General features: G+C 50.1%; 99 protein-coding genes, 6 tRNA genes and 1 pseudogene (1 of these 106 running past the window's edge). 43 read left to right on the plus strand and 63 right to left on the minus strand.

What is annotated here, in order from left to right; genetic code table 11:
• Together B152_RS26335 and B152_RS0107480 are read right to left on the minus strand one after the other, a co-directional pair.
• Positions 1-170 (minus strand): annotated as a pseudogene (locus B152_RS26335) (ABC transporter permease); the annotation flags it as partial.
• A complete protein-coding gene (locus tag B152_RS0107480) occupies positions 163-1,743 on the minus strand; it encodes an ABC transporter substrate-binding protein (protein WP_020591788.1) in 1,581 nt (526 codons plus the stop codon). The pseudogene B152_RS26335 and the gene B152_RS0107480, both read right to left, overlap by 8 nt.
• 515 nt (positions 1,744-2,258) lie before the next feature.
• Here B152_RS0107480 and B152_RS0107485 point away from each other — a divergent pair.
• Positions 2,259-2,489, plus strand: a complete 231-nt coding sequence (locus B152_RS0107485; RefSeq protein ID WP_020591789.1) for a hypothetical protein — start codon at positions 2,259-2,261, stop codon at positions 2,487-2,489.
• A gap of 197 nt (positions 2,490-2,686) precedes the next feature.
• On the opposite strand, the gene B152_RS0107490 is transcribed toward B152_RS0107485, so the two are convergent.
• Positions 2,687-3,589 (minus strand): hypothetical protein, encoded by a 903-nt coding sequence (locus B152_RS0107490; protein WP_020591790.1) that lies wholly within the window; start codon positions 3,587-3,589, stop codon positions 2,687-2,689.
• 353 nt (positions 3,590-3,942) lie between these two features.
• On the opposite strand from B152_RS0107490, the gene B152_RS0107495 reads away from it, so the two are divergent.
• Positions 3,943-4,419 carry a helix-turn-helix domain-containing protein gene (locus B152_RS0107495; protein WP_026261367.1) on the plus strand — a complete coding sequence of 159 codons (477 nt, stop codon included), beginning with the start codon at positions 3,943-3,945 and terminating at the stop codon, positions 4,417-4,419.
• 172 nt (positions 4,420-4,591) lie between these two features.
• Here the strand turns inward: B152_RS0107495 and B152_RS26520 are convergent, their stop codons facing one another.
• A complete protein-coding gene (locus tag B152_RS26520) occupies positions 4,592-4,717 on the minus strand; it encodes a hypothetical protein (protein ID WP_020591792.1) in 126 nt (41 codons plus the stop codon).
• A gap of 160 nt (positions 4,718-4,877) precedes the next feature.
• Positions 4,878-6,374, minus strand: coding sequence for a phosphotransferase family protein (locus tag B152_RS22920; RefSeq protein WP_157230968.1), 1,497 nt, complete (start codon positions 6,372-6,374; stop codon positions 4,878-4,880).
• A gap of 125 nt (positions 6,375-6,499) precedes the next feature.
• On the opposite strand from B152_RS22920, the gene B152_RS0107510 reads away from it, so the two are divergent.
• A complete protein-coding gene (locus B152_RS0107510; protein WP_020591794.1) occupies positions 6,500-7,150 on the plus strand; it encodes a DsbA family oxidoreductase in 651 nt (216 codons plus the stop codon).
• Between the two features lie 23 nt (positions 7,151-7,173).
• Positions 7,174-7,893: a metallophosphoesterase family protein gene (locus B152_RS0107515; RefSeq protein ID WP_020591795.1), complete on the plus strand. Its 720-nt coding sequence runs from the start codon at positions 7,174-7,176 to the stop codon at positions 7,891-7,893.
• Positions 7,894-7,955: 62 nt separating this feature from the next.
• Here the strand turns inward: B152_RS0107515 and mfd are convergent, their stop codons facing one another.
• Both mfd and B152_RS0107525 read right to left on the minus strand, forming a co-directional pair.
• Positions 7,956-11,459 carry a transcription-repair coupling factor gene (mfd, locus tag B152_RS0107520; RefSeq protein ID WP_020591796.1) on the minus strand — a complete coding sequence of 1,168 codons (3,504 nt, stop codon included), beginning with the start codon at positions 11,457-11,459 and terminating at the stop codon, positions 7,956-7,958.
• 97 nt (positions 11,460-11,556) lie between these two features.
• Positions 11,557-11,829 carry an FAD assembly factor SdhE gene (locus B152_RS0107525; RefSeq protein ID WP_020591797.1) on the minus strand — a complete coding sequence of 91 codons (273 nt, stop codon included), beginning with the start codon at positions 11,827-11,829 and terminating at the stop codon, positions 11,557-11,559.
• A gap of 193 nt (positions 11,830-12,022) precedes the next feature.
• Between B152_RS0107525 and recG the strand changes: the two genes are divergently transcribed.
• Positions 12,023-14,104 (plus strand): ATP-dependent DNA helicase RecG, encoded by a 2,082-nt coding sequence (gene recG / locus B152_RS0107530; RefSeq protein WP_020591798.1) that lies wholly within the window; start codon positions 12,023-12,025, stop codon positions 14,102-14,104.
• A 122-nt stretch (positions 14,105-14,226) separates the two neighbouring features.
• Here recG and B152_RS0107535 read toward each other — a convergent pair whose 3' ends face one another.
• The 4 genes from B152_RS0107535 to B152_RS0107555 form a co-directional block, all read right to left on the minus strand.
• Positions 14,227-21,858 carry a DUF5801 repeats-in-toxin domain-containing protein gene (locus B152_RS0107535; protein WP_020591799.1) on the minus strand — a complete coding sequence of 2,544 codons (7,632 nt, stop codon included), beginning with the start codon at positions 21,856-21,858 and terminating at the stop codon, positions 14,227-14,229.
• Between the two features lie 789 nt (positions 21,859-22,647).
• Positions 22,648-24,069 (minus strand): DUF502 domain-containing protein, encoded by a 1,422-nt coding sequence (locus tag B152_RS26400; RefSeq protein WP_020591800.1) that lies wholly within the window; start codon positions 24,067-24,069, stop codon positions 22,648-22,650.
• A gap of 183 nt (positions 24,070-24,252) precedes the next feature.
• Positions 24,253-24,339: transfer RNA gene (locus B152_RS0107550), tRNA-Leu, on the minus strand.
• A gap of 82 nt (positions 24,340-24,421) precedes the next feature.
• A tRNA-Leu gene (locus B152_RS0107555) sits at positions 24,422-24,510 on the minus strand.
• A 482-nt stretch (positions 24,511-24,992) separates the two neighbouring features.
• On the opposite strand from B152_RS0107555, the gene B152_RS0107560 reads away from it, so the two are divergent.
• Both B152_RS0107560 and B152_RS0107565 read left to right on the plus strand, forming a co-directional pair.
• Positions 24,993-25,358: a TraR/DksA family transcriptional regulator gene (locus tag B152_RS0107560; RefSeq protein ID WP_020591801.1), complete on the plus strand. Its 366-nt coding sequence runs from the start codon at positions 24,993-24,995 to the stop codon at positions 25,356-25,358.
• A 299-nt stretch (positions 25,359-25,657) separates the two neighbouring features.
• Complete coding sequence (locus B152_RS0107565) at positions 25,658-26,599, plus strand: DUF4238 domain-containing protein (RefSeq protein ID WP_020591802.1); 942 nt, start codon at positions 25,658-25,660, stop codon at positions 26,597-26,599.
• A 222-nt stretch (positions 26,600-26,821) separates the two neighbouring features.
• On the opposite strand, the gene B152_RS0107570 is transcribed toward B152_RS0107565, so the two are convergent.
• Complete coding sequence (locus B152_RS0107570; RefSeq protein ID WP_020591803.1) at positions 26,822-27,034, minus strand: DUF3126 family protein; 213 nt, start codon at positions 27,032-27,034, stop codon at positions 26,822-26,824.
• 152 nt (positions 27,035-27,186) lie between these two features.
• On the opposite strand from B152_RS0107570, the gene B152_RS0107575 reads away from it, so the two are divergent.
• Complete coding sequence (locus B152_RS0107575) at positions 27,187-27,396, plus strand: hypothetical protein (RefSeq protein WP_020591804.1); 210 nt, start codon at positions 27,187-27,189, stop codon at positions 27,394-27,396.
• 56 nt (positions 27,397-27,452) lie between these two features.
• Here B152_RS0107575 and B152_RS25185 read toward each other — a convergent pair whose 3' ends face one another.
• The 8 genes from B152_RS25185 to ssb form a co-directional block, all read right to left on the minus strand.
• The gene (locus tag B152_RS25185) at positions 27,453-28,484 is read right to left on the minus strand and encodes a M23 family metallopeptidase (RefSeq protein ID WP_157230970.1); all 1,032 of its coding nucleotides are present in this window, start codon (positions 28,482-28,484) and stop codon (positions 27,453-27,455) included.
• 13 nt (positions 28,485-28,497) lie between these two features.
• Positions 28,498-29,262: a 5'-methylthioadenosine/adenosylhomocysteine nucleosidase gene (locus B152_RS0107585; protein ID WP_020591806.1), complete on the minus strand. Its 765-nt coding sequence runs from the start codon at positions 29,260-29,262 to the stop codon at positions 28,498-28,500.
• Positions 29,263-29,446: 184 nt separating this feature from the next.
• A tRNA-Lys gene (locus B152_RS0107590) sits at positions 29,447-29,522 on the minus strand.
• Between the two features lie 37 nt (positions 29,523-29,559).
• Positions 29,560-29,635, minus strand: a tRNA-Lys gene (locus tag B152_RS0107595).
• Positions 29,636-29,786: 151 nt separating this feature from the next.
• The gene (coaD, locus tag B152_RS0107600; protein WP_020591807.1) at positions 29,787-30,305 is read right to left on the minus strand and encodes a pantetheine-phosphate adenylyltransferase; all 519 of its coding nucleotides are present in this window, start codon (positions 30,303-30,305) and stop codon (positions 29,787-29,789) included.
• 59 nt (positions 30,306-30,364) lie between these two features.
• On the minus strand, positions 30,365-33,154 hold the full coding sequence (gene gyrA, locus B152_RS0107605; protein WP_020591808.1) for a DNA gyrase subunit A: 2,790 nt from the start codon (positions 33,152-33,154) through the stop codon (positions 30,365-30,367).
• A 312-nt stretch (positions 33,155-33,466) separates the two neighbouring features.
• On the minus strand, positions 33,467-33,919 hold the full coding sequence (locus B152_RS0107610; protein ID WP_020591809.1) for a GNAT family N-acetyltransferase: 453 nt from the start codon (positions 33,917-33,919) through the stop codon (positions 33,467-33,469).
• A 105-nt stretch (positions 33,920-34,024) separates the two neighbouring features.
• On the minus strand, positions 34,025-34,567 hold the full coding sequence (gene ssb / locus B152_RS0107615; protein WP_020591810.1) for a single-stranded DNA-binding protein: 543 nt from the start codon (positions 34,565-34,567) through the stop codon (positions 34,025-34,027).
• Positions 34,568-34,784: 217 nt separating this feature from the next.
• Between ssb and uvrA the strand changes: the two genes are divergently transcribed.
• On the plus strand, positions 34,785-37,625 hold the full coding sequence (uvrA, locus tag B152_RS0107620; RefSeq protein ID WP_020591811.1) for an excinuclease ABC subunit UvrA: 2,841 nt from the start codon (positions 34,785-34,787) through the stop codon (positions 37,623-37,625).
• 82 nt (positions 37,626-37,707) lie between these two features.
• On the opposite strand, the gene B152_RS22940 is transcribed toward uvrA, so the two are convergent.
• Complete coding sequence (locus B152_RS22940) at positions 37,708-38,940, minus strand: adenylate/guanylate cyclase domain-containing protein (RefSeq protein WP_020591812.1); 1,233 nt, start codon at positions 38,938-38,940, stop codon at positions 37,708-37,710.
• 133 nt (positions 38,941-39,073) lie between these two features.
• Between B152_RS22940 and trmFO the strand changes: the two genes are divergently transcribed.
• Positions 39,074-40,435: a methylenetetrahydrofolate--tRNA-(uracil(54)-C(5))-methyltransferase (FADH(2)-oxidizing) TrmFO gene (gene trmFO, locus B152_RS0107630; protein ID WP_020591813.1), complete on the plus strand. Its 1,362-nt coding sequence runs from the start codon at positions 39,074-39,076 to the stop codon at positions 40,433-40,435.
• A gap of 71 nt (positions 40,436-40,506) precedes the next feature.
• On the opposite strand, the gene B152_RS0107635 is transcribed toward trmFO, so the two are convergent.
• The 5 genes from B152_RS0107635 to yajC form a co-directional block, all read right to left on the minus strand.
• The gene (locus B152_RS0107635) at positions 40,507-41,367 is read right to left on the minus strand and encodes a phytoene/squalene synthase family protein (protein WP_020591814.1); all 861 of its coding nucleotides are present in this window, start codon (positions 41,365-41,367) and stop codon (positions 40,507-40,509) included.
• 17 nt (positions 41,368-41,384) lie between these two features.
• The gene (locus B152_RS0107640) at positions 41,385-41,762 is read right to left on the minus strand and encodes an Mth938-like domain-containing protein (protein ID WP_020591815.1); all 378 of its coding nucleotides are present in this window, start codon (positions 41,760-41,762) and stop codon (positions 41,385-41,387) included.
• Between the two features lie 2 nt (positions 41,763-41,764).
• Entirely contained in the window at positions 41,765-42,715 is a 951-nt protein-coding gene (gene secF, locus B152_RS0107645; RefSeq protein WP_020591816.1) for a protein translocase subunit SecF, read from the minus strand.
• A 15-nt stretch (positions 42,716-42,730) separates the two neighbouring features.
• Positions 42,731-44,299 (minus strand): protein translocase subunit SecD, encoded by a 1,569-nt coding sequence (gene secD / locus B152_RS0107650; RefSeq protein WP_020591817.1) that lies wholly within the window; start codon positions 44,297-44,299, stop codon positions 42,731-42,733.
• Positions 44,300-44,404: 105 nt separating this feature from the next.
• Positions 44,405-44,779: a preprotein translocase subunit YajC gene (gene yajC, locus B152_RS0107655; protein ID WP_026261369.1), complete on the minus strand. Its 375-nt coding sequence runs from the start codon at positions 44,777-44,779 to the stop codon at positions 44,405-44,407.
• Between the two features lie 222 nt (positions 44,780-45,001).
• Here yajC and B152_RS0107660 point away from each other — a divergent pair, with 222 nt between their 5' ends.
• Positions 45,002-45,874, plus strand: coding sequence for an ATP-binding protein (locus B152_RS0107660; RefSeq protein ID WP_020591819.1), 873 nt, complete (start codon positions 45,002-45,004; stop codon positions 45,872-45,874).
• A gap of 7 nt (positions 45,875-45,881) precedes the next feature.
• Here B152_RS0107660 and B152_RS25190 read toward each other — a convergent pair whose 3' ends face one another.
• The 15 genes from B152_RS25190 to B152_RS0107735 form a co-directional block, all read right to left on the minus strand.
• Positions 45,882-47,114, minus strand: coding sequence for a M23 family metallopeptidase (locus B152_RS25190; RefSeq protein ID WP_020591820.1), 1,233 nt, complete (start codon positions 47,112-47,114; stop codon positions 45,882-45,884).
• Positions 47,115-47,131: 17 nt separating this feature from the next.
• Positions 47,132-47,803 (minus strand): protein-L-isoaspartate(D-aspartate) O-methyltransferase, encoded by a 672-nt coding sequence (locus B152_RS0107670; RefSeq protein WP_020591821.1) that lies wholly within the window; start codon positions 47,801-47,803, stop codon positions 47,132-47,134.
• Entirely contained in the window at positions 47,800-48,579 is a 780-nt protein-coding gene (surE, locus tag B152_RS0107675; RefSeq protein WP_020591822.1) for a 5'/3'-nucleotidase SurE, read from the minus strand. Before surE ends, B152_RS0107670 begins: the two co-directional genes overlap by 4 nt.
• A 1-nt stretch (position 48,580) precedes the next feature.
• Entirely contained in the window at positions 48,581-49,858 is a 1,278-nt protein-coding gene (serS, locus tag B152_RS0107680; protein WP_020591823.1) for a serine--tRNA ligase, read from the minus strand.
• Between the two features lie 107 nt (positions 49,859-49,965).
• On the minus strand, positions 49,966-50,775 hold the full coding sequence (gene tatC, locus B152_RS0107685) for a twin-arginine translocase subunit TatC (RefSeq protein ID WP_020591824.1): 810 nt from the start codon (positions 50,773-50,775) through the stop codon (positions 49,966-49,968).
• A 5-nt stretch (positions 50,776-50,780) separates the two neighbouring features.
• Positions 50,781-51,323: a Sec-independent protein translocase protein TatB gene (gene tatB / locus B152_RS25195; protein WP_020591825.1), complete on the minus strand. Its 543-nt coding sequence runs from the start codon at positions 51,321-51,323 to the stop codon at positions 50,781-50,783.
• Between the two features lie 64 nt (positions 51,324-51,387).
• Positions 51,388-51,600 (minus strand): twin-arginine translocase TatA/TatE family subunit, encoded by a 213-nt coding sequence (locus tag B152_RS0107695; protein WP_020591826.1) that lies wholly within the window; start codon positions 51,598-51,600, stop codon positions 51,388-51,390.
• 114 nt (positions 51,601-51,714) lie between these two features.
• Positions 51,715-52,779, minus strand: a complete 1,065-nt coding sequence (locus B152_RS0107700; RefSeq protein ID WP_020591827.1) for an ABC transporter ATP-binding protein — start codon at positions 52,777-52,779, stop codon at positions 51,715-51,717.
• A 215-nt stretch (positions 52,780-52,994) separates the two neighbouring features.
• Positions 52,995-53,702 (minus strand): SMC-Scp complex subunit ScpB, encoded by a 708-nt coding sequence (scpB, locus tag B152_RS0107705; RefSeq protein WP_020591828.1) that lies wholly within the window; start codon positions 53,700-53,702, stop codon positions 52,995-52,997.
• Positions 53,703-53,816: 114 nt separating this feature from the next.
• The gene (locus B152_RS0107710) at positions 53,817-54,623 is read right to left on the minus strand and encodes a segregation and condensation protein A (protein ID WP_020591829.1); all 807 of its coding nucleotides are present in this window, start codon (positions 54,621-54,623) and stop codon (positions 53,817-53,819) included.
• Between the two features lie 15 nt (positions 54,624-54,638).
• A complete protein-coding gene (locus B152_RS0107715; protein WP_020591830.1) occupies positions 54,639-55,334 on the minus strand; it encodes a site-2 protease family protein in 696 nt (231 codons plus the stop codon).
• 35 nt (positions 55,335-55,369) lie between these two features.
• Positions 55,370-56,386, minus strand: coding sequence for a beta-N-acetylhexosaminidase (gene nagZ / locus B152_RS0107720; protein WP_020591831.1), 1,017 nt, complete (start codon positions 56,384-56,386; stop codon positions 55,370-55,372).
• Between the two features lie 23 nt (positions 56,387-56,409).
• Positions 56,410-57,402: an SPOR domain-containing protein gene (locus tag B152_RS0107725; protein WP_020591832.1), complete on the minus strand. Its 993-nt coding sequence runs from the start codon at positions 57,400-57,402 to the stop codon at positions 56,410-56,412.
• Positions 57,402-59,156, minus strand: coding sequence for an arginine--tRNA ligase (gene argS / locus B152_RS0107730; RefSeq protein WP_020591833.1), 1,755 nt, complete (start codon positions 59,154-59,156; stop codon positions 57,402-57,404). Before argS ends, B152_RS0107725 begins: the two co-directional genes overlap by 1 nt.
• Positions 59,153-60,340, minus strand: a complete 1,188-nt coding sequence (locus B152_RS0107735) for a deoxyguanosinetriphosphate triphosphohydrolase (RefSeq protein ID WP_020591834.1) — start codon at positions 60,338-60,340, stop codon at positions 59,153-59,155. The genes argS and B152_RS0107735 overlap by 4 nt, the downstream gene beginning before the upstream one ends.
• A 285-nt stretch (positions 60,341-60,625) precedes the next feature.
• Here B152_RS0107735 and erpA point away from each other — a divergent pair, with 285 nt between their 5' ends.
• From erpA to ilvD, 4 genes are all read left to right on the plus strand, one after another.
• Complete coding sequence (erpA, locus tag B152_RS0107740) at positions 60,626-60,973, plus strand: iron-sulfur cluster insertion protein ErpA (RefSeq protein ID WP_020591835.1); 348 nt, start codon at positions 60,626-60,628, stop codon at positions 60,971-60,973.
• A 56-nt stretch (positions 60,974-61,029) separates the two neighbouring features.
• The gene (xth, locus tag B152_RS0107745) at positions 61,030-61,833 is read left to right on the plus strand and encodes an exodeoxyribonuclease III (RefSeq protein WP_020591836.1); all 804 of its coding nucleotides are present in this window, start codon (positions 61,030-61,032) and stop codon (positions 61,831-61,833) included.
• Between the two features lie 8 nt (positions 61,834-61,841).
• Entirely contained in the window at positions 61,842-62,579 is a 738-nt protein-coding gene (locus B152_RS22955; protein WP_020591837.1) for a rhomboid family intramembrane serine protease, read from the plus strand.
• Between the two features lie 152 nt (positions 62,580-62,731).
• Positions 62,732-64,588, plus strand: a complete 1,857-nt coding sequence (gene ilvD / locus B152_RS0107755; protein WP_026261371.1) for a dihydroxy-acid dehydratase — start codon at positions 62,732-62,734, stop codon at positions 64,586-64,588.
• 90 nt (positions 64,589-64,678) lie between these two features.
• Here ilvD and B152_RS25200 read toward each other — a convergent pair whose 3' ends face one another.
• The 5 genes from B152_RS25200 to B152_RS0107780 form a co-directional block, all read right to left on the minus strand.
• A complete protein-coding gene (locus B152_RS25200) occupies positions 64,679-65,326 on the minus strand; it encodes a TetR/AcrR family transcriptional regulator (RefSeq protein ID WP_157230974.1) in 648 nt (215 codons plus the stop codon).
• Between the two features lie 188 nt (positions 65,327-65,514).
• Entirely contained in the window at positions 65,515-68,166 is a 2,652-nt protein-coding gene (locus B152_RS0107765) for a valine--tRNA ligase (protein ID WP_020591840.1), read from the minus strand.
• A gap of 86 nt (positions 68,167-68,252) precedes the next feature.
• Complete coding sequence (locus B152_RS25205; protein WP_020591841.1) at positions 68,253-68,996, minus strand: DUF2497 domain-containing protein; 744 nt, start codon at positions 68,994-68,996, stop codon at positions 68,253-68,255.
• 105 nt (positions 68,997-69,101) lie between these two features.
• A complete protein-coding gene (locus B152_RS0107775; protein ID WP_020591842.1) occupies positions 69,102-70,499 on the minus strand; it encodes a TolC family outer membrane protein in 1,398 nt (465 codons plus the stop codon).
• Between the two features lie 216 nt (positions 70,500-70,715).
• The gene (locus tag B152_RS0107780; protein ID WP_020591843.1) at positions 70,716-71,390 is read right to left on the minus strand and encodes a protein-L-isoaspartate O-methyltransferase family protein; all 675 of its coding nucleotides are present in this window, start codon (positions 71,388-71,390) and stop codon (positions 70,716-70,718) included.
• Positions 71,391-71,633: 243 nt separating this feature from the next.
• Between B152_RS0107780 and B152_RS0107785 the strand changes: the two genes are divergently transcribed.
• The 3 genes from B152_RS0107785 to B152_RS0107795 all read left to right on the plus strand — a co-directional run bounded on the left by B152_RS0107785 (position 71,634) and on the right by B152_RS0107795 (position 73,217).
• Positions 71,634-71,707: transfer RNA gene (locus B152_RS0107785), tRNA-Cys, on the plus strand.
• A 304-nt stretch (positions 71,708-72,011) separates the two neighbouring features.
• Positions 72,012-72,087: transfer RNA gene (locus B152_RS0107790), tRNA-Asn, on the plus strand.
• A 179-nt stretch (positions 72,088-72,266) separates the two neighbouring features.
• On the plus strand, positions 72,267-73,217 hold the full coding sequence (locus B152_RS0107795) for a tetratricopeptide repeat protein (RefSeq protein WP_020591844.1): 951 nt from the start codon (positions 72,267-72,269) through the stop codon (positions 73,215-73,217).
• 79 nt (positions 73,218-73,296) lie between these two features.
• On the opposite strand, the gene B152_RS0107800 is transcribed toward B152_RS0107795, so the two are convergent.
• Positions 73,297-73,914, minus strand: coding sequence for a hypothetical protein (locus tag B152_RS0107800; protein ID WP_157230976.1), 618 nt, complete (start codon positions 73,912-73,914; stop codon positions 73,297-73,299).
• 169 nt (positions 73,915-74,083) lie between these two features.
• Here B152_RS0107800 and B152_RS0107805 point away from each other — a divergent pair, with 169 nt between their 5' ends.
• The 7 genes from B152_RS0107805 to B152_RS0107835 all read left to right on the plus strand — a co-directional run bounded on the left by B152_RS0107805 (position 74,084) and on the right by B152_RS0107835 (position 81,239).
• Entirely contained in the window at positions 74,084-75,418 is a 1,335-nt protein-coding gene (locus B152_RS0107805; RefSeq protein WP_020591846.1) for a pentapeptide repeat-containing protein, read from the plus strand.
• 85 nt (positions 75,419-75,503) lie between these two features.
• Complete coding sequence (locus B152_RS0107810; RefSeq protein ID WP_051082977.1) at positions 75,504-76,136, plus strand: NUDIX domain-containing protein; 633 nt, start codon at positions 75,504-75,506, stop codon at positions 76,134-76,136.
• A gap of 108 nt (positions 76,137-76,244) precedes the next feature.
• Positions 76,245-77,246, plus strand: a complete 1,002-nt coding sequence (locus B152_RS0107815; RefSeq protein ID WP_020591848.1) for a cysteine synthase A — start codon at positions 76,245-76,247, stop codon at positions 77,244-77,246.
• Positions 77,247-77,471: 225 nt separating this feature from the next.
• Positions 77,472-78,182 (plus strand): alanyl-tRNA editing protein, encoded by a 711-nt coding sequence (locus tag B152_RS0107820; RefSeq protein ID WP_020591849.1) that lies wholly within the window; start codon positions 77,472-77,474, stop codon positions 78,180-78,182.
• Positions 78,183-78,230: 48 nt separating this feature from the next.
• Complete coding sequence (gene sseA / locus B152_RS0107825; protein WP_020591850.1) at positions 78,231-79,082, plus strand: 3-mercaptopyruvate sulfurtransferase; 852 nt, start codon at positions 78,231-78,233, stop codon at positions 79,080-79,082.
• Positions 79,083-79,125: 43 nt separating this feature from the next.
• Positions 79,126-80,589: an MATE family efflux transporter gene (locus B152_RS22975; RefSeq protein ID WP_083921837.1), complete on the plus strand. Its 1,464-nt coding sequence runs from the start codon at positions 79,126-79,128 to the stop codon at positions 80,587-80,589.
• Positions 80,590-80,648: 59 nt separating this feature from the next.
• The gene (locus B152_RS0107835) at positions 80,649-81,239 is read left to right on the plus strand and encodes a GNAT family N-acetyltransferase (RefSeq protein ID WP_020591852.1); all 591 of its coding nucleotides are present in this window, start codon (positions 80,649-80,651) and stop codon (positions 81,237-81,239) included.
• 11 nt (positions 81,240-81,250) lie between these two features.
• Here the strand turns inward: B152_RS0107835 and B152_RS0107840 are convergent, their stop codons facing one another.
• From B152_RS0107840 to B152_RS0107860, 5 genes are all read right to left on the minus strand, one after another.
• Complete coding sequence (locus B152_RS0107840) at positions 81,251-82,216, minus strand: type 2 periplasmic-binding domain-containing protein (protein ID WP_026261373.1); 966 nt, start codon at positions 82,214-82,216, stop codon at positions 81,251-81,253.
• Between the two features lie 188 nt (positions 82,217-82,404).
• Positions 82,405-83,178 carry an amino acid ABC transporter ATP-binding protein gene (locus tag B152_RS0107845; RefSeq protein WP_020591854.1) on the minus strand — a complete coding sequence of 258 codons (774 nt, stop codon included), beginning with the start codon at positions 83,176-83,178 and terminating at the stop codon, positions 82,405-82,407.
• A 15-nt stretch (positions 83,179-83,193) separates the two neighbouring features.
• The gene (locus tag B152_RS0107850; protein ID WP_051082979.1) at positions 83,194-84,306 is read right to left on the minus strand and encodes an amino acid ABC transporter permease; all 1,113 of its coding nucleotides are present in this window, start codon (positions 84,304-84,306) and stop codon (positions 83,194-83,196) included.
• A 9-nt stretch (positions 84,307-84,315) separates the two neighbouring features.
• Positions 84,316-85,509: an amino acid ABC transporter permease gene (locus B152_RS0107855; RefSeq protein WP_020591856.1), complete on the minus strand. Its 1,194-nt coding sequence runs from the start codon at positions 85,507-85,509 to the stop codon at positions 84,316-84,318.
• Between the two features lie 114 nt (positions 85,510-85,623).
• Positions 85,624-86,631, minus strand: a complete 1,008-nt coding sequence (locus tag B152_RS0107860; RefSeq protein WP_020591857.1) for an amino acid ABC transporter substrate-binding protein — start codon at positions 86,629-86,631, stop codon at positions 85,624-85,626.
• Positions 86,632-87,122: 491 nt separating this feature from the next.
• Between B152_RS0107860 and metC the strand changes: the two genes are divergently transcribed.
• The 5 genes from metC (at position 87,123) to B152_RS0107890 (ending at position 90,656) form a co-directional block, all read left to right on the plus strand.
• Positions 87,123-88,328, plus strand: a complete 1,206-nt coding sequence (gene metC / locus B152_RS0107865) for a cystathionine beta-lyase (protein ID WP_020591858.1) — start codon at positions 87,123-87,125, stop codon at positions 88,326-88,328.
• 71 nt (positions 88,329-88,399) lie between these two features.
• Complete coding sequence (gene hisI, locus B152_RS0107870; RefSeq protein WP_020591859.1) at positions 88,400-88,816, plus strand: phosphoribosyl-AMP cyclohydrolase; 417 nt, start codon at positions 88,400-88,402, stop codon at positions 88,814-88,816.
• Positions 88,817-89,065: 249 nt separating this feature from the next.
• Positions 89,066-89,851 carry a response regulator gene (locus tag B152_RS22980; protein ID WP_020591861.1) on the plus strand — a complete coding sequence of 262 codons (786 nt, stop codon included), beginning with the start codon at positions 89,066-89,068 and terminating at the stop codon, positions 89,849-89,851.
• Between the two features lie 76 nt (positions 89,852-89,927).
• Positions 89,928-90,263, plus strand: a complete 336-nt coding sequence (locus B152_RS0107885) for a peptidylprolyl isomerase (RefSeq protein ID WP_020591862.1) — start codon at positions 89,928-89,930, stop codon at positions 90,261-90,263.
• A gap of 87 nt (positions 90,264-90,350) precedes the next feature.
• A complete protein-coding gene (locus B152_RS0107890; RefSeq protein WP_020591863.1) occupies positions 90,351-90,656 on the plus strand; it encodes a PilZ domain-containing protein in 306 nt (101 codons plus the stop codon).
• 141 nt (positions 90,657-90,797) lie between these two features.
• Here the strand turns inward: B152_RS0107890 and B152_RS0107895 are convergent, their stop codons facing one another.
• Positions 90,798-91,526, minus strand: coding sequence for a protein phosphatase CheZ (locus B152_RS0107895; RefSeq protein ID WP_026261377.1), 729 nt, complete (start codon positions 91,524-91,526; stop codon positions 90,798-90,800).
• A 251-nt stretch (positions 91,527-91,777) separates the two neighbouring features.
• Here B152_RS0107895 and B152_RS0107900 point away from each other — a divergent pair, with 251 nt between their 5' ends.
• The 13 genes from B152_RS0107900 (at position 91,778) to B152_RS0107965 (ending at position 106,311) form a co-directional block, all read left to right on the plus strand.
• Positions 91,778-92,779: a BMP family lipoprotein gene (locus tag B152_RS0107900; RefSeq protein ID WP_020591865.1), complete on the plus strand. Its 1,002-nt coding sequence runs from the start codon at positions 91,778-91,780 to the stop codon at positions 92,777-92,779.
• A 37-nt stretch (positions 92,780-92,816) separates the two neighbouring features.
• Complete coding sequence (locus tag B152_RS0107905) at positions 92,817-94,460, plus strand: ABC transporter ATP-binding protein (protein WP_020591866.1); 1,644 nt, start codon at positions 92,817-92,819, stop codon at positions 94,458-94,460.
• The gene (locus B152_RS0107910; RefSeq protein ID WP_020591867.1) at positions 94,457-95,581 is read left to right on the plus strand and encodes an ABC transporter permease; all 1,125 of its coding nucleotides are present in this window, start codon (positions 94,457-94,459) and stop codon (positions 95,579-95,581) included. Before B152_RS0107905 ends, B152_RS0107910 begins: the two co-directional genes overlap by 4 nt.
• A 4-nt stretch (positions 95,582-95,585) precedes the next feature.
• A complete protein-coding gene (locus B152_RS0107915; protein ID WP_020591868.1) occupies positions 95,586-96,560 on the plus strand; it encodes an ABC transporter permease in 975 nt (324 codons plus the stop codon).
• A gap of 1 nt (position 96,561) precedes the next feature.
• A complete protein-coding gene (gene cdd / locus B152_RS0107920; protein ID WP_020591869.1) occupies positions 96,562-96,963 on the plus strand; it encodes a cytidine deaminase in 402 nt (133 codons plus the stop codon).
• Positions 96,956-97,774: a purine-nucleoside phosphorylase gene (locus tag B152_RS0107925; protein ID WP_020591870.1), complete on the plus strand. Its 819-nt coding sequence runs from the start codon at positions 96,956-96,958 to the stop codon at positions 97,772-97,774. The genes cdd and B152_RS0107925 overlap by 8 nt, the downstream gene beginning before the upstream one ends.
• Positions 97,767-98,522: a deoxyribose-phosphate aldolase gene (gene deoC / locus B152_RS0107930; protein WP_020591871.1), complete on the plus strand. Its 756-nt coding sequence runs from the start codon at positions 97,767-97,769 to the stop codon at positions 98,520-98,522. The genes B152_RS0107925 and deoC overlap by 8 nt, the downstream gene beginning before the upstream one ends.
• Positions 98,522-99,844, plus strand: coding sequence for a thymidine phosphorylase (deoA, locus tag B152_RS0107935; protein WP_020591872.1), 1,323 nt, complete (start codon positions 98,522-98,524; stop codon positions 99,842-99,844). The genes deoC and deoA overlap by 1 nt, the downstream gene beginning before the upstream one ends.
• 3 nt (positions 99,845-99,847) lie before the next feature.
• Positions 99,848-101,071 carry a phosphopentomutase gene (locus B152_RS0107940; protein ID WP_020591873.1) on the plus strand — a complete coding sequence of 408 codons (1,224 nt, stop codon included), beginning with the start codon at positions 99,848-99,850 and terminating at the stop codon, positions 101,069-101,071.
• A 50-nt stretch (positions 101,072-101,121) separates the two neighbouring features.
• Entirely contained in the window at positions 101,122-102,096 is a 975-nt protein-coding gene (locus tag B152_RS0107945) for an adenosine deaminase (protein WP_020591874.1), read from the plus strand.
• A 27-nt stretch (positions 102,097-102,123) separates the two neighbouring features.
• Complete coding sequence (locus B152_RS0107950; RefSeq protein ID WP_020591875.1) at positions 102,124-102,744, plus strand: thymidine kinase; 621 nt, start codon at positions 102,124-102,126, stop codon at positions 102,742-102,744.
• 170 nt (positions 102,745-102,914) lie between these two features.
• A complete protein-coding gene (locus B152_RS25210; RefSeq protein ID WP_020591876.1) occupies positions 102,915-105,491 on the plus strand; it encodes an ATP-binding protein in 2,577 nt (858 codons plus the stop codon).
• A gap of 610 nt (positions 105,492-106,101) precedes the next feature.
• Positions 106,102-106,311, plus strand: a complete 210-nt coding sequence (locus tag B152_RS0107965) for a cold-shock protein (protein ID WP_020591878.1) — start codon at positions 106,102-106,104, stop codon at positions 106,309-106,311.
• A gap of 90 nt (positions 106,312-106,401) precedes the next feature.
• On the opposite strand, the gene B152_RS0107970 is transcribed toward B152_RS0107965, so the two are convergent.
• From B152_RS0107970 to B152_RS0108015, 10 genes are all read right to left on the minus strand, one after another.
• Positions 106,402-106,812, minus strand: coding sequence for a RidA family protein (locus B152_RS0107970; protein ID WP_020591879.1), 411 nt, complete (start codon positions 106,810-106,812; stop codon positions 106,402-106,404).
• Positions 106,809-107,225, minus strand: coding sequence for an acyl-CoA thioesterase (locus B152_RS0107975; protein WP_020591880.1), 417 nt, complete (start codon positions 107,223-107,225; stop codon positions 106,809-106,811). The genes B152_RS0107970 and B152_RS0107975 overlap by 4 nt, the downstream gene beginning before the upstream one ends.
• Positions 107,225-107,908 carry an ATP-binding cassette domain-containing protein gene (locus B152_RS0107980; protein WP_020591881.1) on the minus strand — a complete coding sequence of 228 codons (684 nt, stop codon included), beginning with the start codon at positions 107,906-107,908 and terminating at the stop codon, positions 107,225-107,227. Before B152_RS0107980 ends, B152_RS0107975 begins: the two co-directional genes overlap by 1 nt.
• Positions 107,905-108,654, minus strand: coding sequence for an ABC transporter ATP-binding protein (locus tag B152_RS0107985; RefSeq protein ID WP_020591882.1), 750 nt, complete (start codon positions 108,652-108,654; stop codon positions 107,905-107,907). The genes B152_RS0107980 and B152_RS0107985 overlap by 4 nt, the downstream gene beginning before the upstream one ends.
• On the minus strand, positions 108,647-109,627 hold the full coding sequence (locus tag B152_RS0107990; RefSeq protein ID WP_020591883.1) for a branched-chain amino acid ABC transporter permease: 981 nt from the start codon (positions 109,625-109,627) through the stop codon (positions 108,647-108,649). Before B152_RS0107990 ends, B152_RS0107985 begins: the two co-directional genes overlap by 8 nt.
• Positions 109,620-110,540, minus strand: coding sequence for a branched-chain amino acid ABC transporter permease (locus B152_RS0107995; RefSeq protein WP_020591884.1), 921 nt, complete (start codon positions 110,538-110,540; stop codon positions 109,620-109,622). Before B152_RS0107995 ends, B152_RS0107990 begins: the two co-directional genes overlap by 8 nt.
• Before the next feature lie 63 nt (positions 110,541-110,603).
• Positions 110,604-111,746 carry an ABC transporter substrate-binding protein gene (locus B152_RS0108000; RefSeq protein ID WP_020591885.1) on the minus strand — a complete coding sequence of 381 codons (1,143 nt, stop codon included), beginning with the start codon at positions 111,744-111,746 and terminating at the stop codon, positions 110,604-110,606.
• 71 nt (positions 111,747-111,817) lie between these two features.
• Positions 111,818-113,440 carry an AMP-binding protein gene (locus B152_RS0108005; RefSeq protein ID WP_020591886.1) on the minus strand — a complete coding sequence of 541 codons (1,623 nt, stop codon included), beginning with the start codon at positions 113,438-113,440 and terminating at the stop codon, positions 111,818-111,820.
• A complete protein-coding gene (locus B152_RS0108010; protein ID WP_020591887.1) occupies positions 113,437-114,594 on the minus strand; it encodes an acyl-CoA dehydrogenase family protein in 1,158 nt (385 codons plus the stop codon). Before B152_RS0108010 ends, B152_RS0108005 begins: the two co-directional genes overlap by 4 nt.
• Positions 114,594-115,343, minus strand: partial view of an enoyl-CoA hydratase family protein gene (locus B152_RS0108015; RefSeq protein WP_020591888.1) — the 3' portion only. 63 nt of this gene lie beyond the right edge of the window; the window shows 750 of its 813 coding nt (coding positions 64-813); its start codon lies beyond the right edge, outside the window; its stop codon occupies positions 114,594-114,596. The genes B152_RS0108010 and B152_RS0108015 overlap by 1 nt, the downstream gene beginning before the upstream one ends.

The following is a 115,343-nucleotide window of genomic DNA, read 5'->3' on the forward strand; positions in this document are numbered from 1 at the left end:
TTCTCGCGGATCGCTGCCAAAGCATCCGGCGTTGCTGACTGACCCAATATCGCCTCAGCCAAATCACCAGGAAGCGCCTCCGTGCCCATAAATATGAGCACGGAGATCACCAGCAACGTCAGAACACCAAACGATAACCGCTTGGTAATCAGACCTATCAAATCACCCATCAATCCAGACCTGCTCAGGAGCACGGAAACCACTCATGCCGTAAACAGAAACATACTCAAAGCCCTTGATGTTTTTGGTTGCAGCATCGAGGTAATCAGCAAACATTGGAATGATGACACTGCCTTCATTGCTGACCATGGTCTGCATTTCGGCATAAAGCGCTTTACGTTTGTCCTGATCCAGTTCAGCACGCGCCTCAAGCAAAATCTTGTCGAAATGCTCGTTTTTCCAGAAACCTTCGTTCCAAGCAGCATCAGAAGAGAAGGCTGTCGAGAACATGATATCCGGCGTAATCCGTCCGCCCCAGTAAGAGAAGCAGAAGTTTTTCTGCATCCAGACATTGGACCAGTAACCATCATTCGGCTCACGTACCAGATCAATCGTGATACCTGCTTTGGATGCACTTTCCTTGAAGAGAACAGCAGTATCAACCGCACCGGCAAAGGCAGCATCCGAGGTATGCAATGGAATGGTCTGCCCCTCAAACCCGGCCTTCTTGAAGTGGAAAGCAGCTTTATCAGGGTCATAGGTCCGCTGCTCAAGGCCAGTAGCAAAGTACTGGTCAGTTGCGGCAATCGGATGGTCGTTTCCAACCCGTCCATAACCACGCAATACCGTTTTCAACAGCTGTTCACGATCAATGGCATATTTCATGGCCAGACGAAGGTCATTGTTATCAAACGGCGCCCGATCGCCCATCATTGGCATGGTATAATGCTGTGCACCAGCTGTTGAGAGGATCTGAACGTTTTTCGCCCGCTTGAGCAGGGAAAGGGTTTTTGGATCAACCCTGTTAATCAAATGAACTTCACCTGTCTGCAAGGCTGAAGTTCTTGCAGCAACATCTTCGATCGCCAGAATTTCGACAGAATCAACATGAGCTCGATCAGATTTGAAATAATTCGGGTTTTTCTTGGCAAGAAAGCGAACTCCGGGCTCAAAGCTTTCGATCTGATAGCCGCCTGTCCCAATTCCACTGGCAGGATCTTCATCTTTGGGCATGATCTGAAGGTGATAATCTGACAGCAGGAACGGTAAGTCAGCGTTACCAGAAGTCAAGGTCACAAGGACTCTGTCTTTACCATCTGCCTTGATTTCGGAAATACCACCGAGAATACCCTTGGCCCCTGATTCGGACTTTTCACCCAGGTGATGCTGGATTGACCAGACCACATCATCGGCATCCATCGTCTTGCCGTTGTGAAACTCAACACCTTTGCGAAGATTGAAAACCCACTCCTGGGCACCAGGTTTCGCTTCCCAGCCTTCGGCAAGTTCCGGGGTCGCTTCACCTTTGGCATTCACCTCAACAAGGCAGTTGCGCGACGCAAAGGTCATAACCTGGGGCATGTACTGGGTAATGGTCGCCGGATCGAGACTGTCAGTCGTCTGTCCACCTGCCATCCCCACCTTGAGGTGACCACCTTTAATCGGTGTCGCGTTCGCACTACTGGAAAGAAGCGTCGTCGCAGCAGCCACACTCAGCCCCAGAGCCGAAGACTTGGCCATAAAATCACGACGGGTCATTTTCCCGGTCGCAACAAGAGTTTTGTAATACTCAATTTCAGACATGAAGTTCTCCCTACTTGCAAGCCAATATCAGATGAGCTTGGCGGTTAGTTTTTTTATTCACTGAAGCCCGCTGTATTTCGAGCCACCCTGTTTTTTTATTATGTGACAAGTTTCTCAAATATCGTACTGAAATTTCAAGATATTTTTTTACAAAATGTTATGACATAAAAATAATCGAGGCTATGGATAAATAATAACGGGGGGAATTAACCTATGAATTGAAGCAGGATCGTTGAAAAATAATAAAGATTCATTTTAACGGTGCAAAAGATTAATGAGCAACATTAGCGCCCTTGCCTCCCTATTCTTTTTCACAATAACAACACAAACAGAAGAATCGCCGGAGCCTTTTTATACCGATGATCTGCACCTCAGGATTCTTGGAATAGCCACTTTGAGGAAATAACGTCACCAAGAAACTTGAAATGTGAGGTTTCCCCCACTATTCACTAGGGTGACAAAGCACCCGGCACATTCAGAGTCCGCCATATAAAAATGAAAGAAGCAGGATAGAGATGCCCAAGCCCAGTAATATTCCTGAAATCCAGGCCCGGTTGGACCTAATCAGCCAGGAATTGATTGCCCTTATTCAAAAATACCAGCTTGATGCCCAAGACCCTTTAGAGGTCATCCCTGTCGCCAAGCAAAAAATAAACATTTCTGACGACTATATCCGGTTTCTCGAGCTATCGCTCGAAGGTCGCCTTCTTGGGGAAGCAGCCAGTTTTCTGGAAACAGACAAATAGCACGGCGGAACCCGGACCAACCTATTAAAGCTTAAAGGTTTTTTCCTTTTGATCGGAACTGGTCAAAAAAGAAGAAAACGCGACAAGCCCAATAGCTGAAGCGCTTTTTCCTTTCGGGTTAAACAAAAAGTGCTTTAGGACCGGACCAAAACACAATCGTCATGAATTGGAAAATAGCCCCCATCCGGCTCCCCAGATCAGATGCGAAAGCCTTCAGGGCAACTCAGGGCAATTTCCACATCCGGGGTCATAATTGACATTCCCGTGAGGAGTTTTTGTCCATCAGGAGTGCGCCAGGGCAAACGCAGACAGCGGTACCTGTTCCGGCATCGGGATCCATTATCAAGCGTCATACAGGCATCAACATGTTCGTACTGGGGCAGACCGGAATGGAGGATAACTTCATAAGCCTTACGTATCCACTCCCCATAATCAGGATCAGGTTGCTGGTGAATACGGTGCCCAACCGCTATATACGGCCAGTCAGGCCCATAGACACCGATATCCGAGCCAATATGAGTAAATTTGGGTTCTGTGTAGCCGACATCAGGTTCGATAAAGACAGCCCGGTCAAGCAATCCCTGATGCCGCATAACATTTGTTGCTGTCTCGGTAAAAACGCCTGAATTTTCACGCCAGCTTTCCAGGATTGGCAAAAACCTTGCAGAAGCATCTGATGCATCAAAAGAGAGAGAAAAAGGATCTTTCGCTACAGCAACATAACGATCCTTGCGTCCAGCCCCCTTTTCGAGTCCTGCAACAGACATCAAGCGCATACAGGCAAGCAAGGGCTCTTTATACTCTTCATAAAATTGCCCATTGGTCCCGTATCGAAGGCCCAGCTTTACATAGGGGGCCTCCAGCAACAACGAACCCGCCGTCGACAAGGCTTCATCTGAAACGAACCTCGGGTCAAAGGAGAGTGTTATCTGCATCAATTTTTGGTCTGAAATTGCCGAAACCCAGCCAAGTTCCTCCACATAGAGAAGATTATTGTCATCTCCATAACGGGACGAAAAGCTACCAAACCGATGAAATCTGACGATAGCATCGTCAAACACTTTACCGAACTCATTGATCAGGCGAGTCTGCTTACCCATATACCACCACGAAAGAAGATCTGTGATAATTTCCCGCCATTGTAACTTTAAACTAATATTCTTGGGAAGAGACTAATCACACTCAAAAGAATTTATTCCTCTAAAAGTATTCACACCCCCATAAAATCACAAACAAAAATCATAAAATCAAAACAAAATCATCGGATAATCATGACTTTCACCAAACAACTACATCATTCCAAAAGTAAAAGATTGATCACACCACTACTCAATAAAAAATAAGATAGAAAATAACTTACATTAACCCACGGTTGAATATTGAATACTATTTTTAACTTGAGAAAATTTGCGCGTCATGGTAGTTTTACCCAAGCAACCTAGCAAGGCAGATAATGAGAAACAAAAAACCACTACCAAAACGGATCACAGGTGTACCAAATGCCGTGGACGTCCACGTGGGACAACGGCTTCGGTTGCGCCGCACCTTACTGGGCCTTAGTCAGGAGAAACTTGGCGAAGCCCTGGGACTAACCTTCCAACAGGTCCAGAAATACGAACGGGGCACCAACCGTATTGGTGCCAGCAGACTCTACGATCTGGCCAGAGTACTGGATATTGAAATAGGGTATTTTTTCGACGACATGTCCGATGAAGTATCCCATCGTTCTCCAGGACAAATCCGTGGAATGGCGGAAGAAGGCGAAGAACTCCCATTTGAAAAAGATCCTATGGCCCGACGCGAGACACTTGAGCTTGTGCGCGCCTACTACAAAATCGGGGATCCTTCGGTTCGTCGGCGCCTGCTCGAGATGGCCAAAACTCTTGGCAAAGTCTCTATCGATCTGGCAGAAGTCGCTGAAGCGGAATAATTCTCGTTTAGAAAAAGGGAGCTTTTACAGGCGTGTGAAAGCTCCCTTTTTGTATCCAGTGTGGTACTAACATTCCAGGTCACCCATAATCAGTCGGACTGTTTTTCTGGATAATAACCGAAAGACATTGTGTATTGTCCCCAGCTTCAAAAAATTCACCCGACCAAGAAAATCACCCGGCCATGACCTGGAAGGCTGTAAACCAGCCATAAGACAGAACAAACAGAAAAAAACCAAAACTACCAAAAGCCACTAGACTGCTCAGAAAATAATCCAGCATCGTTGCATCTTCTCTCATCTCAATCTCCTGAAGTCGATCTTGCATAGGAACATTTCATGAACCTTATGCCAAAGATCACGCCTTCGAGTCAAGAACAAAAAGAGAACATTGTGATTTTAGATATGAGTTTTTTTAATTTTTTATTTTATTTCATGTAATTAACCAGGCTGAAGAAATTTCAGGGACAGCCATTCGAATCATTGCGCTCATCCCCCAACAACGCCACATAACCAGTCAGACTTGCCGGGCTGATAACCTGAAGCCTGCTCCGGCTCCCCCGCAGAAGAAACTGATACAGCTGCCCCTTTCTGTCGTAGTCGCTGCTGCGTATCTTATCCCGCAAAGTTATCAACTCTGAAGTTTCGTCGCTTCGCTCAAGCTTTTCCGGCACAGTATCCCCAAGGGCGGAATCCTTGAGAATCATATTGTTGAAGGCAGCAGAAATCCTGATCGTTTTATGCAATGCCCTTTTGTCCTGGCCTGCCATCTGGGTACCTTCTGCTCCCGGCCCAAAAGAGTAACAACCAGAAGAGTCGTAATCAGTCTGCTGCCCGAGTTGACGCAAGATAACCTGCTCCCTTGCCCAGAAGTTTAATGACCGTCCAGATAATAGTTCCGACAACAGTTCTGATGCTGTGGCTTCCTGATCCGGCGTGACGATTTTACCTTGAGTTTCCACCGTCCAGAAAGAAGGGGCCGTCATCTCCAGCAACATATGTTCGATTTCCAGAGGTCGGATCAACCCGGTCAATCCCAGTTCCAGATCCCTCTCGCCGCCACTGTAATTTCTCTCCCCCTGCTGAATAGCAATAACCAGCCAGCGCAACAGAGCCATCACTTCCCAGAACTTAACGCGTGCGGGATCAACCTCCTGCCCACTGACAGCCCCGTAGCCCTGATAAAAACTGGCCCTGCTCGCAATCCCCCCTGCCGGGGTGTCTTCATAACCATAGCGCCAGCAACGGGCACAGAACCAACCCAGATCACTATAGGGGTCCCCCCAACCAGAGAACTCCCAATCGAGGATTCCCGCCAACTCCCCCCCCTCAACCAGATAGTTCGCTGTACGGAAATCTCCATGAACCAACGTCTGAGCGGAGGAGCAACAGTATTCCGTCTGGATCAAACACCACCGCATGGCCCATTCAGCGACGGGACGGACCACACCCTCCTGATCGAAAAAATTGCGGTATTGCCGGATCAGAGAGTTTACAGGATCAGGCGTGTGAGGCTGCAAAAAAGATAGTTCTGTCGGCGACAAACGATGAATAGCAGCCAGTTCTCGACCGAGGTCAATCGCCAGTTCTTCCCGCTTTTCTCCTGCTCGTATCTGTGCGAAATCAGTCGTTCCCGGCAGGTATTCCATCAGGATAAAAGGTTTACCAATAATATTCACATCCAGACACAAGGCAATCGGCTTAGGTGTTTTGATCCCTGCAGAATGAACAAAAGCTAAAACAGAAAACTCATCGGCCTTTTCATGGCTGCCCGCAACGAGAGTAGCGGCATCAGTGCGCAGAACCAGACTTCCCCCCTCACCATCAGCGCAGGAATAGTCCAGACGCAGATTTTCCTGGATAGCCCCTCCGGACATTGTGATGATCCGATCAATCACCAGGCCTTGACGCGCCAGCACCTGACCAACAAAATCAGTCAGCGCCATTATCTTGTTCACATCATCCAGCAATTATCTGCCTCACAGCTGAGCATTATTTAAACGCAGACATAGCAAAGAGAAGCTCGACAACAAAGCCGGATAATGCACAGACGAGCACTTCATTTTGAAAGCAGCCATCTACAATGACCAAAGCGACCATTGAAATCGATATCTATTCCGACCCGATCTGTCCCTGGTGCTACATCGGACTGAAACGTTTCCGCAAGGCCCAGGCCATGCGACCTGATTTTGAGGTCAAAACCCGCTGGCTTACCTTTCAGCTCAACCCCGATATGCCGCTGGAGGGAATGGAGCGCCAGAGCTATCTGGACAGCAAATTTGGCGGACGCGACAACGCCACACAGTTTTACAATCAGATCGCCAGCACCGGGCGCGAGGAAGGCATAGACTTCAAATTTGACTTGATCAGGAAAACACCCAATACCGTAGATGCCCATCGCCTGTCGCTTTTAGCCCGCAGCCAGGACAAACAGGATGCCCTTATGGAGCGCCTGTTTGAATGTTATTTTCTCGAAGGACAAAATATTGGCGAACGAAGCGTCTTGCTGGAAATTGCCCAAACAACTGGATTAACGGGCGCTGCGGAATACCTCGATAGTGACCAGGGCCACGAAGAGGTCCTCTTTACCGATCAGAATGCCCGTTCTCTGGGCTTAAATGGTGTCCCCTGCTTTATCGTCAACCGCCAGCATATTCTTCCTGGTGCCCAAAACGCAGATACACTCGCCCAAATGCTCGATATCGGCTACCAGCAACAGCTAGAACAGCCCTAACCGCAAGCCGGAGCGAAAGAACCATGCAAGTCGCGATCATCTCCGATATACACGGCAATCTTCTTGCCCTTGAGACCGTGATGCGGGAAATCAACCGGCGCAAACCGGATCTGATACTCAACCTTGGAGACTGTGTTTCCGGCCCCTTCTGGCCCAGAGAAACCTTTGACTATCTCCATAAGTTGGAAATTCCAACTGTTCGTGGCAATCATGATCGCTGGCTGGCGGAACGAACCGCAGACGAGATAAAACCCGGTTATGACTTCGGTCACTTGTCACTAACGGACAAACAGCGTCAGGCCCTTGGTTCGCTACCCGCCCGCCTGTCCATCGAACAGGACATTCTGGCTTTTCACGGTACACCACTGGATGATACGCACTATCTGCTGGAAGATAACGTCGAGGGCCGCCTGGCCCTGGCCAGAGGTCGCGATGTTCACGCGCGCATCGGGGAGCAGTTCGGCGCCAGTCTCTATCTTTGTGGACACAGTCATCTGGCTCACATCGCCACAGGTCCCGGAGGAAGCACCATCATCAATCCCGGCAGTGTCGGTTGCCCGCGGTATGCCGACAGCAACAGCCCGATGATGGCCGAAAGCGGATCAGCCCATGCGCGCTTTGCCATAGCCACCAAAACCGCAAAGCGCTGGTCAGTAGAACTGATCGCCCTGGATTATGACTGGGACAAGGTAGCCGCCCGGGCCAGGGAAAACGGTTACCCCTCCTGGGCAGAAGTTTACTGATTTTCGCCCAGGATAACAATTAATTTAAACTGTTAATACACACAATCAACGTACTGTAATAATTATTTTTTTGCCAAAGACATCAGCTGTTCCATCATAGAGCGGACACCTTTAAGACGGGATGCAGGATCATCCCAGGCGCGGCGGTAAACCAGCTTGTGATCCGGGCGAATCTTGACCGTTCCGACCTGTTCCTGGATGAAAATAATCAGCGCTGACGGATTGGCAAAACTGTCATTGCGGAAAGAAATCACCGCCCCTTTCGGACCCGCATCCACCTTCTCAACACCGCACTCTTTACAAAGTCCTTTGATCATCATCACCTGAAGCAAGTTCTCCACCTCGACAGGAATGTCGCCAAAACGGTCGATCAGCTCTGCGGCAAAACCGTCGATTTCCGTGCGCTCGGTCAGGGAGGAAAGACGACGATAGAGCCCGAGCCTGACATTCAGGTCGGCGACATAATGATCAGGAATCAGCACCGAAGAACCGATATTAATCTGAGGCGACCAGACGTCTTCTGATACTTCGTTGACCTCATCGCTGCGCAGGGTCGCAATCGCCTCTTCCAGCATTTGCTGATACAGCTCAACCCCGACTTCCTTGATATGACCAGACTGCTCGTCTCCGACCAGGTTTCCAGCCCCGCGGATATCCATATCATGGCTGGCAAGGGTAAAGCCCGCGCCCAGACTGTCGAGGGTCTGCATAACCTCCAGACGGCGCTCTGCAGTCTTGCTCAGCAGCTTGCCGACAGGCAGTGTCAGATAACAATAGCCGCGGATCTTGGAACGCCCGATGCGCCCACGGATCTGATACAGCTGTGCCAGACCAAACATATCCGACCGGTGCACAATCATCGTATTGGCCGAAGGAATATCCAGTCCGGATTCAATGATATTGGTCGAAAGCAGCACATCATACTGATGATCACAAAAAGCGGTCATCACCTCTTCAAGCTCCGTCGGGGCCAACTGACCATGGGCAACGCAAAGTTTTACTTCCGGTACCAGCTTGCTCAGCTTTTCCTTCATATCCTTGATGTCGGACAGGCGCGGGCAAACATAAAAGGTCTGACCACCGCGATAATGTTCGCGCAAGATTGCCTCGCGCACAATGACCGGGTCAAAGGGCAGGATAAAGGTACGGGCTGCCAGACGGTCCACAGGTGGCGTCGCGATCAGGCTCATTTCCTTCACACCCGACATGGCCATCTGCAGTGTCCGGGGGATAGGTGTCGCCGTCAGGGTCAACACATGGACGTCGGTACGCAGTTCTTTCAGGCGCTCTTTCTGCTTTACCCCGAAGTGCTGTTCTTCATCCACAATCAGAAGACCAAGGTCTGAGAATTTGATATTCTTGGAGAAAACGGCGTGGGTACCTACAACAATTTCGACAGTACCAGCCGCCAGGCCCTTTTTGGTTTCTGTCTGCTGCTTGCTGTTTGCCAGACGTGACAACTGCCCGATCCGCACTGGCAACCCCTTGAATCGCTCGACAAAGGTCAGGTAGTGCTGGCGCGCCAGCAAGGTCGTTGGCACAACAATCGCCACCTGCTTGCCGCTCATGACAGCAACGAAGGCAGCACGCAGGGCAACTTCCGTTTTACCAAAACCAACATCACCACAGATCAATCGATCCATGGGACGACCGGATCTGAGATCAGTAAAGACATCCTCGATGGCATTCAGCTGGTCTTCGGTTTCCGGATAGGGGAAGCGGGCCGCAAACTCGTCGTAAAGTCCTTCCGGCACATCGATGGTCTCGGCCTTGCGCAACAGGCGGTTGGCTGCAATACCGATCAGCTGGTGAGCGATCTCGCGGATACGCTCCTTGACCCGCGCCTTACGCGCCTGCCAGCCCACCCCGCCGAGACGGTCCAGTTCAGCCCCGGAATCCTCGGAACCATAGCGCGAGAGCACCTCGATGTTCTCGACCGGAACAAAAAGCTTGTCGCCGCCATGATAAAGCACCTTGAGACAGTCGTGCGGAGCCCCGCCAACATCGACCGTTTCCAGACCGATGTACTGACCAATGCCGTGTTCCATATGCACTACAAAGTCATTGTCCTGCAGTGAAGAGGCCTCGCGCAGGAAATTATCCGACTTGCGACGTTTCTTCTGCGCCCGGGCAATCCTCTCTCCAAGGATATCCTGCTCGGTGATAAAAACCACCTCAGGGGTCACGACACCGCGTTCCAGCCCCATGGTCAGGAACTGCACCTGCTTCCGCATGGTCTTGCGCAGGATCTTCCAGTTTTTCAGAATGTCCGTGTTGGTGATCTCATGTTCATGAAACATCGAGATCAGACGATCACGCGATCCATCGGTATAGCCCGTAACAACAATCTTTTTCCCTGCATTTTGCTGCAGGCGAATATAGTCCCGCACCTCGTCAAAGACGTTTACGCCTTCGCGGTTGCGCGATTCAGAAAAATCCTTGCCAAGCTTGCCTTCAGCATCAACGACATTTTCCTGGTGATCCGGCAGTTCAAAAGGAGAGAACTGGGCAACACCCCGGATGTTTAATTGAGCATCCCAGTCGGCAACAGACAGAAACAACCGTTCCATGGCAACAGGCTTATAGGTCGTCCCACTGTCAGATGATTTTTCTGTGACTTTCCCCACCGACTGAACCATGGATTGGCGGGCCTGATAGAAATCAGTAATTGATTCAATCCGGGCATCCCGTGCCTCTTCTGCCTGGGCATCCAGTGTCACCCGGACTTCAGGAAGATAATCAAAAACAGTATCTAACTCACCATAAAATAACGGTAACCAGTGTTCCATTCCCGGATACTGCCGCCCTTCCGAGATTGCCTCGTAAAGCGGATCATCCTTACCAACGGTGCCAAAGCTTTCCCTGTAGCCCAACCTGAAAGCCTCGATAGTTTTCTCATCCAGAATAACCTCGCCAACTGGCCTTAACTCCAGGCTTTCAGCCTCCCCCGTGGTGAGCTGACTCATGGGATCAAAATGGCGCAGACTGTCCAGCTCATCCCCAAAGAAATCCAGCCTCAGCGGGTTTTCCTGCCCCGGAGGATAAACATCCAGAATCCCCCCGCGAATGGCGTATTCCCCTGGCTCGCTTACAGTCTCGGATCTGCTGTAGCCATTTGTGGCAAAAAAGCGGGTCAGACGATCAAGCGGCATGACCGCCCCTGCCTTGGCAACCAGCGTCCGGTCTTTGAAAACACCTCGTGGCGGCACCCGTTGCAGGGCGGCACTGATGGTTGTCAGGACCAGGCGGCCACCAGCGGGGCTCCCGGTTTCAAGCAAGCGGGCGAAAGCATCAATCCTGGCCGCCAAAATATCCCGGTGGGGGCTTACCCGGTCGTAAGGCAAACAATCCCAGGCCGGTATCTGGATTATTTCAAGATCTGGCGCAAAGAACTGTACCAGTTCCGCTAGGGCTGCCATCCTGTTGTCATCCAGAGCAATATGCAAAAGCGGCATCGGTGCCAGCTCCAGCGCAAGCTCGGCGAGGATCTGGGCATCATAGCCCTCAGGAGCTGCGGAAATTTGATAACGATCTGCGGCCTGAAGTCGGGTGGCGAGTGTCTTCACAATAGCAATCTTTTTTATCTGGCTTTTATCTGAAACGGATATGTCAGGCCTGCGTGTTTAAAGGCTGAAACAGCTCTGACATTCGGGCGCAAAGAAACTATCTGTCCTGTGGCTTGTACTGGAATGCCAGCAAGGCCGTCAGAACGGGGTTACAGCTGCTTTCCGGTGGCTGGGAGTTGCCAATGATCCAGTCATAGAGTACCGGATCGGGAATATTGAGAATCTCTTCAAACAGATCCAGATCTTCGGCTTCCATCGTGCCGACATGTTTGTCAGCAAAAGACCCGATAAGAAGATCCGCTTCCTGGGTTCCGCGATGCCAGCTTCTGAACCGGAGCTGTTTGCGTCTTTTTTCCACCTCGGCAGTCATAGATCCTGTACCTGTCTGTCGCTTCCCGACCAGCTAACCGCTCGGACTGTCTGTCACAATCTGGTTAAATCTGACCAATACCTGGACCACCATAACCTGACTTGTGGTGTTTCAGTTGCAGGGGAAGCTGTGTTATGAAACATTACTAGAACATTTAATAAACATCCTGCTCATTTTCTGCAAGTCAAAGCCCGTGCGCCCAGAGATTCTCTTTCCGCTTTTCACACCCGTCTCCACACTTCAGGGCGTTGGTCCGCGCCTGAGTGTTCTTTATGAAAAGCTCGCGGGCTCCCGCGTTCTGGATCTTTGCTGGCACCTGCCTGTCGGGATGATCGACCGACGCTATGCACCAACACTTGCTGACGCCCTGCCCGATCGTGTTGCCACGCTGAAAGTGACCGTTAGCCGCCACAGCCCTGCCCCCAACCGACGCAGCCCCTATCGGGTGTTCTGCCACGATGCCACAGGGGAAATCCAGCTGGTCTTCTTCCACGCCCGAGCCGATTATCTGATGAAGCTGCTGCCCCCGGGGGAAGTCCGGATCATCAGTGGCAAGCTGGAACGCTTTGGCGAAACCTTACAGATGGCCCACCCTGACCACATGGTGCCGTTGGAAGAAGAAGCCGAGGTCAAAACGGTCGAGCCTGTCTACCCCTTGTCTGCTGGAGTGACCCTGAAACCACTGACCAAGGCCATCCGCGGGGCGCTTGCCCTCACCCCGGCTTTGCCTGAATGGCTCGACCCGGCGCACAAGGCTCGTGAACAGTGGCAGATTTGGCGCGATTGTCTCGAACAGGCCCATCACCCCAGATCAGACGATGAGCTCACACCCTTCTCCCCGATCAGAAAACGCCTGGCCTATGACGAGCTGCTGGCCAACCAGCTGGCAATTTCTCTGGTCCGACAACAGCAGACAGCGGCCAAAGGCCGGGCAACCAAGGGCAAGGGGCATCTGCGGGAACAGATGCTCGACATCCTGCCTTTTACCCTGACCGGATCGCAGGACCAGGCCATAAAAGAAGTCATCACCGATATGGAAAGCTCTGATCGCATGTTGCGGCTGGTTCAGGGCGATGTCGGCAGCGGCAAGACTGCTGTGGCGCTTTTCCCCATGCTTGCCGCAATTGAGACCGGGGCGCAGGCCGCCATTATGGCGCCAACCGAAATTCTGGCCCGCCAGCATTACAACACCCTCCAGCCCTTTGCCGAAAAGCTTGGTGTAACCATCACCATCCTTACCGGACGCGACAAAGGCAAAGCCAGATCAGCCATCCTGGAAAACATCGCCACGGGCAAGGCCCAGATGGTTATCGGCACCCATGCCCTGTTCCAGGACGAGATCATCTTTCACAACCTTGCGCTGGCCGTGATTGATGAACAGCACCGCTTTGGCGTTCATCAGCGCCTGTCTCTGGCGAAAAAGGGGGCTGGTGTGGACATGCTGGTGATGACCGCCACACCGATCCCGCGAACCCTGATGCTCACTGCCTATGGCGACATGGCGGTTTCACGCCTGACCGAAAAACCCGCCGGGCGACAACCTGTTGATACCCGTACTGTACCACTAGACAAGATTGCCGATGTGATTAATGGCGTGGCCCGTTCGCTGGATCAGGGCACCAAGGTCTATTGGGTCTGCCCGTTGGTTGAAGAGTCTGATAAATCCGATCTTGCCGCCGCCGAAGCTCGCTTCCGGGAACTGGAAGAACGTTTTGGCAAACGTGTTGGCCTGATCCATGGCCGTATGAAGGGCCCGGAAAAAGACGCTGTCATGGAACAGTTCTCCAAGGGAAGTATAGATCTTCTCATTGCCACCACGGTGATCGAAGTGGGTGTTGACGTGCCCCAGGCCACCATCATGATCATCGAACATGCCGAACGTTTTGGCCTGGCCCAGTTGCACCAGCTGCGTGGACGCATTGGCCGGGGCAGTGAAAAATCCACCTGTATCCTGCTTTATCAGGGACCACTGGGTGAAACCAGCAAGGCCCGCCTGAAGATCATGCGCGAAAGCGACGACGGTTTTGTCATCGCCGAAGAAGACCTGCGCCTGCGCGGTGCTGGTGAAATGCTCGGTACCCGGCAAAGTGGCCTGCCCGAATTTCGGGTCGCCGACCTTGCCTGCCATGGCGACCTGCTCGCCACCGCCCGCGATGACGCCAGCCTGATCATGGAAAAAGACCCGACCCTGCAATCCGACCGCGGCAAGGCCCTGCGTGTCCTGCTCTATCTGTTTGAGCGTGATACCGCAGTTACCTACCTTAAATCGGGATAAATAACAGAACTAACGCCAGAGAATTCTGAGCCCAGAAAATTCTGAACTGACGAAAGGAGCCCCCACCGACGGGCAGGGGCTTCTTCATTTTACTTGTCAAATTTTGACAGGCTGGATCGTGATTACACCACGGTTACATTGTGTTCATCATTATCCAGGATCACGGTCAGGATATCAGTGGCGCTAACCCCTTCCAGATAGGCGATCTGGGTATAGGTCGCCCCGCCGTTGGTCGAAATTTCCAGATCGGCACCTCCGCCGTTCTGGGTTGCACGGACAAAGCTTGCGACAGCATCGGTATTATCATCAAAGGTCACCAGATCACTGATGTTGAGGATATCACCTTCAGCCATGTTATAACCACCACCACTCTGATTGTAATCCGTGATGGTATCCACATCGACCCCGACATTCTGACCAAAGAAACCAAAGGTATCAGCTCCGGTTCCCCCGGTCAGGGTATCTGATCCGGCACCGCCAATCAGAACATCGTTTCCACCATTCCCGATAAGGATGTCATCTCCATCCCCGCCGATCAGGATTTCCCCATCCCCGGTTCCGGTTACAGTCGAACCTTCCTGATACGCGACACTTACACTGGCAAGATCGGTACTGAAACCATCTGCTGCCGTGTAATCAAAGCTGCCATCTTCCGGCTGGACAATATCCGTGCTGTCGATGGACAGTTCAGCTTCGTAATCACGAGTACGCGTAGAACTACCATCTTTACTATCAGTAGACTGAACACGAATAAAGTAATTACCGCCTGTACTTGCTGTAAATGTATCTCCAACTTCGAAATTTGAATCTACAACAGACCCGCCAGCACTATGAAGCGTCAACTTCAGATTATGATTACCATCAAAATCCTCAAGTTTGAGAGTTTCACCTGCAATCAACACAACAAGATAACTATCGCGGTCATATCTTCTATCAGTACTTCCACCAAAGATGCCACCATCTCGATCACTGGCGTCGCGGATACGACCTTCAAAGTTGATCAGATGAACAACTTCATTTGCAGGTGTACTTCCATCCCGCACCCAGAGATTTCGGCTGAGGTTTGTCGCCTGATTTCCTCCTGATGTGTCGAAATTATCATTCACCTCATTACTATCAACATGATCATTATTGGGTCCAGGAGGGTCATGATAAAACTGTCCGTCGCTACCATATGCCCGCTCGGTGATAGTCTGCACCGTACTGCCCGACCCGAAACCAAGGCTGGAAACATCCAGGCCGTCTGGCACAAAGGTAACCACACCACCAGCCTGGCTGACAGCCCCTTCCATCGGGTTACTGACGCCCGTTACATCTGTGCCGGGATTGGTTTCGTCATTCAGTAGCAATGCCCACTCAGGAATATCAATATCCCCTGAAGTGATATTGGTCAGAACCACATCGTTAATCGCGTCAATCGGTTCCGGCAGGGTCACACAAACCTTCAGATCCGCTGAAGAAGGATCTCCGTCACCATCAACCATGGTGTAGGTGAAAGTTTCTTCAAAATCACTGCTTACAGAGCCTGGTGTAGTATAGGTGTAAGCCCCTGTGGCCGTATCGACCACCAGCTTGCCCCCTTCGGCGGTTGAGGCAATGGTGATGATACCATCACTGCTGCCATCCCCGGCATCGGTATAGACAACACCATCGTGCAGCACTTCAGTAATCGCAACAGTACCAAAGCCATCTGCACCCGGCAAATCATTCGCCAGCAGGTTACCGCTTGCTTCACCCCCGCCGCCCATGGTGCCACCCAGAGCATCTGCCAGATCAGCAAAGTTCGGTACACTGACAAAGCTGTAGAGGCTGGCCGGGATAAAAGGATTACTGTCATCTCCGCCACCGGTATTGAGGAAATAATCTTCCAGACCGTCTTCAACCGAAGAACTTGGTCCAATACCAATTCCTGTAACCTGAACATTGTTATCAACAATCGCTGTTGCAATGTTGCTGTCGATCTCATCATCATTATCGGTATTGGTATCATTCGGAGAACCGTCACTGATAAAGTAGAGATGATTTTCAAAAGACGGCAAGCCCGTGATCGGATTGTTCAGATACTCGGAATTCAATCCGAACAACGAAGCCATACCTGCGTCGTAGTTGGTCGAACCAGAGTCGTCATAATCCCCGCGGATTGTCGTAAGTTGATCATCCAGAGTTGTTGATGACAGGGTGCCATCATCGTTCAACCGGACAAAATCATCCAGATCCAGCGTTCCGCCAGCAAAACCGTCGAAGACAAAGGTGCCATAATCCTCGGCATTGGATCCGAAAGTCACCAGAGAGAAGGCCAGGGTTTCAGGCGATCCCTTGGCAACCAGACTGTCGATAAAGGTGCGAACACCGTCGATCTGGGTATGATAGTTTGACTGGCCGATTGATCCGCTTTCATCAATAACAAAAGCGATATTGAGCGGCGGCGCGTCTCCCGGTGCAGTGACAAGACAGATCTCGTCATCGACCGCAACTGGCTCATCATCCTTGATACAGATTTTCAGATCAGCAGAGGTTTTATCGCCATCGTTGTCGAGGATAGAGTAAGTAAATATATCCTCGACCTCATCATCAGTGGCAGAACCCGGCGCACCATGCATCACCGATGGCAGGCTGGTATAGGTATAATCCCCGGCAGCATTTCCGCCCTGATCATCCATATAGATTTCCAATGTCCCCTTGGCCGTTGTGATGGTCAGGAGTTTGGTGCCATCGTCGTAACTGGCCGAAGGTGTGCCGACAGTTGGGCCGGTCAGAACCCCGCTGTCATCGACAGAGAAGCTGACACCGTCAACTTCGACACCACAGATCCGGTCCAGACCATCAGCTCCGGCATCATCATTGGCGACAACATTGCCACTAACGGTATTGCCCAACCCGATTGTCCCAACCAGCACGTCGGCAAGATCTTCAAAGGAAGCTGCGTTCAGGACTTCGCTGGTATCTGCAACAACACCACCATCGAAGAAATTTACAAAGGTAGAGGGTGAGATTGAACTGCCGATACCGATTGCTGTGAAGCCGATGTCACCATCCAGCAGATCTGCTTTACCACCGCTGTCCAGAACAACAGAAGCATTGCTCAGCGGAGACGCCCCGTCATTCCGGTTGCCGTCACTCAGGAAGAACACCTGATTGTTATGGCCCGGAATATGTTCGAAGTCGCCCCCTGTATCAGAGAAGAGCATTTCAATCGCGGCTTCAAAGTCTGTCGCCCCTGAATTGATGATCGCCCGGCTTGTTCCGTCCAATGCCGCTTCTGCCGAGGCAAGATCGGTAAAGGTGCCCAGGTTGGCAGCATCAGCACCGAAAGCCACCAGCGTCACCGATACAGCGGCTCCTGAACCAAACAACGTCTGGATAAAGGTTTTGACGCTGGCAATTTCCGTCGCCAGATCACCATCACTGACCGAGCCACTGAAGTCCATGACAATCCCGATATTCTGGGGTTGTGTGCTGGTCTCGACTTCGGTAACGCAAGCTTCATCGTCTTGGGCTGTAGGTCCGTCATCCTTGAAGTAAAGTGCCGTGCCCAGATCAAGAGAAGCATCTGCATGGTCGCCGTCACTATCAACAATTGTGCCCGTCAGACTGATCAGCCCTGGCGCCAAACTAACTGCGTCATTGGGGTTATCTGCGTCTGGATGTTCAAGTGCCCGTTGCTGATCCAGGGTAACCACCCCGCTACCATCAACAGATACCTTGAAGACAACTGCTCCACCAGCACTGCCAATACGTCCATAAACATCCCCACCCTGGGTATAGAGCAACACAGGATCGCCTGTCGCAGTATCAACCAAACCAGAGTTCGTGCCATCTGTTGCCGAAACGGCGTAAGTCAGGCTGCCGGGACCATCAGCACCAAAGCTGCTAGCAAACCGCCCAGAGAAATCAAGGCTGTCATCCTGGTCAAGATCCGTCTCGTCCACACAAAGAGCCTGGGTGATTGAAATATTATCAATGTACCCGCCGAGACTTTCACTAGCTCCCGCACCAACAAAGGCCAGATTATTGCTACCGGCCCCAGCTGTTACAACAACTGTAAATTTGGTCCAGCCGCCAGGCGCATCTGTCGAGGTTACATCCTCTACCTCAACACCATTCCACTTGACGATGACATCGTCCGTATCAGTGCCGTTATCAACACGAGGACGATAATGGAAGGTCAGAACATAGTCTTCTCCTGGTGTCATCCCGGAAATATCCTGCTGCGCCACCGAATTCTGATGCGCATCAAGCTCCAGCAAAGCATCACCATGTTGGGCTGCTCCGGCAACACCACCGTGCTGTATTTCGAAACGTGGCTGACCTTCTCCGCCGTTGCTCCAGGAACCGTCACTGAGATTTTCGAAAACATCCCAACTAGCCCCACTCAGGGTATGGCCGTCCTCAAAGCTGCCGTTCAGGACAAATTCAGTTGGTGGATTGACCGAAATAGACGGACCATCATCCTTGACGATAACATCCACAGAGCCCCAGTCGTAATCCCAATCGCCATCGACAATCTTGACGTGGAATTTCATTGGCAATGGATCGTTGTGATCATCCGTATCCGGATGTTCCAGGGCGATGAACTGTTCGTACTCATACGTACCATCAGGGTTCACAGTAAAGGTGAAAGCAACGTCACCCGCAGCCCAGCCCGTCAACACATTCCCGGTCTGGGACGTCGTGATTGGGGTGTCAGTTTCAGAAGTCGTGATACCTGCAGTATCGACAAAAATTCTGATGGCATCATTATGCGGCGTCCAAGGAAAGTCCGCCTGTGGTCCATCTGCCCCAAAATCAAAGATATCAAATGTACCATCGGCTTTAATAGATGCTGCTGTATTCAGGTCGGTCTCATCGACCATCAGCATTTCCTGACCATCAATCTCAGGACCATCATCAAGCACTTTCAGGAACACTTTGCCATAAGCCTTATCCCCATCACCGTCCTTGATCCGGACAGTAAAGAGCATGCCAAGCGGCTCGTTATGATCATAACCGTTCCAGTGCTCCAGAGCCTGGTACTGTTCGTAATTATAGGTACCATCAGGGTTGGTGGTAAATCTGAAGACTTCTTCCCCGTTTGCAGTCCCGATCAGGGTATCACCCGACTGGCTGGTACTAACAGCATGGTTACCCTGCGCCGTTCTAATGGTCCCGAGTGAGAACATTTCTATACGAATATCATCCGCGGCAGGACCATCTGCCCCAAAGTCGAAGACATCAAACTGACCAAAATCGGAAATCACCGCACCATTGTCAAAATCAGTTTCATCAACACAAAGGAACTCGTGTCCACCAATTTTGGGACCATCATCATCAAAATTGATTTTCAGACGCCCGATATTGCTCCGGTCACCCTCATCATCTACAGCGAAGAACTTGAGATTCATCGTGTTGATGTCTTCATCGTGATTGTAGGGATTAGGATGTTTCAGGGACATATACTGTTCGACATAAATATCGACGTCATTTTCCCCATTATGAAGATCAGACCCAATTGTCACAACAAAAGCCAGATCGCCATCCGAGCCCCCGACCCGCCCATAAACAACCGAAGGATCAGATGCAGAGGAATAGAGGTTGATCTGTGAGCCATCTGTGGTTCTTACACCACTGTACTGGCCGCTATAATCAATAAAGCGGATATCTTCCAGATCATCTGGTGGAGAAAGGCTTGGGCTCGACGGGCTGTCGGTATCCAACGGTCCGTCAGAACCGTCAGCCTCATCATCAGAACCGTCCGTGTGAAGATCCAGTCCACCATCAATCGATATAAAGCCCCGGCTTACAATGCCGCCGCCAGATACACCGTCTGCTAGCATCGCAGCAGCAAGAAGGTTTTGAGCATCCGAAACGCCGGCAACATTATTTGTAACCGCCTGTTCCGCTGAGGTCTGGTCCCCTTCGGTTTCATCCAGATAGAGTTTGGCGCGACGCACAAGATCGGGGATGTCTTCCTGGATATCAAAAACAAACTGGCCTTCCGCAAAAGCAACATTATTTGCCAATGTCAGCTCATCGGTACCGATATCAGTTTCCTGTTCCTCGGCGATCGCCTTGACGGTAATAATAACCGGGCCATTGGTGTGCGTCGGTCCCTCGTTATAACGGCCACCATCTTCACCTTCACCTCCACCATAGAAGCTCAACGCTGGGGATACCTCTCCTTCACCCCCTTCACCACCATCATCGTCCTCCACCTCAACACCCGTCGTGGTGTAATCGTTGGTGTTAAAGGAAAGAACGCCATTGAAGGTCGTAAAGGCAACTGTTTCAGAAGGATCAAGATCGGGATCATCCGGATCTGGCAGATCTCCCGTATATTGCAGGGTATAGCTGACAAAACCTTCGTTTTCCTCATCCGCGACAGGTCCAACCAGTTCCCATCCCGCAGGCAAAGTGGTGCAGGCCTCATTCACTGTAAAACCGGCAGGAACACCTGAGACAACCAGGGTCAAGGTCTCTGAGCCATCAAGATCTCTGAGGGCCGCCGAAATGGGGAGTTTGATGACACTTTCTTCACCAATGGTTTTGTTCTCGCCACTGCTGAGATAGATCCCTTCTTCCGGTTCGGGTTCTCCTTCGCCGCCTTGGTCAAGCAGACGAAGATCAAAGCTCTCGCCACCTTCGGAATCATCGGGATAGTCATCAGGAATTACACCAAGCATCAGCTCTGGAATATCCGCAGCCGCATCAATAATAGCCTCAACGCTGTAGGGTAAAGCAGCAGACAAACCAGAATCAGGATCTGTAATAACAGCAACACCCGAAACCGGGATATCTTCATCTGAATCCGGGGAAGGCAGGATAAATACCTGATCAATATCTGATGGATCAATTGTTACCGGGAAAGTACCTGTATATTCATCTCCTGCTTCAGACCCGCCGATAAAGAGCTTAACCCCGGGCGGGAGAGCATTCATTACAACAAAATTCAGTACCTCGTTATCCGCAGGAACAAAGGTAAAGACCACCTGCATCGGCGCTGCATGGGGTTCAAGCGCCCCACCGCCACCATCATGCGGATCGTCATTCAGACCATCATCCCCACCTGGAAGATGCTGATTTGGCAACCAGTCCTCGAAACCGCCATCATAGGTTCCCTGAACATCCCCGAACTCGTCATCCACCTCAGTTGTCGTGGTAATAAAATCGACGGAGAAAGTACCTTGCGCAGGGTCGGTGTTTTCATCAATTCCCTCAAGCAGGCCAAAGTTAAGCTCGGTCGGGTCAATAACCCCCTGGGCAATCAACAGATCAATCACACTCCCGGTGTCATCACTGTACCGACTGCCACCACCACCAGCGGGGCCCGCCCCTGCTGCTGTACCACCGGCTGCTGTTTCAAGTGTGTTATCCCCACCTGCCAGCGCCAGCGCCTGTCCGATTAACTGATCAGAGGCAATCTCGACACCATTAACGACCAAAACCGGCGGGTCGCCAGCCTGGGCCTGATTGACAAGATTGAGAAAGACAATCCGGCTATCCGGTGCACCGTCACCGTCACTGTCATAAGAAAGAACAAAGTTGGCGCCTTCCACCGAGGGTGTCGCCTGTGCAGCATTAAAATCCAGAACAACGGTCTGACCGCTCTCCAGGTTTTGCTCTATTTCCTGTCCGGATGTCGGGGCCGGAATTGTTAAGATTGCCTGACCAACCAGGATATCCTGGGCCTGACCTCCAGCCAGGGAGTTGTCCGTAGAGTCCGCCTGATCTGTACCGTCAAATAAACCTGAAGTATTTGGGGGGAGTTCACTTGCCATGATCTTGTCCTTCAGCTGCTGTTTGCTCTGAAACCATCAATAACATTCAAGTAAAATTTTATATTTTCTGGATACTTTTTTGCACACATTTATCAACAAATAATGCATACATATGTATGATTTTTAAATAAAATTTAATATATTCTTTACATTCATACAGTTAGCAATTGTTTTTAATAAGGTTTTTTGTCCGCATAAATCAACTAATATAAAGAAAATTCCACAAATTTATAAGATTTTTCAAAAACAGAAAATCCGGCACATTTCAACGAAATAACAATTATCTAATTGCTATATATAACAATATTAAATCAATACCTTTACATGTTTCAAAATAAAATCACTTCAAATAAATAGAAAATATTCACAAAAGAAAAAAATCCTATCTACTTTATAATCACACTCTTGCTCACACTCTTTGGGTGTAAATGAAATTACTCAGCACGGATAAAATTTAAATATCGTCTGTATACAAGGGCAGAAAAAACAGGAACAGGCTGGTTAAAATATCCATGCAACTGCTGAGTAGCGCAAATCAGTGACTTGAAGATTTTTGCCAGGCGGTGGCACCAGAAAACTCTGGGCGTCCCTCAGGAGAGCTACCTGCAGAAATTAGGATTGGCAACTGACAGAATGAACCGGGAGGGCTACAGCACCAAACAGGAAATCCCCTTGAAACAATAAACAAACGCAAAGGAAGGGCTTGAGGACAAAGCCATCGTAGCCGCTCCCTTTATTATAATTGCACCTGATCAAAGCAATTGGTCCGTCAGAAGTATCAGATCTGCTTCAGGAAGCAGCCTTTCTGATATCGTCAGACTTCTGATTTTTCATTCCCTTGCCAGCTTTTCCTGGCGAAGAGTTTTTACGCCCTTCTTTTTCCCGGCGATCTTCGGGGGTAACAATGCCGCCAGAAACAACCATTTTAATCCCCTCTTCAACCGTCATGGTCAAAGACTTGGTTTTGCTGCGCGGTACAAAAAGAAGAAAGCCTGATGTCGGATTTGGCGTTGTCGGAAGAAAGACGTTGATCGATTCATCTACTGAAATATCACGAATCTGTGGATGAGAGTCCCCAGTATAAAAACCCAGAGCCCAGGAGCCGGGGCGAGGATATTCTATCAACACAACCTCGCGAAAAGCATTTGAATGTTTCTGAAAGATGGTTTCAATGATCTGCTTGATTGCCCCGTAAAGCGTCCTGATCACCGGCATCTGGTCCAGCATCCGCTCACTGATACGCAAAAGGGTCTTGCCGACAATGCCCGCTGTTAAGAATCCGATCAGGGTCAAGCCGAGAAAGATAAAGAAAAGACCAAATCCTGGCACAGCAAAAGGCACATAAGTCTCAGGATTCCATTGGGCCGGAATATAGGGCCGGACCCAGCTGTCAATCAACACAACGATTTCCCAGGCAAGCCAGAATGTCAGGCCAATTGGTGCTGTCACCAGCATACCCGCGAAAAAATAGTTACGCAGTCGCATCAGCAAACCGGGACGGTGGCTATGGATCTCTTCCGTTACAGGTTTGGCTTCCTGGCTTTCCGCACTCATTTTCTTGATATCAGAGGGCGTCAGAATACCACCTGAAATGACCAGCTTGATCCCCTCTTCTACGGTCATATCCAGATGGTGGATATCCCGCTCGGGTATAAACAGCAGAAAACCTGTTGTCGGGTTCGGCGTTGCCGGAACAAACACATTGATTACCGCTTCTTCGGTAACATTTTGGACCTCACCTTTGGTTCGGCCAGTTATAAACCCGACAGCCCACGATCCCTTGCAGGGGTATTCAACCAGCACCACTTCGCGAAACGCGCCGGATTTCTGTGAAAGCACTGTTTCGAAAACCTGCTTGGTCCAGCTGTAGATACTGCGGACAACAGGCAAACGCTTGACCACATTTTCACTGACCATCATTAAAAGACGACCAATATAACCAGCGGTTAAAAAGCCGATCAGAGTAAGGCCGACAGCGATAACCACCAGCCCCAGCCCAGGGACACCAAAAGGCAGGTAGCTTTCAGGGTTCCATTGAGCAGGAATGTAAGGGGTAACCTGACGGTCAACAAAGGTGATCGCTTTCCAGGCAAGCCAGAGAGTAATCGTAACAGGCGCTGTAATCAGAACCCCCGCAAGAAGATAGTTACTAAGCCTCTGTGCAAAAGACAGTTTCAGCTTTTTTTTGGCCTTCCGGCCTTTATCTTTCATCTATCGAGATTCCGTTATAAACAGACGACCCTACGCACCCGGAACTAAACCGACACGTCATTTCGTAAAGATTGATGTAAAGCTTGTTATTTTCAAGGGAAGAATGCGCATTTTTATGATGATATCCCGCTTGGGATGAATATGCACCCCCCGCTCGTATTCTTATATCATCCTTCTGTGGGATGGTGCGGCAAAGAGGACTTGAACCTCCACTCCCTTGCGAGAACTAGCACCTGAAGCTAGCGCGTCTACCAATTCCGCCATTGCCGCATTTTCCAATGCACCCACAGGCTTGTCTGTTTGGCGATACCAACCAGACGCCATCACATCAACCAACTTCAAAGAAGAAAGTTGGTGCGGTCGAGAGGACTTGAACCTCCACCCCGAATTAACAGGACAGCGACCTCAACGCTGCGTGTCTACCAATTCCACCACGACCGCTCCGTGATGAAAGGGTATATATAGGGGGTGAATTGTTGCGTCAATAGATTCTCTCTTCTGACTTAAAATTATTATTCACAAACAATAACTCCCTTGCTCAATCTATAAAATATCGCGAAAGCACAGGGGGTTGATTAATGAAGAAAGCGTTTGATCTGCCGACATGGCTGTAAGCTTTCGCTCCCGCTGCTGGTCTGGATTTTTCTCATTGTTCACGCTTGTATTTTATAGCCCTGGTTTTGGGTTATTCCAAACACGTTCACAGCCCCGACACGCTAATCACAAAAACATCACAACTCATCCAGCACAGAATTTGGTAAAAGAAGTTCAACGCTTCGGAGTGAGACACAGGCTATGCCATATTAATCCATGGCAACCCCCATTCGGCCGTCCCCCTGTCATACTCCGGAGCGTTTCTCTTGAAGATATCGTTTATGGCATTTCTTTGATATGCTGCCCTCTCAGAGAGAGGGAATTGCCGCATGAACGATATACCAATCGGGATTGACCTGGAAAAAATCATTCAGCGACTTAAAAGCCGGGAAATCGAAATCAATCAACTCCGGCTTTCATCAAGCGAAGCACGGGATGTTGTCGAGCTTGACCAGACGCGCGTCGGACGGCTGTCAAGAATGGATGCGTTGCAATCACAAGCAATGTCACTGGAATCAGAGCGCAGAAGACAAGCCGAACTTGAAAGAATTACCGCGACCCTTGCCCGACTTGAAAGCGGCCAATTCGGCTATTGCCTGAAATGTGACGAGGAAATTCAGCTCAAACGGCTGGAACTCGACCCGACAACAACCCTGTGTGTTGCCTGTGCCAGTACAGCCCCAAAAGGTCAGTAAGACAGCACTCCAGTCGGTATCAAGGTCGATAAAGTAATCAAAAAATCTACAATTTCCCTACCGAAGACCACAAAAAAACTGCATCTATTTAAAGCCCTCGGCATAGTCAGGCAGAGGGCGAATCAAACATTTCACCTCCCCCCGTTTCTGTTCACTACACAAACAGTCTCCCAGATAGGAAGTTAAAAGAAGCGCCTTTAATTGAGAATTGAGCCGAAAATTAATGGTATTGTGAGCACGAACAAATACACGCATCATTATCACAATACCTAGTGGTTAAGAACAAAGGCGATGTGGATATGAAGCCTCAAAAAAAAGGCAAAGCAAAATCAGAAAAACACCATTGGTGGCCGGAGTGTGTTTCTGAACATTGGAAAAATGCAGATGGCAAGGTTCACTGGTTGCAGCCCAATGGAAAACTTATAGTAGCTCCCCCTAAGAACTTTGGTTGTATCGGTAATGGTCATTATATAAAACTTGCCCGCAATGCCGGAGAAACAACTCCTTGGGACCAGAACTTTGAGCCATTCTTTGATGATGCAGATGGCGGCTTCCCATCAGTAATTTCATGGCTAAAATCCTTAAAACGTGATGATAAACGAGAGGCAAAAACATTGTCTGACCGTTTTACACCCCAAAATACAAGCGATAAACAAATAGCCCAACTTGTCGAAAGTATCGTTTCACTTGCCGTTAGGTCACCAATGCAAAGACAAACGGGTGCACGTACTGCAGAGGCATTACGCGGTATTGATCGACTACCAGAAAGAGAACGAAACACTCTGATTACTCTGAATATGAGAGATAGCCAGCAAAGAGTCGTATCGCAGATCGGCACAAGAGGGAAATTTGCCATTTTATACTCTCCTAAACGCGAGTTCGTTTTTGGAGATGGCTTCTTTCACAATATTAGATCGCCAGTGCAACCATCGCAGCTTAACAGTTACAAAATGCTTGTCCCTATTACACCAGAAATATGTGTCTTATACGCAAACCCATGGCAATACATCACAGAACCACGCCTTTTTACCTTTGTCGTAACGCCAGAAGAAGCTGATGTGCTCAATAACGTAGTACAAATATATTCATGCAACAGCATATTTTATAGGTCTGAAATGCCAAAAATTATATCTGGTTACGCTGAAGCTACACATAAAATTTTTACGGATTCAGGAAACCCGGTGGATACCCTAATCTCTAATATTCCGGGCGTAGGTAGCAGCCAATCTATTTTCTTCTAAAGATTTGAACTTAAACAGGTTTGCTATTTTCCGCGTCGTGATTCTGTTGCGCCTTCGCGACAATGAGATATAGTTATCTTCTACATCTCATAAGTCACAAAAGCACAAAGGCATCCTGAAAAACTGAAGATTTCCCTGCCAAAGACCACAAAAAGAACTGCACACCTCTTTTCAGGTCTCGGCAAAGATATATAACCAACGGTATTTAATTAGAGCAAAAAATCAGGCTGGAAGGTCGTCAGCAAGAATCGCCATATTGAAAGAGTAGGAAAGCTCTCCCTCTTCATCATCGCGGTAGATAACACCAATGAACTCGCCGCCCAGTGTTACTTCGATCGAATCAGGCTTTCCTGTTTTACGGTCCAGGCCTAGAGCCTCATTACCAAAAACCTTGCGAAGGTATTTTTCTACGCTGGCGATTTCACTGTTATTCACGTTATCTACTCTCTGACATTGATGTTGTTAGGCCCTGATTAAAGGATGATCTTCTGCTCTGAAAGTATTTTCTCACAAAATCGATCTTTAAAACAGAATACAGCCCCCTATATATTAATAGATATTTAACCAGGCTGTGTCAGGATGCGAGTATGAACATAAATGCACCATCATTCCAGAGTACAGTTCGCTTTTCCGAACCAGCCGCAGCAATAACAACTGCTCAGGAAGATGCTGCCCGCCGGAACTCACAAGCTGCCGTAGAGACAAAACGGCCTGTTGAAAATGCAGATCCTTCAAACGAAGCACGCAAATTCAAAGCAGATGAGAACCGGGGACAGAATCTGGATATTCAGGTTTAAGCGAATAGCGTCTTTGCAAAAACACCTGTAAGTACAGGTGTTTTTCTGTGTCTGATTTATGGCAATTCCACTTTTCTGCTATCAGCAAAGATTGTTTGCCAGCTTCCTTTAACAAGCCGCTCAAGCTGTACTTCCCCCAGATAGAGCCCTGACAACCATCCTTCTTGTGGCCTCTTCAATCCAAAATACCTGAAATAGGAAGCTTGCCTTTTGGTCAGAACCGTCTGATCAACCTTTCTTTTGCCCGAGGGATCTGTAATGCTCAAGGTCAGACGGTCTGCAGGGTGAACGCCCCACGCCTCCATCCAGAAGACCAAACGTTCCGTTTCTCCTCTATAGGAAATTCGTTCTCTTTCTTCTGGCAGTGGCAGCTTTCTGACGACAGGAACAGAGGATGAGAACCCCGTTTCAACCAACCCGGTTTCACGGTAAGACAAACTCTCGCTTGCCTCCGCACTCCACAAACCTGCTGGCTTGCCTTCAGGATTACAGTTTTCAGGCTGAACACCTGTAAAGGGATCGTAAAACTTTGCATTCCGGGTAACGTGAAAATGCAAATGGGTAAATTCGGTATTCCCGCTCAGACCAACCAGCCCCAGTTTCTCTCCCGCTTTGACCTGTTGCCCAACCATGACTGTAATTGACCCAGGACGGAGATGAGCATAAAGCGTCTCCCAGCCCCCGCTATGACGTAGCACAACAGCATTGCCAGCTTCACGCCCGGAAGGCACCTTTTCGGGTTCTTCCAGAAACAGGTCCTCTTTCTCGCCCTCGCGGATACGCGTAACTTCGCCGTCCTGCGCAGCCACAACCACAACACCTTCGTGATAGGCCGCATAATCTATCACCCGGAAATCAGTGCCCTTGTGGCGCGGATAACTTAATGTTCCACAGCGGTAATCGCGATATCCGGACCCCGGTGAGACATCCATATAGTTCTGGATGATGCATTGCTGTGGGATTTGACACTCTATCGGCAGATCCAGCTTGAAGTCTTCATCTGCGGATACCGGGGGGATATAAAAACACAATCCTCCCCAAAAGACGCCAAACAGAAACTTTCTGGCCAGAGATCCGAGATATGGCATCAAAATCATACTTTCAGAGCAAAGGAATAATACGGCGCAAGACCAATGCCGCTCCGCCCGCAGTTTCCTCAAGGAACTGCATAAAATCAATCGTGTTCTCTTCTCCGGCAAGGTCACTCAAAGACCGCACAACCAGACATGGCACCTGGTAACGTTGAGCCACCTGGGCAATGGCAGCCCCCTCCATTTCAACAGCAAGCCCTCCCAAAACGGCACACAACCTGTCTCTGGAAGCCGTACAGCCAATGAATTGATCTCCGGTCAGGATTACGCCCGACGTAATAACAGGTGTTCGGGCAACACCACCAGCCGCAGCTGCAGAAATTTCCGGCAACTCGAAATCAGCCAACGCCACCATAATCCTCTCGATAAGAGACGCGGCCACATCATAACCAAGTTCTGAGGTCGGCAGATGGATCGGGAGATGGCCGGGTTGATAGGTCGTAAGCTCATTATCGACAACCATGCCATAGTCATGCTGAACCAGTTTGCTGCCGATGACAACATCTCCAACACCAAGACGGGGGTCCAGCCCTCCGGCAACGCCGGAAAACAGGATTGCCCTGCACTTAAAATGTTCCATCAACAGTGTGGTAACAACGGCTGCATTCACCTTGCCCATACCTGCCTCGACAAGAACTGTCTCAACACCCTCCAGCTTGCCGATTAAAAATGAAAAACCGGCAACAGATTTTTCAGAAGAAAGCTGAAAAGCCTGACCAAAATGCTGAATTTCATTTGGAATTGCACATATAAGACCGAGAGGTTGCTCTGACATCGCTTGTTTACTCCAGCGTACTGCGTATATCCGGGCCATTCGGCCCTTAAAGTGCAGTAAAGTGCAAAAGAACACTCATGCCAAGTCCTGTCACGAACAGAAACAATAGACTAACAATAAGAGAAGCTACAAAAACAAAACCCCGCAACAGGTGCGGGGTGTTTTGAGCAGGCCGGGAAGAGAATGGTGGGCCCGACAGGATTCGAACCTGTGACCTGCCGATTAAAAGTCGGACGCTCTACCAGCTGAGCTACGGGCCCAGCCTGCTTATATAGTTCCGGAAAACCGGAGAGAGAATGGTGGGCCCGACAGGATTCGAACCTGTGACCTGCCGATTAAAAGTCGGACGCTCTACCAGCTGAGCTACGGGCCCCGTCTTCTCTCACTCCCGACATCAAACTGTAATGCGGTAAGCGAGGCGGAAGATAGAACCCCTTATTGATTCGGTCAACCGCCTTTTTCTCCAAGTAGGTAAAAAAACGAAAATATATTATTTGAAAAGGACTTAGCAGAAGAAATGCAGGTTAGATTTTGTTGTCACGCATCAGCTTGAATTTTTTCTCAAGCTTTATTTTTGTCTCCGGGCTGACAAAAGAGGCTATGTCTCCTCCCAAATACCCGATTTCCTTTACAAAACGAGACGAAATGAATTGCTGTTTTTCTGACGCCATCAAAAACACCGTCTCGATTTCCGCATCCAGACGGGCATTCATTCCGGTCATCTGAAACTCGTATTCAAAGTCCGAGACCGCCCGTAGTCCGCGAATAATAATACTGGCACCAACTTCGCGGGCAAAATGCACCAGCAGATTATCAAAGGGAAGAACTTCAATCTCATGCCCCTGTTCACGCAACGGTGCTATATCGTGCAACACCATATCAACCCGCTCCTGCGTGTTGAACAGGGGGCCTTTGCGGTCATTCTTTGCAACAGCAATAACCAGCTTGTCCAGCACACGGCAACCCCGGGTGATGATATCAATATGCCCCTTGGTGATCGGATCAAATGTTCCCGGATAAAGCCCGACGTGTTTTGTCGTCATGGTTTCAGACCTTTTCTTCGAACAAAAGGCGGGGATCTCTCCCCGCCTTTGCCCTTGGATTATTCCTGTTCTGGACGATCACCTGCAGCTTCCAGGCTTTCTGTCCCGCTCTCACCTTCAACAGCCAGATCGGTTTCGGATTCAACCTCATCTTCCTCACCATCATCTGCCAAACGTGAAACGGAGACAATCTTCTCGTCAGACGCTACATCGAACAGTTTTACCCCGCGGGTCGACCGCCCGGCAATCCGCACATCATGTACAGGGCAACGGATCAGTTTTCCGGCATCTGTCACCAGCATGATGTGATCGGTCTGCTCAATCGGGAACACCCCGATGACCTCGGTTGTCCGGTCACCCGCGCGGCTCAGGTCAAGGTTTCCAATACCTTTACCACCCCGGCTGGTTACCCGGTATTCATAGGATGAAGACCGCTTGCCAAGACCATCTTGTGAAATGGAGAGAATAAACTGCTCGTCAGCTTCCATGGCATCAAGCAGGTCCTGGGACAGGCTTGTCTCCAGAGCAGAAGGATCAAACTCGCCCTCGTCCGCATTATCGCTTCTTCGCTTGGCACTGGCGTAACGCATATACTGATCCCGGGTTTCTGAATCCGCATCCATGTGATTGATGATCGCCATGGAAATGACTTTATCCCCTTCAGCCAGCGATATACCACGAACACCCGTAGACGTACGGCCAGAGAAGACACGTACCGCGGAAACCGCAAACCGGATGCACTTGCCCCGCGCAGTCGCCAGCATGATGTCTTCATGTTCTGTACAGGTCCGAACGCCGATAAGGTGGCTGTCGTCCTCCAGTTTCATGGCAATTTTACCATTCGACATCACATGGGTGAAATCAGACAGCTTGTTGCGCCGGATACCACCGGTCGAGGTGGCAAACATCACATACATATCCGACCAGGTTTCCTCGTCTTCCGGCAGAGGCATCATCGTGGATATAGTTTCGCCTTCCTTAAGCGGAAGAAGGTTGATCAGCGCCTTGCCCCTCGAGGTCGGTGTCCCCGGAGGCAGGCGATAGACCTTCATCTTGTAGACCATGCCAAAGGAAGAGAAGAACAATACAGGCGTATGGGTATTACAGACAAAAATCTGGGAGACAAAATCTTCATCTCTTGTCGCCATACCTGACCGCCCCTTGCCGCCACGGCGTTGAGCACGATAGGTACTCAAAGGAACACGTTTAATATAACCGCCATGACTGACCGTCACGACCATCTCTTCACGCTGGATCAGATCCTCATCATCGTAGCCGAATACGCCGTCGAGAATTTCAGTACGCCTTGGTGTCGCGTACTTTGCCTTCATCTCGACCAGCTCTTCGCGCAAAATCCCCATCAGCTTTTCTCTGGAAGCCAGAATTTCGAGATAATAACGAATCTGCGCTGCAATTTCTTCCAGTTCACCGGCAATCTTGTCTCTCTCAAGTCCGGTCAGTCTCTGCAAGCGCAACTCAAGAATCGCGCGGGCCTGGGTTTCTGAAAGATAATAATTACCGTTTTCATCAACAGAACGACCTGGTTCGTCTATCAGCTTAATCAGCGTCTCGACATCCCGAGCAGGCCAAGCTTTTTCCATCAGCTGTTCACGGGCGACCACAGGATCAGGGGCAGCCCTGATCAAGCGGATGATTTCATCGATATTGGCAACCGCAATTGCCAGACCGACCAAAACATGAGCCCTGTCACGTGCTTTACCCAGCTCATATATAGTCCGACGGGTAATGACTTCTTCACGGAATGCGACAAAAGCTGAAATGATTGATTTGAGATCCAGCAGCTCGGGGCGACCAGAATTCAACGCCAACATATTCGCCCCAAACGAGGTCTGAAGCGGCGAGAAACGATAGAGCTGGTTCAGAACAACTTCCGGTTCAACATCCCGACGCAGTTCAATAACAACGCGTACGCCCTGACGATCACTCTCATCGCGGATATCAGTAATACCATCAATGGTTTTATCACGCACAATCTCGGCAATTTTTTCAAGCATGCGGGCCTTGTTGACCTGGTAAGGTACCTCGGTCACCACGACAGCCATCTTGTCTTTGCGCACTTCCTGGATTTCTGCCCTGCCGCGCATGACAATCGAGCCACGTCCAGTGTGGTAGGCATCGCGGATCGTTGTACGGCCCAAAATGATACCACCTGTCGGGAAATCCGGACCGGTGATGATCTGGTTCAGCTCGTCAATAGAGACTTCAGGATCATCCACATAGGCACAGCAGCCATCCAGAACTTCCCCCAGATTATGTGGAGGAATATTGGTAGCCATCCCCACAGCGATCCCGCCAGCACCATTGACCAGTAGGTTGGGGTAACGGGCCGGCAGTACCGTCGGCTCTTTGGTCGATTCGTCGTAGTTGTCCTGAAAATCAACCGTATCTCGGTCAATATCTTCAAGCAGAGCTTCACTGGCGACCCGCTGCAGACGGGCTTCGGTATAACGCATGGCCGCAGGCGGATCACCATCCATGGAGCCAAAGTTACCCTGACCGTCAATCAGCGGCAGACGCATGGAGAAATCCTGCGCCATACGAACCATCGCATCGTAAATCGCGCTGTCGCCGTGCGGATGGTATTGCCCCATCACATCCCCGACAACACGAGCAGATTTACGATAGGCGCGGTTCCAGTCATAGCCGGATTCCTTCATCGCATAGAGAATGCGACGATGGACGGGCTTCAAACCATCCCGGACGTCAGGAAGCGCACGCGACACGATCACGCTCATGGCGTAATCGAGATAAGAGCGCTTCATTTCATCTTCAATTGTTACCGGAAAAATATCCTGGTGTTCGGACGGTGAATCAGTATTCGAGGCCACGTAATTATCCCGTTTCCGTTAAACAGAAATGCACGAAAAAAACGTCGAGAGCAGAACACTCCGGCGCATAGATTTTCAGGCACAGATTATTGCAACGAAAATGTAGCAAATTCATCCCTGCCTCACAACAAAATGTGCGGAAAAAACCGCTGAAAACTAGTGATCTATCAATTTGATATACAATAATTTTTTCAAGAAGAAATCCGGATCGGGGAATCGTCAAATTCGAATCGGCCAGTTCTCCGCATTTGCCTCGTAAACAACAGGGACACGAACCTCATCACAGGGACATTCTCGCGCTATTTTTCGACTCTACAGATCCAGAATCATATCCACATGCGGGATACCGGCATCGTCATAAGGAATGTCAGAAACCAGGCCATAGCCAAGCGACTGGTAGAAACCGACCAGATGCTCCTGAGCCGAAAGCTCAATACGCCAAGCCTTGTCTTGAAGGGATATAAATGTCCGGGCCTTTTCCATCAGCTGGCGGGCAAGCCCTCTTCCCCGAGCCTTCCTTGCAACAGCAACTCTCCCGATCTGATATCTCCCCGCCTCATTCGGAATTTGAAGGATACGACTCACAGCGATAACCTGCTCTCCCTCGGAAACAAGAACATGCCAGGACTCCATGTCACGACCATCGATATCCTGAAACAAAGACTGCTGTTCAATCACAAAGACATCGGCACGCAGCTGTAAAAGACCGTAGAGCTGGTCTTTGGAAAGCTCGGGATAGGACAAAAGTTCAATTTGCAAAGTCATGCTCGTCTGCCTCAAAATACCAAGGTAACAAGGCTATAAAACAGAAAACGGCCCGTAAAGGCCGTTTTCGTTGAAACAATATCTGTAAAACAATATCTGTAATTGTCAGAACGGAATTTCATCATCCAGATCATCCGCTGACATACCGCTTCCGCCAGAACTCGCACCACCACCCTGGGATGGAGAGGACGAACCGCCACCGAAGCCGCCGCCATATCCGCCACCACCAAAGTTGCTGTCACTGTCTCCGCCATAACTGCCACCAGCAGAATCACCCATACCGCCCTGGCCATCGTTTCGGCCATCAAGCATGGTCAACTCGCCACGGAAGTTCTGCAAAACAATCTCGGTCGTGTATTTTTCTACACCTGATGGATCGGTCCACTTGCGGGTCTGTAGCTGACCCTCGAGATAAACCTTTGATCCTTTGCGCAGAAATTTCTCAGCAACATCAACAAGCCGATCATTGAAGATAACCACGCGGTGCCATTCGGTTTTATCCCGGCGCTCGCCTGAGGTACGGTCTTTCCAGCTTTCAGAAGTCGCGATGTTCAAATTAGCCACACGCTGTCCGGATTGCATGGAGCGGATCTCTGGATCCCGGCCCAAATTACCAATCAGGATTACCTTGTTAACACTACCAGCCATGGCTCGTTTCCTCGTCTTGTAGAGAATCTGTAAATCGATTCTGAAACCCTATCAGTCGGGTTGATCAGAGCCAACGCCTAATAGGGGATCAATCACTTTTCTGCAAGTGAAGTGATCACAAGCAGGAAAAAGGATGCATTTTGTTCACTGTTCGTCCATATATAACTCAAATGAGAACATTTGCAAAACATCGGCATAAAAAGATACAGGTAGGAAAATGAGTTTGATACAGGAATCCCGTACGATTTCGGTTCGTGGAGCCAGAGAACATAACCTGAAAAACATCTCGGTAGATTTACCCCGCAATCAGCTCGTTGTTATTACTGGCCTCAGCGGATCTGGCAAATCATCTCTCGCCTTTGACACCATCTATGCCGAAGGTCAGCGCCGCTATGTCGAATCCCTTTCGGCCTATGCTCGTCAGTTTCTTGAGCTCATGCAAAAACCTGATGTCGATTCTATCGAAGGCTTATCCCCTGCTATTTCCATAGAGCAGAAAACCACATCAAAGAATCCCCGTTCCACCGTCGGCACCGTCACCGAGATTTACGATTACCTACGCCTGCTCTTTGCCCGTGTCGGCGTGCCCTATTCCCCCGCAACCGGTCTGCCGATCCAGAGCCAGTCTGTCAGCCAGATGGTCGACAAGGTGATGGAGATGCCCGAAGGCACCCGACTTTACCTGCTCGCCCCGATTGTTCGTGGTCGGAAAGGCGAATATCGCAAGGAACTGGCTGATCTTCAAAAAAAGGGTTTTCAAAGGGTCAAGGTTGACGGTGAGCTTTATGAAATTGCTGAAGTTCCAGCCCTCGACAAAAAGAAAAAACACGACATAGAAATCGTTGTAGACCGTGTGGTGGTCCGTGACGATATCCAGACCCGTCTCGCAGACAGCTTTGAAACCGCGCTTAATCTGGCCGATGGGATCGCCTTTACCGAAGATGCCAAATCGGGCGAAAGAACAATTTTCTCTGCGCGTTATGCCTGCCCGGTTTCCGGTTTTACCATTGATGAAATTGAACCGCGCCTGTTCTCGTTCAACAATCCCTTTGGGGCCTGTCCTACTTGTGACGGCCTGGGGCTCACTCTGTTTTTCTCTCCGGAACTCATTATTCCTGATCAACGGGCTACCTTAAAAAAGGGCGCTATTCTCCCCTGGGCCAATTCCACATCAAAGTATTATCTCCAGACTCTCAAGAGTCTGGCTGAACATTTTGACTTCCCCCTTGATGTTCCCTGGAGTGAGCTTTCCATGGAAACCCAGGCCCTGCTGTTGAACGGGTCTGGCAAGGAAAGCATTGCCATGACCTATACAGATGGCAACCGAAGCTATCAGACCAAGAAACCCTTTGAAGGCATTATTCCCAACATGGAACGGCGGTTCCGGGAAACCGATAGTGACTGGGTACGGGAAGAGCTCTCCAAATATCAGTCCAAACAGCCTTGCACCAGTTGCAGTGGCCACCGCCTGAAACCGGAAGCTCTTGCCGTAAAAATCGCCGATCGCCATGTGGGCGAGATTGCCAGTCTTTCTATTGCCGAGGCTGAAAAATGGTTCCGCAGTATCCCGGGCTCTCTATCCGCCAAAGAAAATGAAATCGCCGTTCGTATTCTCAAGGAAATCAACGAACGGCTTTATTTCCTGGTCAACGTTGGCCTGGATTACCTCACACTCTCGCGCTCATCCGCGACTTTATCCGGGGGCGAAAGCCAGCGTATTCGTCTCGCCTCACAAATTGGCTCCGGTCTGACCGGTGTGCTTTATGTACTGGACGAGCCGTCAATCGGCCTGCACCAACGCGATAACGCCAGACTTCTGGAAACCCTCCGCCGCTTGCGGGATCTGGGCAATACTGTCGTTGTCGTCGAACATGATGAGGATGCAATCCGCACGGCTGACTATCTTGTTGATATGGGTCCAAGAGCCGGCACCCATGGCGGCCAGGTCGTGGCCTGTGGATCTCCTGACGATGTCATGGCAAACAAAGAGAGTCTCACCGCCAAATACCTGACAGGTGAACTATCCATTGCTCTCCCGGAGGAGCGGCGCAAGGGCCACAAGGGCCAGTCAATCAAGGTCCTCAACGCCAATGGAAACAACCTCAAGAACGTTTCCATCGAAGTCCCACTGGGAACTTTCACCTGTATCACCGGCGTGTCAGGAAGCGGTAAGTCAACCTTGATCCTCGAAACCCTCTACAAGGCTGTTTCAAGGCGCCTGCACAATGCAAAGGGGCAACCCGGCAACCATGAAGCCATCGAAGGCTTGGAATTCATCGACAAGGTGATCGATATCGACCAGTCCCCGATTGGCAGAACCCCGAGATCCAACCCGGCAACCTATACAGGGGCATTCTCGCCGATCCGTGACTGGTTCACTGGTTTGCCGGAAGCAAAAACCCGGGGTTACAAGCCCGGACGTTTTTCCTTCAACGTCAAGGGTGGCCGCTGTGAATCCTGTCAGGGTGACGGTCTGATCAAAATTGAAATGCATTTTCTGCCCGATGTCTATGTTGAATGTGACGTCTGCAAAGGCAAGCGCTACAATCGCGAAACCCTCGAGATTCATTTCAAGGGTAAAAGCATTGCTGATGTCCTTGCCATGACGGTTGATGAAGGTTGCGAATTTTTCAAGGCAGTCCCGTCAATCCGCAACAAACTGGAAACTCTGCAGCGGGTTGGTCTGGGTTATGTTCAGGTAGGTCAGGCCGCCACCACCCTTTCCGGTGGCGAAGCCCAACGGGTCAAGCTGGCCAAAGAGCTCTCGAGACGGGCGACAGGGAAAACACTTTATATCCTGGATGAGCCGACAACAGGCTTGCATTTCGATGATGTCAAAAAACTTCTGGAAGTTCTTCAGACTCTGGTCGATCAGGGAAATACTATTCTCTGTATCGAGCACAATCTGGAGGTCATCAAGGTTGCCGACTGGGTGATCGACATGGGACCTGAAGGCGGCGACAAGGGAGGCAAGGTTGTCGCCAGGGGAACACCAGAAGATGTTGCCAAGACCAAAGGCAGCTACACAGGGGAATACCTGAAAGCTTACCTGGAATAACTTTTGCCCTGGGCTAATAAAAAAGCATCAGTGAGAGCTCTTCTCGCTGATGCTTTTTTTGTAGACCTGTAGGGACTATCAGCTAGTCCGCGAGACAGAAAACCTCGCGCTTTGCTTCAATCCCCTTGAGACTGTGCTTTCCAATTGTTTCACAGGCATGTCCGACAATTTCAGCAAATTCCTTGCTCACCAGAATCTGTTTACCCAGTTTTTTGGTCAGATCCTCAAGGCGCGCGACCTCGTTCACAGCTGGCCCCACAGTGGTAAATTGCAGACGATCCGGCAAACCGATATTGCCAAACATCACAGTACCGACATGTAGACCCAGACCAAAAGAAACCTCGCACTTGCCACTTTCACAGGCACAGGCATTAAGAGTTTGGATACGTTTAACAGCATCATGCGCCGCCTTTACCGCCATCCCGCAGGTTTCCTGCTGGGTTTTGTCATCCGTAAAGGGAAAAATCCCCAACACGGCATCGCCGATCAACAACAGGACATCTCCCCCGTTATCGATAATTGCCCCGGCAGTGCTTTCAAAATAGCCGTTAAGAATATCCAGGTAAATTTCCTCTGGCATGGTATCAGCCATGGCCGTCGAATTCCGTAGATCACTGTACCAGATGACTGCATTAATCTTGTCACCATCCCCGCGTTTGATCTGTCCGGTCAACACCCGCTCACCTGCATTCCGGCCAAGATAGGTGGTTGAAATATTCTGGGCAATTTGAGATTTGATAATAACCTTGCACGCCACCGCCAGCCTGTTCTGAACCCGGATAAGGGATTTGATATCGCGCTCGCTAAAACCCGCCTTGATATCGCAGGACCAGGTACCAAGAATTCCCCGCGCCTCTGTGTCCCCCGGCGTAGATTCCTCAAAAGGGATCGCATAGCAGAAAAGATCCGTGTAGCCGTCGTCTCGTAAATCCTGCATCAGCTTAAAATCGTGCAGAGCACCCTCACCACAAAGTCGGCGACGTAAAAGCCCGATATCCTTACTCAACATGAAATAAAACGGACTGCGACGCCATTCCTCATCAAGCGAAGAATCATGCGTCATTCCAACTGTCTTGACTCCATTCCCCAATTCCCAGGTCAGGCCCATGGCCCGGTAAAGAGGGTGAAGTGTACGAAAGGCAATATAACCTCTGGCAATAGGCAACCCGGCAGAACGCAACCTGAGACAACAGCCTTCAAACAGCTCTTCAATCGTTGTCCCGCGTAAAGCCTGAGCCATAACCCAGTCAACAACCGACCCGATCAGGCTATCGTCTTCGTTGCTGCGGCCGATGCGATCTTCAATGCGTTGCATCCTGTAATATGCTCCTGGCTTTATGATATATTTTTCTGGAAATTGTTTTTGGATACAGAAAAACATATAAGTGCAATCTTCGTGATTAGTAGATATAACACGAAAAATTTTATCAGAACATGCGAGAGAACGAATGAGCAACAGCGATCTAAAACCAATCCACGTAATCGGAGGCGGAATGGCAGGATCAGAAGCAACCTGGCAAATTGCTCAGGCTGGAGTTCCCGTTGTTCTCCATGAAATGCGCCCGGTACGGAAAACCGATGCCCATCAAGGCGAAGGGCTGGCTGAACTGGTCTGCTCCAACTCTTTTCGTTCTGATGATTACGAGAATAATGCTGTCGGCCTGTTGCATGAAGAAATGCGCCGGATGGACTCGCTGATTATGCTGGCTGCTTCCCTGCACATGGTTCCGGCAGGCGGCGCACTTGCCGTCGACAGAAACGACTTCTCTGATGAGGTCACCCGGCGGCTGGAATCTCATCCGCTTGTTACGATTGTTCGCGAAGAAATTACGGAACTCCCCCCTGAAGACTGGGACTCGGTAATCATCGCCACAGGCCCTCTCACCTCGGAAAGCATGAGCGAGATCATCGCTGGTATTACCGGGGAAGAATATCTCGCTTTCTTTGATGCGATAGCGCCTATCGTCTACAAGGACTCCATCAATTTTGACAAGGCGTGGTTTCAGTCCCGCTACGACAAGATTGGCCCAGAGGGAGACGGGGCGGATTACATCAACTGCCCCTTGAACAGAGAACAGTATGAAACCTTCATTGAAGCCCTGATTACCAGTGAAAAAACCGACTTCAAGGAATGGGAGGAAAATACTCCCTATTTTGAAGGCTGTCTGCCGATTGAGGTAATGGCAAGTCGTGGGGCGGAAACCCTGCGTTTTGGTCCTATGAAACCAGTCGGCCTGACAAACCCGCACAGCGACGAAGAACCCTATGCTGTGGTTCAGCTGCGTCAGGACAACAAACTCGGCACGATTTACAACATCGTCGGCTTCCAGACCAAAATGAAATATGCGGCACAGGTCGAGATTTTCAGGGCCATCCCCGGACTGGAAGAGGCCGAATTTGCCCGTCTCGGTGGCTTGCACCGGAATACCTTTTTGAAATCACCCCAGCTGCTTGACAGTTCCCTGCGCATGAAGCCCCAGCCCCGCCTGCGTTTCGCCGGACAAATCACCGGGGTTGAAGGATATGTAGAATCTGCTTCGATGGGATTGATGGCCGGGCGCTTTGCCGCTGCTGAACGGCTTGGCAAGGAATTGTCAGCTCCTCCGATTACCACAGCGCACGGGGCACTGATCAATCACGTTACTGGCGGCGCAGATGCCAAGACCTTCCAGCCTATGAATGTGAACTTTGGTATTTTCCCGAATCTGCCGAAAGAACCGGGGAAAAAACCGAAGAAAAAAGACCGTAAACCTTTGTATTCAAAACGGGCACTGGAAGATTTGCAGAGCTGGCTTGAAAGCAGCAATTAGGAGACCTTCCGATGAACCAGACCGGATCTCTTCCGGTTTGGTTTAGAAAAGTACCCCTCACCAGAAGTGCCTTAATAGGTTCCAACAAAGTTGGCCCACATCAGACGCCAGGACGCTGAAGGACTGGCCCCCTGTAGAGCTGGATCAAAGGGATCGTACTCCCGGCTCTCCAGACGTTTCAGATACTGATCTGCCAGAATACCAACCATCAATGCTGGACGGATCGAAGCAGGAAGAACAGGGCGTTCTGCCCTCGCCTGTTTCAGATTTTCCCTGATGTCTTTCGCTAAATCTTCACACAGACCGCTCAGCTCCGGAGAGCCTCCAAGTTCAAACAGTTTGCCCGTCGAAATCCCTGATGCCGTAACCAGATCTTTGGGAAGGTAGAGGCGTTTTCTCTGGGCATGAAAGGGAATAGCCCTGATCAAACCGAGTAATCCCCAGGCCATCCCCATATGCGATGCTGCCTTTTGAACCTTTTTTTCCTGATCTGTTTTTTTACCAGCCAGCGAAATCTCGCAGGCAACTTCAAACAGAGCAGCTGAAGTGTCTCGCAAATACTGTAACAGCTGGTTTTTGCTTGCAGGCCCTTCATCTTCCAGATCAGCTTCACGCGCATCAATCAGACGATCAAAAGCTCCCCGGGATAATGAAAAGCGCTGAATAACTTGGGCCAATGCAAGGACCACCTCGTGATTACGGGGTGTTCCGTCATAGATCCCATCAAGCGATTCCCGCCACCACTGCAAGCGTATCATACCCGTCAGCGGCTCACTCACCACCTCAGCGGTTTTGGCAATTTCATAATTAAAAGCATAGAGAGCGAACAGGCCTTCCCGACAGGGCTCACTGGCAAAAAGCGACGTCAGATAGCGATCATAATCGTGCTTTTTAACTTCACTCCCACAATAGGAAAGGCCTGGCTTGTTCATACGAGAAATAACCCTGCTCAGGGGATGGCGATCAGGGCAGCAGCAACCTTGCGGCCTTCGGACATCAAGACATTGTAGGTCCGACAGGCAGCACCCGTGGCCATGGCTTCGATGACCAGTCCCTTGTCCCGGATCTTCTGTCGGAAAGCCGGAGAAAGAAATTCGACCTTTGTCCCACAGCCAACCAGTAAAACTTCGATTTCTCCGGCCAGCTCAATAAAACTGTCAAAGCTCTCTTCTGTTAGCTTGTCAAAATCCGAAACCTGCCAGCTCCGGGTTTTCTCCGGCATGACAAAAACCGATCCATCATGATACTGGCCGCTGATCTGAAATCGGCCTTCACCATATTTTTCAATGATCTGAGAGCCTTCTGGGATTTGCAGGGCGACTTCCATATCTAGTTCTCAATCAACCCGGCAGCTTCTTCGCCATTCTCTTCTTCGTCTTCCGGCACCGGAGAACGAACCCCCGTGGTAAAGAGCAGAGGTACAGCAATGGCGATGGAGGAATAGGTTCCGATGACAATTCCCCAGATTAGTCCAAGACTTAATCCGCGAATAACCTCGCCCCCGAAAAGGAACAGCGCAATCAGCGCCAGCAAAGTTGTAAAGGAGGTCAGGATCGTCCGGGACAGCGTCACATTGATCGACATGTTGAGCACGTCGTAAACTTCCCAGGATTTATAACGACGCAGCTCATCCCGCACCCGGTCAAAGACCACCACGGTATCGTTGATCGAATAGCCCGCAATCATAAGAATCGCCGCCAGTGTCGCGAGATTGAACTCGAACTGGGTAACAGCAAAAAAACCGATCGTCGCAATCACATCATGCGTCAGGGCCAGCAGCGCAGCGACAGAGAACTGCCACTCGTATCTGAGCCAGATGTAGATCGCGATCCCAAGCAACGCAAAAACCGTTGCATAGATCCCGTCTTTCATCAACTCACTACCGACCTTTGGTCCAACAAACTCGACCCTGCGATATTCTGCAACTTCGGCACCAAGAGCCGACTTGACGAGCTCAATTGCAGCCATCTGTTCTTTTTCTTCGCCGTCCTGCTTCTGAATATTAATCAGGATATCAGTCGGGGAGCCAAACTCCTGCAGACTGACTTCCCCCAGCCCCAACGCACCCATCCGGCTGCGTAATGAAGAAATATCTGCGGGTGCAGTTGTCCGGATTTCAATAAGAATTCCACCACGGAAATCCACGCCAAAATTCAAGCCGCGTGTAACAGCCAGAACCACAGACATCACCAGCAACAGAATCGAGAACGCCATAAAAAATTTGCGGCGCCCCATAAAGTCGATCTTGAGATCCGTAGGCAGCTTCTTGATTAACGCCATAACTCGACTTCCCTATCAGATTCCAAGGGTCTGCGGCCGACGACGGCGCAACCAGGTTACAATTAACAAACGCGTGACCATTATCGCGGTAAACATCGATGTGATGATCCCGATAATCAAGGTCACAGCAAATCCCTTGATCGGACCAGAGCCAAACTGGAACAGAATAACCGCGGCAATCAACGTTGTGATATTCGAATCAAGAATGGTACTCATCGCCCGTTTATAACCGGCTTCCACCGCCATTACTGGCCCGCGTCCATTGCGTATTTCTTCGCGGATACGCTCAAAAATAAGAACATTGGCATCCACTGCCATCCCGATGGTCAAAACGATCCCGGCAATACCGGGCAAGGTCAGGGTTGCCTGGAACAGCGAGAGAACAGCAACAATCAAAACCAAATTTGCAATCAGGGCAACATTGGCCATCAGGCCGAAGAAACCATAGGCCAGAGCCATAAAACCAACGACCAGGACCATGCCAATGACACTGGCAATCTTTCCGGCATTGATTGAATCTTCCCCCAAGCCCGCACCAATCGTCCGCTCTTCAAGAATAACCAGAGGTGCTGGCAGAGCCCCCGCGCGCAGGAGAACGGCGAGTTCTTCCGCCGATTGTGCCGTGAAGTTTCCAGAAATAATACCGCTTCCAGTCAGGATCGGTGAACGGATCACCGGTGCAGAAATCACCCTGCCATCCAGAACAATGGCAAAAGGTTTGTTGACGTTATCCTGGGTAACCCGGGCAAATCTCTGCGCGCCTGAACTGTCAAAGGTGAAGGAAATGACCGGCTGACCATCCTGAAAGGTAGCCTGTGCATCCACAAGATTTTCACCACTGACCATCACCCGCTTGTTGATGACATAGCGGCGGGGCTGCCCGTTTGCCTGTTCATCAAGAGACAACATGATCTGGGATCCAACCGGAGCACTGTTGCTGTAAGGATCAGCATTCTGGTCAACCAGATGAAAAGTCAGTTTGGCCGTTTTACCAATAAGTGTCTTGATTTCTTCCGGATCAGTAACCCCCGGAACCTGGATCAGTATACGGTTTTCCCCTTGCCTTTGCAGGCTGATTTCCTTGGTACCGGTTTCGTCCAGACGGCGACGCAACACTTCAATTGACTGATTGACGACCGAAATCCGGCGCTGCTGCCGGACCTGATCGTTATAAACTACGGAAAACGTGCCGTCGCTGCTGGTGACCAGAAGACCACCATCTATTTGGGCAATCATCGAGCGTACCCGTGACACCATCTCATCCGTGGTATCCCGAAGGGTAAAGCTTGCGCCGCCTTCCTGTATCCCAAGATTTTGATAACCGATGCTGGCCGAACGCAGAATTGACCTGATGTTCTCGACCAGATCGGTCATTTGTTCTTTTTCAACAGCTTCCAGATCGACTTCCAGCAGCATGTATGACCCGCCGCGGAGGTCCAGCCCCAAATTGATTTGATCAGAAGCTAACCAGGAAGGGAAAGCTTCAACTGTTTGTTCCTTGAAGACATTCGGCAGGGCATAATACAAACCCAGAACGAGAACACCGACTATCGCGAAAACTTGCCACTTGGGAAACTGAACCATAAATCGGCCCGCAATTATCTGTTAAAAAAGGAATGCCTGCTCGGGTATATAGTCACCAGAGCAGGCTAATATCACCCCCGGGATATAAAATCCTGGGAGGAAAAATTACTCAGACGTCTTTTTGTCTTCTTTTTTGGAATCGTTAGACGCTTTATCTGCAGGTTCTGTCCGGCTGAGAACGTTCGCAATCGTGCTCTGAATAACAGTAATTCTGACATTCTCGGCAATATCGATCTGAACTTCGCCGCCTTCTTTAACCTTGGCAACCGTACCGATAATACCGCCAGCCGTAATCACCTTATCGCCCCGACGGATCGCGTCGATCATGGCACGCTGCTGTTTCATCTTTTTGCTCTGAGGGCGGATAATCAGGAAATAGAAAACCGCAAAAATCAGAATAAGAGGAAGAAAAGTCTGCAACAAATCGCCAGTCGCACCAGCGCCACCAGCGGCCTGAGCATAAGCAGTGGAAATCAACATCAATCCCTCCAGGATATCAAACTTGGAATCGGTTGCCAGGCAACCCTTCACGGAAAATTACCCGCGGACTATAACCGTCTCGCCCGGAAATGCAAACGAACAGCAAAATCAGGACAGGATCCGCTCTCAAAATAGCCCACTCATGGAATTGACGCCTGCAGGCCCCGGCGGTAGGGTTCCTGACTTTCTTAAAAAGTATCTGTTTCCCTGTGGAGTTAGACAATGATTGAATCTCAAACACTTCTGCCCGTTTTGTCCCGGATTGCAGAAGCGCTCGAGCGCCTCGCTCCCCCTGTTGTTTCTCACTCGGATCTCTCTGCAGCGGATGCTTTTGTCTGGCAAACCAAACCGGAAAAACTGGAACCCGTTGCGGAAGTCAACCGCATCGAGTTTGATCTTCTGAAAGGGATTGACCGGCAGCGAGAGTCGCTTTTGTCAAATACCCTGCGGTTCGTTCAGGGGTTTCCGGCGAATAATGCCCTTCTCTGGGGGGCAAGAGGCACCGGGAAAAGCTCTATCGTCAAGGCCGTACATGACAAGGTGAACGAGTTGGCAAAAACTGAGAATTTCCCCAGGTTAGCCCTGGTGGAAATTCACCGGGAGGATATTCCCTCCCTGCCCGGCTTGCTAAAAATTCTGAAAAATTCCGGACGGCCCTGTATTCTTTTTTGTGATGACCTGAGCTTTGATACTCAGGACGACAGTTACAAGTCTCTCAAGGCTGTTCTTGAAGGAGGGATCGAAGGGCGTCCGGCAAATGTGATTTTCTATGCCACATCCAACCGCCGACACCTCATGGCGCGGGATATGATCGAGAACGAACGTTCCTCGGCAATCCACACTTCAGAAGCAACAGAAGAAAACGTCAGTCTCTCTGATCGTTTCGGCCTCTGGCTCGGCTTCCATAACTGTGATCAGGATACCTATTTTGCCATGATCGAAAGCTATACCCAACGTTACGGCATCAAGATATCACAGGAACAATTACGGGCTGAAGCCAAGGAATGGTCTGTCACTCGCGGTTCCCGTTCGGGCAGGGTTGCCTGGCAATTCATCCAAGACCTCGCCGGGCGAATGAGCGTTAAAATCAACTGACCAGAGATCAGTTGACCACAAGTTTTTCGGGATTAACAGCTTCAGAGCCCTTACGAATTTCAAAATGAAGCTGAGGTTGGGAGACATTGCCAGTACTGCCTACTCTGGCAATCTCCTGTCCCCTGGACACTTTTTGTCCACGTCCCACCAAAAGCTGGTCTGCATGGGCATAGGCGGTAACCCACCCCCCTGAATGCTTGATCAGCAGCATCTGACCAAAGCCTTTTAGTTCACTGCCGGCATAAACAACGACACCATTCTCCGCGGCCATGACCGGAGTGCCTTTCTGTGCAGAAATATTGATGCCATCATTGTGTATCCCGCCCTCTTTCGGACCAAAGCCGGAAATCACCTTGCCTTTAACAGGCAAGAGAAAAGTACTGGCGGAACGTGGGGGCGGTTGCGATATCGGACCGGTCTGGCTTTGAACGCGCGGCTGCAAAGCTTCGGGTTGAACTGTAGCCGTTAAAGGAGCCGTCGTCACAGCAGGACTGGAAACCTGCTGAACTGCTTTGCCTGCAGGTAAAGAAAGCCTTTGTCCCACCAGCAGAGCATAGGGAGGCTGTATCTGGTTCAAGCGAACCAGTTCTGTAGTATCAACACCGTATTTACGTGACACGCTGTAAAGTGTGTCCCCAGCAATAACAACATGGTCATTGCTAACCGGTAAACGCACCACCTGACCGACCCTGAGAATATAGGGTGCCGAGAGGTCATTCAAAAGGATCAGTTCTCTGATCGAGACCCCTTTGGTACGCGAGATGGAATAGACTGTATCCCCCCGAACAACCCGATACTCACCTGTGGCCAAGGGTTGATACTGGTTTTCGGTTGCATTCGCCTGGTCGTCCTGTTTCAAGGTCGGAGAAGTCGTTTGCTGGTTGACTGTCTCGGTACCTTGCTGACTGCGGCGCGGATTTCTTATGGGGTAGGGAATATTATCTGGCAGCAAGGCCGGAATGACAATCCCGGCAACAGTCCCTTCTACAGGCATACTTTGCGGCTGATATGGTTCTGGGGCAATCGTGTTCTGCACGCTTGTGGAAGGGCGTGCCGGGGGCGTCGGTTTCCGTTTGGGCAAGGTCGGAGGATAGGCATAAATGGTATCAGTCCGGACTTTTGGCGCAGGAGGATTGGACAGATTGGGAAAAGAAGAGGGTACAAGACCACAGCCGGCAAGGGTCGCTGAAAAGAAGAGGACCGATAACTGTACCGGAATGGGGAAACTCTTTTTAAACATAATAACGTACGGCCAGCCTATCCGCGTTTGGACAGCGCACTGGCCCCCCCGTTTTCTCGTGGCATACCATGCACAAGAGGAACAAAACGTACTCCCCCCAAAGTCTCCTGCTCATACCCTGTTTCGCTACGCGTAATTCTCAGCAGTTCCTGATGATTACCCTGCGCGCCGAGCGGCAAGACCAAAATACCACCAATTGCCAATTGCTCAAGTAGGGCTGGTGGAATTTCTGGGGGCGCAGCTGTGACAATAATACGTTCAAACGGCGCCTGTTCTTTCCACCCCTTGTAACCATCACCAAACTTTGTGGTTACATTATGAAGCCGCAAGGTGGCAAAGCGCTCTTCGGCTTCATCCAGCAGTTCCTTATGGCGTTCAATAGTGTAGACCCGACGACAAAGCCGGGAAAGAATAGAGGCCTGATATCCTGACCCCGTACCGACTTCCAGCACTTTCATCCGCTTGCCCAGAGCCAAGGCCTGGGTCATCATGGCCACAACGCGTGGTTGGCTCAGGGTTTGCCCGCGCCCGATCGGCAAAGCCATATTCTCGTATGCCTGATCCTGAAAAGGCCCCGGAACAAAAACCTCGCGCGGAACGCGCTCGATGGCAGAAAGGACTCCGGTATCGGAAATCCCTCCTTTGCGCAGCTCCATGATCAGCCGTATTTTCCGGGCATGCAAGCTCATGAAAACAGCCCGTCCATTCTCGACAACACGGCATGATCCGTCAGATCGTATTTCAAAGGAGTAACAGTAATATAATTTTCACCAATAGCCGTCAGATCTGCATTGGGAACAGAGGTATGATGGCTGACAAATTGCCCCACCCAAAGATAGGGACGCCCCCCCGGGTCCTTGCCTTCAACAACAGTGGTTCCCTCGTCGCGGTGGCCCTGCCGACAAACTCTGATTCCTTCAATTCTCTCTGGTGGAACTCCCGGGAAATTCACATTAAAAAGCAGGTTCCCCGGCTCGGTCCAACAAGCCAGCTTCTGGATAATCTCTGGTCCAAACTTTCGGACAGTGTCCCAATGAAATCGACCATCATTCTCTTCGTCTGGCCTAAGACTGAAGGCGACTGAGCGCACCCCGAGAATTGCTCCCTCCATCGCCGCCGCTACGGTACCGGAATAGATGACATCTTCCCCCAGGTTCGCTCCGATATTTACACCGGAAAGAACAAGGTCGGGCTGTGTATCCTGCATCAGATACTTGATCGCCATCAGAACGCAATCCGTTGGCGTTCCGTCAATGCTGTATCGCTGGTCGCCGAGTTTGCGTTCACGCAAAGGCCGTCGCAAGGTCAAGGAGTGACTGGCAGCACTCTGTTCCACTTCCGGGGCAACAACCCAGACATCATTTGATAATGTTCGTGTAATCTCTTCCAGAACAGCCAGACCTTCCGCATGTATACCGTCATCATTGGATAACAGCACACATGCTCTGGAAAGATCTTCGCTCACTCTACGCATCCGGGCGAATAATATCAGTGCCGCCCATATAGGGTTTCAACACTTCTGGAACAATGATAGAGCCATCTTCCTGCTGATAGTTTTCCATCACCGCAATCAGGCAACGCCCGACCGCAACACCGGACCCATTAAGAGTATGGACAAACTCCGGCTTTTTTCCTTCGGCAGGACGGAACCGGCCATTCATGCGGCGCGCCTGGAAATCTCCACAGGTTGAACAGCTTGAAATCTCGCGATAGGCATCCTGCCCCGGCAACCAGACTTCAATGTCATAGGTTTTGCGGGCCCCGAACCCCATATCGCCGGTACAAAGAGTAACAACACGGTAATGCAGGCCGAGTTTGTCCAGAACATCTTCTGCACAACCAACCATACGTTCGAGTTCGGCATCCGATTTTTCAGGATGGACAATCGAGACCATCTCGACCTTGTCAAACTGATGCTGTCGCAACATGCCACGGGTATCACGACCAGCTGATCCGGCTTCAGAACGGAAACAGGGTGTCAAAGCCGTCATACGTTTGGGCAGATCATTTTCATTCAGGATATCCCCGGCAACCGTATTGGTCAGTGGCACTTCTGCTGTCGGGATCAACCAGAAGCCATCTTCGGTCCGGAAAGAATCCTCAGCAAACTTGGGCAACTGGCCTGTACCGTACATCACATGATCACGCACCAGAACCGGCGGAATCACTTCAGTATAGCCATGCTCGTCCACATGCAGATCCAGCATGAACTGTGACAGGGCACGGTAAAGCCGCGCCACACTGCCGCGCAGCAGAACAAAGCGTGCCCCAGACAGTTTGGCCGCCGTTTCGAAATCCATCTGCTCCAGCTGCTCACCCAGCTCGAAATGCTGTTTTGCAGCAAAGGAAAGCGAAGGTTTTTCCCCACCGAGGCGAACCAGAACATTGTCTGCTTCATCCTGACCAACAGGAACGTCATCTTTCGGACGGTTTGGAATACTGGCAAGGATCTCTTGAATCTGCACAGCCAGAACATTATCCGCTGCTTCGCGTTCAGCCATCCCCGTTTTGATGGTCGCGACTTCGGCCATCAGCTCATCTGCTGCTTCTCCATTGCGCTTGGCCACACCAATCAGTTTGGAAGCCTCGTTACGCCGGGCCTGCAGGTCCTGCAACTCTGACTGGACCGCCCTGTGCTGTTTGTCCAGCTCCAGAATTTTGGCAGAAATCGGCTCCAGGTTTCGGCGTTTCAGCCCTTCATCCAGGAGGTCTGGCGTATCACGGATCCATTTTAGATCATACATAGGTATCTCTGTCCTTATATCAGTAGAGACATATCATAGAGACAAAGTTCGGCTCACGTTTGCTATAGTCTACATCTTGTCAACAAAATGCAGATAGGGAAATTGCACTATTCGTCGGCCTGATCACCAGACTCAGCATTTTCCGCTTCGCTACGCTTACGTTCGACCATCTTTGCCATAAGGATTGAAATTTCATAAAGCAACACAATCGGGATCGCCAAAGCCAACTGGCTCAGGGGATCTGGCGGAGTGAAGATTGCCGCAACAATAAAGACGCCAACGATGGCATATTTACGTTTTTCCGCCATACCCTTGGCTGATGCCAGACCGACACGGGCCAGCAAGGTCATCAACACGGGCAGCTGGAAACAGATGCCAAAGGCAAAAATCAGTTTCATCATCAGCGAGAAGTATTCATTGACCTTGGCTTCCAGCTCAATCGCAATGGAGCTTTCTGTTCCCTGAACCTGAAAACCAAGGAAAAACTGGGCTGCCATTGGAAAGATAACAAAGTAGACCAGCGCTCCGCCGATAAAAAACAGGATCGGCGATGCAATCAGGAAGGGTGCGAAAGCAGATTTTTCGTTATTATACAGACCGGGCGCAACAAACAGCCAGATCTGGGTTAGAAAAATCGGACAGCTGATAAAAGCACCAAAGAAAAAAGCCACTTTGACATAGGTGAAAAACACCTCGGTCAAATCCGTAAAGATCAGCCGTTGCTGTCGCTCGCTGACTGCATTTTCCCGCATGACATCCGCAAGGGGTGCCGCCAGATATTCAAAAAGCTGTTCTGCAAACGCAAAACAGATCAGGAAGGCAACCAGAAGCGTCACGACACTCCAGAGCATGCGTTTTCTCAGCTCGATCAGATGTTCGAGCAAGGGCATCTTTTGTTCTTCGGAGGTATTGGCCACGATGTCTAACTGCTTTTATGTTCTGCGGCTTCTTTGGCAGGGGCAACCGTTTCCACCGCGGGTGGGGTTACCTCAATGCTGCTTTCGGAAGCAGAAGCTTTGGTTTCCGATTTTGAGCTGTCGGATTGGGGAAAAACCTTGGATGCAGCCTGTCCCGGAGTAATTGGACCGGGAGTAATTGGACCGGGAGTAATCGGCTCGGGCGTGATCTGTTTTTCAGCAGCACCAGTCTCATCCCTGTCAAGTTGATCTGCCGCATCCTTGACCTCGCGCTGTACCTTCGACAATGACTGGTTGGGATCAATAACGTCCTCAACAGTTTTACGAATAGAAGCGCTATTTGCCCCTTCCAGTGCCTTGCGGGCGTCCTGCAGGTCAGCTTCACGAATGACATCGTCGACGCCGGATTGAAATTCCCGCGCCAGTCCTTTGGCTTTCTTCACCCACTTCGAAACTGTGCGCAGGGTTTCAGGCAGCTCTTTGGGGCCCATGATAAGCAGGGCCAGAACTGCGATAATCATCATCTCCGACCAACCGATGTCGAACATTGGCTACAGCTCCCTGGAACAAAACCCGATCTGTACAAAATCCCTCAACGGGAATTCGAAAAGATCAGACCTTGTCTTTCTCTTCGGAAATGGTCTTTTTTTCTTCTGCTGCTGCATCTGCTGACGGGTCGGATTTTTCGTCCTTCAGGCCTTTTTTGAAAGCCTTGATGCCAGAACCCGCATCGCCCATGAGCTTGCTGAGCTTGCCGCCACCACCAAAGAGAACCAACACTACTACCAAAACAATCAGCCAATGCCAGATGCTGAACGTACCCATTACTCAAGCTCCTTGGAGACAATTTACCCTTAATCTGCTAGGGACTATGGCAAAAACCTACCCCTCTAGCAACGATTCATGCAACAGACGGCGCTGTGAAGGGTAACCGGAGATTCAATTCTCTGGATGAGTCGCCGGAAAAACGAATGTAAAACGTCGATCCAGGTCGAGAATAATCTTTTTCCCGGCTTCCGCCGAGAAGTGGTTACCCATCCTGGCTTTTATCAGAAGATCATGTTTACTGCCGTTAGAAACCCGAAAATCAACCAGACTGGTCCTCCCCAGCATCCGGGTACGAAGAACCTCTGCCTCAACACCAGTCCCGTTGATTTTTTCCCCGAGAACAACGGCCTCAGGCCTGACCAGAACGTTGACAGCAGCTCCGTCGATCAAATCAGGTACGGCAAAACGCCCAAAAGGTGTTTCGACACTCCCCTGGTCACAAGTCGAGGCGAACTCGTTCACATCGCCAAAAAAATGAGCGACAAACGAATCTACCGGACTGGCGTAAAGTTCAAAGGGAGGACCAGCCTGAACAATCCTGCCATCACGCATAATCGCAATCCGATCCGCCATGAACATGGCTTCTTCGGGATCGTGCGTCACCATCAGCGTCGCAGCACCGTTCTCTTTTAAAACCCGAACGGTTTCCTCACGGATCTGATTGCGCAACCGCACATCAAGACCTGAAAAAGGCTCATCCAGCAAAACCACCCGAGGGCGCGGAGCAATCGCCCGGGCAAGGGCGACACGTTGCTGTTGACCACCTGAAAGTGTGTGGGGGTAGGCATCGAGATAATCTGCCATCCCTACCTGATCAAGGGTTTCGAGAACCCGGGTCCGGCGTTCGGCGCGCCCCAGATGCTTCAGGCCGAAAGCCACATTTTTTCCAACACTCAGATGGGGAAACAATGCATAGTCCTGAAAGACGAGACCAACACTGCGTTCTTCAGGTGGCAGGTCCACCTTTCCATCAGACACAATTTTCCCGGCCATGGACACCCGGCCGCTTTGTAGCATCTCCAGCCCTGCGGCAATACGCAACGCCGTTGTCTTGCCACAGCCGGACGGCCCCAGCAGACAGACGAACTCTCCAGCCTCAATAGAGAGACTGACATCATTCACTGCCGCCAGATTGCCAAAATTATGGCTTACATTTTCCAAACTGAGTGCTGACATCAACCAACCCGGTTCCTAGACCTTGAGTAAACATGCTGCAAAGTACGCAGAACTGCAGTTAAAAATCAATATCATCTGGCCAAGGAAAACCAGATAGTCCCTGATACACAACGTCACAGGCCAGGGAAGCATGTGGCAATAAGCTCTGATCCGCTCCCGCAACCTTCAAATCTGGCCAAAAACCCTGATTGCCCCTCATACAGTCGAGCAACTGCTCAAACCGGAAGCCCTTGCTGCTCCTCGTCTTCTCCCTCTGCCAGATCCTCGCCAAAATCTGACCGGAGCAACTCAGTCTCCCGACCATCTCCGGAAACTTCTGACGCAAGATCAATTCCTTCCCGGGAAAGACTCAGAAGATCACCATGATCCCCAAGAGCCGTGATTGCAGGACGGCGGTCGAGCAATCCGGCAGCCTTCAGCTCGTCAAGTCCGGGCAAATGATCAAGACTTTCAAGGCCGAAATGATCAAGAAAAGATTCACTTGTTGCCCAGGTTACCGGCCGACCGGGCGTCCGTCGGCGGCCTTTGGGGCGAACCCAGCCGATCTCCAGCAGGGTATCAAGCGTCCCTTTGGAAAGCGCAACGCCCCTTATTTCCTCAACCTCGGCCCGGGTTACAGGCTGGTGATAAGCAATGATCGACAGGGTTTCAATTGCGGCCCGGGTCAGACGCTTGACGTTACTCTGTTCAACCCGAAGCAGAGGCGCCATATCCGGCGCGGTCCGGAAAGCCCACTTTTCTTCAACCCGGATCAGATTCACTCCTCTATTTTGATAGAGCTCCCGGAGTTCTTCGAGCAGAAACGGCAGGTCACAATCCACGGGGAAATGCCGGGTCAGGTCCTTGATCGCCATCGGTTCTGTTGCCGCAAACAAAACAGCTTCCAGCAAACGGAGAAAATCATATCTGGTTTCAAGTGCCATCGGTCCCCTACCCTTTACTTATTCCACCTGGTCCTCGACCATCCAGTTCTGATTCCTTCAATTCCCGGTACATAAGCCCGGGCCAAAACTTATCTCTTAGTAATCTATAGGCTATTAATCATTGGAAAAGTGCCCTTTACCATCCCTGATAAATATCGGGGAAAAAGCACTCTCCTGCTGCAGCTCAATTTTTCCCTCCCGGCACATCTCCAGGCTTGCGGCAAAGATAGAGGCAACAGCTGATCGGCCAATAATTCCACGTTCCAACCGAGCTGGTAGAAAGCGGCTCAACTTCTGCCAGTCCGGGAGCGTTCCAAGCAAAGCCGAGAGACGTTTTATGGCCTCTTCAACCGAGTGCAGTTCCATATGCTCGATCAGCAGACTGGAGGGTTCTGCTTTTGCGCGGTTATTGGCATAGGCTTTCAGAATGTCGAACAGCGAGACTTCATAATCCGTGCGCTCGACAATACCGCTTTCTTCGGGACTGCCCCGGGCAAAAAAATCAACACCCAGCTGAGGACGTGCCATCAACCTTTTCCCGGCATCCTGCATGGCCTGTAATCTCTGCAGCTGAAACTTCAGCGCCGCGGCCAGTTCTGCACCGGAAGGCTCTTCACCACTTTGCGGTTCAGGTAAAAGCAGCCTGGATTTCAAATAGGCCAGCCAAGCCGCCATCACCAGATAATCCGCCGCCAGTTCGAGACGCAATTCATGTGCCTGCTGGATAAAAGAAATATACTGGTTGGCCAGGGCAAGAATGGATATCTGGGTCAGATCAACTTTCTGATCCCGGGCCAACTGCAACAATATATCAATCGGCCCTTCAAAACCCTCAAGATCAAGAATAAGCGGATGCAACGCCGACAGCGCTCCATTTTTATCCTCAGGAGTGTCTTCTTCAAAGAGCGATGTATCTGTCACAGAATTCCATCGTTGTTATATAAGGTTAAGGTTCGCTATAGCCTCGAAAAATGGCAACATTCCCTGCATAACCGTTCTGATGATATAGCCTATAACATTCAGGTCCATGCCAAGTTCCCGCCCGACAAAAGGCAGCGCAAAAATCAGGACCAGCAGGATCAACATACCAAAACGTTCGGTCTGGGAAAACTTGATTGCAAGCGGCGTCGGCAAAAGCCCGGTCAGAACCCGCCCGCCATCAAGTGGCAATATCGGCAACATATTAAAGGCTGCCAGCATCAGATTGATCAGAATGGCATTCTTGAAGTTCTCAAACACCCACACTGTCGCGATATCCGGCACGATGCCGATGACAGCAATTCCGATTGCCGCAACAAAGGCAATCAGGAGGTTACTGACAGGTCCAGCCAGGGCAACGAAGATCATGTCTCTTTTGGGGTTACCCAACCGGCCAAAGCGAACCGGAACCGGTTTTGCCCAGCCAAGAATAAAGGGGGAACCGGAAAAAATTAGCACTACAGGTAAAAGGATCGTGCCAAAAGGATCAATGTGTTTAAGCGGATTAAGCGTCACACGCCCCAACTGGTATGCAGTATCGTCCCCCAATTTTCTGGCGGCGATGGCATGTGCTGCCTCGTGGAGCGTCACGGCCAGCAAAACGGGCAAAGCCCAGACCGATAATCCATGGAGGAATTCACCGACATCCATCATAAATAAAAATCCTGATTAATCGTTAGGGAAGCAGATCATGACCAGTAAGGAGATAGAAGCTCGTCCAGTTCCTGCGAAGCAAGTCGAATATCATATGGGGTATTTTTGCGACGTTTCCACACCTGATCCAATCTGGATCGTTTTTTGCTGTCGATCCCCTCAAGCCCCAAAGCCACGCCAGACATCTCATCCTGATCGCCATTACAGTGCAGGACAATGTCACATCCGGCAGCAAGACAGGAACGTGCCTTTTCGTCGTAACTGCCCTGCATTGCCTTCATCGACAGATCGTCAGAAAGCAAAATCCCCTCAAAACCGATCTCTTTCCGAATAATCTCGCCGATAATTTTTGGCGAAACGGTTGCAATATGATCCGGGTCGATATCTTCATAAATGACATGGGCTGTCATGCCCCAGGGCGCATCTTTCATCAACCTGAAGGCTTCAAAATCACTGCTGGCGAGTTCACTTCTCGGTGTCTTGACTCGTGGCAGTTCCTTGTGACTGTCAACCAGTGCTCTTCCGTGACCGGGAAGATGTTTGATCACAGGCATAATACCGCTGTCCAGAAAACCCTCGCTCACAGAACGCGCAAGGGTCGCTACCTGCTCCGGAGTTGCTCCATAGGAGCGATCACCCACCACTTCATGGGCTCCCGGGATGGTCAGATCCAGAACCGGAGCACAGTCAACGGTAAAACCAAGCTGGGTAAGTTCACTGGAAATCAGACAGGCATTCAGATAAGCCGCGCGTTGACCTTTTTCCGGATCATCCTGATAGAGCTGCCCAAACACAGCAGCGGCTGGCGTCTTGCGCCAGTGCGGCGGACGCAATCGGGCAACCCTCCCGCCTTCCTGGTCAACCAGTACAGGCAGATCATCCCGACCACTGAGCGTTTTCATCTCGTCGATGAGAATACGGATCTGTTCCGGGGTGTCACAGTTGCGGCCAAAAAGAACAAAACCGTAAGGATTTACCTCGGAAAAGAAATCTTTTTCCCAAGCCGTCAGACTTTGTCCTGCACAGCCAAAGATTACCGAACTTTGTTCCACAGCAACACCCCCACCCTATGGTCTTACTTGACCTTCTTTACCAGACAATCCCGTTTGGCAGCCTTGAGCTTGTCACAAAAATCGCTGGCCGCCTGCTTGTCGGGGAAAGGCCCGGTCTGCAGGCGATAACGCACACCCACGCCGGAAATATCGGCCTTTTCGACAATGGCTTGCTTATCCCCCAGAAGATCAGACAGCTTGCGCTGGATGTTTTTCCATTCCGTCATTGCATCCGCTTCGGTCTTGAGCGAGGCAAGCTGGAGAACATAATCCCCCGTGGTGGCGCTTTGAACAGATTTTTCCGGGGCAGCCGATTCAGTAACGGGCTGGCTTGCTTCTGGCACGGGTGGTGGTGTCAAAACGGATTCAACTTCCTTTGTTCCCTCGACCACAGGTGGCGGTGCCAAAGCCACAGGCGCTTCTTCCACAGATGTTTCCGGAGGCAGTGCAACAGGATTTTCCGGTATTTCTGCAACAGCTGTTACCTCTCCCCCAGATACGGGAGCCGTTTCGGCTTCAACCGGAACATCGGGAACAACAGGCGGCATGGGAACTTCAGGAGGCGGTAATAGCTTTTCTACCTGTCCGGAATTTACCTCAGCATCCTCTTCGTTCAGAACCAGCTTGTCCTGATGAGGTACCGCCATCCCGCCGGGTTCTTCCGGCTTGGTTTTTTCAGGAGTGGTTTCAGCTTCAATCAGCGGGATCGTATTGGGAACTGTTTGGTCAGGCCCGTTGCTGTCCCCAAGAATGAAAAAGATCCCACCACCTATAAGCGAGACAACAATCAGTCCCAGCCCAACAGGTATCAGCTTCCGAAACAGACCCTCGCCCGGATCGGAATCAACATCATCTTCCCAATACTCATCATCGGGAAAGCTGTCCGTCTCAAAAGACCGCCCACTATCGTTGCGATCGGTCGTCGCCCGCAGGCTTTCTTTTTCACGAATTTTTTCAAACTCGCGAAGGCCGTCATTGGTTCCTCTGGGCGAGTTACCGGAATCATTAAAAGACATCAGCGCATTTCCTCAACAGGTTCAATGCCAAATACATCAAGTCCCGATGCAATCACCAGAGCCGTCGCCTTAACCAGAGCCATTCTGGCCTCAGTCAAAGCAGGATTATCAACCAGGATAAACCGCAAGCTTGCATCATCTTTACCTTTGGTCCAGAGGCCGTGCAGTTCTCCGGCCAACTCATAAAGATAAAAGGCGATGCGGTGAGGCTCATGAGCTTCACCCGCGCTCTCAAGCAGACGCGGCCATTCACATAACTTGCGAACCAGCGCCAGTTCGCCTTCACTGTTCAGCAAGGAGCAATCAAGTTCGGCCAGTGTTTCTTGCGTCAGGTCCAGTGCCGGGATTTCCAACTTCGCGTTCTTTAACACAGAACAGGCCCGCGCATGTGCGTACTGGACATAGAACACAGGGTTGTCACGGCTCTGCTCCAGCACCTTAACCAGGTCGAAATCAAGAGAGGCATCATTTTTGCGGGTCAGCATGATAAAGCGGACAACATCTTTACCAACTTCGTCAATTACATCCCGCAGGGTCACAAAATTTCCCGAACGCTTGGACATCCGGACCATTTCGCCATCCCGCAACAGATTGACCAGCTGACAGACTTTGACATCAAGAGACCCCTGCCCTTCGGTCAAAGCTGTGACCGCCGCCTGCATCCGCTTGATATAGCCGCCATGATCCGCGCCCCAGACGTTGATCATGGTTTTGAACCCGCGGCGATATTTATCAAGATGATATGCCATGTCCCCTGCAAAATAGGTCCAGCTGCCATCCGATTTCTGGATCGGACGATCGACATCGTCGCCAAAGTCGGTTGAACGGAACAGCGTCTGGGGACGAGGCTCCCAATCATCTGGCGTTTTGCCTTTTGGTGGCTCCAGAACACCCGTATAGACCAGATTGTGTTCCTTCAGGAATTTGGCAACTTCCTCAACGCCTCCGGCCTCGACCAGTTCCCGCTCGGAAGAATAGAGATCCATCACAACACCCAGCGCGGCCAGGTCCGTCTTGATCAGATCGATCAACTGGGCAATGGCAAACTTTCTGACTTCCGGCAACCAGGCACTCTCTTCCTTGCCCAGCCACTTGTCTCCGTCACGGGCAACCAGTGCCTTGCCAACATCAATCAGATATTCTCCCGGATAAAATCCAGCCGGGATTTCTCCAATATCCTCACCAAGTGCCTCGCGGTATCTGAGATAGGCAGATCCAGCCAGAACATTAACCTGATTACCGGCATCATTGATGTAATATTCCCGGCAGACATCATAGCCAACTTTGGCCAGCAAGGATGCCAGGGCATCACCAACAATAGCGCCACGGGCATGCCCGACAGTCAGAGGACCTGTCGGATTTGCCGAGACATACTCAACATTGACCCGTTCTCCCTGCCCCATATCAGAGTTACCATAGGCAAGCCCCGCTTTGAGGATGGTGCCAATCTGCTCCAGCCAGAGTTTTTCCTCCAGACGCAGGTTGATAAAGCCGGGTCCCGCAATATCGACAGAATTTACAACATCAAGACGCTCCAGACGTGCAGCCAGAAGAGCGGCAAGGTCCCGAGGTTTCATCGCAGCAGGTTTGGCCAAAACCATCGCAGCATTGGTCGAGATATCTCCATGAGAAGAATCTCGTGGCGGCTCGGCAGAAACCCGGGAAAAGTCCAGGCCAGCAGGAATTTCACCGGAAACAGCCATCTCTTCAAGCTGCGCTACAATTTTATTTCTCAGGTCTTTGAAAACGTTCATTTTATCTCAAAATCCAGATTAAAAATCTGTCTGTGTTGTTCAAAAGCATAGCGGTCAGTCATACCAGCGATGTAATCCGCGATCAAACGTGCGCTGCGTTTTGTCAATTTCGTTCCAGCTTCCAGACGCCAATAGTCAGGAAGCCCCTCTGGGTGCTCTGAATAATGTGAAAAGAGGTTTCTCACAACCTGCTTTACACGTTCGCGCATCTCTTTGACTTTTTCATGGCGGTACATACGCCCGAATAAAAAAATCCTTAGCTCTTTTTCAGCAAGTTTGAACTGATCGGAAAAAGCCACCAGGGCCTGGGGCTGAGCCCGGACTTCGGCAGCAGATTGTGGTCTTGCCTGCTTCAATCGTTGCCTGGTTTCCGCCAGCACATCACTGATCATATGATCAACAAGACGCCTGACCGCTTCATGAACCAGACTTTCCTGCCCCACATTCGGATAACGCTGTTCAACTTCGCGAAAGATATTACCAACAACCGGTAAATCCAACAAATCTCCAACCTTAAAGAGACCAGCCCTGATCCCGTCATCAATATCGTGATTGTTATAGGCGATATCATCCGAGATTGCGGCGATCTGTGCTTCCAGCCCGGCAAAGGATGCCAATTCCAGATCAACTGCGTTTTTACAATACTTTCGCATGCTTTCCGGAACAACTGGCTCTTTACTCAAAGGCCCTGCTACAGGACCGTTGTGTTTGGCAATTCCTTCCAGACTTTCCCAGGAAAGGTTCAGACCATTAAAGTCTGCATAGCGCCGCTCCAGCTGTGTGACCACCCGGAAAGTTTGTTCGTTGTGATCAAAACCGTCGAAAGGCAGCATCATCTCATGCAGGGCATCTTCGCCAGCATGTCCGAAAGGCGTGTGACCCAGATCATGTGCCAAAGCTATCGTCTCGGCCAAATCTTCGTTTACCCCAAGCGTTCTGCTCAGGCTCCGGGCGATCTGTGCCACCTCAAGGGAATGGGTCAGACGGGTTCTGAAGTGATCACCTTCATGATAGACAAAAACCTGGGTTTTGTATTGAAGTCGTCGAAAAGCCACCGAATGAATAATGCGATCCCGGTCTCTTTGAAATGCCGTACGGTTTTTGCTCTCCGGCTCCTTGAGAAGACGGCCTCTTGAGTTTTCCGGAAAGGAGGCATAAGGCCTGATCGAATCGCTGTTTTGCATCGGCAAAGACTAGCGGTCTGCGTAACTTAGTCAAAGGGATTTCTATCTGAAACATACCCTGAAGTTCTCCTGTTGGAGGCCTCCTTGCCACGGGCTTTCGTCAAGACTTCACTCTCAAGGATTGACAGTCCCTGAAAGCGGCTTACATAAGTACAGATAATACCCGAGTTTTGTCAGGGGTCTCTGGTCGGATTTAACCATCTGTGAATAACGGTTTTCATGATCAGTCTGCACGATTAAGATAGACCCCAGATTAACAGCGCCTCATAGGTCGATGGAGCAAGTATGAGTACAGAAGAACAATCTCCCTTTATCTCTCTCTCATCCAGTGCCGCCAAACGTGTCGCCTGGCTGGCAGAGCAGGAAGGCAATCCGGGACTGATGCTGCGCATTACCGTCTCGGGTGGTGGGTGCTCGGGTTTCCAGTACGGCTTCTCTTTTGACAGCACAGTCAATGACGACGATCTGACCTTCGCAACCGACGGCACCTCCGCCGTTATTGACCAGATGTCCCTCGACCTGCTCAATGGCTCAGAAATCGATTTTGTCGAGGATCTGATGGGTTCCTCTTTTAGGATTACCAACCCCAATGCCACAGCATCCTGTGGTTGCGGCACATCCTTCGCCATCTGATAGAAAAACGTCCTGTAAGTTCAACACCAGCCCCGACTGCGGAGTTTCTGAGCCCCATGATCAAGATCGCAACCTGGAATGTAAACTCCATCAACAAGCGCCTGCCGAACGTACTTGAATGGATCCGGGAAGCATCACCTCATGTCCTGTTGCTGCAGGAACTCAAAACCGTCGCAGAAAAATTTCCCTATCTTGAGTTTGAAGAACTTGGGTACCACGTCGAGGTTGTCGGCCAAAAAAGTTACAATGGTGTTGCCCTGATCTCCAAAGCCCCCATAACCGATGTACTTCGCGAATTGCCCGGGGATAGTGAGGATGATCATGCCCGTTATGTCGAGGGAACCACCTTTGGCTTGCGCGTTGCCTCGATTTACCTGCCCAACGGCAACAACAATTACAACAAGACAGACTCGGTTAAATTCCCCTACAAACTCAAATGGATGGAGCGCCTCAACGCGCATGCGGCGGCATTACTTAAAACAGAACAACCGACTGTTCTCGCCGGGGACTTCAACCTGATCCCGACCGATGACGATGTGTTTGATCCTCGCCGTTTTGATGGCAGCGCCCATACACATGCGGCTTCACGCAATCGGTACCGGGCGCTTGAACATCTTGGATACAACGAAGCCTGGCGCAGCCTGAACAATGAAGCCCATGTTTACAGTTACTGGGACTATCAGAAAGAAGCTTACCAGCATAATAACGGCATCCGTATTGATCTGATGATGCTCTCCCCCCAGGCTGCTGACTTGCTGATGGCTTCAGCAATTGACAAAGCCCCCCGGGGGAAAGAGTCTCCCTCGGATCATACACCGGTTTATTGCGAGTTCGACATTCCTCAAAAAGCTGCAGCGTGAGATAGGGGATGTTTATCCCGCTTTTTGACAATCTTCCCCGCATACTGATTGAGAAACCCTGGATTAACTGGGCGGGTATCACCCTTTGTGTTCTTGTTTTTGCCCTGGAATTTTTCCTGCCGGAAGAGATCATGAGTCAGATGATCTTTGCCTTGGGCATAATTCCTGATGTTCTTGTGGGCAACGCCGAACGCGCAGATGCCATCAACTGGGTTTCACCCTACCTCAATCTTGTGACCTACAACTTTCTCCATGCCGATTTTATGCACCTAGCCGGAAACATGATTTTCCTTTGGGTCTTCGGAGATAACGTCGAAGACGCCATGGGACATCGAAGGTATTTTCTTTTTCTGGCTGCCTGCGGTGCTGCTGCCGGCCTGGGGCAGGCCATCCTCTCCCCGGGCTCCCAATTGCCAATCATTGGTGCCAGTGGTGCAATTTCGGGTATTCTGGGGGCTTATCTGTTACAATACCCTCGTGCCAAGGTTCTTGTGCCGATCTTTACGATACCCGTATTCGTTCGCGCCTACCTTTTGTTGATCTTCTGGATTGGATTTCAGATTGTGTCTGCCCTGATCGCGGTGGAGAACCATGAAACAGGTGTCGCCTGGTGGGCTCATATTATTGGCTTTTTCAGTGGCATGGCCCTGCTTCCTCTTTTCAGACACAGCAGTTTGCCTCTGCTCAGCCCCGAGGAACTCCCCCGCGGGTTAAGTATAAGAAAAACCGGATACGACCAGAAATAATTCTGTATCTGTGTCATTCGGCATAAGACAAAGATAAGGGATGCAAATTTTATCGCTATTTTGTGAAATAACCATGGACGTATAGCGATGGATTTCCTAATTATCTTACAACAACCATAAATTCATCTACGACGTAACGTTAGGATAAAACCGTGCCAGAGTATCGTTCCAGAACCTCCACACATGGCCGTAACATGGCAGGTGCCCGTGGCCTGTGGCGCGCAACCGGCATGCAGGATGATGATTTTGGCAAGCCGATCATCGCTATTGCCAACTCCTTCACCCAGTTCGTCCCCGGACATGTCCACCTCAAAGATCTGGGTGGACTGGTCGCTGAAGAGATCCAAAAAGCTGGTGGTGTAGCCAAAGAATTCAACACCATTGCAGTTGATGACGGTATTGCCATGGGACATGACGGCATGCTCTATAGCCTGCCGTCGCGTGAAGTGATCGCCGATGCCGTGGAGTACATGTGTAACGCGCACTGCGCTGATGCGGTGGTTTGTATTTCCAACTGTGACAAGATCACCCCCGGTATGTTGATGGCTGCCATGCGCCTGAATATCCCGGCGATCTTTGTCTCAGGCGGACCAATGGAAGCTGGAAAAATTATCCTCAACGACAAGGAGCGCAAGCTCGACCTTGTCGATGCCATGGTTGATGCAGCCGACCCCAATGTCAGTGATGAAGATGTAGCCGCTATCGAACGGTCAGCCTGCCCGACCTGCGGCTCCTGTTCAGGCATGTTCACCGCCAATTCCATGAACTGCCTCAGCGAGGCCATGGGTCTGTCCCTTCCAGGCAATGGCTCTTTGCTCGCAACACACAAGCTGCGTGGCGAGCTTTTCAAAGAAGCTGGCCGACGGATTGTCGACATCACCAAACGTTATTACGAACAAGGCGATGAAAGCGTTCTTCCTCGCGGAATTGCCACCTTCGAGACTTACCAGAATGCCATGGTGCTGGATATTGCCATGGGCGGCTCAACCAATACAATCCTGCACATCCTGGCCATGGCACAGGAAGGCGGTGTCGACTTCAAGATGTCCGATATCGACAACCTGTCCCGCAAGGTTCCCCAGTTGGCAAAGGTTGCTCCATCAACTGCCAAGTACCATATGGAAGACGTCCATCGCGCTGGTGGAATTATGGGCCTTCTCGGTGAACTGGACCGGCTTGGGCTGATCCATCGGGACCGTCCAACCGTTCATGAGAAAACCCTGGGCCAGGCCATCGACAAGTGGGACATCGTCAAGACCAACGACCCAAAAACAAAAACCTTCTATTCTGCTGCTCCCGGCGGCGTCAGAACGACCCAGGCCTTCAGTCAGGACAGATATTATTCCTCGCTTGATGATGACCGCGCCAACGGCTGCATCCGCAGCGGTGAACACGCTTTCAGTCAGGAAGGTGGTCTTGCTGTCCTTTTTGGTAACATTGCTGTTGATGGCTGCGTCGTTAAAACTGCTGGCGTTGATGACTCCATACTCAAATTCAAAGGCACTGTGAAAATCTTTGAATCTCAGGAAGCTGCCGTAGCAGGTGTACTTGGTGGAGAAGTTGTCGAGGGCGATGTCGTGGTCATTCGCTATGAAGGCCCCAAAGGTGGCCCGGGCATGCAAGAGATGCTCTATCCTACCAGCTATCTGAAATCCATGGGGCTTGGCAAGGCCTGTGCTCTCTTGACCGACGGACGTTTCTCCGGGGGCACTTCGGGTCTTTCTATCGGACACGTTTCCCCGGAAGCAGCACAAGGTGGTGCTATTGCCCTGGTCGAGGCTGGCGATGCCATCGAAATCGATATTCCCAACCGGACCATCAATGTTCTGCTCAGCGATGAGGAACTGCAGCGTCGTCGGGATGCCATGAATGCCCGGGGCAAGGCAGCTTGGAAACCAGCTAAAGTCCGCCCCAGAAAAGTCAGTGGAGCCCTCAAGGCCTATGCACACTTTACCACCTCGGCTGATCGGGGTGCATATCGTGACGTGAACCAGCATGACGAAGAATAACCGTCACACTGAATAACGCGAAAACAAAAGGGCCGATGAAATCAATCATCGGCCCTTTTGTTTTGAATTCTCTCTATGTCCTGCAAGATTTCAGACCGGTGAGGAAAATGCCCCCCTGACAATCCGGAGCAAAGCCTCTTGTCCGGCGTCAAGCATTCGGGCACGGGTTTCCCCCGACACCTGCGAAAGCGGAGCTACCTGAGCCCGTTCAAAATGAAAAAGCAATAACGCAAGATCATTCAGCTCCCTGTCCGGTAACGTCGCACCCTGCTGCTTCATATATCCGGCCATACGCTCCGTCAGAACCTGACTATGGATCAAATCAAGTTGAGCCAGATCCTTGTTCGTTCCCATAGCTCTTTGCAATCGATCCTTGACCGTTGCGCTGGTCTTTGTGCTCGATAAAGCCCTGAAAATATTCTCCCAGAAAAGAGCAACATCGGTTTTTTCTGGTGGAAAGGTCCCTTCGGTTGCATCAAGCGCCGCACCAACCTCATCAAGCCACTGCTCATAGAGCGCCAGAATAATTGCTTCCTTGTTTGGAAAGAATTGATAGAGCGAGGCAATGTTGACCTCGGCCACCTCGGCAATCCGGCGCGTTGTCAAACGGTCCAGACTAATCGAGGTCAAAAGATTTGCTCCGGCATCCAGAATACGCCGAACACTCTCTCTCGAACGCTGCTGTGTTGGCAGGCGTCTCTTGACCAGTTTTTTTTGCTTAACGAAACTCGTTTTCAACTCTGTCATCATAACAGCAGGTTAGCGCTGTCTGCTGATGGATAAAATACGTAATAAAACGTATACAACACGGATTTTTCGATGCATTTTCCCTTATCCCGTTGCAACGACAACAGGACAAAGGCCAGCATTCCAAAAGAAAAAGCCGCTACTACAGCGGCTTTTTCATACTACATCAGACAGAAATCTTACAGATCAGCCAAACGCTCAACAGCAGCATTCAACTCGTTCAGTGTTGCCTGGAAATCATCGCGACGGCTGTGCTGTTCTTTGACCACAGCTTCCGGTGCTTTCGAGACAAACTGCTCATTCGCAAGCTTCTTGTTGATTTTTTCTATTTCCAAAAGTGTCTTTTCAATTTCTTTACTCAGACGGGCTTTCTCCTGGCTCACATCAACAATACCTTCCAGAGGCAGAGCAAATGTTGCGTCATCCAGAACAATCTGGATCGCTCCTTTTGGCAGATCCCCCTCAATCGTATCAAGGGAGGAAAGACGGGCAAGCCAGCTGATCACATCACGGTAATTTTCAACCCGCGCCTTGATCTCTTCCGTCCCATCCTTGAGCAGCAGAGGTGCTTTTAGCGCTGGTGGTGTGTTCAACTCGGCACGGGTTGCCCTGATATCAGTAATCAGGCGAATAACCCAATCCATCTCTTTTTCAACCGCAGCATCAATATACCGCTCGTCGAACGTCGGCCAGGCAGCAGAGATCAGAGGACCCGCTCCCTCCCCGCCAATAGTCTCCCAAAGCTCTTCGGTGATATAAGGCATAATCGGATGTAACAGATGCAGGATCTGTGAAAGAGTCCAGGCAATCGTTGCCTTTGTCTCTTTTTCAGTTTCGCTATCTCCACTCGCCAGAACCGGCTTGGTAAATTCGAGATACCAGTCGCAGAATTCATTCCAGACAAACTTGTAGAGCGCATTGGCAGCATCGTTAAAGCGATAATCATCAAGCGCCTTGTCGACAGCAGCCGTTGCGGCTGCGACTTTACCAACAATCCAGCGATTGACCGGCTGTTTACAGCTCAAGGGGTCAAAATTGGGATCCAGCACTGCCCCGTTCATCAGGCTGAAACGGGCCGCATTCCAAAGTTTGGTGCCAAAGTTGCGATAACCTTCTACACGCGAGGAAGCCAGTTTGATATCACGCCCCGGCGCCGCCATCGCGGAAAGGGTAAACCGCAAGGCATCACAGCTGTATTCCGCAATGGTCTCCAGCGGATCAATCACGTTGCCCTTGGATTTGGACATTTTCTGGCCGTTTTCGTCGCGGACCAGAGCATGGATGTAAACCGTTTTAAAGGGTACATCATCCATAAAGTGCATGCCCATCATCATCATCCGGGCAACCCAGAAGAAGATAATGTCAAAGCCTGTTACCAGAACATCACCAGGATAATAACGCTTCAGCTCCGCAGTCTGTTCCGGCCAGCCAATTGTGGAAAACGGCCAGAGTGCAGAAGAGAACCAGGTATCGAGAACGTCAGGATCTCGCGTCAGTTCAACAGCATGACCAAATTGGGCCAAAGCGGCGACCTGCGCCTCTTCTTCCGTCTCTTCAACAAAAATTTCACCATCCGGGCCGTACCATGCCGGGATCTGATGTCCCCACCAGAGTTGTCGAGAAACACACCACGGCTGAATGTTGCGCATCCATTCGTAATAGGTATTTTCCCACTGCTTGGGCACGATCTGGGTTTTTCCCGTCTCGACAGCCTCAAGAGCCGGTTTTGCCAGCGTGGCAGCGTCCACGTACCACTGATCTGTCAACCAGGGCTCAATCGGAACCCCGGAACGATCGCCATGTGGAACCGTATGCAGATGGTCATCGATTTTTTCCAGCAGGCCAAGCGCTTCGAATTCGGCGACAATTTTCTTGCGCGCTTCGAAACGATCCAGACCCTGATAGGCCTCAGGCGCATTTTCGTTGATACGGGCGTGTTTGTCGAAAACGTTGATCATTTCCAGATTACAACGCCGGCCAACTTCGAAGTCGTTGAAATCATGCGCTGGTGTAATTTTCACTGCGCCCGACCCGGTTTCAGGATCAGCATATTCATCCGCAACAATCGGGATCAGTCGGCCAACAATCGGCAGAACAACATTTTTGCCGATGAGATCCTTGTAACGTTCGTCTTCGGGATGAACTGCAACTCCACTGTCGCCCAGCATGGTCTCCGGACGCGTTGTTGCCACGACAATATATTTGCCTTCCTGGCCTTCCAGTGGATAGCGGAAGTGCCAGAGATTGCCATTGACCTCGTTCTGTTGCACTTCCAGATCGGAAATCGCCGTCAGCAATTTTGGATCCCAGTTCACCAGGCGTTTGTCTTTATAGATCAGGCCTTCTTTATGCAGCTGAACAAAAACCTTGCGTACAGCCGCGGACAAACCTTCGTCCATCGTGAAACGTTCACGAGGCCAGTCAGCCGAAGCCCCAAGGTGACGGAGCTGCTTGACAATGGTCCCACCGGATTTTTCTTTCCAGTCCCAGACGCTCTCAAGGAACTTGTCCCGTCCCAAATCGTGCCGGGAAATCCCTTTTTCAGCCAGCTGGCGTTCGACAACCATTTGTGTCGCAATACCCGCGTGGTCTGTTCCTGGCTGCCACAGCACATCGTGTCCGCGCATACGCTTGTAGCGGATCAGGACATCCTGAAGCGTAAAGGTCAGCGCATGGCCCATATGCAAACTGCCCGTCACATTCGGGGGCGGCATCATGATGGTATAAGGGGTCGCCTGGGAATGCGGATCGGCGGCAAAAGCGCCAGATTTTTCCCAACGTGCGTATTGCTTCGCCTCAACCTGGTCGGGGCAATAGGTTTTCTCCAGCATTGCTGGGTTCCTCTTACTCAATAATTCAATGTGAAATAATGCTGGTTGTTGCTAGCAGCTCAAAGGAAAAAAAGAAAGACCGGGCCTTATAAATCTTCGGCCCGGCGCACCATTTTCTTGATTTCTTCGCGAACTATGCGCTCGACCATAGGGCCGAGCCGCACATCAAGCCAAGCTTTAAGCTCTGGCACCAGTGCTTCGCGTACGATGTCCTCGAGTGTCTTGCCAGTACCAATCGCCAGTGATCGTTGTACAACTGCAGCACGCGCAATCTCTGACAGGGCAGAAGCCGCTTTATCCTGGGTTTCTTCCTGAAGTATGCTCACGGCATCAGACACGTCGAGATCAAGATCCAGACCATCGTCCTCTTCGTCAAAGTCAACTTCTACCGGTTCATCAGCAGGAACTTCTTCTTCAAACGACAGATCTTCTTCTGGCTCAGATTCAGGCTCTTCTTCTTCTTCTTCGAGAGACAAATCTTCTTCAACAGCCTCAAAGGGATCTTCTTCCTCTACCGCTTCTTCCTGTTCGGCACTTTCGAAGGTATTGCGGAAGTCCTCTTCAATTGAGTCTTCTTCAGGTGATGGCTCTTCGGCTGCGTCCTCTTCAGGTTCATCAGCTTCTTCAGCGGCAAGCACTTCCTCTTCCTCGACGACCTCTTCGGTTAGATCAAGAATATCATCGTCCGCCTCTGCTTCGGATTCTTCCTCAGCAGCAGCGGCAGCTTTCGGGGCATCTTCACCCTCGGGACCATCCTCAGATATTATCCGGCGTATAGACGCCAGAATTTCTTCCATCGACGGTTCGCCCTGGGTTTCTTGATCACTCATTGAAATGTTGTCCCACCGCTTCTTTCTCTGCCAACACACTATTCAGCTGACATTCAAGACAGACTGATCGCTAGATATTATTGAAAGAGAAAGGGTTTTGCACCCCTATTTTTCAATTTCAAGTCCAAACCACTTATCGCGGACCTTGTTATAATCCGCAGTGGGATCAAACAGATTGACCGGCAACCCCAGATATTGGGCCGTCAACTGCCCCATGGCACCCAAAACCTGATAGGTGGCAATCACTTCATCTCGTTCGGCACTTACAAGGTTTACCTGGGCATCGAGCAACTCTTGTTCTGCATCCAGAACATCAAGAATCGTCCGTTCGCCGACTTCCTCTTCCTGTCGCACACCCTCAAGAGCAATTTCCGCAGCTTCGACAGCTGAGGTGAAGGACTGGATCTGGGCCTGGGCGCTGACAAGATTTTCCCAGGAAGATACACCTTGTTGCTCTATCGAGCGAGATTGTTCCGCAATCTGGATCCTGCGCTGATTGGCATCCTGTTTTGCCTGGCGAACACGGCTGCTCACCAGCCCCTGTTGATAAATCGGAACTGTGACCTGGGCAATAATCTCGCCTGATGTACTGTCGACATCCTTGGAAGAGGTTTCATCTGACCGACTGACACTTCCGACCAGGGCAACTTCAGGGTAAAGTTCACCTGTGATTTCGCGTACCTGTTTAATCGCCGCCATCTCGTTGTACCTGGCAGCAAGAACAGAAGGGTTATTCTCAAGAGCAACACCAAGAAGCTCGGATTGGGATGCCGGAGGAGTTCCAAAAGGATTTGGCCGCTCTAGCTGAACAGGTTCGGCGCCGACAATCTCAATATAAGCCGCTTTGGAAGTATTCAAGGTACCTTCCGAGGCAATCCGTTTTGCTGTGGCAGTTGCCAATCTCGACTCGGACTGAGCAACGTCGGTTCGGGTCAATTCGCCGACTTCAAAACGGTCTTTTGTTGCCTCCAGCTGACGAGCAAGAACCTTTTCGTTATTAACATTAAGCTCAAGTACAGCCTGATCCCGCCAGACAGAGGCATAGGCAGATACTGCTTTCAGAAGCACATCCTGTTCAACCGCGACAACATTTGCCCTTTGCGCCAGAACAAGGTTTTCTGCCTGCTCGGTCGCAGCAACCGTGCGCCCACCTCGATAAAGAGACTGCGAAACCTGAAGCGTCGCATTGAGAGGCTGCGTTGTGTCTGTTGAGTCTCCGGAAGGAGAATTGACATCGGTACGTCGAACCCCGCCAGAGCCGGAAAGAGTAACCTGGGGCCGCCAGTTGGAAAGAGCCTGAGGGACAGATTCATTTACCGATTTCAATCCGGTTTGTGCGCTGGAAAGCGTTGGATTCGTCTCGTAAGCTTTAACCAGAGCATCATTCAGACTTTGTGCCTGGGCACTGAATGCAAAGACACTCACCCCACCAAAAGCGGCAAGACCAGCAAGTGCACTTCTATTCAGGAGACTCTTTTTGGTTTTTTCTGTCTTACAGTTCATTTTATTTCCAATTTTAGTCCGACTAGGTTCATAAAAAGAGGTTCACCAACACTCAGGAACCAAAGAAAATCTGAGGTAAATCAAACAGAATCGCTGCAAGTATTCCCGAAAACAATATCACCGGGCATACTTCTTCCAGCAAACATCAACGATAAGTAGGCGCAAGATCCAGAAGAACAAGCCCCAGACAGTCAAAGAAACGGCTCAGAACCCGCTTCAGAAGCTGAAAACTGCTTTGGGTTCAAAACCCGGTAATAACGGGGTATTGGCATCAAAAACAATACGGCTAGACACCTGCCCCACATGTTTCTCGAACACAGTCACATGACCAAGGTCCTGTTTGTTACGTGCCTTATTATCCTGAACCACAGCGATCAGACGACCTTTTTCTGCAAGTTGATCAAACAACGGGGCAGAAATCTCGGCAACCGCGCCCCCAAGAACAATCAGATCATAGGCAGCCTGCTTGGCATACCCTTCATTTAGGGCACCAGCAACAGCAACGGCATTTTCGGCCCCCTGCTGTGAAAAGGTCTCGTTCATACCAGCAACCAGACTCTCTTCAGATTCAAGTGCAATAACAGCGTTCACCAGCTTTGAAAGAACTGTTGCGGCATAACCGGTTGCAGCTCCAACCACCAGCGCGGTCTCATGTGCCTGAGGCTCTATTATCTGGAGCATGCGCGCCAGAACCATCGGCTCCATCAAATAGCGCCCATGACCAACGGCAAGATCCTCGTCTACATAAGCCACGCTTTTGGAAGCCTCCGGAACGAACTCTTCACGAGCTACCGTTTCAAAGGCATCCAGAACACCTGCGTGAGTGACTTTATTAGTGCGCAGCTGGCTATTGACCATGTTCACGCGGGCTTGTTGGAAATTGACCATCATAGAAACAACCGATCATTATGAATAAATTTCGGGGATCATACCCAAGAGTACGGACGCTTTCCAGATAAAGTAGTTCATTTTGTTACCAGAAAGCGGTTTTTTTTTATCCTGTAACTTCTATAGCCGAAACGGCGCCATTCCGGGCCCCTATTATTGCAACTGGAATCGACATTGCCCACTTGACCTCCTGCCCGCTGATCACTATACATCCCGGCACTGCCAGCGAACAAAGTTCGTCCGGACGGCCCGGTGGCAGAGTGGTTATGCAGAGGACTGCAAATCCTTGAACGTCGGTTCGATTCCGGCCCGGGCCTCCAAATCCCCAGAGTATTCATCAGACTTCAGAAACCAGCCAGAGATTACACAATCTTTGCTGATTACCTTCCCTTCAAGAAGGATACCCCTTCCTGAAGGGGCAGCTGCCGACGGCCTCTTGATACATCAGCGATTCCCCGAATGACGACAGAATAAAAGGCCATCACCTCTTCGCAAATCGGGGAACAAGGCACTGTTTTTAAAAGAATAAAAAAAAATCAAAAAAAATACATAAAAGCCATTGCCAGGTTCAAAGACCACTGTTATAACCCAACCCGTCGCCAACGAGGCGGCCGAAAACACTGATCCGCGATAGCTCAGTTGGTAGAGCAGGTGACTGTTAATCACCTTGTCGCAGGTTCGAGTCCTGCTCGCGGAGCCAATACAAACCCTGACCGGGAAACTGGTCAGGGTTTTGTTTTATATAGCCACTTTTCTCCCTGGCCCTTCCCTCATTAAAACAGTTTCTCCTGATCTGAAGCTTTGCAATTCCCTCCTGCCTTGGATAAACTCTGGCCTACAGATTAACCATAGAATTATAGCCCTGACAGGGGCATCAATATGCACTTCTTAAGACTGTTTTTTGTATTCTGTTCTCTATCATTCGTGACCCTTTATAGCTTTTCAGTAAAGGCCGAAGGGATTGTTTATGCACGGGCAGCACAGGAAGCCGAGGATAACGGCGACTACCCTCTGGCGATAAAATACTATAACGAAGCTCTGGCTGAAGGAGACCTCTCAACCAAGCTTCAGGCTTATGTGCATAATAATCTGGGTCTATTGCATCTTGAACTGGGAAACAGCGCAGAGGCCGAAACAGACTTCGGGAAGGCAGTCACCCTTCTCCCTGATTATGCTGATGCCTACCTCAACCTGACCAATCTCTACGCTGCTCAAAATAAGTTTGACGAGGCCTTGAATATTCTTAATCAGGCGCTGCTGCAGACTCCGGAAAACCCGGATCTTCTCCTGAACCGGGGCCTGATATTCAAGGAAAAGCACGAAACATCCGCTGCCTTGCAGGACATTTCGCAATCTATATTGATAGAGCCCTCAATCGGCGAGAGTCTCATTCAACCGGATAATGTATATCTGGGAAATTATATTGAACCCGCGACAATCGATCATTTTATCACCATTCTTTCTGAAGAACCTGATAGCCTTGATGCCTTTGTAAAGCGGGCTCATGCCTATCTCTGTACCGGATTCCTGGATCTGGCATTAACCGACACCGAATATGTGATTGAGCTTGAGCCACGCTCGTTCAAGGCATACACCACAAAAGGGATTATCCTTTATAGTCAGGGTGCCTATGACAAAGCCATCAGGGCTTTTGACAATGCCCAGCGCCTCGCCCCGAACGATCCCGAGATCTTTTATCTTCGGGGCAAGCTATACAAAGGGCTGGGCGACAACAACAACGCCTCATTTGATTTTCAGATGGCTTTCAGCATCAATCGCCAAGACCCGCGCTATAGAAAAGAACTGCAGGATCTCGGTCTGATCAAATAGCTGTCTCAGACAACTGTTCTTCAAAATTCGAGTGATCCGGTTTGAAGCTTTTTCAGAGATTTTACTTAATAGCCAGCAATCATTTTTTATCAAACAGCGCAGTAATACGCCTTTGCTGGGTAACATTTAAAGTTGGCCAGATCTTATCCATATTCTCTTTGGCTTCTTTGGCTCCGGAAAGATAGGCGCGCCCATACCAGATATAGGCAGCTTCCTTTGGGTCCATATCTTGCGTTGTTTTCGGCATCATTCCCTGAACATACATCCAGGCCATAAGCTCCATGGCATCCTTGTCGCCTGAATTGGCCTGCTTGGAGATCGCCTCAAGATCCTGCTTGTACAACACACCACTTTTAATATTCTTGGACGCCCCGATCTTCTTTTCCTGCAACTTGGCTGCCTCGAGCAGTCGTTGTGCTTCGGCTTGCTTGTTTTCAGCAAGCGTATCCCGGTACTCAGAAAATGAATTCGCGACATCAATCTGAACCGGCAAATCCGAGCACCAGGCTGGCGGGGTATAGTCAGCACCACATTGGTCCCAGTGTTGAAGCTTTGCAGCATCCGCCCAAACCGCAGCCGGAGTTTCCGTCTTTGCCTCGGCTTCAGTCGCAAGGGCACTGTTCGCCTGATTCAACATTAGAATCGAAAACGACAGCAGGCACAGCGTGCCGGGATATGAAAAGGACAACTTCCGCATGGTAGGTGATGATATCACGACAAACCTAAGATTATGTAAACAGCAAAAATAGTTCAAAATCAGGTGAATTACAGACCTGACAACAGCTTAACACTTCCTCAGTGCCTCTAATAGCCTTACACTTGCCCCGGGGACGGCTTTACAGCAAGCCAAGTGAACGGATCATTGTATGAAGGATGAGCAGAAAGGCACGCATGAGCGGGTCAACCAGATCTGGGTTGACGATGCCATTGCGCTCCATCGTAAATATCTGGATGGTAGAAATGGCGGCACCCGCCTGTTTCTTTCTTTCAAAAACGCCCGGAAGTTAAAGTTTTCGGAACAAATACTGGATACAGCTGAAATGGTTGGGGCAGAGCTGGCAGAAGCCAATTTCAAGAAAACCAGTTTGGCTCGGGTCAACCTTTTTGGCGCCAACCTTTCTAATGCAGATATGAGAGGTTGTTCTCTGATTAAAAGCGACTTGCGCGGTGTTTGCCTGGAGAACGCAGATCTCGAAAATGCCTCCCTTGCCGCAGCAGACGTGCGAAACGGTTTTATTCTTATCCGCAAGCCTGATGGAACCTACGTGCCGGTCAAGAATGACGAGGCCACCAGCTTTGACGGGATAAATCTTAAAGATGCAGATCTGAGCGATGCCAAGCTGGGACGCGTAATCGGCCGGAGAACCAACCTGACCAACGTCAACTTTCGAAACGCTGATCTGACGGGCGCTGTTATGTCCAATTCCGATGTTAGTGGTTCGATCTTTATCGGTGCCAACCTGACCAATGCAGATTTCAGTGGCTGTGTCTTTCACGGTGCAAATTTGAGCGGCGCAATGCTGAACAACACCAATCTGGAGGGGGCTGACCTTACTGCAGCCCATTTCAGCAACAATGATCTGGGATACGCCAATACAACCAATACAAGCCTCCCCCGCAGTCTCGACGCCCTTGATCATACTTTGCGTGAACTGCTCGAAAGCCATCTCTTGTGGATTAATTCCTTAGGGCAAAAAGGCCGGCAAGCAGATTTGACCAAGTACGATCTACAGGCGACCGACTTTGCCGGTATAAACCTGCAGGCAGCAGAACTGTCTTTTAGTAACCTGTCCAACTGTACTTTTCTCGCAAGCCGCCTGAACATGGCCAACCTGAGCCAGGCCATGGCCCTTAATAGTGATTTCAGTGATACAGACATGCGCGGTATCAAACTGGAAAGCGCCAATCTGACCGGGGCCAGCTTGCGCCATGCCCGCCTTTCTCCCATGGTCATTCTTGGAACACAGGGGCAAAAGGTTGCGGCCAACCTGAAAAGCTCGTGTCTTGATCAGGCTGATCTGGAAAATGCTGATCTTAGCCATGCTGATCTTACTGGCGCACGTATTCGCCTTGCCAACCTCACGAACACCAACCTCTCCCACACCAAATGTCTGGATGTTGACTTCACCGGAGCAGATCTGCGTACAGCCAACCTCACAGGTGCCGACCTGCGTGGTTGCAAGGGATTAATTTTACCATAGCCAAATAACAACACTAAAATAATGTTAATATTTTATTTTCACACTGCATCTTGTAATTTTATCAATTAGGTCATAGTTTCATCCCATGAAAACGAATGTTATGAAAACCGGAAGCATGAATACAACGGGGACAATAGAAGTCATCGAAAAAACCACCCCTTTCCAGGGGTATTTTCGTATTGATCGCTACCGTTTCCGCCACAGCCTGTTTAACGGCGGACTGTCCGGAGAAATTACCCGCGAAGTTTTCGAACGCGGCCATGCAGCAGCTGTTTTGCCTTTTGATCCCAAAACCGGGGAAATTATTCTGATTGAACAGTTTCGGGCAGGCGCACTGGCCGCTTCCATGCCTCCCTGGCTACTTGAGGTCATTGCCGGGATCATCGAGGAGAATGAAACACCCGAAAATATGAGTCACCGCGAGGCTCAGGAAGAAGCTGGTTGTCACTTGGGAAGGCTCAAGAAAATCGGTACTTTTCTGATGACACCTGGGGGAAGCTCAGAAACAATTACCCTGTTTTGCGGAGAGACGCTGCAGCAAGAACAGCGCAGCTCCTATGGTCTGGAAGAAGAAGGCGAGGATATCCGCACCCACAAGATGAAAGCAGAAGAGGCATTCCTGCTCCTGAGTGAGGGTGCCATCACCAATGCAATTACAGCTATTGCCCTTCAATGGCTCGAGCTCAATCAAAAACAACTCGTCAAGGAATGGCAATAGATTCGGGCGACTGAACATTGAAAAACGCGAAAGCCTGGCAGAAGATAATACTATATTCGTTTATAATGATTTGAATAAATCACTAACCCATACCAATGGATGACAAAGATGGACATTCGCAACGGTTTTATTGAAAGCATCGGGAACACGCCTCTTATTCGCCTCAAGCGGGCTTCAGAAGAGACAGGCTGTGAAATTCTGGGCAAAGCCGAATTTCTCAATCCCGGTGGATCAGTTAAAGACCGCGCAGCCTGGGCTATTGTCAAGGATGCCGAAGAAAAAGGCATCCTCAAGCCTGGTGGTGTAATTGTTGAAGGCACTGCGGGGAATACCGGCATTGGTTTGGCACTCGTCGCCAGAGCCCGGGGCTACCGCTGTGCGATTGTCATTCCTGAAACCCAGTCCCAGGAAAAGAAAGACATGCTGCGTCTTTGCGGCGCGGATCTCTACGAGGTTCCTGCTGCACCTTATAAAGACCCCAACAACTACGTGCATTACTCACAGCGTCTGGCACAGGAACTGGCCGGCAGCGAACCCAATGGAGTCATCTGGGCCAACCAGTTTGACAATGTGGCAAACCGTCAGGGACATATCGAAACCACCGCACAGGAAATCTGGAAACAGACGGACGGTAAGGTAGATGCCTACGTCAGTGCAGTAGGTACCGGCGGCACACTTGCTGGCGTTTCCATCGGCCTGAAGGAACATAACAAGGACGTGGTGATTGGTCTGGCAGACCCCCATGGCGCAGCCCTGTTCAATTACTACAAACACGGCGAACTGAAATCAGAGGGCTCCTCCATTACTGAAGGTATTGGTCAGGGGCGTATTACCGCCAACCTGCAAGGCGCTGTAATTGACGAAGCCTTCCGAATCAGTGATGCGGAAGCCGTTCCCCTGATTTTCAAGCTCTTTGAAGAAGAAGCTCTTTGCCTTGGCGGCTCCAGCGGTATCAACATTGCCGGGGCCATGGCTCTGGCCCGTAAAATGGGACCCGGCCATACTATTGTCACCATGCTCTGCGATCTGGGAACGCGCTATACCAGCAAACTCTATAACGCCGCCTTCCTCAAGGAACATGGTTTTCCAGTGCCCAAGTGGGTTTCCTGATTACTATAGATCGCGATTGCCCCATTCTGTACAAAGGCTGCATCACTGCAGCCTTTGTTGTTTCAGCCTTCTTGTAAACAACACAGAAACAACATTTTTCTGGGGATTAACGCTACTCCTTCTCTAGATCACATGATAACTTTTCCGCTCGCTATACTGTTAACAGTGTCCAACAGCCCTGGCTCGCGGATGCACTCATATCTCTTTACCTTACCCGAGGAATCCATGGAGCTTCTATTTTACAAGGATGCCTATCTGAAATCCTGTCATGCCACTATAACCTACGCCCAGGATGGTATTATTCGCCTGGACAAAACCATCTTTTACCCCACTGGGGGCGGGCAACCGGGTGATCGTGGCTGGATCGAAACAGAAACAGGCGATCGTGTTGAAATCATTGAAGCCAGAAAAGGCGAGAATCATGAGGACATTATCCTCGTACTCAAGGAAAATGTGCCTCTCCCTGCTGTCGGGTCAAGTATAACAGCAGAGCTTGACTGGGAATATCGTTATGGACACATGAAAATACACAGCTGTCTGCATCTTCTCTGCGCCTCGGTTGTCGGGGATGTTACCGGAGGGCAGATCAGTGCCAATAAAGGCCGTCTGGATTTTAACCTGCCCGATACCCAGATTGACAAGGAAAGCCTTGAGGCAAGCATTAACAGACTGATCGCGGAAGATCACCCGATCACCCAGGACTGGATCAGCGATCAGGAGCTTGATACCAATCCAACACTGGTACGCACCATGTCGGTAAAACCACCCAGGGGATCAGGAAAAATTCGTCTGGTCAGGATTGGTGAAACCGTCGACCTTCAGCCCTGTGGTGGAACACATGTGAAAAGTACCGGCGAGATCGGTCCGGTCAGGATCGGCAAGATTGAAAACAAGGGCAAACAGAACCGCCGCATCAACCTCACTTTTGCAGATTAATCCCAAACCGGGTCAAACCGCCCAGATTAAGAATAAGGAAGAACAGATATGCATGACGGCCTGTCCCCCCTGGTTTCAACTCAATGGTTACAAGATCACCTCTCGGCGCCAGATGTCAGAGTTGTCGACGGTACCTACTACCTTCCCAACGAGAACAAAAATGCCCGGGAGCTCTATCAGGACAGTCATATAGAAAATGCCGTCTTCTTCGATATTGATGATATCTGTGCCGATGACAGCTCCCTGCCCCATATGTTGCCTTCAGAAATAAAATTTGCCTCCAGAGTACGAAAGCTCGGCCTGGGAGATGGCAACCGGATTGTTGTTTATGACCAGAGAGGACTCTTCAGTGCTGCAAGGGTCTGGTGGATGTTCAAACTGTTCGGGCACCGCGATGTCGCCGTTCTGGATGGCGGTCTTCCAAAATGGCTTAAGGAATCCCGACCCGTTGATGACAACAGGGTGTACCCGGAAGAACGCCACTTCACCCCTCGGTTCAATAACTTCCTGGTGCGTGACAAGGAACAGATCCTGCGTAATCTGACGACAGGGCGGGAGCAAGTGCTTGATGCCCGAGCAGCTGAACGTTTCAGCGGTTCAGTCGCAGAACCACGGGCTGGTTTGCGTTCAGGTCATATCCCTGGGAGCAAAAATCTGCCCTTCACCCGCCTGCACAGCCCAGAAGGCAGCCTTAAACCTGCCTCTGAATTAAAAATTATCTTCGAAGAATCTGGTATTGACTATAACAAACCCGTCATTACCTCTTGCGGATCTGGCGTCACAGCCGCAGTGCTTGCTCTTGGTCTTGAGCTTACGGGGCACAAATCCGTTTCTCTCTATGATGGGTCCTGGTCCGAGTGGGGACTGGAAGGAGAAACACCTGTAGAAACAGGTTCATAGTTTCCTCCTTCAACCCTCTTTCCTCCCATACTATCGGTTATTTATGAAACCTGCCTCTCCACAACAGCCCCGGACATTAAACGCCCGCTTTACCTCTGGCAGCATTCTGCGACATGTCATCTCCATGACGGCGGCAACATCTATTGGCCTTATGTCAATTTTCTTTGTCGAGCTGGCAGATATGTATTTTATCAGTCTGCTTGGGGAAGAGGCACTTGCAGCCGCTGTTGGTTTCTCAGGGGCCATTACTTTCTTTGTTTTCTCTATCAGTATTGGACTCTCAATTGGTCTTGCTGCCGTGGTTGCCCGGGTGATTGGCGAAGGCCGGAGCGATCAGGCCAAACGAACAGTTTTTAACGGGCTTGTAGTTTCTTTTGTTCTGATGGGCATTATTGCCCTGCCGGTGTTTTTTTACACCAGAGAACTATTGATGTTGGTTGGGGCCGAAGGTCAGGCTCTCGTCTACGGTATCAGATACATGCAGATTATTGTGCCCTCCCTGCCTGTGATTGCCATTGGTATGTCGATGGGGGCCGTACTCCGGGCGATTGGTGAAGCCAAGGCTTCAATGATCTCCACCGTCGCTGCAGGTGTTATAAATGCCCTGCTCGACCCCTTCCTGATCTTTACACTGGATATGCATATTGAAGGGGCAGCCACTGCAACACTGATTGCTCGCCTGGTGATGGTCATAATCGCAGCTGTAAATCTCGGCCGATATATGGGGGTATCTGTTTTCTGGCCTCAGGGAGGATTGTATCACGATATTCTTGCGATCAGCAGAATAGCCCTGCCCGCCTCTCTCACCAGCCTGGCAACACCCTTCGCCAACTCCTATGTAACCACCTCCGTTGCCCACCATGGTTCTGATGCCGTTGCTGGCCTCGCCATCATCAGCCGAATTATACCTTTCGCTTTTGGCGCAGTATTTGCCCTGTCAGCAGCAATAGGCCCCATTGTCGGCCAGAATATAGGCGCAGGAGCCACAGGGAGAGTACAGGATGCACTCAAAAGCTCTCTTTTGGTGATCACAGGAGTGGTTTTTGCCACCTCAACCCTGCTGGCTCTTTCTGCCAGACAGATTGGCGAACTCTTCAGTGTCACAGGACTAAGTGCTGAACTGGTAGGCTTTTTCTGTATATTTGTTTCCTGGAGTTTCGTCTTCACCGGTGCGCAGTTCATCGCCAATGCAACCTTTAACAATATCAATCTCGCTCCCTGGTCCACCTTTGCCAACTGGGGAAAAGCTACACTGGGCACGGTTCCCTTCATCTGGTTGGGAGACTATTATGCCGGGGCAAAGGGAATCATTGCCGGGCAGGCCATCGGCGCTGTTATCTTTGGCACGATAAGTTTTATTGTGGCTTACAGGGTTGTTAAGCGTCCCGTAAAAGAAAAAGGCCCCCAGTATTTTGGCGCAATGCTGCCTGCTGTATTATCCCAGTTTGGCTGGCAAAGATTTCTTGAAGAGCGCTGGCGTGTCGAAGAAAAAAAACGTGACAAATAACCTTGGCTCACCATCTTCAACAGAGCGACTATAACAGATTAGGTGAAACGAGTTTTTATATGGCACCGAAAAACACCTCCTCCGGGAAAGAGATCGATGGACTGCTTGATGTAACTGTCACCTATCTTGAAATGTATGCTCGCCCGCAGAAATTGATGCTCAATTCTCCCTACAGCAACAAGACGTCACTCGTCCGGGCCTATAAGCCAACCATCTCGTTTTATCGTTACCTTTACAACAGCGTTGGCTCCCCATGGCTCTGGTGGGAACGCCGTGTTATGCCGGACGAGACATTACAGAAAATTATTTCCGACGAAGCTGTGGAAATTTACGTGCTCTATTTTGAAGGAGTGCCCGCAGGATATGCAGAACTTGATCGTAGAAATGAACCTGTAATTGACCTTGCCTATATGGGGCTCATTCCGGAATTTACCGGCTGCAAGCTGGGACCTTATCTCTTATCAGCTATCATTGATATCGCCTGGAGTTACGCGCCGGAGAAACTGTCCGTCAACACCTGCACACTCGACCACCCAAAAGCACTGGGGCTATATCAACGCTGTGGTTTCACCCCTGTTGAGCAAAAGATAAAATCGATAGAAGACCCCCGTTTGATATCCCTTCCTTCATTTCAATCGGGAACCGATTAAAAGACCTAACGTTACAGCCGGGGAACCGCGAGCAGGCTCTCGTCATTTAACAATTCATCAGATTTTTTTTGCAAGGCGAGCTCCTTGTCCTCCCCAAGGTAACGGCTGTAAATTTCACCATAATTACCGTGGCTCTGGATAACGCGATACGCCCATTGCCTATCAAGTCCAAGTGAACTTCCCAAGTCCCCTTCCATACCCAGAATCGTCAAGATTACAGAATTCCTTGTGACGGCAGCTGTGTTATCAATATTATCTGCTGTCAGGCCAAGAACCTCTGCCTGCAGCAAAACATGTCCGAACGAGCGGGCAATATTGAGCCACTCTCTATCTTCTGCAGCAACCACGATACCCAGCGGTCCCCCTGACAAGTCCGTATCCCAAACATGAGGTCGCGGAAATGTCCTGCGAATAGCCTTGCGTAAATCGGCCAACTCAACAGCGGGGAGCGCAACCGCAGTACAGCCGAGTTTCAAGATAGCATCCTGGAGTTCAGCAGTGGTCTTATGTGCAACAACACTGAAACTGATCTGCTGTTTTTGGCTAAACACGGCCAAGCCACTCCGGTATTCTGACTGCGCCACAGTACAGATACGTTTCCCCGCAAGAGCTGCCGCAGTTTTTTGTCCAAACAGGCTCATAACTGTTAACTGATTACCTAGCAGAGGCGCCGCCATCAACCGGCTTGTTTTTTCACTCTGGTTTGACGACAGCATCAAAAGATCAACCCGCTGTCCCCCCAGATAAGCAGCTCCTTCTCCGGCAGGTATCGTCACAATTTTTAAGGCATCTTTATCCTTGAAAAGGGCAAGGGCAAAGGCCTGACAAAACTCCTGAGCCAGACCGACAAGATGATCTTTTCCAGAAAAAGGTAGGATTTTTTTTTCATAGCCGCAGCGTAAATATCGTCTATCCTCAACATTATCTCGAACTTGACCAGCTGAGGCCGTTTCAAGAACAAGGCAAAAGAGAGCCATTATGGCCCCCAGCAAGGATGAAATTGGAACAATTTTCACAGTAGAACCCTGACCAGAATATCAATTGCGGTCATCATAAATCACAAAGACCTGCGAAGATACTACAGGAAGACACAACAGCAGATAATCAGAATAAAAAAAACGGCTGCCCACTGGCAGCCGTTTTATCAAAACAATCAAAAGATTGCCTAGTGAGCCAGAATTTGGCTCAGGAATTTTTTCGTGCGGTCAGATTGAGGATTGTTGAAGAACTCTTCCGGTTCATTTTCCTCAATAATCTCGCCAGCATCCATAAAGATCACCCGGTCAGCAACCTTGCGTGCAAAGCCCATCTCATGGGTTACACAAATCATGGTCATGCCTGTATCAGCCAGCTCGATCATAGTATCCAGAACTTCGGCAATCATCTCTGGATCCAGTGCGGATGTCGGCTCATCAAACAGCATTACCCGTGGGTTCATGCACAAAGAACGTGCAATCGCGACACGCTGCTGCTGGCCACCCGATAGCTGACCAGGGAACTTATCCGCCTGTTCAGGAATCTTGACACGCTCGAGATAGTGCATCGCAATTTCTTCTGCTTCTTTCTTCGGCATCTTGCGAACAAAGATCGGTGCAAGTGTGCAGTTTTCCAAAACAGTAAGGTGTGGGAACAGGTTGAAGTGCTGGAAACACATTCCCACTTCGCGACGGATCGCCTCGATATTTTTAAGGTTCCCGGTCAGTTCGATATTATCAACGATAATGTCGCCCTGCTGATGCTCCTCTAGACGGTTGATACAGCGGATCATGGTGGACTTTCCGGAACCGGAAGGACCACAAATCACAATACGCTCACCACGGCCGACGGTCAGATTGATGTTTTTAAGGACATGAAACTGGCCATACCACTTGTTAACACCCTTTAACTGGATCGCCACTTCGTCTGTTTTCTTTGAAGTCTGAACATTCGTGTTGCTCATGTTAACACGCGCTCCTTATCTTTTATGGCCAGTATGCAGTTTATTCTCAAGCCAGAGGCTGTAGCGCGACATTGAGAAACAGGAAATGAAGAACAACAGCGCAATAAAGGCATAGGTCTCTGGCGCAAGACCGCGCCACTTAACATCGGCAACTGCAACCTGCGCAATACCGAGCAGATCAAAAAGACCGATAATCGAAACCAGTGTTGTATCCTTGTAAAGACCGATGAAGGTATTCACGATTCCCGGAATAACAATGCGCAGAGCCTGAGGAAGGACAATCAGACGCATGGACTGCCAGTAACTCAGCCCCATGGCATCAGCACCTTCGTACTGTCCTTTGGGAATAGCCTGCAAACCGCCACGAATTACCTCTGCCATATAGGCAGAAGAGAACAAAGCCACACCAATCAGGGCACGAAGCAGTTTATCGAAGTTCACACCTTCGGGCAGGAACAACGGCAACATGTTTGATGCCATAAACAGAATGGTGATCAACGGTACGCCGCGAATGAATTCGATAAAACAAACACAGAGCGTCCTGACAATCGGCATGTTCGATCGACGCCCCAGCGCCAGTAGAATACCGATAGGCAAGGAGGCAACAATTCCCGTAATACCAAGAACCAGCGTCAGGAGCATTCCGCCCCAATTCGCGGTATCAACCGTTTCAAGCCCCAGGCCACCACTCAACAGGTAAAATGCTGCAAAGGGGAACAGGGCAGAAAAGATCAAGAATTTGCCACGATGCGGGAGTTTATCAAACAATAGCGGTGCGATAGCAAAAACCATCAAAACAAAAACAATATTGGCACGCCAATATTCTTCTTGCGGATAAAGCCCGTACATAAATTGGTGGAAGCGATCCCCGATCACCAGCCAACAAGCGCCTCCCTGGGTGCAGGCATCCTGCGTCTCACCTGTAAAGGTTGCCCCTGTGAAAACCCAGAAAACAACCGCGTTACCTACTTTAAACAGAAAAAAGAAGGCAATTATTGTAAGGATTGTATTGCCAACACTCGAAAACAACCGGTGTCTCAGCCATCCAACCACGCCGATAGAACCAGGCGGTGGCGGAAGATCCGGATGCTCACCAGGAGCATATTTTTGGTCAGTTATACTACTCATCTGCCCCTCCTATCTTTCCACCAGGCGAACACGACTGTTGTACCAGTTCATAATCGCCGAGATTACCAGGCTGATTGTCAGATACACCAACATCGTAATAAAGATCACCTCAATAGCCTGCCCAGTCTGGTTCAACGTCACTCCCCCAAATGACTGGACAATATCGGGATAGCCGATAGCAACAGCCAGGGATGAGTTTTTTGTAAGGTTGAGGTATTGACTGGTCATTGGCGGAATGATGACCCGCAAGGCCTGAGGCAGGATTACCAACCGCATCGTCCAGCTTGGCTTCAGTCCAAGCGCTTCAGCAGCCTCAGTCTGGCCATGGGAGACAGACTGTATCCCGGAACGAACGGTTTCTGCAATAAAAGCAGCGGTATAAAGCGTCAGAGCAAACCAAAGGGCTGTAAATTCAGGTTTGATCGAAAGACCCCCCTGAAAATTGAACCCCTTCAGTTCGGGATAGGCGAAATCGAGAGGAAAACCGGTAACGATGAATGCCAATGTCGGCAGTCCAATAATCGACATTATACTGGTCATCAAAACCGGATAGATTTTACCAGTTTCGTCCTGTTTTTTGTGAGCCCACTTTGAAAAGATAAAACTGCCGACAATGGCAATTACCAGACAAATTGGTACCAACATAAAACCGTCTGTTGGTATTGGTTCAGGGACGATCAGGCCGCGCTGGTTGAGTATGAAGGTATCCCAGATAGAGATACTCTGCCGTACGGAAGGCAATCCGAGGAAGATTGAATACCAGAGCAGGATCTGCAACAGCAGCGGTACGTTACGTGTTACTTCGACATAACAGTAAACAATTCGGCTAATGAGCCAGTTTGGAGAAAGCCGAAGCACCCCGAGGACAACCCCCAGAATCGTCGCGGCAAGTATCCCCATAATGGAAACCATTAGGGTATTTAAAAGCCCCACCCAGAAAACCGTGCCATGGGTATCTGTCGCCTTGAATTCAAAGAATGGGGAAATGGCGATATCGTATCCAGCAGGCGCTGCAAGAAAATCAAAACCGGTACTGATACCGCGTTTTTCAATATTTGTTGCAGTGTTGAGGATGATGAATAACAGAAAAGCGCCAAACAGGCCTATTACAAGAGCCTGAAAGAAAAGCGATCTGAATCGCTGATCCGATAGGAGCGAAGCTCCACCCGACCCACGGGCATTTTGTGCAGTTTCAGCCGACATACTGCCTCCTAAATGCTTATTTTTATTTTATAAAATTAAAGCCTGACTATCTGTAGCAGGGCTGCAACTAAGGCAGCCCTGCATCCAGATAAAATCAGGCTTTAATATCTCGACTTAGCGCATTGGAGGAGCGTAAAGCAGACCACCATCTTTCCACTGAGCATTGATACCACGCTCGATGTTCAGAGAGTCGGTAAGGTTTCTCTTGAAAGATTCACCGTAGTTACCAACCTGCTTAACGATGTTGTATGCCCATTTAGCATCCAGACCAAGCTGTTCGCCCATGTTGCCTTCAGCGCCGAGAAGACGCAGAATTTCTGGGTTCTCGGAAGAAAGCATTTCATCAACGTTTGCAGATGTAACACCCAGTTCTTCAGCAATAATCATCGCGTTCAAAGACCAGCGGGAAATATCACCCCACTGCTGATCACCATGACGTACCAGAGGACCGAGAGGTTCTTTGGAAATAATTTCTGGAAGAACGATCTGATCTGCAGGAACAGACAGTGTCGAACGCAAGGAATACAGACCGGAAGCATCAGTTGTGTAAACATCACAACGACCTTCGTCATATACTTTTGCGCCTTCTTCTGCTGTTGCGACAGGAACAGTCTCGTAGCTCATGCCCTTGGAGCGGAAGTAATCGGCAAGGTTCAGCTCGGTTGTTGTACCAGTCTGAACACAAACGGAAGCTCCGTCGAGTTCAGTCGCACTGGAAACACCGAGGCTTTTGTTAACCATGAAGCCCTGACCATCATAATAGTTCACACCAGTGAACTCGAAGCCAAGGTTAACATCACGGGAGAATGTCCAGGTGGTGTTACGGGAAAGCATATCAACTTCACCAGCCTGAAGAACGGTGAAACGCTCTTTAGAAGTGGTAGGAGTGTATTTTGCTTTGGAAGCATCACCAAAGACAGCTGCTGCAACGGCGCGGCATACGTCAACGTCAAGACCTTCCCACTCGTTCTGAGCGTTAGGAGCAGCAAAACCAGGCAATGGTGTTGCTACGCCACACTGAAGGAAGCCTTTTGCTTTGACGTCATCAAGAGTACCAGCCTGAGCAGCTGTGGACATCGCTGTGGCTGCTGCAGCCGCAAAAAGGACTTTTCCGAATTTCATTTTTTGTGTCTTCCCTGCTGTTTAACACGTTTATTTTTGTTTAATGCGTCAGGATCTAGTTGCCCCGATTTTGTTCGTTACCGGCATACGACTTGATCGCCGACGTAATAAACATACCCATACCAGTAACCTAAACAAGCCTTTCCGAAAACCGCCTTTTTTGCTTTGTCAGGATACAATTTTTTCTTGATTTCATTTTTTTATTAAAAATCAAAAGATTAGAAAGAAAATCAGATAATTATCTTTAAAATTTTCTTTTCTTAAAAATATTTATTCCACTCAAATTATGGTTAATTTCACCTATTAGAGACCCTTATGCGTCTACCACCACCACACAGGGATTCCCTCACCAGCCACTTTTTCAGGGAAAAGACTCTGATATTTTTTGTAAAACAGATGGGAAAAATTGACACAACGCTTGCCAAGTCGGAAGCCAGAAAGGATGCTGCATCAAAACTATATCCCTTCCGTATATTCTCCAGAGAGTGCGCATGACCGGTACAGCTTCACCCAAAGACTCATCCAAGAATTTCTCTCAAGCGACCCGAGTGACACAACTGGGTAGAGATCCTCATCAGAATTATGGTGTGGTTAACCCGCCAGTGTACCATGCATCGACCATACTCTTTGACACTGTCGAAGAGATGGAGGCACGGGCCGCGACCAAATTCGAAAAGGGCACAATCAACTATGGTCGCCAGGGCACTCCCACTATTTTTGCTTTAGAAAATGCCGTCGCAGACCTGGAAGGAGGATATGGAGCCTTTGCTGTCTCCTCTGGCCTAGGAGCTATTACAACAGCCATTCTTAGCGTTGTTCAATCCGGTGATCACATACTGGTCACAGATTCCGTTTATGCACCGACACGTTTTTTCTGCAATGATGTACTGAAAAGAATGGGGGTCGAAACAAGTTATTACGACCCTCTGATCGGAGGAGATATAACGTCTCTGATCAAAGAGAACACCCGACTAATTTTCACCGAATCTCCAGGTTCGCATAGCTTTGAAATGCAGGATATTCCTGCAATTTCAAAGGCTGCACATAACAAAGGCATCCTTGTTATGATGGATAACACCTGGGCAACACCTCTGTTTTGTAAATCCTTTGATCTCGGGGTGGATATCTCTGTTCACGCCGGAACCAAATACATTGTCGGCCATTCCGATGCGATGCTTGGGTTAATTGTAACGACAGAAGCCTGCTACGAGAAAATAAAGGAAACCACTTTTCATCTCGGGCAATGTTCTGGACCGGATGATGTTTATCTGGCGCAACGCGGCCTGAGAACAATGGCAGTACGCCTTCGTCAACACCAGGAAAGCGGACTTGAGGTTGCCAAATGGCTGCAACAGCGCCCGGAAGTTTCCCGAGTTCTTCACCCTGCTCTTCCAGAGGATCCGGGTTATGCACTCTGGTCACGTGATATGACCGGCGCCTCTGGCCTCTTCAGCATTGTGCTCAATCCTGTAGACAAAGCCGCCGTCAATGCCATGGTCAATGATCTGGATCTGTACGGCATCGGCTATAGCTGGGGTGGTTATGAAAGCCTGATACTGCCAAGCAATCCAAGCTCAATCCGCACAGCGACCAAATGGGCCGCAGAAGGTCCCCTGCTCCGGCTTCATATCGGTCTTGAAGACACCGATGACCTTATTCGAGATTTAGAATCAGGATTTGAAAGAATGTCCCGATAAAAAGTATCAAGACAAAGAGGGCCGTATAATTAGCACGGCCCCGAGGGCCTGAAACTGAAGGATAACCGCCTGTGCAGACAAGAATAAACGATGATACACTGGCAAGAATTCTTGCTCAGATCAAATTTGATGAACAAGGGCTCGTCCCTGCCATTGCACAAGATCAGGAAAAAGGAGACGTGGTCATGATGGCGTGGATGAATGCTGACGCCATCCGTGAAACGCTCCAAAGTGGCAGAGTTTGCTACTGGTCCCGCTCCAGAAAAAATCTTTGGAAAAAAGGTGAGACTTCAGGACAGCACCAGGATTTGGTGAATTTTCTGATCGACTGTGACGGTGATACTGTTCTGGTTAAAGTCAAACAGCACGGGGTGGCCTGTCACACAGGCAGACGCAGTTGTTTTTATCGGTCTGTAGATGCCGAAGGCACTATTAAAGAAATCATGGATGTGACAATTCCACCTGAAACCCTTTATTCCAGTTCTTAAGGGGCAATGAAAGCAGGGCTATAAAAAAAAACAGGCTGTTACGGAATGAAGTGTAACAGTCTGTTTTTTTTTGCCAGCCCGGACATAATCCCACCACAGACAGGCAAACTTGCCTTTTTCCCCATCGATAGAACACAATAAGTATGTTTCCCTCAAAAAATGCTGCCAGATCAAGGTATTTTAGCAGAGCATTAACCCATTAGGGTTATCTTGTGCTGGAAATATTATGAATATTTAGGTGGTAGATTGATGAGTAATAAATCAGGTTCAGTGATCAGCGAAGAAGAAGCAGACAAACTTGCCGAAAGCGAAATGCTTGATGAAGCAAGGGACGTTGCCTCCAATCTCGAGCTCACGCTTCAACAGGTTCGTACCGGTCATATCGATGGTAAAAAAGCGGCTGAAAAACTGGTACAGGATTCGTCAAACCTGCGTTTTAAAGCAAAATCTGTAAGTATTCCCGGTTTTGCAGCCATTACCCATCGACTTGATGAATATCTGGGGGGTGTTACGGAACTCCAGCCGCAGCACATTAAAGATCTCCAGACTTACAGCGACCGGATTCTTGCCCTGCTGGATGGTGAAGATCTACCCCAAGCAAGCATTGCTGAAGTTGTGCGAAGTATGCCGCACAAAAGCACATTCAACGTTGAAGATATTGAGATCACCAACACTGAGGTCCTTCTGGTTATCCCTCAGAAAACAGCCGGGAAGGTTGTGGCAAGGGAGCTGGAGGCCTGTGGATACCGTGTAACCTCACTAACCGACCCTCTTGAAGCCATTACAATGATACTGGAGACCCGCCCCGATCTGATTATCACCTCCATGGTGATGCCTCGGTTGGGGGGCGCCGACCTGGCTTGTGCTCTCAAGGCAATGCCATCAACAAAAAACACCCATGTTGCCGTTCTCACCAGCCTGACGCCTGATCACCCCGACATGCAGGCCCTGCCCATGAATGTAGGCGTTATCCGGCGCGGGAACACCTTTGGTGATGATCTTGCGGATGTATTGCACAAATTTAATATCACATAATTTCACCCAACCATTGATCATTGAGATCCGCACGTTATGTTCAGGGACATTCCCCGCCTAACGTGCGGTTTTTTTTATGGAGAAAGAAATTATGACTGATCAGGTACGCGCGTCCCATATCCTCCTCATGTACGAAGGATCCATGCGTTCGACTGCGACACGTACAAAAGCCGAAGCTGAGAGCTTGATGATTGATCTGAAAACCCAGATTGATAATGGTGCTGCTTTCGCAGAACTCGCAAAAGAAAATTCAGATTGCCCTTCTTCCCAGGAAGGTGGAGATCTGGGTCATTTTGGTCCCGGCATGATGGTTCCCGAGTTTGAAAAAGCAACCTTTGCTATGGAACCCGGCCAGACAAGTGATCTGGTAGAGACAGCTTTCGGTTATCATCTGATCCAGCGGACTGAATAAGAAAATTAACCAGTAGAAAACCAAAATCAGGTATAAAGTCAGGACAAGAAAGAAATAGATAAAGTCATTCAGGAGGGAGAAAATGGAATGGAACCGAACGCAGCAGATCGCCGCGACTATACCCGCCACCCTCGCAAACTGAAGGCTTTACTTCTTATTGATGATTCCTGGCAACCAGCAGAATGCAAAGACATATCCGGAAGCGGGATACGCTTTAAAACGAAAGCGCGACCAGAACCCGAGACGATGATCGAGATTCATGTCGACAGTCTTGGGCGCTTCGAGGGGCAGGTCATTCGGCACGTTACGGATGGTTTTGTTGTTCAGCTCAGCTCATCTCCCGTCATCAAGGAGCAGCTGGATGAAGAACTTGGTGAGCCACAGGAAGCCTGATTTATAGCTGCGCAAAAAGCGGCACTTGTGCCGCTTTTTGCGTTTCCGGAAAATATTTCGGATAAAATCACTGATTACAGAATCGGATAAAATCACTGATTACAGAAAGAGATCATCAGATCTCAAACTTCATGTCCTGGGCTAATCAAACAACGCGTCGATATCGTCCTGGGTAATGCCTTCGTTGGCTGCAGCAGGACCATTCATAAGCTGGTCGTCGCCATCGCGTCCATCCTCAACCCCGACAGGCAAATCGACAAAGGCTTCAACCCCCCAGATATTAATCATGGAAACAATCCGGTCCTCGATAAACCGGAGGGTATTGATGATCTTGGTCATACGTTGACCGGTAATGTCCTGAAAATTGGATGCTTCGAGGATTGTTATAACGTTTCCAGCAATTTTCTCACAAGCCGTCTGTACATCTGAATCGTCATGAAGAAGACCGGATAGTTCATTGACAATATGCTCTATCTTTTCGTTTGCATCCAGAATTGCATTTGTCGCGGTCTCTGTCGCCAGCACAATGGCATCCAGTTCATTGGTCGATTTGGCAAAAGGATTGTCGGCATCGTCAGGATGTTTGATAGCCGCGATTTCTTTTTTGGTTTTGCCAATCATTCTGACCATCTGGGCAATCTCAAGACGCACATCTTCCGCGTCATTGAAACTCTTGGCTGCAGCAGATGCCTCGGCAGCAGGTGCGCGCGGTACAGAATTTGACTGTCTCAGCGCCGTTATTTCCTGGCGAAGTTCGTTGATCGCCTCAAAAAGATGCATATTCGAAACAACAGCATCAGGTGCTAATCCCCTGCGGAGACGAACACCCCGTTCAGCTGCATATTCCTTCTTAGGCTCAATCGTACTCATATTCAGGCTCCAACAAATACCCCCAAAATCGTTGCTTACCTTAAATCAACAAACTTAATGATTTATTGAATAGCGACAAAATAGTGCAAAAAATCGATAAAAAATTTGACCAATTGAACAAAATTTTTAATTTAACAAGAACGATTGGTTGAATATTCCGGTCTTTTAGATCAACATATCCGCCGGACTCCGGTGTGAATCCGGTAACGACAACTTTTTAAATGAAAAATAACAGGGATGGGACTTTCACAATGAAGAAGCTGTTCCAGACGGCTGCTGCGTCATTCATTGCTATGGCTGCTGCAACCTCTTATGCAGATGAAATCAAACCTGCCGTTGTCTTCGACATGGGCGGCAAGTTCGATAAATCTTTTAACGAAGGCGTCTACAACGGTGTCGAAAAATTCAAATCCGAAACCGGGATTGAATATAAAGAATTTGAGGTGACAAATCCCTCACAGCGCGAGCAGGCTATTCGCAAAATGGCCCAGCGTGGTTCCAACCCTATCATTGGTGTTGGTTTTGCCCAGGAAGCAGCGATCGCAAAAGTTGCTCAGGAATATCCTGATATACACTTTACGATTATTGATGCCGTCGTCGATCTCCCCAACGTGCAATCCGTTGTCTTTAAAGAACATGAAGGATCTTTCCTCGTTGGTGTTCTTGCAGCAATGGCTTCTGAAACCAATACCGTCGGCTTTATTGGTGGGATGGATATTCCGCTGATCCAGAAGTTTGCCTGCGGTTATGCACAGGGCGCGAAATATGTCAAAGGAGACGCCAGTGTCCTGAGTAACATGACGGGCACCACTCCCTCCGCCTGGAATGACCCGGGCAAAGGCAGTGAATTGGCCAAGAGTCAGTTTGACCGCGGGGCAGACGTTATCTTTGCTGCAGCCGGGGGAACAGGAATCGGTGTATACCAGGCTGCCAAAGATGCCGGAAAACTGGCAATTGGTGTTGATTCAAACCAGAACCACCTTCAGCCCGGCACCATGCTGACTTCCATGACAAAACAGGTTGATGTTGCTGCCTATAATACCTTCAAGACAGCAATGGAAGGCACCTGGAAACCAGGGATTCTTTCCCTTGGCCTGGCTGAGAACGGTGTGGATTGGGCGCTTGATGATAACAACAAATCTTTGATCACCGATGCAATGACAGCCAAGGTGAAAGAGGCACGCGAAGAGATTGTTGCCGGAAAGATATCTGTTCACGATTACATGGAAGACAACAGCTGTCCTTCCCTGTAATTGCTGATTTATCCGTAACCATAATATTAGGTTTCGCATGACTGTTGAACAGATCGCGACCAGCAGGTCTGACGTGGCGGGGGGGCAAACAGCCCCCCCAACCACAAGTAAAACCCCAGCTATCGAACTCAAGAGCATAAGCAAGAGTTTCGGTCCGGTAAAAGCCAATCAGAATGTCGACCTGAAAGTTCTCCCGGGAACCATCCACGGCATCATCGGTGAAAATGGCGCCGGAAAATCAACCTTGATGAGCATCCTCTACGGCTTTTACGAAGCCGATAGCGGAGATATATTCATCAATGGAAAGAAACAGGATATTCGTTCCTCAAAAGACGCGATATCTGCCGGAATCGGTATGGTTCACCAGCATTTTATGCTCGTGGAAACCTTTACCGTTCTCGAAAATGTCATGCTCGGCGCCGAAGGTGGCAGCCTGCTGAACAAAAGCAGTATTTCAGCCCGGGATGAACTGCTCAGGCTCTCGCAGGAATACAGCCTTGCTGTTGACCCGGACGCCTTGATTGGGGAGCTTCCTGTCGGCCTGCAACAGCGTGTGGAAATCCTCAAGGCGTTATATCGGGGAGCAGAAATTCTTATCCTTGATGAACCGACAGGAGTTCTGACCCCACAGGAAACAGAACAGCTTTTCAAAATTCTCGATATCCTGCGCAGCCGTGGGGTCAGTATTATCCTGATCACACACAAACTGCAGGAGATCATGGCGATTACGGATCGGGTATCGGTTATGCGTGCCGGAACCATGGTTTCTGAGCGCGAAACCAAAGATACGTCAAAAAACGAGCTCGCAGAACTGATGGTGGGCCGGAAAGTTTTGCTTGAAGTCACCAAAGCCGATGCCACACCACAGGAAACCTTGCTGGAAGCAAAAGAAATAAGCTATCGCGATGAAGATGGCATCCTGCGACTGGACAATGTATCGCTCTCTCTTCGCGCCGGAGAAATTGTTGGAATAGCCGGTGTTTCCGGTAATGGCCAAACAGAGCTTCTTGCAGCTCTGAGCGGTATCTGTCCGCTCCATCAGGGCAGTATTACCATTGGAGATCGGGAGATTACCCCCCAGACCCCGAGTTCAGCCAAAGAGATCAGAGAGTTTGGCGTTGCACATGTTCCGGAAGATCGTCACCGGATGGGAATGGTTACAGCTTTCGATGCGAAAGAAGTGGCAATCATGGGCTATCATGATGACAGCTCCTATAACGGCACCTTTCTGATGAACACAAAAGCTGTCGAAAACCATTGTCGCCAGCTGATGCAGGACTACGATGTCCGCCCTGAAGATCCCAATTTGAAATCAGCCAATTTCTCTGGTGGCAACCAGCAGAAGCTGGTACTGGCCCGGGAAATGGACCGTGCACCAAAAATCTTGCTGGTCGGGCAGCCCACCCGCGGGGTGGATATCGGCGCAATCGAGTTTATCCACAAAAATCTTATAAAAATGCGGGATACTGGCAGCGCCATTCTTCTGGTCTCTGTCGAACTGGAAGAAGTCCTTTCCCTCAGCGACCGCATTATCGTGATGTTTGAAGGACGAATTGTGGGTGACGTTAGTGCCAAGGATGCAGATGCTTGCCAGTTGGGATTGTTAATGGGCAATGCAGGTGAGGAAGGAACAGGAACCCCCTCAGATAATGCGGTAGTAACAGGGGAGGTTTCTCGATGAGCAGTCCAAACAAAACTCTGCCGGGCTGGATTGATATTGGATTAATACCACTGATCAACATCGCCCTCGCTTTTCTGGTTTCAGGATTTGTAATCTGGCTGATCGGGGAAGACCCCATCGAAGCAGTCAAGATTATGATCAATGGTGCCTTCGGTTATGACGAGGCTCTGGGCTATACACTCTACTATACCACAAACTTTATCTTTACCGGGCTGGCCGTCGCGGTGGCTTTTCACGCCAGCCTGTTCAATATCGGCGGTGAAGGGCAAGCCTATATAGGTGGTTTGGGCGTTGGGCTTTTATGCCTTTTGCTTGATCAGTATGTTCCCTTGTGGGTGATTTTACCACTGGCCATCATTGCCTCAGGTCTCTTCGGTGCAGCCTGGGCTTATGTACCCGCTTATCTTCAGGCCTATCGCGGCAGCCACATTGTTATCACCACCATCATGTTCAACTTCATCGCCGCTGCCTTGATGAATTACCTTCTGGTCAATGTTCTGATTGCTCGTGGATCGGGATCGCCTGAAAGCCGTGTTTTTGAGGAAACAGCCTGGCTACCCTTCATGCACGAAATTTTTGCCTGGTTTGGAGCCGAAATAACTCGAAGCCCCCTCAACTTGTCAATCGTTCTGGCTGGCTTTGCCTCTATTTTTGTCTGGTTCTTTATCTGGCACACCCGCTGGGGTTACGCCATCCGTATGCTGGGACACAATGAAAACGCCGCACAGTACAGTGGCATAGATACCAAGCGTGTGATTATCGGGACCATGTGTCTTTCTGGGGCTCTGGCCAGCTTTGTCGGCATAAACGAAATCATGGGCGTACATCATCGCATCTTGCTGGAATTCACAGCGGGTTACGGCTTCACGGGTATTGCCGTTTCGCTTATGGGCCGGAACCATCCGGTGGGTATCATTATCGCTAGCCTACTGTTTGGCGCCCTCTATCAGGGAGGCGCAGAACTGGCTTTTGAAATACCAACGATCCAGAAAGAAATGATAACAACAATTCAAGGACTTGTTATCCTTTTTTGCGGTGCGCTTGCTTTTATGATCAGACCAACACTGGAACGGATTTTCAGCAACTTCACCCAAGAAAACAAGACAGCGGTAGTGGAGTAAGACAATGGACGATTTTTTTCTCCTTTCCCTTTCCACCCTCGACTCAACTCTGAGGCTTTCCACGCCATTGATCCTCTGTGCAATGGCCGGAATTTTTTCAGAAAGATCCGGTATCATTGATATCGGACTGGAAGGAAAACTGCTTGCCGGTGCCTTTGCAGCTGCAGCTATGGCTGCCTACAGCGGGTCAGCAATGCTTGGTCTCATCGCCGCCATTATCACGTCTATTTCCATGGCTTTACTTCATGGTTTTGCCTGTATCACGCACAAAGGCAACCAGGTCGTCAGCGGTCTCGCGATCAATATACTCGCCTCTGGACTAACGGTTACCTTTGGCATTGCCTGGTTCCATCAGGGTGGGCAGACCCCCAATCTCAGCGGTGACGCCCGCTTCTCTCCCATCACCTTCCCCGGTGCAGAGATGATCAGAGAGATCCCGTTTTTCGGACCAATTTATACCGAATTGCTGAGCGGTCACAATCTTCTGGTCTATGTAGCCTTCCTTGCAGTTCCCCTCACCTGGTGGGTGCTTTACAAAACGCGCTTTGGTTTACGTTTGCGGGCCGTCGGTGAAAACCCTCAGGCTGTGGATACCGCCGGGATCTCCGTGACATTCCTCCGTTACAGAGCAGTGATTTGTGCCGGAATTCTTTGCGGTATTGCAGGGGCCTACCTCTCGACTGCCCACAATGCTGCTTTTGGCCGCGAGATGTCTGCCGGACAAGGATACATCGCGCTTGCCGCTATGATCTTTGGCAAATGGCGCCCGGTTCCGGGACTGTTGGCTTGTCTTCTTTTTGGCTTTCTCAATGCTCTCGCCTTCCGTCTGGAGGGGGTTTCCGTCCCTGGTATTGGGCAAATTCCAGTACAATTGATGCAGTCTCTTCCTTATGTACTCACCGTTATTCTTCTGGCTGGTTTCATCGGCAAGGCCATCGCGCCCAAAGCCATTGGCCGTCCCTATGTGAAGGAGCGATAGAATGACCGAAGACGACATTCTCTCAACCCTCAAGGAAGACATGAAACGGGCTTACGCCCCCTATTCAAAATTTCATGTCTCTTCAGTCATCATCAGCAAAAGCGGGAAAAGCTATCGCGGCTGTAATGTCGAGAATGCAGCCTATCCACTTGGAACCTGTGCTGAAGCTGGCGCCATAGCCTCCATGGTTCAGGGCGGAGACCAAGAGATAGACGAGATCTATGTCATGGGATCAGGCGACGCCCTGGTCACGCCTTGCGGTGGCTGCCGGCAGAAAATCCGGGAGTTTTCCACGCAGAAAACCCGTATCCATGTCTGTGGCCCTGAAGGTATTCGAAAAAGCTACAGCATGGATGATCTGCTCCCCGATTCATTTGGCCCTCATAATCTGACACATGACTGATATTACAAAATCAACAGAAATTATCCGTTCAGCCCTGCAGGGAATGAAACCCCAGGTCGCCATTGTTCTTGGATCCGGCCTGGGACCTCTTGTCGAAGCCGTCGAGAACCCTACCACTCTGTCGTATGAAGACCTGCCCGGTTTTCCACGCCCTTCAGTCGAAGGACACAGTGGATCTCTGACTCTGGGGCGGATCAATGGTATTGATCTGCTCGTTTTTCAGGGCCGTAGCCATTATTATGAAAATGGTAACGCCAGTGGCATGCTGACTGTAATCGAGGTAATCCGCGCCCTTGGATGCGCTCAGCTGATATTAACCAACGCCGCAGGCAGTTTGAATAAAGACGCGGGCCCTGGCAGTCTGATGCTGATTACAGATCATATCAACTATTCAGGCTTGTCTCCCTTGATCGGTGCCAGAGGAAATGATCGCTTTGTCGATCTCACGGATGCCTATGATCCGTCAATCCGGAGGCGTCTGAAACATACGGCCCAGGAACAGCAACTGCCCCTGCACGAAGGGGTTTATATGTGGTTCTCTGGCCCTAACTTTGAAACTCCGGCGGAAATCCGTGCGGCAGGCATTTTAGGGGCCGATGCTGTCGGGATGTCTACGGTACCCGAAGTCATTCTGGCCCGTCGGGCTGGTATCCCGACAGCAGCCCTTTCGATTATCACCAATTATGGTGCAGGGATGAGCGACACAGCACTGACCCATGAGCAGACCATGCGCAATGCAAAGGTTGCTGCAGAAAATCTGATCAAGTTGATCAGCTGTTACCTCAAGGATCTAGGAAACACAAATGACTGATACTGCAAAACTGGCCCTGGGCCTGCTTGATCTCACCAGCCTCTCCGCGGACGACACAAAAGAAAGTATTCGTACGCTCTGTGCAAAGGCCGTGACCCCTTTTGCACATGTTGCAGCCGTTTGTGTCTACCCGCAGTTCCTTTCTGTATGCCGTGAATCCCTTGAAAATACTGGCGTTAATTTTGCTGCAGTATCAAATTTTCCTGCCGGAAACGAAGGTCTTGAATCTGCAGTCCATCAAACCCGGAAAATTATCGCCTTGGGCGGCAACGAAGTTGATGTCGTTGTGCCTTATCAAGAGTGGATTGCCGGAAACAAAACCAGTTCTCCGGATCTGGTAAAGGCCTGCAAGGACGTTTGTGGAAGCGATGTTTCCCTTAAGGTAATTCTTGAAAGCGGCACTTTTGCCAATCAAGCCGAACTTTATGAATTAAGCCAAGCTGTCATCTCTGCCGGGGCCGATTTCATCAAGACTTCTACTGGCAAAACAGATGTTTCAGCAACTCTGGAAGCCGCCAGGACAATGCTCGAGGCTGTTCGTGACAGCGGAGCAGTCTGTGGGTTCAAGGCATCTGGTGGTATTCGCACCCATGCCCAAGCGCTTGAATACATGGAACTGGCCACAACAATCATGGGTGAGAACTGGATTACTCCAGCGACATTCCGCTTTGGGGCCAGTGGTCTTCTGGATGATCTCCTGTCTGTCCTTGGACACAAGGGGCAAGCAGCAGATCAGGGCGGCTATTGATGTATCTTCCCCAGGAGATTATTCGAAAAAAACGGGAAGGTGAAAGCCTGACCACCGAGGAAATCTCTTTCTTTGTCCAGGGAATTACCAACGAAAATATCAGTGAAGGGCAAATAGCTGCTCTGGGCATGGCAATTTTCTTCAAAGGCATGTCTCTTCCGGAAACCATTGATCTGACAAGGGCCATGATAACCTCAGGCCAGACGATTACCTGGCAGGAGCTCTCAAGTCTGGGGCCCGTTCTGGACAAACATTCCACTGGTGGCGTTGGCGACAAGTTAAGCCTGATGCTTGCCCCGATTATAGCGGCCTGTGGCGGTTTTGTTCCGATGATTTCTGGGCGTGGGCTCGGTCATACCGGCGGGACGCTGGATAAATTGGACGCCATTCCCGGATACAAAACAGACGTCAGTATCGAACACTTCAAGAAAACGACCCGTGAGGCAGGTTGTGCAATCGTCGGGCAGACAGCCAACCTTGCACCGGCAGATAAACGCTTCTATGCGATCCGGGACATAACAGCCACTGTCGAATCCATTCCCCTGATCACGGCCTCTATTCTCTCAAAAAAACTTTCTGCTGGTCTGCAAGGACTGGTCATGGATGTAAAAACCGGCAGTGGTGCCTTTGCCAAGTCGTTCGAAATGGCTGAAGCTCTTGCTCAGAGTATTACTGATGTGGCCGCCGGTGCGGGACTGCCAACTTGTGCCCTGATCACTGATATGAATCAGGTTTTGGGCACAACAGCTGGAAACGCTCTGGAGGTCCACGAGGCTGTTGCCTACCTTTCCGGGCAAAACCACCATGGCCACCAGCACGAGATTATTAATGCCCTTTGCCGCGAGCTTCTTCTTATTGGCGGTCTGGCCCAGTCTGCCCAGGAAGCTGAAGACAAAATCAGAAGGGTTCTTGAAACAGGTGCAGCACGTACAAAGTTTGATCAAATGATATCTGGTCTGGGTGGCCCAAAAGATTTCAGCTCGACAGTGGACAAACACCTGGTCAAGGCAGCTGTAGAAATGGATGTATTCATGCCGGAAGAGGGGTATCTTGGCTCCATGGACAGCCGGATGATCGGGCTTGCCGTCGTGTCTCTTGGGGGGGGAAGAACCACATCAGGGCAGCAGATCGACCATTCGGTTGGCTTCAGCCATATCCAGCCTGTCGGCACAAAAATTGACCCGCGCCAGCCATTGGCCCGTGTTCATGCCCAAACAAGAGAAGCAGCTGAAACCGCTGCCCAAAACTACTGTTCTTCACTTACCCTAACGGATACTTGTCCTGTGCTAACGGCACCTGTTTTAAAAAAAATACAGAGTTAAAAAATGGCCCGAGCCTTTATCCTTCTTCTCGACTCCTTTGGTATTGGCGGAGCCCCCGATGCCAATATTTTTGGCGATGAGGGCGCAGACACCCTCGGCCATATCGCAAGGGAATGCGCAGCTGACAGAGCAGACAAATCCGGCTTGAGAGCCGGGCCTTTGACCCTGCCTGTTATGGAGTCCCTAGGTCTTGGCCTGGCTGCCAGGACCAGCACAGGCCTCTTGCCAGAAGGTTTTTCCTCCACACTGCCTCCCCCCAATTCTCTCTTCGGCTGTGCCAGTGAGATCAGCAATGGCAAGGACACACCAAGCGGCCATTGGGAAATAGCAGGTGTCCCCGTTGCCTTTGACTGGGGATACTTTCCCAATAAACGGCCCTGCTTTGACCAGAAACTGATCTCTGACATTATAGCCAAAGCCAAACTCCCCGGTATTCTGGGAAACTGCCATGCCTCAGGCACAGAGATCATCCAAGAGTTTGGCACCGAACACGTGGCCAGTGGCAAGCCGATCCTCTACACCTCTGCCGATAGTGTTATTCAGGTTGCCGCGCATGAAACAAGCTTTGGCCTTGAGCGCCTGCTGGATCTCTGCCTGATCATACGGGAACTGGTCGATGAGCTGAATATCGGCCGGGTCATTGCCCGCCCCTTTGTCGGGGATGATTCAAAAACCTTCACTCGCACGGGTAACCGACGGGATTTTAGTGTTTTGCCCCCTGCCCCGACCTTGCTGGATCATGTGAAGGCTGCCGGGCGCGAAATGATCGCCATTGGCAAGATTGGTGATATCTATGCCCATCAAGGGCCGACACAGGTAATCAAAGCCAGCGGCCATGACCAACTGTTCGAAAAAACCATGGTGCAGATCCGCTCCGCACCGGAAGGGTCATTGACTTTCACAAACTTTGTCGACTTTGACAGCCTCTATGGTCATCGACGGGATGTAATCGGCTATGCAGCTGCTCTGGAAGATTTTGATCGCAAACTTGCGACTTTACTGCCTGAACTGAAAAAGGGCGATCTGGTAATACTTACTGCCGATCACGGCTGTGATCCCACCTGGACTGGAAGCGACCACACCCGGGAGAACATCCCCATCCTGGCATTTGGCCCCGGATTACCCACAGGTAATATCGGGAAACGCAACACCTTTGCCGATATCGGACAGTCTGTCGCCAAATTTCTGGATGTTCCCCCCTTAACAAGCGGACAGTCTTTTATCTAGACTTTGCATCCCCGTGCAAAGGCACAAGAGAAAACACCAAGAGAAAACATATGGTTTTAAAAGCAGAAATCCACAGTCATCTTGAAGGTACAGCCTCTCCTGCCCTGGTCAGGAAACTTGCCGACCGGCATGGCATGACACTTCCTGACAGCCTTTTCACCAACAAAGACAGCTTCCGCTGGACCACTTTCCTCGAATTTCTCAAAGCCTACGACATGGCCAGCGCTGTCATCAGAACCCCCGAAGATTATCGGGATGTCACCTATGATTACCTCAAACGTTGCGCCGAAGAAGATGCCATCTATGTCGAAGTGATGTCATCACCCGACCATGCTGCCATGGCCGGAATGGCATATCAGGATCATCTCGACGGAATTGTCCAAGGTATAACAGATGCAACAAACGACTTCGGAATCGAAGGTCGGATTATTGTTACCTGCGTACGTCACCTTGGCCCTGATCAGGCAGAAAAAGTAGCCCTCCAGACAGTTGCCGCCCCTCACCCTCTGGTGGTTGGTTTTGGCATGGGAGGAGATGAAAATGCCCACCATCCCTCTGATTTTGCCTGGGCCTTCAACATTGCCCACGAAGCTGGGCTCTTGTGTAATGTCCATGCCGGAGAAATGGCTGGTCCGGAAAGTGTTATCGCGGCCCTTGATCATTTACCCGTCAAACGGATCGGTCACGGGGTAAGGTCGATTGAAGACCCGGATCTGGTTAAAAGACTGATTGAGGAGGACATCACTCTTGAAGTTTGCCCCGGCAGTAATATTGCCCTTGGTGTTTTTCCTGATTTTAACAACCATTCTTTCCTTAAGCTCCGGAAAGCAGGTGTCAAGGTAACCCTGAATTCCGATGATGCTCCCTATTTTGAGACTTCGATCGGAAGGGAATATCTTATCGCACGCGAACATTTTGGACTTTCTGATGATGAACTGCTCAATCTGACTCGTACATCAATCGAAAATTCTTTCGCAGATCAAAAGACCAAGCTAAAACTGCTGGCTCGTCTCCAAAGTACTTAAATAATTCTGAACACAGGTTTCCTGCGAATGGCAAAACTCTATTTCTATTATTCCTCCATGAATGCCGGGAAATCGACAGTCCTGCTCCAGTCGAGCTACAACTACCAGGAACGCGGCATGGGAACCTTGCTCTTCACCGCCGCTCTGGACGACCGTTACGGTACCGGGAAAATATCATCCCGTATCGGCCTTCAGGCAGAAGCCCTTATATATAGTCGCCAGGATGATCTGTTTGAAATGGCACGCGCAGAAGTTGCCAAACGACAGATCAGCTGTGTTTTCATCGATGAATCTCAGTTCCTGACCAAAGAGCAGGTATTTCAGGTCAGTGAAATTGTCGATTGCCTGGACATTCCTGTCCTTGCCTATGGCCTGCGCACAGATTTTCAGGGAAACCTGTTTGAAGGCAGCGAACGCTTGCTGGCCTGGGCTGATGTGCTACATGAACTCAAAACAATTTGTCATTGTGGCCGCAAGGCCACCATGGTGATGCGAGTTGATGAACAGGGCGAGCCGATCCGGGAAGGAAGCCAGGTCGAAATTGGCGGAAATGACCGCTATGTCCCGGTTTGTAGAAAGCATTTTAAAGAAGAGGTCCTTCAGCTGTCGCCGTCGCCCTTTGACTATCCTGTGAACAGGGTCCGATAATCTGAAACACCCCAGAGACCTACTAACCGGAAGTAGAGCCCGGAATTTATTTTTCTCATTTAGCTAAAATTAATAACTGGCTCACTAATCTATAACTCCAATGGCTTTCCAAGCTCTTCATTTCATCATGGAGAGTTTCATATTATCATATATAGGTCAGAGAAACAGGCATGAGCATCGTCGTTCAAAGCTCTTTGAGAAGGTTTGGTCGAAGTGCTGTTCTGCTTTATGTTACCCTGGCTTTTCTTCTAATTTTCTCTTTTGTTGGTATTACGCTCAAACTCGAGCAGAATGCTGTTCTGCAGCAAGAGCAGGTTTTTAATGAACAGCAATTTCTGCAAACACAAATTGCTGCGCAAGCATTTCAGCAAACTGTGGATGATATCCTTCGCTTCTCTCTTGAACTCGAAAATCATTTCGACATCGATATCCTGAATGAAGATATAACGCCAGGTCATCTGGATTCAGTTTTTTTACAAAGTCACGACTTCCAAAAAGAGATCCTTGGAATCCTGATTTATAATAGGCAACAAACTCTTCGTCTAAGCACACTGGATGAGAAAAAAAACAGTAACCTCTCCCTCATAGAGGCGACGGTTAATGCCTGGATAAGACAAAACTGGACCGCTCTCAGCTCCCCGGAAATTTCTTCAATCGTTCCCGCGTTTCATGTCACAAAAACCGAACAGTTTTTTGCTATTCTTCGCCCCGTTCGTCGAGCTGGTCTGTTAACAGCTGTTTCTGTTACCCTCGCCGACCTCTCCTATATGTCCCAACAGTACATCAAACCCCTGCGCTCGGGAGAATATGGCGCTGCATTCATGTTAAACGGGCAAGGTCTTGTGATTTATGACCACGAAACAGAAATCATAGGCCGGAGTATTTTTGATGATTTGCACAAGGCATATCCGGATCTCCAGCGCATTGACCAACGTCTTGTAACCGAACCATCCGGCCAGTACGCATACTATTTCTCTGTTTCCCGTCAGGATAGTCAGAAAATCGTCAGAAAACTGATTTCCTGGCACAGCATCAACATCGATACGCGTCAGCTCGTCATTGCCCTTTCCGCTCCCGACACTGAAATCACACGCCCAATTGAACTATTACGTCAGCAAGCAATTATACTCGCCCTCCTCCTTTCCTTTGGATTAATGGTAATTATCGCACTCTTTTTCAAACGAGACCTTCACACTCTACGGCGAACAGTAAAGCAACTCGACGCGGAACTGAAATTGCGTAACCAGGCATTAAACAAGGCAGAAAAAAATTACATCGAGATGATTGAGAATGCTGCTATCGGCATATACCGGACCACACCAGACGGACGGCTGCTCCAGGCAAACCCCTACCTTGTCCGTTTGAACAGCTGTGAAAGCGAAAAAGAGCTCATCCTCCTTGCAAACTTCAATGATGATCACTGGTATAAAGATAAAGACAGACGCCTTGAATTTAAACAGGAGATGGACAAGGAAGGCTATGTCGAAGGTTTTGTTTCCCAGATCAAAAGCCTGAAAAACCGGGAAGATAAATGGGTCAGCGAAACTGCCCGTGCTGTCAGAGATGAAGAGGGTAATATACTCTTTTATGAAGGCACCATGCTGGATGTCACACATCTGGTCCATACCGAAGAAGCCCGGAACAAAAGCGATGCCAACTTGCGCGCTCATATTACAGCGATGCCTGATCTTGGTATCATCTACTCGCGCAAGGGAGATGTAATTGACATCTACGGTGATCAAAATCTGCTCTTCCTGAAGAAAGAACAGATGATCGGGCGAAACCTGACGGAAATGGCTGGCAGCAAGGCCGTTGAACTCTGGATGGGTATCATTGGTAAAACCATCGCAACCGAGAAGGTTCAAAACCTGGAATACTTTATGCCAATGGATGGTGCACCCCGATGGTTTGAAGCACGTTCAGCGCTCATTATTGACAAGGAAAATACCTGTCCCAGTGTTGTCATCTTAATACGCGACATAACCCAGCGACACCTTGATCAGGAAGCTCTGGTCACCGCTCTTGAAAATGCCGATCTTGCGAACAGGTCAAAATCAGAATTCCTGGCAAACATGAGCCATGAATTAAGGACTCCGCTGAATGCCATCTTGGGCTATTCAGAAATTATGGAACAACAGCTTCTTGGTCCGCTCGAAAATAAAAAATACCTGGGTTATGTCTCAGATATTCACAGCAGCGGGGCGCTGCTGCTTGAAATAATCAATGATATTCTCGATCTCTCCAAAATCGAGGCTGGACGTTATAGCCTGGAAGAAGAAAACATCAATCTTGCTGAAGTGGTTGAGCAGACCAACCGGATCATCAAGGGAACGGCTGCAGAAAAAAGATTGGAATTTGATACAAACCGTATCCCGGCTTTTATCCTCTATGCCGATGCCAGAGCCCTTAAACAAATTCTTTTAAATCTCCTGTCCAATGCCATCAAGTTCACTCCTGCAGGTGGCCGGGTCACCCTTTCAGCCAGTCAGGAAGAAGTCGGGGTTCAAATAAAGGTAACCGATACAGGGATAGGAATGGAGCCCAAAGACATCGTCAGAATCTTTGAGCCTTTCTTCCGGGTTGGACAGACAATGACGACAGAAGCATCCGGTACAGGTATTGGCCTGGCTCTGACCAGAAAACTGGTAGAATTTCATCAAGGCACCCTTGAAATACAAAGTACAATTGATGAAGGTACCACTGCGACAGTTACTCTGCCCCTCGCCCGTTTGATCGGAAGAGGATAAAATTAACAGGCCTGAACTTCTGGAAACTTTCTGGAAAGGATTTGGTGCAATAATAGAATCCAGATCAGAAGAAATCTGATCACAAGCTCACACACAGTGTTAGAGCCCCAATTTACACTAAAGAGTTTAACCCGTTATTTAACTTCGGGAGAATGACAATCATGGAATGGCTGGCCCTCTTACCCTTCATCTGCCTTCTTGGCTATCTTTTGCTTTCTGTCCAAAAAGAACCCATTCCCTGCCGGATAAAAACCCGAAGCTCTTCCCGAAAATAAGATTTATCCACTAACCCCAAGAAGCGGGATCAGTACTTCTACAGGAAGTGATTTGGTTCCGCTTCCTTTGCGTTATCCTCGTTTATTATAGAAACAGATATAACGAGATCCCGTGTTTTTCGTCCCTATTCTTCCTGATTTTTTTGTTCAGAGGATCTTGACTTTTTCACTGATTCACCTAAATACCGCTCATCGTTTTACATTTGTTATGTGTTACTTCAATAGCCGACAGGCCGATTTGCTGAGTTATCCCCTGACAGTGTGAGCGCTACCCAAAGCGTGTTGAAAATAATCACACACGCAGATACTAACCTCCTGTTAGAGGAATTATGACCATGACTATTGGTGTCGTTAAATTTTTCAACCCGACTAAAGGCTACGGTTTTATCGAGCCCGAAGATGGTTCCAAAGATGCATTCGTTCACATTTCTGCTGTTGAACGTGCTGGCCTGAGCACTCTCAATGAAGGACAGAAAGTTTCCTATGAACTGGAAACTGGCAAAAACGGAAAAGCTTCTGCCGAGAACCTGTCTATCGTTGAATAAGGTCTCCAGAGAACCTGTTTCATAAAACAACGGCCCCGGATGAAAATCTGGGGCCGTTGTTACTTCAAGCAATGTAATCTGTTCGGGAAATCAATCGGGAATAACCGCTGTTGTTTCAATTTCTAATTTTGCCCGATCTTCCATAAAGGCACTAACCTCGACCACCGCCATTACAGGATAGTGGCGACCGATAACCTCCCGATAAGCTTCGCCAACCGCTTTGAGCGATGAAAGATACTCCTGTTTATCCCGGATAAACCATGTCATCCGCACAATATGTTCGGGTTTTGCCTCAGCTTCTTTAAGAACTGCAACAATATTCTGAAGTGCCTGGCGAAACTGGACAGCAAAATCATCACTCTCGAACTCTTCTTTTTCATTCCAGCCGATAATTCCTGCCAGATAAACCGTTTGTCCCCGCGCCGCAATTATCCCGTTACTATAGCCTTTGGCCACCGGCCATCCCGGAGGTTGAAGTTGTCGATGCACAGTCCCGGTCATTTGCTTTCCTCTAAATACTTTTTCATCGAAGACAAGATAGGTTCAGGCCAGATCCTGGCCTTGCTGGTGGTCATATCAACACAAACAAGAGTGATCTTGCTTGTGCAGCGTACTTCGTTGTTACAAACAGCCTCTATAGTACAGTTCACACTGCTTTTACCGATCGCTGTAATCTTGAGACCAAAGACCACAAGATCTTCCAGCCTGCTCATGGCCTTAAACTCGGTCTCCATTCGAACCGTTGGAACCGCGATCTTCTGATGGAGATGCATCTGGTGAAAACTGCTGCCAATAACCTGCTCAAACCACTCTTCAATTGTCAGGTTAAACATCTCGAAATAGCGGGGATAAAAAACAATCCCGGCAGGGTCGCAATGCTGAAAACGGATGGTAACCGGAAGTTTAAAAGCCATCATACCCCCAGATACTGATCACGAAGATCGTTCGTAAGCGCGGCAGGACGCCCGGTCCAGACACTGCGCCCTTTCTCCAGAATGACACAGCTGTCCGCAAGCGGTAACAGCTCGGAAAGTGTCTTGTCTACCACCAGTAAAGATTGTCCTTCGCCCTTCAATCTACGTATGGCAGACCAGATTTCCTGCCGAATAACTGGCGCCAATCCCTCGGTAGCTTCATCCAGGATCAGGAGCTTTGGATTGGTCATCAATGCCCGACCGATTGCCAACATCTGCTGTTCCCCGCCAGAAAGCGTATCGGCCATCTGCCCGGCACGCTCTCCCAGCCGTGGAAACAGCGACACAACCTTTGCATAATCCCAAGCACCCGATCGTGCCGTCGCAACCAGATTTTCGTAAACAGTCAAACTGGCAAAACAGCGACGCCCTTCCGGAACCAGGCCTATCCCGGATCGCGCAGCCTGAAAACTGCGCAGTCCAGTCAGATCCTGCCCGTCAAAAACAATGTGTCCTCTTTTCGCAGGAGTCAGGCGACAGATCGAACGGATGGTCGTGGATTTGCCCATACCGTTACGTCCCATCAGAGCAACCAGTTCTCCGGCTGCGACCGAGAGGTCCACACCAAACAATGCTTGGGACGGTCCGTAATAGGTTTCTATTTGAGAAACTTCCAACATCATTCTTCCGTCCCCAGATATGCTTCCCGAACAACCGGATCACGTCGGATCATATCTGCGCTGCCCTGCGCAATAATTTGTCCATAAACCAGAACCGAGATCCGATCAGCCAGACGGAAAACCGCATCCATATCGTGCTCAACCAGCAGAATCGGTACTTCCTGTTTAAGTTCTTCCAGAAACCCGGTCAGTCTTTCTGATCCCCCTGCCCCCATCCCCGCCATCGGCTCATCTAGAAGAAGAACTTTGGGTTTAAGAGCCAGCGCACAGGCCACTTCGACCTGACGCCGTTCACCATGGGAAAGCTCTGCAACCGGAACATCTGCCCGGGGCAAGAGCCCGACCCGGGCAAGAACTTTTTCTGTCGCCTCCAACTGTTCCAGATCCCTGTCTGTCTGTTTCCAGAAACTGAAACTGGTCCCGGTTACGGCCTGGCTGGCCATCATCACATTACGCCGTACTGACAGTGGCATAGCCAGGGAAGAAATCTGGAAACAACGGCCCAGTCCTCTTTTTGCCCTGGCCGCGATACTCAAACCGGTTACATTTTCCTGGCCGAGATAAATATGGCCGGAATCTGGGGATAATCCGCCAGAGATTTGGGCAATCAGTGTCGATTTTCCAGCCCCGTTTGGTCCGATTAACGCATGAATTTCGCCAGGTTTAAGATCAAGGGTTACATCATCCGTTGCCTTCAGAGCACCAAAGCTTTTTCGCAGCTTTTCAATACGCAAAACCGCTTCAGTCATGGCGAGACCTCCCGGCAAGAAGCCCAATTAATCCACCATTGGCAAACAACACAACACTCAAAAGAATCAAACCGAGAAAGAACTGCCAGTGCTGGGTAAATCCTCCAATGAACGTCTCCAGCAAGACAAAGACAACTGCCCCCGCCACGGGACCAAAGAGCCTGCCGACACCACCGAGAATAACAATCACCATGAGTTCTCCCGAATGATGCCAACTCAACATACTTGGACTGACAAAACCATTCAGATCTGCAAATAACGCCCCGGCCCCGCTGGTAATCATTGCGGAAAGCACAAAGGCGGTCAGACGGATCGGAAAGGGTTCGACGCCAGAGGTTGCCAGGCGTACCTCATTCAGCCGTGCCATGGTCAGGGCCGCACCAAAGCGAGACCCCATAAGTCTTCTGGTGAAAAAAATCGAGAGCATAAGAGAAAAAAAGCAAATCCCGAAAAAGATGAGAGGATCTGAAGTATCGAGAGAAAACAGACTGTTACGAACATAAATTGACAATCCATCTTCACCGCCATAGGTGGGAAAGGAGATGGCAAAATAATAAATCATCTGGGCAAAAGCCAGGGTGATCATGATGAAGTAGACCCCCTGGGTCCGCAGGCTGATCACGCCAATAAATGCCGCGGCAAGCCCTGCCACAAGAACAGCAACCAGCCATATCACAGGCATCTGGTCACTGCCGGGAATCCCCCCAATGAAATAGGAACCATCAAAAGCATGATAGGCAGCAACGCCTGCAACATAGCCTCCCAGACCAAAGAATGCTGCATGGCCAAAACTGATAAGCCCCCCGAAACCCAAAGCAAGGTTAAGCCCCACAGCGGCCATGGCAATGATAACCACCCGGGAAGCAAGGCTTACATAATAGGGCTCATCAAGCAGGCTGGCGCAGAGCGGAGCCAGCGCCAGTAACAACACCAGAACCGAGTTGATCCAGCTTTCACGACTGAGTTTACGCATTTGCAGGGAACAATCCTTTTGGTTTCACCGCCAAAACCACGGCCATAAGAAGATAGATCAGCATTGATGCCAAAGCAGAACCCACACTGGTCGCATCCGCGTTATCAAGTATCAGGCTAAACAGGCTCGGCAGGAAAATTCGCCCCATCGTATCAACAACACCGACGAGCAGAGCCCCGACCAGAGCTCCTTTGATTGAGCCAATGCCTCCGATTACAATCACGACAAAAGCCAGGATCAACATCGGTTCTCCCATGCCGACCTGTACTGATTGCAACACCCCCAACAAGGATCCAGCCAATCCGGCAAGAACTGCTCCAACCGCAAATACAAAGGTATAAAGCGCTGAAATATTCACACCGAGTGCCCCGATCATTTCCCGGTCATTTTCACCCGCCCGGATACGCATGCCAATTCGGGTCCGGGAAATCAGAAGATACAGCCCGATAGCAATAAGAATACCTACGAGGATAATCATCAAACGATAGAGCGGATAGGTCACTCCCCCCGGAAGAGATACAGATCCACCAAGCAGATCAGGCATATCAAGCCAGAGTGGAGATGCTCCAAAAATCCAGCTGGTTCCTTCTGAAAAAATCAGGATCAAGGCAAAAGTTGCCAAAACCTGATCCAGGTGATCTCTGTCATAAAGTCTGCGGATCACGACCAGCTCGATAATGGCGCCCATAACTCCCGCTCCCAGGGCTCCAGCCAGAAGCCCGACCCAGAAAGATCCTGTGATCCCTGCCACATAGGCACAGATAAAAGCTCCCATCATATAGAGAGATCCGTGAGACAGATTGATCAACCCCATGACCCCGAAAACCAGAGTCAGCCCAGAAGCCATTGTAAACAGCATGACGCCCAGCTGAACTCCGTTCAGGAGCTGCTCCAAAACCAGTGCAATACTCATAAAAACTTCCCCTTGTGATGCATTCTCCCGCCCATTTTTTTGAGCGGGAGCACACACCAGTGCTTACATTTTGCACTCGGATGCATAGGCATCCTGAAGGTTTTCAATCGCAATACCAGCCAGTTTGTTGGTTGGTTTGCCGTCGGCACCAGCAACAACTTCCCGAATATAGATGTTCTGAATCGGATGGTTGTTTGAACCAAATTTAAATGCCCCCCGGACAGATTCAAACTCGGCTGCTTTCAATGCTGCCCGAAATGCTTCAGCATCGGAAGGAGCTGCCTTGGCAAGGGCAGAGAGCATCAGATTGGCGGTATCAAACCCCTGAGAAGCATAGAGTGTAGGTGTCCGGCCATATTTTTCTTTGAAGCTCTTAACAAAAGCCACATTGGCGGCGTTATCCATATCATGCGCCCACTGGGACGTATTTTTCACGCCAATAGCCGCATCACCAACCGCCCCCAGAATAACCTCGTCAAACGAGAAAGCAGGGCCGAAGACAGGTAACCCGACCTCTGCGCCACCATACTGTTTCATGAAAGAAATCCCCATCCCGCCAGGCAGGAAGAAGAAAACGCTGTCCGCTTTGGACGCTTTGATCTGGGCGATTTCAGCCGCATAATCGGTCTGACCAAGCTTGGTAAAAAGCTCTCCCTCAACATCGCCATAATATGATTTGAATCCAGTAAGGGCATCCACACCGGCAGGGTAATTCGGGGCAATAATAAAGGGAGCTTTCAAGCCTTCCTTCTTCATGTAGGCACCCATGGCCTCATGCAGGTTATTATTCTGCCAGGCAACGTTAAAATAATTCTCGTTGCAAAGCTTTCCAGCCAGGGCAGAAGGGCCGGCATTGGGAGAGAGATAGATTGTTCCATCCCGGACCACCTCAGGGATCACTGCCATCGCCAAATTGGACCAGATAATTCCGGTGAGGATGTCTACCTTTTCTTTCTGCAACATCTCATTCGCCAGCGACTTGGCCAGTTCCGGCTTGCGGGCATCATCGCGGATTATCACCTCGACATCGCTTTTTGACTGCTCGATCGCCAGCATAAAACCATCGCGCACATCAATACCAAGATGCGATCCACCACCGGATAATGTTGTAATCATTCCTACCTTGGTTTCTGCCAGAGCAGATACCGCCGTCATTGACGTTGCGGCCATGAGGGCCAAAACCCCCGCACTCACAAATCTTTTCATTCTCGTCTCCCTAAGAGCTCCTGTTAATATTGATCGGCACATTTTCGTGCTCGTTATTTTTGAAGCATAATCTATGATTTCTGCTTCAATTTAAACCTTTGGATTTTCCCGGTCTGGGTTTTTGGTAATTCGTTTAGGAACCGGATCACCCTGGGGTATTTATAAGGGGCAATAGTTTCTTTCACATGGTTTTTTAGTGTTTCTGCCGTGTCATCGTCTGCGAGAACACCTTCGCGCAAAACAACATGAGCTTCAACGATCATTCCCCTAACATCATCCGGGGCACCGACTACTGCACATTCCATAACACTGGGGTGAAGCAACAGCGCCTGTTCTACGTCTGGCCCCGCAATGTTGTAGCCAGACGACACAATCATATCATCGGAGCGGGCAACAAAATGAAACTCTCCCGTTTCATCCTGATAGAAACTGTCTCCGGTTAAATTCCAGCCTTCACAGACATACTCCTGCTGACGACTATCCGCCAGATATCGGCAGCCCGTCGGGCCCTTTACCGCAAGGCGGCCAACTTCCCCGCGTGGAACTTCATTCATCTTTTCATCAACAATAATCGCTTGATAACCCGTCAGCACGCGTCCGGTACTGCTGGCTTTGGCACTGTTCAACCTGTTGGAGATAAAGATATGCAAGAGTTCGGTTGCCCCTATTCCATCCAGGATCGGCTTCCCGGTTTTGGCAACCCATTCATCGAACACGGCTGCAGGCAGGGTCTCCCCGGCCGATACTGCGCAGCGCAGGCTCGAGAGATCCGCTCCTTGGTCCATGGCTTTCAGCATCACCCGATAGGCCGTTGGCGCCGTAAAACAGATTGTTGCTCCATAGGTCTCTATAATCTTGATCATTTCTGGCGGAGAGGCATTTTCAAGCAGCGTCGCGGTTGCCCCAAAACGAAGCGGGAAGACGGCCAACCCACCCAGACCAAAGGTAAAGGCCAGCGGAGGTGATCCGACAAAAACATCCTCTGGTGTGACCTGCAAGACTTCCTTGGCATAAGCATCGGCAATGGTCAGCAAATCTCGGTGGAAATGCATGGTCGCCTTGGGATTTCCTGTGGTACCCGAGGTAAAGCCCAGCAATGCAACGTCATCCCGACCGGTTTGCACAGCAGAGAACTGAACCGGTTTTCCCAGGGCAACCCGGTCAAGTTCCGCATCGTGATTGGCAGTACCATCAAAGCCGACTACTTTTTTGAGATAGCTGCTTTCCTTGGCACAAATGACAAGTTCATCCATCAACCGGGTATCACAAAGTGCCAGGGCAATCTCGGCCTTGTCGATAATTTTGGCAAGCTCTCCTGCCCGTAACATTGGCATGCTATTGACCACAACCGCCCCTGCCTTGGTTGCTGCAAGCCAGCAGGCCACCATCGCCGGGTTGTTGGCAGAGCGGATCAGAATGCGGTGCCCGGGCTTCACTCCAAAGTCCTCAACCAGGGCATGAGCAATTCGATTGGTCCAGTCGGTCAGTTCTTTATAGGTACGCTGGCGACCGTTGCCAATCAGGGCCGTATGATCGCCAAATCCCTGATCAACCATGTCATTGGTTAAACATACAGCCGCGTTGAGATATTCAGGATACTGGAAGTTTTCCCTCAGATATTCCGGCTGGCTTTCCGGAGGTGGCAAGTTATCGCGGGTAAAGCTGTCAACATGAGCAGATGGCCCCAACATCATTTGTTTTCTCCCTGTTTTCTGCTGATTTCCTGCCGCGCGATAACTATTTTCTGAACATCTGAGGCCCCTTCATAAATACGAAGGGCACGTATTTCCCGGTAAAGGCTTTCGACAACGCTGCCCTTGCGCACCCCGTCCCCACCGTGGATCTGTACTGCTTTGTCAATAACGCCTTGTGCCTGGTCTGTCGCAAAGAGTTTGGCCATGGCGGCCTCACGCGTCACTCTTGCAGCGCCCGTGTCTTTGGTCCAGGCGGCACGATAAACCAGCAGGGCCGAAGCATCGATATCCACAGCCATTTCTGCAATATGCCCCTGGATCATCTGCAGTTCATGCATCGGAGCCCCAAACAATTGGCGGTCAGCACAGCGTTTCAGTGTTTCCTCCAGCGCCCGTCGGGCAAAACCAAGCGCGGCAGCCCCAACGGTTGAGCGAAATACATCCAGAACCGACATGGCAATCTTGAAGCCGCTGCCCGCTTCACCAATCAGAGCTGAACGGGGGAGTTTGACCCTGTCAAATTTCAACCGCGCCAGAGGATGTGGTGCAATAACCTCCAGCCGTTCCTCAACCGTCAGCCCAGCCGTACTGGCTGGCACCAGAAACGCGGACAGACCTTTTGCTCCTGCAGCCTCTCCTGTTCGGGCAAAAACAACATAGAGATCAGCAATTCCTCCATTTGAAATCCAGGTTTTCTCGCCACTGAGAACAAAACCATCATCCGTACTTTCTGCCGACATTTGGATGTTCGCGACATCAGATCCCGAAGCAGGCTCGGTCAGGGCAAAGGCCGATATCGCCTTGCCTGCGCGGGTTTGTCTCAGCCAGTCACGTTGCTCCCCGGAACCGAACAGGGAAATCGCCCCCATTCCCAGCCCCTGCATGGCAAAGGAAAAATCAGCCAGCCCATCGTACCGGGCCAGAGTCTCGCGGATCAGACAGAGAGAGCGAACATCAAGGCGTTCCTGCCCGGTCGCTCCAGAATGGGTTAGAAACCCCGCGGCGCCCAAAGATGAAACCAGACCACGACAAGCAGAATCAACGTCGCTGTGATCAACCGGGAGATTACCTTTGCACCACACTTCAAGCTGTTCGACCAGTTCGCGGTGGCGGCTCTCGAAAAAGGGCCAGTTTAGAAATGATGTATCAGCCATCAATTTCCCTCGAATACAGGTTTTTTCTTGGCGACAAAGGCATGATAGGCACGCTCAAAATCCCGCGTCTGCATACAGATTGCCTGGGCTTGGGCTTCTGCTTCGATCGCCTGATCCGGCGACATGTTCCATTCGTGATTTAACTGGGTCTTGGTAATCCCATTGGCAAAGGTCGGCCCGGAAGCAATACGCTTGGCCAGAACAAGTGCTTGTTCCTCCAGCTCTTCCGCAGGATGCAGGGCATTGAAATACCCCCAGTCATGCCCTTCTTTCGCTGACATACTTCGCCCGGTATAGAGCAGGTCCGCCGCCCTGCCCTGTCCGATAATCCGGGGAAGAATGGCACAGGCCCCCATATCACAACCGGCCAACCCAACCCTTGTAAAAAGGAATGCGGTCTTGGCATCCGGGGTCGCCAGACGCAGATCCGAAGCCATGGTGATAATGGCACCAGCACCAACACATACGCCGTCCACTGCCGAAATAATTGGTTTACCACAGTTCAGCATGGCCTTGACCAGATCTCCGGTCATCCGGGTAAAGGCCAGAAGCTCTTTCATGTCCATTCCGACCAGAGGTCCGATAATCTCATGGACATCCCCACCAGAACAGAAGTTTCCGCCATTGGAGGCAAAAACAACGGCATTGATGTCCTCTGCATAAACCAGATTCCGAAAGGTATCTCTCAGTTCTGCATAACTTTCAAAAGTCAGCGGGTTTTTTCGCTCAGGACGGTCAAGCTGGATCAC

Source organism: Kiloniella laminariae DSM 19542 (assembly GCF_000374005.1).
Taxonomy (GTDB): Bacteria; Pseudomonadota; Alphaproteobacteria; order Kiloniellales; family Kiloniellaceae; genus Kiloniella; species Kiloniella laminariae.

Excerpts from the sequence above, each read along its gene's own strand:
- B152_RS0107480 (WP_020591788.1), bottom strand. The coding sequence starts at position 1,743 with ATGTCTGAAATTGAGTATTACAAAACTCTTGTTGCGACCGGGAAAATG.
- B152_RS0107485 (WP_020591789.1), top strand. The coding sequence starts at position 2,259 with ATGCCCAAGCCCAGTAATATTCCTGAAATCCAGGCCCGGTTGGACCTA.
- B152_RS0107490 (WP_020591790.1), bottom strand. The coding sequence starts at position 3,589 with ATGGGTAAGCAGACTCGCCTGATCAATGAGTTCGGTAAAGTGTTTGAC.
- B152_RS0107495 (WP_026261367.1), top strand. The coding sequence starts at position 3,943 with ATGAGAAACAAAAAACCACTACCAAAACGGATCACAGGTGTACCAAAT.
- B152_RS26520 (WP_020591792.1), bottom strand. The coding sequence starts at position 4,717 with ATGAGAGAAGATGCAACGATGCTGGATTATTTTCTGAGCAGTCTAGTG.
- B152_RS0107510 (WP_020591794.1), top strand. The coding sequence starts at position 6,500 with ATGACCAAAGCGACCATTGAAATCGATATCTATTCCGACCCGATCTGT.
- B152_RS0107515 (WP_020591795.1), top strand. The coding sequence starts at position 7,174 with ATGCAAGTCGCGATCATCTCCGATATACACGGCAATCTTCTTGCCCTT.
- B152_RS0107525 (WP_020591797.1), bottom strand. The coding sequence starts at position 11,829 with ATGACTGCCGAGGTGGAAAAAAGACGCAAACAGCTCCGGTTCAGAAGC.
- B152_RS0107535 (WP_020591799.1), bottom strand. The coding sequence starts at position 21,858 with ATGGCAAGTGAACTCCCCCCAAATACTTCAGGTTTATTTGACGGTACA.
- B152_RS26400 (WP_020591800.1), bottom strand. The coding sequence starts at position 24,069 with ATGAAAGATAAAGGCCGGAAGGCCAAAAAAAAGCTGAAACTGTCTTTT.
- B152_RS0107560 (WP_020591801.1), top strand. The coding sequence starts at position 24,993 with ATGAACGATATACCAATCGGGATTGACCTGGAAAAAATCATTCAGCGA.
- B152_RS0107565 (WP_020591802.1), top strand. The coding sequence starts at position 25,658 with ATGAAGCCTCAAAAAAAAGGCAAAGCAAAATCAGAAAAACACCATTGG.
- B152_RS0107575 (WP_020591804.1), top strand. The coding sequence starts at position 27,187 with ATGAACATAAATGCACCATCATTCCAGAGTACAGTTCGCTTTTCCGAA.
- B152_RS25185 (WP_157230970.1), bottom strand. The coding sequence starts at position 28,484 with ATGCCATATCTCGGATCTCTGGCCAGAAAGTTTCTGTTTGGCGTCTTT.
- B152_RS0107585 (WP_020591806.1), bottom strand. The coding sequence starts at position 29,262 with ATGTCAGAGCAACCTCTCGGTCTTATATGTGCAATTCCAAATGAAATT.
- coaD (WP_020591807.1), bottom strand. The coding sequence starts at position 30,305 with ATGACGACAAAACACGTCGGGCTTTATCCGGGAACATTTGATCCGATC.
- B152_RS0107610 (WP_020591809.1), bottom strand. The coding sequence starts at position 33,919 with ATGACTTTGCAAATTGAACTTTTGTCCTATCCCGAGCTTTCCAAAGAC.
- ssb (WP_020591810.1), bottom strand. The coding sequence starts at position 34,567 with ATGGCTGGTAGTGTTAACAAGGTAATCCTGATTGGTAATTTGGGCCGG.
- uvrA (WP_020591811.1), top strand. The coding sequence starts at position 34,785 with ATGAGTTTGATACAGGAATCCCGTACGATTTCGGTTCGTGGAGCCAGA.
- B152_RS22940 (WP_020591812.1), bottom strand. The coding sequence starts at position 38,940 with ATGCAACGCATTGAAGATCGCATCGGCCGCAGCAACGAAGACGATAGC.
- trmFO (WP_020591813.1), top strand. The coding sequence starts at position 39,074 with ATGAGCAACAGCGATCTAAAACCAATCCACGTAATCGGAGGCGGAATG.
- B152_RS0107635 (WP_020591814.1), bottom strand. The coding sequence starts at position 41,367 with ATGAACAAGCCAGGCCTTTCCTATTGTGGGAGTGAAGTTAAAAAGCAC.
- B152_RS0107640 (WP_020591815.1), bottom strand. The coding sequence starts at position 41,762 with ATGGAAGTCGCCCTGCAAATCCCAGAAGGCTCTCAGATCATTGAAAAA.
- secF (WP_020591816.1), bottom strand. The coding sequence starts at position 42,715 with ATGGCGTTAATCAAGAAGCTGCCTACGGATCTCAAGATCGACTTTATG.
- secD (WP_020591817.1), bottom strand. The coding sequence starts at position 44,299 with ATGGTTCAGTTTCCCAAGTGGCAAGTTTTCGCGATAGTCGGTGTTCTC.
- yajC (WP_026261369.1), bottom strand. The coding sequence starts at position 44,779 with ATGTTGATTTCCACTGCTTATGCTCAGGCCGCTGGTGGCGCTGGTGCG.
- B152_RS0107660 (WP_020591819.1), top strand. The coding sequence starts at position 45,002 with ATGATTGAATCTCAAACACTTCTGCCCGTTTTGTCCCGGATTGCAGAA.
- B152_RS25190 (WP_020591820.1), bottom strand. The coding sequence starts at position 47,114 with ATGTTTAAAAAGAGTTTCCCCATTCCGGTACAGTTATCGGTCCTCTTC.
- B152_RS0107670 (WP_020591821.1), bottom strand. The coding sequence starts at position 47,803 with ATGAGCTTGCATGCCCGGAAAATACGGCTGATCATGGAGCTGCGCAAA.
- serS (WP_020591823.1), bottom strand. The coding sequence starts at position 49,858 with ATGTATGATCTAAAATGGATCCGTGATACGCCAGACCTCCTGGATGAA.
- tatB (WP_020591825.1), bottom strand. The coding sequence starts at position 51,323 with ATGTTCGACATCGGTTGGTCGGAGATGATGATTATCGCAGTTCTGGCC.
- B152_RS0107695 (WP_020591826.1), bottom strand. The coding sequence starts at position 51,600 with ATGGGTACGTTCAGCATCTGGCATTGGCTGATTGTTTTGGTAGTAGTG.
- B152_RS0107700 (WP_020591827.1), bottom strand. The coding sequence starts at position 52,779 with ATGTCAGCACTCAGTTTGGAAAATGTAAGCCATAATTTTGGCAATCTG.
- scpB (WP_020591828.1), bottom strand. The coding sequence starts at position 53,702 with ATGGCACTTGAAACCAGATATGATTTTCTCCGTTTGCTGGAAGCTGTT.
- B152_RS0107715 (WP_020591830.1), bottom strand. The coding sequence starts at position 55,334 with ATGATGGATGTCGGTGAATTCCTCCATGGATTATCGGTCTGGGCTTTG.
- B152_RS0107725 (WP_020591832.1), bottom strand. The coding sequence starts at position 57,402 with ATGTCTTTTAATGATTCCGGTAACTCGCCCAGAGGAACCAATGACGGC.
- argS (WP_020591833.1), bottom strand. The coding sequence starts at position 59,156 with ATGAACGTTTTCAAAGACCTGAGAAATAAAATTGTAGCGCAGCTTGAA.
- B152_RS0107735 (WP_020591834.1), bottom strand. The coding sequence starts at position 60,340 with ATGCAAAACAGCGATTCGATCAGGCCTTATGCCTCCTTTCCGGAAAAC.
- erpA (WP_020591835.1), top strand. The coding sequence starts at position 60,626 with ATGAGTACAGAAGAACAATCTCCCTTTATCTCTCTCTCATCCAGTGCC.
- xth (WP_020591836.1), top strand. The coding sequence starts at position 61,030 with ATGATCAAGATCGCAACCTGGAATGTAAACTCCATCAACAAGCGCCTG.
- B152_RS22955 (WP_020591837.1), top strand. The coding sequence starts at position 61,842 with ATGTTTATCCCGCTTTTTGACAATCTTCCCCGCATACTGATTGAGAAA.
- B152_RS0107765 (WP_020591840.1), bottom strand. The coding sequence starts at position 68,166 with ATGCTGGAGAAAACCTATTGCCCCGACCAGGTTGAGGCGAAGCAATAC.
- B152_RS25205 (WP_020591841.1), bottom strand. The coding sequence starts at position 68,996 with ATGAGTGATCAAGAAACCCAGGGCGAACCGTCGATGGAAGAAATTCTG.
- B152_RS0107775 (WP_020591842.1), bottom strand. The coding sequence starts at position 70,499 with ATGAACTGTAAGACAGAAAAAACCAAAAAGAGTCTCCTGAATAGAAGT.
- B152_RS0107780 (WP_020591843.1), bottom strand. The coding sequence starts at position 71,390 with ATGATGGTCAATTTCCAACAAGCCCGCGTGAACATGGTCAATAGCCAG.
- B152_RS0107795 (WP_020591844.1), top strand. The coding sequence starts at position 72,267 with ATGCACTTCTTAAGACTGTTTTTTGTATTCTGTTCTCTATCATTCGTG.
- B152_RS0107800 (WP_157230976.1), bottom strand. The coding sequence starts at position 73,914 with ATGCGGAAGTTGTCCTTTTCATATCCCGGCACGCTGTGCCTGCTGTCG.
- B152_RS0107805 (WP_020591846.1), top strand. The coding sequence starts at position 74,084 with ATGAAGGATGAGCAGAAAGGCACGCATGAGCGGGTCAACCAGATCTGG.
- B152_RS0107810 (WP_051082977.1), top strand. The coding sequence starts at position 75,504 with ATGAAAACGAATGTTATGAAAACCGGAAGCATGAATACAACGGGGACA.
- B152_RS0107815 (WP_020591848.1), top strand. The coding sequence starts at position 76,245 with ATGGACATTCGCAACGGTTTTATTGAAAGCATCGGGAACACGCCTCTT.
- B152_RS0107820 (WP_020591849.1), top strand. The coding sequence starts at position 77,472 with ATGGAGCTTCTATTTTACAAGGATGCCTATCTGAAATCCTGTCATGCC.
- sseA (WP_020591850.1), top strand. The coding sequence starts at position 78,231 with ATGCATGACGGCCTGTCCCCCCTGGTTTCAACTCAATGGTTACAAGAT.
- B152_RS22975 (WP_083921837.1), top strand. The coding sequence starts at position 79,126 with ATGAAACCTGCCTCTCCACAACAGCCCCGGACATTAAACGCCCGCTTT.
- B152_RS0107835 (WP_020591852.1), top strand. The coding sequence starts at position 80,649 with ATGGCACCGAAAAACACCTCCTCCGGGAAAGAGATCGATGGACTGCTT.
- B152_RS0107840 (WP_026261373.1), bottom strand. The coding sequence starts at position 82,216 with ATGGCTCTCTTTTGCCTTGTTCTTGAAACGGCCTCAGCTGGTCAAGTT.
- B152_RS0107845 (WP_020591854.1), bottom strand. The coding sequence starts at position 83,178 with ATGAGCAACACGAATGTTCAGACTTCAAAGAAAACAGACGAAGTGGCG.
- B152_RS0107850 (WP_051082979.1), bottom strand. The coding sequence starts at position 84,306 with ATGAGTAGTATAACTGACCAAAAATATGCTCCTGGTGAGCATCCGGAT.
- B152_RS0107855 (WP_020591856.1), bottom strand. The coding sequence starts at position 85,509 with ATGTCGGCTGAAACTGCACAAAATGCCCGTGGGTCGGGTGGAGCTTCG.
- B152_RS0107860 (WP_020591857.1), bottom strand. The coding sequence starts at position 86,631 with ATGAAATTCGGAAAAGTCCTTTTTGCGGCTGCAGCAGCCACAGCGATG.
- metC (WP_020591858.1), top strand. The coding sequence starts at position 87,123 with ATGACCGGTACAGCTTCACCCAAAGACTCATCCAAGAATTTCTCTCAA.
- B152_RS22980 (WP_020591861.1), top strand. The coding sequence starts at position 89,066 with ATGAGTAATAAATCAGGTTCAGTGATCAGCGAAGAAGAAGCAGACAAA.
- B152_RS0107885 (WP_020591862.1), top strand. The coding sequence starts at position 89,928 with ATGGAGAAAGAAATTATGACTGATCAGGTACGCGCGTCCCATATCCTC.
- B152_RS0107890 (WP_020591863.1), top strand. The coding sequence starts at position 90,351 with ATGGAACCGAACGCAGCAGATCGCCGCGACTATACCCGCCACCCTCGC.
- B152_RS0107895 (WP_026261377.1), bottom strand. The coding sequence starts at position 91,526 with ATGAGTACGATTGAGCCTAAGAAGGAATATGCAGCTGAACGGGGTGTT.
- B152_RS0107900 (WP_020591865.1), top strand. The coding sequence starts at position 91,778 with ATGAAGAAGCTGTTCCAGACGGCTGCTGCGTCATTCATTGCTATGGCT.
- B152_RS0107905 (WP_020591866.1), top strand. The coding sequence starts at position 92,817 with ATGACTGTTGAACAGATCGCGACCAGCAGGTCTGACGTGGCGGGGGGG.
- B152_RS0107910 (WP_020591867.1), top strand. The coding sequence starts at position 94,457 with ATGAGCAGTCCAAACAAAACTCTGCCGGGCTGGATTGATATTGGATTA.
- B152_RS0107915 (WP_020591868.1), top strand. The coding sequence starts at position 95,586 with ATGGACGATTTTTTTCTCCTTTCCCTTTCCACCCTCGACTCAACTCTG.
- cdd (WP_020591869.1), top strand. The coding sequence starts at position 96,562 with ATGACCGAAGACGACATTCTCTCAACCCTCAAGGAAGACATGAAACGG.
- B152_RS0107925 (WP_020591870.1), top strand. The coding sequence starts at position 96,956 with ATGACTGATATTACAAAATCAACAGAAATTATCCGTTCAGCCCTGCAG.
- deoC (WP_020591871.1), top strand. The coding sequence starts at position 97,767 with ATGACTGATACTGCAAAACTGGCCCTGGGCCTGCTTGATCTCACCAGC.
- deoA (WP_020591872.1), top strand. The coding sequence starts at position 98,522 with ATGTATCTTCCCCAGGAGATTATTCGAAAAAAACGGGAAGGTGAAAGC.
- B152_RS0107940 (WP_020591873.1), top strand. The coding sequence starts at position 99,848 with ATGGCCCGAGCCTTTATCCTTCTTCTCGACTCCTTTGGTATTGGCGGA.
- B152_RS0107945 (WP_020591874.1), top strand. The coding sequence starts at position 101,122 with ATGGTTTTAAAAGCAGAAATCCACAGTCATCTTGAAGGTACAGCCTCT.
- B152_RS0107950 (WP_020591875.1), top strand. The coding sequence starts at position 102,124 with ATGGCAAAACTCTATTTCTATTATTCCTCCATGAATGCCGGGAAATCG.
- B152_RS25210 (WP_020591876.1), top strand. The coding sequence starts at position 102,915 with ATGAGCATCGTCGTTCAAAGCTCTTTGAGAAGGTTTGGTCGAAGTGCT.
- B152_RS0107965 (WP_020591878.1), top strand. The coding sequence starts at position 106,102 with ATGACTATTGGTGTCGTTAAATTTTTCAACCCGACTAAAGGCTACGGT.
- B152_RS0107970 (WP_020591879.1), bottom strand. The coding sequence starts at position 106,812 with ATGACCGGGACTGTGCATCGACAACTTCAACCTCCGGGATGGCCGGTG.
- B152_RS0107975 (WP_020591880.1), bottom strand. The coding sequence starts at position 107,225 with ATGGCTTTTAAACTTCCGGTTACCATCCGTTTTCAGCATTGCGACCCT.
- B152_RS0107980 (WP_020591881.1), bottom strand. The coding sequence starts at position 107,908 with ATGATGTTGGAAGTTTCTCAAATAGAAACCTATTACGGACCGTCCCAA.
- B152_RS0107985 (WP_020591882.1), bottom strand. The coding sequence starts at position 108,654 with ATGACTGAAGCGGTTTTGCGTATTGAAAAGCTGCGAAAAAGCTTTGGT.
- B152_RS0107990 (WP_020591883.1), bottom strand. The coding sequence starts at position 109,627 with ATGCGTAAACTCAGTCGTGAAAGCTGGATCAACTCGGTTCTGGTGTTG.
- B152_RS0107995 (WP_020591884.1), bottom strand. The coding sequence starts at position 110,540 with ATGAGTATTGCACTGGTTTTGGAGCAGCTCCTGAACGGAGTTCAGCTG.
- B152_RS0108000 (WP_020591885.1), bottom strand. The coding sequence starts at position 111,746 with ATGAAAAGATTTGTGAGTGCGGGGGTTTTGGCCCTCATGGCCGCAACG.
- B152_RS0108005 (WP_020591886.1), bottom strand. The coding sequence starts at position 113,440 with ATGATGTTGGGGCCATCTGCTCATGTTGACAGCTTTACCCGCGATAAC.
- B152_RS0108010 (WP_020591887.1), bottom strand. The coding sequence starts at position 114,594 with ATGGCTGATACATCATTTCTAAACTGGCCCTTTTTCGAGAGCCGCCAC.